Origin of the sequence: Croceicoccus ponticola (assembly GCF_004004515.1) — a bacterium.
GTDB classification, from domain to species: domain Bacteria; phylum Pseudomonadota; class Alphaproteobacteria; order Sphingomonadales; family Sphingomonadaceae; genus Croceicoccus; species Croceicoccus ponticola.
Genome location: NZ_RXOL01000004.1, coordinates 1 through 115,343, shown reverse-complemented (window position 1 = coordinate 115,343; position 115,343 = coordinate 1). Strand labels below are relative to the sequence as shown.

Sequence of the window (115,343 nt, the reverse complement as noted above, 5' to 3'; positions counted from 1 at the left end):
ACGTCCCATCGAGTTGGTGGTGTTGAATTCCTGGGTAACACTGACGAAAGAGGCGCCCGCATCGTCGAGCACCTCAACAATCCTGGCGAAGTCGGTGAGGCTGCGAGTCAGGCGGTCGACCTTGTAGACGACCACGATATCGACCAGCCCTGCCTTCACGTCATCGAGGAGCTGCTGGAGCCCGGGCCGCTCCATGTTGCCGCCGGTACAACCGCCGTCGTCGTATGGATCAGGATGGAGTACCCATCCTTCGTGCCGCTGTGACATTACGTAAGCAGCGCATGCCTCACGCTGGGCATCGAGACTGTTGAAGTCCTTGTCCAACCCTTCGTCAGTGCTCTTGCGGGTGTAGATTGCACAGCGCAGTCGGGGGGAAGGTGCCTTAGCCATTCGCGGTTATGCCGAGCTTGCTAAGGCGCGGGCTGGAAAGGCCGAAGAAGCGTGGACCGGACCAGGCCGCTCCGGTGATCTTTTTCGCCACCGCGCTCAGCGAGGAGTATCGTTCATCGCGATACTCGAATCCGTTCTCCAGCACTATGACGAGATGGGATTCGCCATGCCACGTGCGGGAAAGCCAGGTGCCGGGCCTGAGCGAAGGCGAGGGCGAAGCAGCGCTTTCCCTACTGCTGCCGATTGCAGCGATGCGGCGAAGGTCTGCCTTGCTGAGACTGCCAGACGCTTTCTCCTGCAGTCGGTAGGCCAGTGCCCGTGCCAGCATGTCGGAACTATAGGCCGGTGGCGCAGGGGTTTCGAAGACCCTGCGCCACTCGGCCTTGCGTTCGCGAGCTGACATCGCCGTGATCGATGCGATGCCCCTGTCCAGTTTGCTCACGCCGCCACCATTATGCGGTATGTGCGTACGCCATCAACCTTCTCACTGGTGATGTCATGACCCTTCTTGCGAAGACCGGTCAGTGCAGCGCGTGTCGTATGCGGCAGCCAGCCGGTGGCAGCGATCATGTCATCGAGTGTGGCACCTTCCCCTCGGCTGAGAAGCGCGACGAGAGTATCAGACTTGGATTGGGGTTTGGCGTTCTTCGCGGCAGTGCGGCATCGCGCTTCCGGCGCATCCGTCTCGGAGAGCTGGCGCGCATATTTGCGCGTGCGGGGTTTCTTCACTTGGGTCATGAGTGGTTCTCCGGTTCGGACCAGCACAATTGCTGCTCCCACCACCCACAGCCCTGTCGATCACGCCGATCAGGGCAGCAGCCGATCGCGTCGGCTGCGATTTACACAAACATCAATGCTTCCTTTACCGGTGAAGTCGAGCGGATTGTCTGGAACGCGCCCCAACTGCGGTCATTCACTCTCAAAAGGGGACCGCCTAAGAGCGGACGTTGCTGTCGCTTGGACGGGACGGCAGGGTTGTTGGACGATCCGGAACGGCGGCTTCACGGCTACGACATCATATAGTCGACATTCGGATGCGTCGGTGTCGGCGTCCGGAGTCGACCAACTTCCGCGATTCCTGTGCAGCGCCGGTCACGTCCGCTTAAGACGCAACTGGACATACCAAGCGCTTCGACCCGTTGATCGCTTGCGCCGCAAATAGCCGCCATTCGAGGCAGCAGATGGCATTCTCGAAACCTGTGCTACGTTCACAACCCGAAAATGTTGACTTTACCTGCCCGCCACGAAGGTCCGATACACCTGTGCTTCAGCGCCCTCAGTGCGCAGCTCGAAATCACTATGAATTGCGCCAGGACCGAATTCGTCGAAGATGTCGTCGGACTGCGCCAGTTCGAAACCGGCGGGATCGATCCAACGCACATGCCCGTCGCGCCGCGCAGGAATGACATTATACCGGTGGCGTCGGCCATTCGTGCCGGTCAGTTCGACTAGCTCGGGAAGATCCTCAAATACGTCGCGAACGTCGCGCCCCAGGCTGAGCTGCCAGCGCAGGAAATGTTGCGGGTCGATCAGGTCTTCCGATGCGACCTCGTCGAGCTCGTCCTCAAGCCACGCTTCGAATTCGCCGCGCCGCGCCGTCGCCGCCTCTCGCGTTTGTGCCAAGCCCTGAGACAAGGCGAAGGCCACGAAGGGATCGTGCGTGCCCCAGCGCAACAGCTCTCGAGCCCAGAAGCCGAACCACGGCATCCCAGTGGTCTCCTTCCACTCCGCGAGCGTCGGCACAGCGAAAGCGTCGGCCGCCCCCTCGGACCAGGCTTGGGAGACGACGGCGCCCATTGCGACGCCAAGCCGGAATTCGAGATTGTCTGCAACGAACCGTTGCCAGCTTCGCAGCGCATCGGCATCGGGATCGACGCTGTCGGGTTCGTTCATCCACCATCCGAGCACGTCTGCCCAACGATCGAGTAGAGCCTGGTCCGTGTCGGTGCTGCGCACCCGGAAGCCAAAGCCACGGTCGGCAGCGACCAGATCACCGATCGCCTCGAACACATCGATACGCGCCGTCGCCTCGTCTTCGCCAAAGCGATCGGCGCGTTCGATGAGGGCGCGAATCTGCAGCGCGACCGCTTCAAAGCGCCTTCCCACCAGAGGGGTGAAGCCGTATTGATAGAGGCGGCGTCGTTCGGCGGCGTCGGGATAGACGGTTTCGACAATCCCGCGTCCGCGCTGAACGAAAGCCTCCTCGAGCCACGCTTCCTGTTCTGCCGCAACCGCGCTGAATGTGGTGCTCCAGAGTTGCGCGAGATGCTCTTCGGCGCGGGCCGGCGACATTTCCTGTTCCTCGGCCTTAGCGACCTCTTCGATCGCAGTCAGCAAGATGCCGTCCAGTTCGTCGACCGCGTCCGCCAGGCGGGAGCGGCGATCGACGGCATCTTCACCGGCTTCCTCGCTGATATCAGTCGGCACCGCGCTTTCGAGCCAGTCAAGAAAATCATCGGGATCGATACCAAGGACGCGGATGGCCCGCTCGCGGATCGTCCACAGCAGCAGAGCCAGCGGGCTTTCCACGTCGCCGGCATCGGCTTCTTCGATCAGAAGCGCTTCGCTCATGCGATCGTAGTCGCGCTGCAGCTCGACGCGATGGCGGCGCTGAACCGGAATCGTGTTCGGCGCAGTCGCCGCCTCGCGCGTCGGGATGGCGACGAGGGTCATGCCTTCAATGCCCTTGGCGGCGCCGGGACGACCCGCGCGGCCGGCAAGGTTGCGGATTTCTGACGTGGGCAGAAGGGTCACGACCTGCTGCTGGGCGACCTGATCCCAAGACCGCCGCTTAAGCGATGTCAGGAAGATGAGATCGAAGGGCAAGTTGACGCCTTCGGTCAGCGTCGCCGTCGCGACCGTGATCGGACAGATCCGCCGTTCGATCATCTCGGTCATCAGTCGCCGCAGGCGCTGGGGCATCTGGCCGTGGCTCGAGGCAATGCCGCGTTCGAGCAGGAACATCTCGAACGAATCCTCGCCACAATAGTCGCGGCACGCGGCCCGAGCTTCGTCGAAGCGGTCGCGTAGAGAGCCTTCGGGCAGTTGAAACTGCGGCGCGTTCGCCCACGCCGGAAGCAGCAGAGCTTCCTTGAACCAGCGCATGGTCTGCTCGGGCTCCTGCGCCACGGAGATCAGGATCCGCTGATCCTCCTCGACGAGATGGAGCGCGGTCCATAGGACGCTCAGGCAGTTGAAGCGATTGAGGCTGTTGCGCATGCGCGCAGGAAGGTTCGGCATCGCCGGCATCCTTAGCGGCAGATAGACGGGTTGTTCCTGACCGCGGATGAAGAGTGTCCGTCCGTTCATGATATCGAGCAGGATTCGGCCTTGCGCGCCCGGCGCCGTCTCCAACACTCCGATGACCTGCCGCGTGCTGCGGTAACGCACGCCCACGGCAGTCGCGTCCGCTCGGCCTTCGATCCATTTGGCGACCGGGCCAGCGGCGCCGCCGGCAACGGCGGTAAGCGCGATCCGCACGACATCGGGACGCTGGACGATCACGCGGGAGACCAGCTGCTCGAGCCGGATGGCGCGATTGCTATGTTCAGAGAAGCTGATGCGGGTGTTCTCGTTGGCTTCGGGGACGACCTGATGGGCTTCATCGACGATAATCAACCTCAGCCGCGCCGTCAGGATTGGTCCGAGATAGCGCATCAGGGCATCGGCCTTCTCGACGGTCGCGATGAGCACGGTTGGCTGGTCGCCGGTCAGCCACGCATCCGTGATACCCCAATCGGCGCCGCCGTAGAGCGCTGTCACCGTCATGTCGCTGCCGAGCTCTGAACGCAGCTTGGCTTCAACCTCGCCGGCCAGCGCGCGCGAGGGGACGAGATACATGGCGAGCGGTGCGAGCCCATCAACTTCGCGCAGCAATAGCTCTCGCACCAATGCGAGATTTGCGATCAGGGTCTTGCCCGAGCCGGTAGGTGTGCAGAGCGCGAAGGAAGATTCCTGCCGGAGGCGCTCGATCCCCTGGAGCTGCGATGTCCAGAGGATGCCGCGACCGCGGCTGAACTGATCGCGCGGTTTTGTCAGGGTAACTTTGCCCGGTCGAGCGAAAGCCCGAACCCGAAATCTCACGCCGCCGCAGCGGACATAGCACTCCACTCCGCAAACGCGCGGTCTCTGAACAGTCGCATTGTGTTTCGGGAGACGAGGTGACGCTGGATGGCAAAAGTATTGTAGATTGCTGAGTGGGTGGATGCGAACCGCTGGGCCTGACCCTGAGACTTGAAGCGTTGCATTTTTCGCTCCCGTCTTCGGACGGGTAGGTGTGAATTTTCCGCTCGATTGTTTTCCTGCAATCGACCAGGCTGGTGTCGGGCGAGGGCGCCCAACTCGCGCAAGGCCGCAGGGTAGGATCGCAGACCGTCGGTGACAATTGCTTCCGGGGCGAAGCCCTGGTTCTTGAGTAGTTTCTTGAGCAATTTCAGTGCCGCTGTTTTGTTCCGGCGTTTCTGGACGAGGACATCGAGAACCTCGCCCTCCTTGTCGACAGCCCGCCACATGTACATCCGCTGGCCGTTGATACGGACGATCATCTCGTCCAGGTGCCACACGCAATCTGCCCGGCCACGTTTGCGGCGGATGTTGGCGGCAATGGCGGGACCGAACTTGTTCGCCCAGCAGCGGACCGTTTCATAGCTCACGGAATGCCCACGTTCGGCAAGCATGTCTTCGACGTCGCGCAGACTCGTTGTGAAGCGGAAATATAGCCAGACCGCCAGTCGTATCACATCAGGCGGGAAGCGGTGACGCTTGTAGGAAATGGGCTTCATGCCCGCAGATCTAGCCGTGATCGGCCGCCATGTAGAGACGAGTTGCGGTTTGCCTGACAGCACCTTTGACCGTTGACAGAGACAAGTTAGCGTTAGACTGACAGCACCGACTGACACCACCCTTGCGTCAAGTGGAGAGAAGTTAGCGTCGGACTGACAGCACCCGCTTGAAGGAAATGGGATTCATGCAGGTCTAACTAGGCGGCCCGTGCCGCAGGTGGAGTCCGTTTAGCGTTAGACTGACAGCGCCGCCGGGCGGCCCGCGCTGTCGTGAACCTGCACGTAGAGGTCGCGTAACACCTTTTTCGCAGCCTCCACCCGTTCGGCCGTATCGTTGGCAAAGCTGACGAAGGTTGCTCCATGCAGGACCAGGACGAACAGGTCATCCAGGGCCGAGTAGACGCGAAGCCGTTCGGCGTCCGCACCGGTATGAAAAATGTCGGTCAGCCGCAGATGTATCGTTTCCCGCAACTGGTTGCCGCGATCAACGATCGGCTTCAGGGTATCGTCGGTGCGCGCGGCGATGAGAAGCTCGTTCCAAGCGATGAAATAACGGGAATCGATGTGATCGTGAATGATGTCGATCGCATCCCCGTGGCTTTCCGGGCCAGACGGCAGAGCAAGAGACTGGCGCAGTTCCTCGCCCCAGATCTTGTCGACGAGATATTCCTGCAGCAGCAGAAGAAGGCTGTGCGTGGTGTCGGCGTAATACTGGATTGCGCTGCGCGTCATATTGGCGCGGTGGGCGACATTCTGGAGGGTCAGCTTGTGGAAGCCTTGTTCGTAAAGGCATGACACCGCTGCCTCCATGATCAGAGCCTCGGTTTCGGCGCTCTTCGGGTAGTTCTTTCCTCGAGCGCGTCGGCGTGACGAAGTCGGGTTCGACCTTGTTCGGTCCATGGCTGCTGCTCATCGTTTGGTATCACGGGATCGTTTGTCTGCCCATAACAGGAACGCAGGCGCGATGAAATCGAAGCTGCGTGGTGGACGGGAAAACTTTCATCACCTGTAATTATTTTGTTGCTGTCCGGAAAGCGATGGCCGTAATGGAAGTCCGGAAAAAGCATTGCTGGGAAAGAGCGGAGGCAGACATGTGGCAGGAAAACAGCTTCGTTGCGTTTGGCGGCGACGTATCGCCGCAACCGACTGAACGGGCGACGCTCGATCGCGAGCACTACTGCGGCAAAGCCACCATGCAGAAGGAATTCGACACCGTCTGGACGAAGGCGTGGCTGATCGCCGGAATCGAACGCGATCTCGAGGAACCGGGCGATTTCATCACGTTCGACATCGCGCATGAATCGATCTTGATCACCCGGACCGAAGATGGCGGTCTGAGCGCGGTCTACAACGTGTGCCAGCACCGTGGGAACAGGCTGCACATCCAGCCGTACGGATCCGTCGCGCGGGCGCACACATGTCCCTATCACGGCTGGAGCTACGGACTGGACGGAACGCTCCTGAACGTTCCGGATCGCGATCGGTTTTCCCCAGGCGTCGATTGCGCGGCGAAATCGCTGAAATCCGTCAATGTCGGCACCAGCAATGGGCTGATCTGGGTCAATCTTGCCGTCGATCCCCTGCCGCTGGAGGATTTTCTCGGCTCGCTGGTTGGCGAACTGATGCCTTACCGGCTCGAAGCGATGCATGTCGTGCGCGAGCAGACCTGCGAGTTGGATGCGAACTGGAAAACCGTGATCGACAACTTCGCCGAAGTCTATCACGTCGATTTCATCCACGCCCAGCACGCCAGCTTCGTCAATTGCCGCGATGCGCGCGTCGACTTGTTTCCCTATGGCCATACCGTTTTTCGGGTTGATGGCTACGTCGTCAATCCGCGCTACCCCGTGCCGGACGAACCGCCGCCGATCCTGTCCGGTGCTTTGCAGGCGCTGGGGCTCGACCCTGGGGATTTCCATGGTCGCGTCGACGAGATCCGTCGTGCCGCGCAAGTTCAGAAGCGCAAGCTGGGGGCACGTGCCGGTTTCGATTATTCCGCACTGACCGACGACCAGGTGTCGGACATCTGGCAATACAATCTTTTCCCGAACACGATCATGACGGTAAAGCCGGAAGAGGTCTGGATCATGCGGCAACGGCCGCATCCCACGGACCCGCAGAAGTGTTTCTTCGACAAGATCACGCTGGCGATGCCGGTCCGGCAAAGCGATGACGAGACTTCGCTGGTCCTGATCGGCGATGTGGAGGCGGCGAAGGCCATGAAGTCAGGTCAGCGCCCCGAACGCGAAGTCTTCACCCAGGCCGATGTGACCAATGGTTCGATGAGTATGACGGAAACGGTCGATCAGGACATCTTCTACCTGCCCTACATGCAGGCCGGGATGAATTCGGCCGGTTTCGACGAAGCCGTCCTTAGCGACGACGAGAACCGGATCCGGCATTTTCACGACTGGCTGGCGACATGGATGGCGGGCCAGATTCCGCGGCCCTCCTGATCGACATCGTCCGCCCGCCCGGTCCGGGCGTTTCGTGGTTTCCCGAAACGAGGAAGGGCGCTGGATTGCTCCAGCGCCCTTCCTCCGTTGGAAAGAACGTCAGAATTTGTAGCTGATGCTGGCCGTGACGATGCGTGGATGGCCAAGCGTGCCGATGATGAAGGTTTCCGGGCCGGTCCCGGTCAGACCGTCTATCCCCAGGTTGGGGAATGGCTCAAGGTCCGTATAATACTCTTGGTCGAACACGTTCTGCACGTTGAGCATGAGTTCCCAAGGACCGCGGGCGATTCCGGTCTGGATGTCGACGACGGTGTAGCTTGGATTTTCGACGTTGTTCCAGGGTTTGCCACCCTTCATCTTGCCTTTGTAGCTCACCTGCAAGTCTGCGATGAAGTCCATCTCGTCGGACAGTGGCAGAGCGAGGTTCGCATTGAAATTCGCGCTGGTGCCAATGACGTTCGGCGGCGTCTTTCCGCTGAGGTCGAGGCCGTCGATCAGCACCGTGCCGTCATCCCATTCCGCTTCGACGAGACCGAATGCGCCAGACAGCGTCAAGTAGTCGACGGGCCTGATCGATGCGCTTAATTCGAGGCCCCACTGGGTGGAATCGCCGACGTTGGTGATCCCTTCGATCAGTCCATCGCCGCCCGGATTCGGCACGATGAATTCGAACTGCCGGTTCTTGTACGTGGTATAGAATGCGGCCGCCGTGACCGAGCCCATTCCGCCAAGTATCTCGCTCTTGACGCCGACTTCGTACTGGGCCGACCTTTCCGGTTCGTATCCAACCAAGGTTGGCATGCCGTCCGGTCCGAAGATCAAGGGGGCCCCGTCTGCTATACCATTCCATCCGCCAGGTTCGAACCCTTTGGAGTAGGTGGTGTAGATGATGGCGTCTCCATTCAGATCATAAGTCAGGGACAGGCGCGGCAGGACCTCGGTTTCCGACTTGGAAGCACAGTGCCCAACATCCAGCGCGCATTCCTGCGAGCGCCAGCGATCGACACGCAGTCCTGCGCCCAACTCGATGTTGCCAAGTTCGTAGGTGACATTGCCGAACGCCGCGGCGTTGTTCTTGTTTTCCTCACTCGTGACGAACGGCACGGTGACGTAGGCGAAGGGGTCATCGGATTCGATGAAGATCCAGCCGAATTCGAGTGTCGAATTCATGGTCTCCTGGAGATCCCTTGCGTACAGGCCGACAATCCATTGGAACGGTCCGTCGTCGGTCGAAGTGAAGCGCAATTCCTGCGTCAACACCTCGAAGGTCTGTGGCTGGATGGTATTGAAAGCCCACAGTTGGGTCAGATCGACATCGGTGACGCGGTCGCTTTTGGAGTCGGTATAGGAACTGATCGAAGTGACCAGGACTCCGCCCAGGTCTAGTTCCAGCTCCAGGTTCGCGCCGAATGTCTTGCGCTCGTTCCTGGGATTGCGGTTAACATCGAGGGCCTTGGGGTAGGTGAAATTGCCCGGGCTGCCGAGCTCGCGTGACCAGTTGTTGGCCGGGCCATCGTATTCGTTGTAACGCGCCGATGCCTGTAGCGAGAAGTTGTCGGTCAGATCGCCGGCAATTGCCACACGGCCGCCGAATTCCTCGTAAGCGCCTACGTCGCGGGGCTGGTCGTAGGTCACCCCGAATACGGGGGCGGGCGAATTGGGATTGTAGAGAAAGCCATCGTCGGTGCGGCCGAAGCCGAACACCCTCATTGCCCAGCTCGAACCGAGCGGAAGATTGATCGCGGCTTCACCGTCAAGCACGTTCTGCTCACCGGCCATGAGCTTGACGCGCCCCGAAACGCGTTCCGGATCGGGCCGCTCGCTGACATATTTCACGGCGCCGCCGATATTGCTGCCTCCGTACAGGACGCCTTGGGGGCCCTTCAGCACTTCAATCCGGGCCAGATCACCGAAGCGCGAGGAGGCGTCGCCGAAGAGCTGGACATCGTCGAGATAGAAGCCAACCCCCTGCGTCAGGCCGAATGCGCCGACGCCACGGATCGAGACGTTGGGATAGCCGTCGGTGCGCATCGAAAGGTTGAGGTTGGGCACGTTCTGACCGATCTGGTTCAGGCCCTTGATGTTTTGCCGCTGGATATCTTCGGCACCGATCGCGACTACCGATTCCGGAACGTCGAGCAGGCTTTCCTCGCGTTTGCGGGCGGTGACGATGATAGTGTTGCCTCTGGCCGCGGTCTCGGCCGATGGCTCGGTTTCCTGTGCCCGTGCCTCGAGCGGAAACAGCGCAAAGCCGAGTGCCGCCAGCGATGCCGTTCCGGCAACCGCCATGGGGCTCTCTGAACTGCTGAAGTACCTTTCCAGTCGCATTTTGCCTCTCCCTAGCTTCGACGAACTGTCGCGGCAGCCTGTTTGGCTCTGCCCGCGCAGGACGCTCCGTGGTATCGACCCTTGGCTCTCGTCCGTTCGATATTTTCCTTCAGCGATCATTGGTTGAGCCGGAAACGAGAGCTAATCTAGATTGAACAAGCGCTCAAGAAAAATTTGTTACGACTAATGAAATGCGCAATTTGCGCGAATATGGGCAGTGTCAAAAGGGTGTTGTCAGGATCGCTAATGGCGGGCGAGCGGAGGCCTGAAGCTGAAATCTAATGCTGCAGCAGCCCCGAAGCTCCAGCCGCGAAAAGCTGCGGTGCAGAGACGAGTTATGGTTTGCCTGACAGCACCCTGACCTTTCACGCCGCAGCGGCGGACGCGGCATTCCATTCCGCCATGGCGGCGGATCGGGAATTGCGCATGGTGTTTCGGGAGATCAGGTGACGCTGGGTATTGAAGATGTTGTAGATTGCTGAGTGGGTGGAAACGAACCGTTGAGCTTGGCCCTGCGATTTGAACCGCTGCATCTTTCGCTCTCTTCGTCGGACTGGAAGGTGCGAATTCTCGACGCGGTTGTTGTCGCGTAATCGGCCCGGTCGATGTCGGTCGACGCAGCCCAGGACCTTCAGTGCTGCGGGATATGATTTAAGTCCATCGGTGACGATGGCTTCCGGCACGGCACCTTGCTTCTTGAGAAGTTTCCTGAGCAATTTCAGTGCTGCTTCTTTGTTCCTGCGCTTCTGGACGAGTACATCCAGCACTTCGCCTTCCTTATCGACGGCCCGCCACATGTACATCCGCTGGCCGTTGATGCGGACGACCATTTCATCAAGATGCCAGACGCAATCGGCGCGTCCGCGCTTGCGGCGAATGTTGGCCGCGATGGCGGGACCGAACTTGTTCGCCCAGCACCGGACCGTCTCGTAACAGAGATCGATCCCCCGTTCGGCAAGCAGATCCTCGACGTCCCGCAGGCTGAGGGTGAAGCGATAGTAGAGCCAAACCCCGAGCCGGATTACATCGGGCGGGAAGCGGTGTCGTTTGAACGAAATGGGTTTCATGCTGGTCCATCTATCCGATCGATTGACCGTTGACAGAGACAAGTTAGCGTTAGACTGACAGCTCCCGTCGCCTTTCCGTTATTTCCATTCTTCGCCGGACATCATCCGCATGGTGGTGATGCTCTACGTGCGATATCCGCTGTCGCTCCGGAACGTCGAAGATTTGCTTTTCGAACGTGGATACGACATCTGCCACGAGACCGTTCGGCTCTGGTGGAATCGTTTTGGTCCGATGTTTGCAGCGGACATCCGGCGCCAGCGCGTCAGCCGAATGCGCGGTTTTCGGCATTGGCGTTGGAACCTCGATGAAATGTACGTGAAACTGAACGGAGAGATGGTTTACCTGTGGCGCGCGGTTGATCACGAGGGTGAAGTTCTCGAGTCCTACGTTACGAAGAAACGGGACAAATCTGCGGCGTTGGCTTTCATGAAGAAGGCTTTGAAGCGCCATGGCAAGGTGGACACCATCGTTACCGACGACCTGAGATCCTACCCCGCGGCGATGAAGGAACTCGGCAACCAGGACCGTCGCGAGATGGGGAGGTGGCTCAACAATCGAGCGGAGAATTCACATCTGCCGTTCCGACGACGAGAGCGCGCCATGCAGCGATTTCGGCGAATGAAGTCACTGCAGAAATTCGCCTCGGTCCGCGCCTCGATCTCCAACCATTTCAATCAGGAACGCCACCTCATCGATCGACAGACATTCAAAGCACGACGCTCGGCGGCGCTCGCCGAGTGGCAGAAGCTTGCGGCATAACTGATTGAAGGCCTAGCTGCTCTTGCGTCAAGTGGAGAGAAGTTAGCGTCGGACTGACAGCACCACAGGAAGGGAAGTAACCATGACGTCGAAGCCGAAGGCACCTGCGCTGCATCCTGATACTGTAGCACTGCTAGAGGCGGCCAGAGCCGCAAATGCCCCCCCATATGAAGCGATGATTGTCGAACAGGCGCGCGAGACTTCGGGCGAATTCACGGCTGTCGGCGCGTTTCCGGCGTTGGATGTCGCGTCAGTCGAAGATCGCACCATCGGTGAAGGCGCCAGCGCGTTCACGGCGCGGCTTTACCGCCCGCTCCATTCGGCCGAAGCGGCGGCCCCTGCAATCCTCTATATCCATGGCGGTGGTTGGGTTGTCGGCAGCCTCGATAGTCATGACAGTATCTGTCGCCGCCTTTGCGACGCACTGCACTGGCCGATCGTCGCGATCGACTACCGGCTGGCACCCGAACATCGTTTCCCCGCAGCAGTCGACGACACGTTCGCCGCGATCCGCTGGCTCCATGCGGAGGCGGCGGCGTTGGGCATCGATCCAGCCCGCATCGCTGTGGTTGGCGACAGCGCCGGCGGCAACCTTGCCGCAGTGGCCGCGATCGCTGCGCGCGAAGGCATGGTGCCCCCTGTCGCCTTTCAGGGCTTGGTCTATCCTGTCACCGACCTTGGCGGCGAAAGCGAAGGCTACGCTCGGGTAGTCGAAGGAATGCCGGTTACTGGCCCTACGATGCGCTGGTTCCGCGATCTCTACCTCGGATCGCCCGAAGACGGGCAGGATTGGCGCGCCTCGCCGTTGCGTGCAGCTTCGCTGGCCGATTTGCCTCCGGCGCTCGTCGTCACGATGGAGCACGACCCGCTTTGCGAGGAAGGCCGAGCATATGCCCGCGGGTTGATCGATGCCGGCGGGGAAGTAACCGAATTGCACTTTTCCAATCATATGCATGGCCTGATTAGCATGGGCGCGCTGATCCGCGACGCAGAAGCGCTGCTGCAGTCTTTGATCACTGCGTTGCGCTGCCGCCTTGCCGCGGTGCCTGCGCCTTAAACTACAGCCAGAAACCCGGGTCCACACGAAGCAATCGGTCCCAATGGAGAGAGAATGTCCGTCGAGCAGTTCAAAACGAATTATGACGTCGTTATCGTAGGAGCCGGATTCGCAGGCATGTACCAGCTCCACAAGGCACGCGAGCTGGGCTTCTCCGCTGTCGTCATCGACGGCAATGCCGAAGTCGGCGGCTGTGGTACTGTCAGGTTATCCGCTGATGGCCAAGCGGAAGCCCACACCTGAAAATTCATGTCGCAGCGGCGGACGCGGCATTCCACTCCGCCATGGCGGCGGTTCGGAAGATGCGGAGAGTCTTGCGGGAGACGAGATGGCGCTGTGTATTAAAGGTATTGTAGATTGCTGAGTGGGTGGAAACGAAGCGTTGAGCTTGGCCCTGCGATTTGAACCGCTGCATCTTTCGCTCTCGTCGTCGGACGGGAAGGTGTGAATTCTCGACCCTGTTGTTCTCGCGTAATCGCCCCGGTTGGTGGCGGTCCTGGCAACCCAGGACCTTCATTGCCGCGCGGTACGAAGCCAGCCCGTCGGTGACGATGGCGTCTGGCACCGCGCCCTGGTTCTTCAGCAGTTTCCTAAGCAATTTCAGTGCTGCTTCTTTGTTGCGGCGCTTCTGGACAAGGACATCCAGCACTTCGCCTTCCTTGTCCACGGCACGCCACATGTACATCCGCTGGCCGTTGATCCGAACGACCATTTCGTCCAGATGCCAGACGGAATCGGCTCGTCCCCGATTGCGGCGAATGTTGGCGGCGATGGCCGGGCCAAACTTGTTCGCCCAGTAGCGGACGGTTTCGTAGCTCACTGAATGTCCGCGTTCGGCAAGCATGTCTTCGACATCGCGCAAGCTGGTTGTGAAGCGGAAATATAACCAGACAGCCAGCCGGATGACATCCGGCGGGAAGCGGTGTCGTTTGAAGGAAATGGGTTTCATGCCGGTCTCACTAGGCGGCGGAACGCCGCAAGTGGAGAGAGGTTAGCGTTAGACTTACAGCACCATAACATCAACGAAGCACGACCTCTTTCGCATTGAATTGCGCTCTTACCAAAATGGAAAACGGCGGTGCATTAGCTTTGACAGCACCCCACCGTGTGCCGAAAGCCTTCGTTCGCGGAGCCAGAAATGCGCCGCTCTGCGCCCACTACGGCATAAAGACCGAAATCGGCGGCCGTATAACATCGGGAAGTCACCCAGCACCAAGAGGCAGCCATGACTTTCCGGCCAGACTACATCAGCTTCGACTGTTACGGCACGCTCATCAATTTCGAGATGGGTCCGACCGCCGAAAAGCTTTTCGCAGATCGCCTCGACGCGGCGCGGATGGGACCGTTTCTCGCCACCTTCAAGGCCTATCGCCTTGACGAGGTGCTGAGTGCATGGAAGCCGTTCTACGATGTGGTCGAAAACTCGATCCGCCGGACTTGCGCCAGGCACGGCATCGAATGCCGCTCTAGCGATGTCGAGGCGCTTTATGCCGCGATCCCCACTTGGCAACCGCACCCTAACGTGGTCGAAACACTCGAACTCGTGGCGCAGCATTATCCGCTGGTCATTCTATCGAACTCGATGGTCGACCTGATCCCGGCCAGTGTCGCGCACCTGAAAGCGCCGTTTCACGCGGTGTATACAGCCGAAGAAGCGCAATCCTACAAGCCGCGGCTGCCGACGTTCGAGTACATGTTCGACATGCTGGGCTCTTCGCCCGAGCGGATGATGCACTGCTCGTCCAGCTTCCGTTACGACCTGATGTCGGCATCGGATCTCGGCTTCATGGCCAAGGCCTTCATCGACCGTGGGCACGAGCCGACGTCGACCGATTACGGCGTCAGCCGGCTGACCGACGTTCGCCAGTTGCCGGGCCTGCTTGGCCTGTGACGGGCCCGTCCACTTCATGCCAGCGAGAGCGTTCATGAGCGTCCAGTCCGGAATCGAGGGTCCCGGCCATCCGTCTTCCGGCGACTCCGAATTGGCGGCGAGCGTTCCCGAACTGTCGTTGCAGGAGGCGGCAGCCATCGCCGAGCGTCTTTTCGGCATCGCCGGCAGCGCCCATCTGCTGACCAGCGAGCGCGACCGCAACTTCCGCCTCGCAGGGACAGACGGGGTCAATTACCTGCTGAAGGTCAGCAACCCGTCAGAACCCGACAGCGTCGTCGACCTGCAGACCGCGTGTCTCGAACATGTCGGCGCAAGGGACGCCGCGATCCCGGTGCCGCGCGTCCTGCGGACCTTGAGCGGGGAGACGCGGGGTCGGGCCGAACTGGCAGACGGTCGGAGTTCGACGATCCGCATGCTGACCTATCTGGAAGGATTGCCGGTAAAGGGCACGGCTCACACCCCCGCCCAACGCCGCGACATGGGGCTGGCGCTCGCCGAACTCGATCTCGCGCTCGACGGCTTCAGTCATCCCGCCGCGTCGCACGACCTGTTGTGGAACGTGTCGCGCGCTGACCGCTTGTCGCATCTTGCCGAGGACATCGTCGGCAACGACAGGCGCAGCCTTGTGGGCCACTTCATGGACCGGTTTGTCGGCGTCGTTCTGCCGCGGCTCGGCAACGTGCGCAGGCAGGTGATCCACAACGACTTCAACCTTTATAACGTCCTCGTCGATGCGGGCGATACCGACCGGGTCACCGGGATCATCGATTTCGGCGATCTGCTCCACGCTGCGCTCGTCGGCGAAGTTGCGACCGCCACCGCCTACCAGATGAAGGAAGCCGCAGAGCCCATGGCAGCGGCAGCCGAATTCATCGGCGCCTATCACGAAGTTCTGCCGCTGCTGCCCGAAGAGCAGGACATCGTCGCCGACCTGGTGGCGACACGGCAGCTCGTGACCGTCCTGATTTCGGAGTGGCGCTCGCGCCGCTACCCGGAAAACCGCGACTACATCATGCGCCATAATCCGGGGGCCTGGGAAGGCCTCACCCTCATGGCCGACCTTTCCCGCGAAGACGCCCGCGACCAGATGCTGGCTCGCGTGCGCAACGGAGACAACCGATGACCAGCACGATCGACCTCAACATGGTGAACGCCTACATCCCTGGGCGCGCCGACGTCGGACCGGAAACGGCGGCAACCATTGCGCGGCGCGATGCCCTGCTCGGCCCGGCCTATCGCCTGATGTACGAGCGCCCGCTGCATATCGTGAAGGGCGAGGGCGCATGGCTGATCGACAGCGACGGGCGCCGCTTCCTTGACATCTACAACAACGTCACCTCGCTCGGCCACTGCCACCCGCGGGTGGTGGAGGCGATCACCCGGCAGGTTGCGACGCTGGCGACCAACACCCGCTACCTGCACGAAACGATCCTCGAGCTGGCCGAACGCCTGCTGGCGACCGTGCCGGGCACCGATCTTGCCCACATGATGCTGACCTGCACCGGCAGCGAGGCAAACGACCTGGCCTATCGCATGGCCAAGGTCCGCACCGGCGGAACCGGCATCATCGTCACCGAAACCGCCTATCACGGCTTTACCGACGCGGTGTCGCAGTTCTCGCCCTCGCTCGGCGTGACGGTGGACCTAGGCGCGCATGTCCGGCTCGTGCCTGCCCCGCGCGCCTATCATGCCGATGGCGCGGACCTTGGCGAACGCTTTACCCGCGATGTCGAGGCGGCGATCGCCGATCTGAAGCGCCATGGCATCAAGCCGGCCATGTTGATCGTCGATTCGATCTTTACCAGCGACGGCATCCTGCCCGATCCGCGGTGCTTCCTGAAAGGCGCGGTCGAGGCGATCCGCAAGGCGGGCGGCCTGTTTGTCGGCGACGAAGTGCAGCCCGGGTTCGGCCGTACCGGCGAACACATGTGGGGCTTCCAGCGGCACGGCGTGGTGCCCGACATCGTGACGATGGGCAAGCCGATGGGCAACGGCCAGCCGATCGCCGGTCTGCTGGTCACACACGATGCGGTTGCGCAGTTCGGACGCGATTCCCGTTATTTCAACACCTTTGCCGGCAATACCGTTTCGTGCGCCGCCGCCGTGGCGGTGCTGGACACGATCGAGCAGGAAGGGCTTATCGCCCACTCCGCGCGCATCGGTACCCACCTGCGCGAGGGGATCGCCGCGCTGGCCGAGCGTCACGAAGCGATCGGCGACGTTCGCGGCGTCGGCATGTTCGTCGGCGTGGAGATCGTTTCGGACCGCGCCCGGCGAACTCCTGATCGCGAATTGACCAGCCGGGTCGTCAACCTGCTGCGCGATAAGGGCGTTCTCATCAGCGCCTGTGCGATGGGCCACAATGTTCTCAAGATCAGGCCGCCGATGGTGCTCGATGCAGGGCAGGCTGATATGGTGATCGCGGCGCTGGACGAATCGTTTGCCGAAGCCGCCGCCGGGAACTGAACGAAAGGCCTGACCGTCCATGCAGTCGCGGTTCGCACTGGATCGGATCGACTTCAAGATCCTCGACCATCTGCAGAAGATGGGGCGCTGCTCGAACGTGGAACTGGCGGAAATGGTCGGGCTCAGCCCCAGCCCCTGCCTTAGCCGGGTCAAGCGCCTGCAACAGGCCGGCGTGATCGAAGGGTTCGGCGCCCACGTCGCCCTGGCGCGGCTGGGCGACTACCTGATCGTGTTCAGCGAGGTTACCATCGACGCGCACCGCCGCCAGCACCTGCGCCGGTTCGAGAAAGCCGCCGCCGCGGTGCCCGAGATCATGGAATGCTACAACGTCAGCGGCGGCTATGACTTCCTGCTTCGCATCGTGGCGCGCAGCGTTTCGCATTTCCAGGAGGTGATGGAGGGGTTGCTTGTGGCCGATCTCGGCATCCGCAAGTTCCAGAGTTACGTCGTACTGCGCGTGCCATTCGTGAAGCACGAATTGCCGCTCGACCGCTTGTTCAGAGAGAGCACGGTCGCCGTCGCCGAGGAACCGGGCGAGGCGTAGGCGCGCTTCCGGGCGGCCCTTGATTTCTCGGAAAGCGGATAGCGAAGGTCGCCGCCGGGCTGAAGGCGTTGACGAACAGCACCGACCCGTCGGACGAAAAGCACGCGCCGGCCAGCTCGATCTGCAAACGCAGAGGGCCGATTGGCACAGTAACTGGCACTGTCAAAGCAAATGCACTTGATTGAAAAGTGAGCGGGCGAGGGTAGTACGCGTCCATGCCCAGACCCCGCAAACCAGCCAGCCCATTGCGGTATTTCAACTCATCGCCAGAAGTGATCCGCATGGCGGTGATGCTGTATGTCCAGTACCCGCTGAGCTTACGCAACATTGAGGATCTGCTGTTCAAATACGGGATCGGTATCTGCCACGAGACGGTGCGGCTCTGGTGGAACCGGTTCGAACCGATGCTTGCGGCTGATATTCGTAGCGTGTCGGTAGAATGAAGGGCGTCCATCGTCACCATCGGCCTGAAATCCTACCATGCTGCCATGAAGGAGCTCGGCAATCAGGACTGTCGCGAGATGGGCAGGTGGCTGAACAATCGCGCCGAGAATTCGCACCTGCCGTTCAGGCGACGAGAGCGAGCGATGCTGAGATTTCGACAATCGAAATCGCTACAAAAGTTCGCCTCGGTCCATGCGTCCTTTCACAACCGTTTAATTCGGCATTGTCAAAGGGATGGCGGGGCACCGCTACCGCTGCTAGCCAGCCCGGATGAGCAAGGCCGACAACCCCTTCAAGTACTTCCATTCTTCGCCCGACGTCATCCGCATGGTGGTGATGTTATATGTGCGATACCCCTTGTCGTTGCGAAACGTCGAAGATCTGCTGTTCGAGCGTGGCTGCGACCTGTGCCACGAAACGGTTCGGCTCTGGTGGAATCGTTTCGGTCCGATGTTCGCTGCCGACATCCGGCGTCAGCGTGTTAATCGTATGAAGGGCTTTCGCCAGTGGCGTTGGCACCTCGACGAGATGTACGTGAAACTCAACGGCGAGATGGTTTATCTCTGGCGCGCCGTCGATCACGAAGGCTAGATGCTGGAGAGCTTCGTCACTAAGAAACGGGACAAATCTGCCGCTCTGGCCTTCATGAAGAGGGCGCTGAAGCGCCATGGCAAGGCGGAGACGATCGTCACCGACGGCCTCAAATCCTACGCGGCAGCGATGAAGGAACCGGGCAACCAGGACCGGAATGAGACGGGACGCTGGCTGAACAACAGGGTCGAGAATTCACATCTGCCATTCCGCCGACGAGAGCGGGCGATGCAGCGATTTCGGCGAATGAAGTCACTACAGAAATTCGCGTCGGTCCATGCCTCGATCTCCAACCACTTCAACCAAGAACGTCATCTCGTCGACAGAGAAACATTTAAGGAAAGACGCTCGGCTGCCTTGGCCGAGTGGCAGAACCTTGCGGCATGACCGCGTAAACACGGAGCCCGTTCTGCGCCAAGTGGAGAGCGGTTAGCGTCGGACTGACAGCACCTTTACGTGCGCTATCCGCTGTCACTTCGGAACGTCGAAGACCTGCTCTTCGAGCGCGGATATGACTTCTGTCACGAGACGGTTCGGCTGTGGTGGAACCGTTTCGGTCCGATGTTCGCGGCCGAGATCCGGAGGCGGCGTGTGAACCACATGCGCGGTTTTAGACAATGGCGCTGGAATCTTGACGAGATGTACGTGACCCGTAGGGCCGCGCAGCGAACATGAACGGCGAGCGGCACTACATGTGGCGTGCCGTTGATCACGAGGGCGAAGTGCTCGAAAGCTATGTCACCAAGAAACGGGACAAATCCGCGGCGCTGGCGTTCTTGAAGAAAGCTCTGAAGCGTCATGGCAAGGCTGAAACGATTGTCACGGATGGCCTGAAATCCTACCCTGCCGCCATGAAGGAACTCGGCAATCAGGACCGTCGCGAGATGGGCCGATGGCTCAACAATCGAGCCGAAAATTCACACCTGCCATTCCGACGACGAGAGCGAGCCATGCTGCGATTTCGGCAGATGAAATCGTTACAAAAGTTTGCCTCCGTCCACGCTTCCATTCACAACCTTTTCAATTCCGAACGCCACCTCGTAGATCGCCAGACCTACAAAACCCGTCGCTCGGCCGCCTTCGCTGAGTGGCAGAACCTTGCATCATGAGAGCGTAATCGTCTGGGCTTCCTTGCGCCAGGTGGAGACGAGTTCGCGTTGGACTGACACCACCGTCCGCTGCCATCACGCCGCTCCGGTGATGCGGTAGCAGGTCACGTCATCGCGTTTGCTCTTCTCGATGACGTGGCCTTGCTTCCTGAGGCCGGTCAGCGCCGCGCGGGTCGAGTGCGGTTGCCAGCCGGTGGCCGCGATCAACTCGGCGAGGGTCGCGCCGTCCTCGCGGCGCAGCAACGCGATCACCGTGCCGATCTTGGTGGTGGGGGTGGCTGCCGCTTCGGCTGCGGCGGTCTCGGTTTTCTTTGCCATGGTGGCTCTCCTGATCGGGAGCAGCACCGTGCCGCTCCTACCAGGTGCAGCCCCGGATCACGCAGGCTAAGCGATTGGGCGGGGCGGAGGCGGGCGATTTACGCCGCTGCCGGTGACGACAGCAATGCTCGAACCGGCAGCGAAGTCGAGCGGTTTGTGGGAGGTCGGTCCGAATGTTGGGAGACGGTCATTTCACATAATGGCGAATCTCAATCCCGAACTTTCACTTCGATGACGGGCAGCACCGGGCGGACAGATAACCACACCCGACAGATCACATCAGCAACTCAATTTACCCCTTGCAGCGCAAGGGCCATCCACAGATGACAGCACCTCGTGATGGAGGTTGCAAATCTGCACTGTCGGTTCGATTACGGACTGCAGACTAGAGATTGGCATTAGTCTGGAAGCATGCGGCCTGCGGGGAAGTTTTACCTTTTGGTTTGCGAGACAAGTCCTGCATATGGGTGAGTGCACCGGCAATTCGATGGTGACGCATTTGAAATGGCTGGGAAAGACTGGTCCGGTCTTGATCGGGCTTTCGACGCTTGCGCTTGTCGTGCTCTTGCAGTTCGTCGATCTCGCCCCGCTTGAACGGCTGAGACTGCAGGTATTCGATGGCCTGCAACTTGCCGGGCCAAGCAAGGATGTAACGCAACGACGGGTTATGGTCGCCGACATCGACGAAGAGTCGATCAAGCAGCTAGGACAGTGGCCATGGCCGCGCGATGAGCTGGCGACGCTCACCCGCCGGTTGGGCGAGGCCGGCGCGTCGGTCGTGGTTTACGACATTGTCTTTTCGGAGCCCGATCGGACTTCACCGGCTGCGATTGCGGCACGATACCAGAACACCGGAATGGGCGAGGCGCTGGACGAACGTTTCGCGAGCCTGCCCAGTCACGATTCCCTGTTTGCAGACAGCTTCCGCCAGGTGCCGGTCGTCACCGGGTACTTCCTTGACCGGGTGGACCGTGGCCGCGATGTCGAACCCAAGGTGGGCTTCACCTTGCACGGCCATCTTCCGACCAGACATGTCCGCAGTTACGCCGGCGCTTTGCAGCCGCTACCCGAGCTTGAGAATGCCGCCGCCGGTAACGGATTCGTCAGTCTGGAAAGCGATGCGGACGGCATCGTGCGCCGTGTTCCGCTCGTCGCGATCCAGAACGGAACGCTCGTCCCGGGCTTGTCGCTCGAAGCGGTGCGACTGGCGCTGGGAGCGGAGGCACCCAATTTTCTTGCCAGCGACGGAAGCGGCGAGACGGCCTCTGCGCCGGGGGCGGCCGTTGCAGTAAGGATCGGAGGCAGGGAAATTCCGGTTACCGATGCGGGCGAGATGTGGGTTCGATTTCCCGAGAGGGACACGCACGAAGTATTGCCTGTCTGGCAGATCGTGACGGGCGCGATCCCCGACGATGCCCTAGCCCGCGCCATAAAGGGGCGGATCGTCTTTGTCGGTGGCAGCGCGGCGGGTTTGCAAGATCTCGTCTCGACCCCGCGCAGCAGGCTTACGGCGGGCGTCAACGTCCATGCTGCCGCGGTGTCGCAGATGCTGGACGGCGACTTTCTGGAAAGGCCCGACTGGGCATTCGGGCTGGAACTTCTGCTCGTACTGGTCGCGGGGGGCGGTCTGGCCCTGCTGCTGCCGCGGCTGGGCGCTACGCGCGGAGCGATGGCGGCGCTCGCCGGTGCGGGCATGATCGCGGGCGGGAGCTGGCTCGCCTTTGCGCGGGGCAACTACCTGCTCGATCCGACTTATCCGATGATTGCCATCGCTGCCGTCTACGTGGTGCAGACGGTTGTCGTGTTCTACCGCGAGGAGCGCCAGCGCCGTTATATCCATGCCGCCTTCGACCGCTATCTTTCGCCCGAAATGGTCAGGAAGATCGCCGCCGACCCGAGCAAGCTGGAGCTTGGCGGCGAAGAGCGGGAGATGACGGTGCTGATGTGCGATATCCGCGGCTTTTCACATATCTCGGAGCGCTATGCCCCGCATGAAGTGATCGATTTCCTGATCGACCTGCTCACGCCGCTGAGTGATATCCTGCTCGCCCGGCGCGCGACGATCGACAAGTATATCGGCGATGCGATCCTTGCCTTCTGGAATGCGCCTCTCGACGATCCCGACCAGCATCGCAATGCGGCTTCCGCAGCGCTGGAGATGATCGCCAAGACCAAGGAGTTGAACCGCACCATGTCGGCGCATGAGGGGCCGGTGCGAAACGGGACGGCGCGAAACGGAAAGGTCTGGCCCGGCGATGTCCGGATCGGCCTCGGCCTCAATTCGGGCCTGTGCTGCGTCGGCAACATGGGGTCGCGTCAGCGGCTCTCCTACACGCTGATCGGCGATACCGTGAACGTCGCCTCGCGTTTCGAGGGGCTCACCAAGCTATATGGTGTGTCGATCATCGTTGGCAGCGCCTTGGCGGCAGAGCTTCAGCGTGACTTCGCCTTGCTCGAACTGGACCGGGTGCGCGTCGTGGGCCGCGATGCGCCGGAAACCATCTTTGCGCTGCTCGGCGACGGAAACGTGTTTGGGAGCGAGAGCTTTGCCCGTCTGCGCCAAGCGCATGCCGCCATGCTGGAGGCGTATCACGCGCAACAATGGGGCACTGCCCGCGAGGCATTGGTGCAAGGCCGCACCGTGTACGAGGAATACGATATCGTCGGCCTCAATGACCTTTTCCAGCAGCGTGTCGCCACGCTCGAGGCCAATCCGCCAGCCGCGGGCTGGGACGGAGTCTTTCAGGTCACGCAGAAATAGCGGAACTATTGCGGCCTGCCTTGGATCTGTTGGTTCGGATTGGGCACCGGGGTCTGCGGATTTCGGACGACATCCTTGCTCCCGTCGCCATCGAGCAGGATGCCCAGGGCAGCCGCACCCAGAACCGCAGGAATAAGCGCCTCGAGCAAGCCGCCGCCCTCTGCCGCACGGGCCATTTCGGGGGCCAGTTCTTCCTGCACCTTGGACAGACCCTTGTTGGAGATTAGAAAGGGGCCGATCGGCTGCGCACCCTTGCGCGGGATGTAGGCGGCCAGGCCGGGGCGGTCCAGCACGACCGTCTTGCCCGCCCCTTCGACTTCGGCGCGGCCGGGGGTCAGGCCGCCAAGGGTGGCCGCGCCGGGGCCGCGCAAGACGACCAGCGTCGCCTCGTCCTTGTCACTATCCACCTTGCCGACGGCTTCTTCCTGACTGGCAATATCGACTGCGTTCTCGCCGACCAGCAGGTCGAGCGCGGTGCCGCGAATGCCGATGCGTCCGGCCGGGGTCGCTATATCGGCGCTGTTGGTCCCATCCTGACGGCCAGAGAAGAAGCGCAGCGCGCCCTTCATGAATGTCGCAAGGAGCGAACGGCCCTGATTGGGATCATAGACGTAGCGGTCGATCCGCACGCGAGACTTGGCGCCGATGCCGAAGCTGGTGCGATCGAGCAACAGGATCTGGAGCTGCGATTTCTTGCCCGTGTCGATCAGGTCGCCCCATGCGATCCGTTCCTTGCGTACTACGGCGCGCGGTTTCGGAGCCTCGGCGTCGCTGATCTCGACCTTGCCGACAACGGCTGAGGCATTGCCGATCTCGACTTGCTGGGCAAGGCCGGGTGTGGCGGCCAGCGCCGTGGCGAGGGCACTGCAGGCTGCAAGCGAGCGGTTTAAGCGGGTCGATTTGGCCATGGCTCAGTCCTCCCCGCCTTGCGCGCACATCTGGCGAGCTTCGGCCAACAGCTTCTTGCTGTAGTTTTTCTCCTTGAGCTTGCCGATTTCGACCAGTCCGCCCTGGGTATCGTCGATCCTGCACAGATAGATCGCGTGGATCAGCCGTGCCTCGTGCGATTTCGGGTGAACGGCAAGAACGCGTTCCAGTGTCGCCAGTGCGTCGAGGTATTCGCTGCGGCCCGCCTGCTCGCGTGCCATGGCGATGCCGGCTGCGGCATCGACGGATGCGTCGGAAAGCGTGTCGAGCTGATCGATGGTTTGCGCCGTCAGCGGAACGCTGGTCACGCAGCCTGCAGCAAGGAACGTGGCAGTCACGCATTTCATGACGGGTGATAGCGACATGACAACTTCCCCCAATTCAGCTTCCATAAGTCTCCTGCGCCCTGTTACCAGACAGCGCAATTCTCGCAAAGCGATCCGGTAGCCATGGGATCGCCGCCCGGCCACCTGCGCACCCGGCCCCGTTCGCGATTTACGACCTTGCCTTGCCACGCCGCCCTGCCTTACCCTGCGGGTCGGGCCTGCCGGATGCGGCAGGGGGGATCGAGGGGGATGTGATCGTTTTTGCGGCTCATTCGAATGTGTTTCGGCCGTTTGGCAGGCGCTTGCGGCAAATCGGTTCGGCCGTCCTGGTGATCCCGGCGTTCGCCGTCCTGATCCTGCTGCTTCCCGAATTCCAGCAACCGGCTTTCGCCAACGATCCGGTGCGTTATGAAGGCGTCGCCAGCTGTGCGGGATCGACGTGCCATGGCCGGTCCGAAGGCAACGGCAAGGTCGTGCGGCAGGACGAGCTCTTGCACTGGCAGGAACCATCGTCGGCTTCGGGCGCGCATAGTCGCACCTACGATGCGCTGGCCGGACGGCGAGGCAACAGGATCGCGGCCGAACTGGGGCTTGGCAGCGCCGCCGATGCACCGGCTTGCCTGGGCTGTCACGCCACTTTCGTCCCGCCCATGCAGCGCGGCGATCGGTTCCTCGTTTCCGACGGGGTCGGTTGCGAATCCTGCCATGGCGCATCCTCGGGCTGGATCAGCTCGCACTATGCGGTCCCGGCGACGCATCAATCCAACATCGCCGCCGGACTCAGGCCGCTCGAACGCCCCGACGTGCGTGCTTCGACCTGCCTCGACTGTCATTTCGGCAGCGACCGACCCGGACAGTTCGTCTCGCATCGCATGATGGCCGCGGGCCACCCGCGCATTTCCTTCGAGCTGGACCTGTTTTCGACGTTACAGCAACATCATGACGAAGATGCCGACTACGTCCGCCGCAAGCAGCGCACCGATTCGGTTCAGTTGTGGGCCGTGGGTCAGGCGTTGGCGATCCGCCGTTCGCTCGATCTCTTCGCCCGCCAGGATTTCGGAATGGAAGGGATATTCCCCGAGTTCTATTTCTACGACTGCCACAGCTGCCATCGGCGCATTGCCGATGGCCCCGGCCTGCCCCGTCGCTTCGAGGTCAATCCGGGACGGCCCATACCGTTCGGGATGCCGCCCTATAATGACGAGAACATCATCATGCTTTCGGCCGTCGCGCAGGTGCTGGCGCCGCGCCAGGCGACGGCATTCGACAATGCCGCCCGCGGTTTCCATGCCGCCATGGGCAACGGAAGAGTCGAGACCGTGGCGGCGGCGCGGCGGCTCGACCAGGCAACTGGGGCGCTTGCCACAGAACTGGCGCAAGGCCAGTATGGCCCGGATACCGCGTTCGTGGTGATAGCGCGGATTGCCGGACAGGCGATATCTGCGCGCTTCACTGATTACGAAGGGTCGGCCCAAGCGGTGATGGCCGTGGACACCCTGCTCAATGCGCTGGTCAAACAGGGTCGGATCACGCTTGGGGCCGCCGCCGGGATCCGGCGCGACGTCAATCGCGCATATGCGGCGGTCAGCGATCCGAACGACTACAACCCGCCGGCCTTTCGCGCCGCGCTGGGCAATGCCGCGCGCAGCGTCGCCGCGCTGCAATGATGCGGGGGCGGCGGCTCAGCCTGATGCTGCTTGCCGGGATCGCGCTGGCGGGCTGTGGCGGCAGTGATTCGTCGGGCAATCCGCCGGTCGTCATCCCGCCGGGCGGTTCGGGCGGCGGTCCGACTCCCAGCGCCACGCCGTCAGGTTCCGCCAACTATGCCATTCCCGCATCCGTCGCGCTGAGCGTCGCCGACGTCGGCAAAATCGTCGCGCAGGCAGCGGCACAGGCCCGGGCCGATGGCGCGCCTGCCACGATCGCGGTGGTGGACCGGGTCGGGAACGTGCTGGCGCTGTTCATGATGACGGGTGCGCCTGCGATCGCGAACATCAGTGCTGCGCCGAACGGCAACAACCGGGATGCGCAAGGTCTGAACGTGCCGTCAGGTGCTGCCGCACTCGCAAAGGCGATCACCGGAGCCTATCTTTCAAGCGGCGGAAATGCGTTCTCCAGCCGCACGGCAAGCATGATCGTGCAGCAGCATTTTCCGCCCGCCCCGTCGACTGCCGGGCTGGAGAGCGGTCCGCTGTTCGGCGTTCAATTCAGCCAGTTGCCGTGCTCCGATCTTGCGACGCGTTACGTCGGCGCAGGTGCCGGCGAGTTTATCGGGCCCAAGCGATCCCCGCTGGGGCTTGCCGCCGATCCCGGCGGGTTTCCGATCTATAAGAATGGCGTGCTGGTAGGCGGCATTGGGGTCATCGCCGACGGCTCCTATGCGTTCGACCCCAATGTGCAGGACGTCGACCGCGACGTCGACGAGCGCATTGCGCTTGCCGGGACCATCGGCTTCGAGGCACCAGCGGCTATCCGGGCCGATCGTATTTACGTCGATGGCACGCAGCTTCGCTATTCCGACACGGGCTACAGCGCGCTGACCAACCTTGCTTCGGCAAGCTATGCCGCGACCAATCCCGCTCTGGGTCACCTGGTCGCGCTGAAGGGCTATTACGGCGATCCTGCGCCTACGCTCCGTGCCGGGACGGCTTATGGCACCGAGGATTCCGGGATACGGCAGGCCGCGGCAACCGAATTCGCCGACCCCGATGCCTTCGTCTTGTCCGACGGTTCGGGAAACTGGCGTTTTCCCGTGCGTGCGGGGACCGATGGTGGCGACGTTCCGCAGCCGCTGACCTCTGCGGAAGCGCGCGCGATCCTGTCCGAAGCTTTCGCGGTGATGACGCGTGCCCGCGCACAGATACGTCAGCCGCTGGACAGCAAGGCCCAGGTCTCGATCTCGCTTGTCGATACCCGCGGGCAGGCATTGGGGATTGTCAGATCGCCCGATGCGCCGATTTTCGGCATCGATGTCAGCCTGCAAAAGGCGCGAACGGCTGCTTTCTTTTCAGGGCAACAGGCCGCCAGCGAACTATTGCAGGATCCCAGTGCGGACGTGGCCGGGTTCGTCGCTGCCGCGCGCGATTTCCTGAACGATTCCTTCGCACTGACGGGCAGATTCGCCTTTACCGACCGCGCAGCCGGCAATCTTTCGCGACCCTATTTTCCGGACGGCGAGGTTGGCAGGCCGAACGGTCCCTTCTCACGCCCGATCGAACAGTTCAATCCGTTCTCCACTGGGCTGCAATCGGCGCTGATCCTTGCGCGGCTGGGCGAACATCTCGCCTTTGTCTCAGGCGCAAGCGCGGTGGACGTCGAGCGGGCGTGCACGCGGCTGCCCGAAGTCGCGCCGGGGCGCAATCGCCTGCAGAACGGCATCCAGATCTTTCCCGGCTCGGTCCCGATCTATCGCGGCAACCAACTGGTCGGCGCCATTGGCGTTTCGGGTGATGGGATCGATCAGGACGACATGATCAGCTTCCTTGGCGTACACCATGCCGGGCGGGCGCTGGGCACTTTGGGCAATGCGCCGACGGCGATGCGGGGGGATAATATCGTGGTCAGCATTACCGGCGCCAGCGTGCGGCTGCGCTATGTCAGCTGTCCGTTTGCGCCGTTCCTCGATAGCAGCCAACAGAACGTGTGCGAAGGGTTGTAGCGGTGGCGGGCCATTGTCTGTTGGCCCTGCTGATGGCCCAAGCCGCGCTGGCCCAACCTGCGGGGTCTGAGCCTGATTCCGGATTGCCTCCACCCGCCGTAGCCCCGCCCGTTGCCGCGCCTGAGGCTGGCGACGAACCCGTGGTGGACCCTGATGCGATCCCGGTTCCCGACGTCGAGGACGAAATGCTGGAGGGGCGGCAGAGGCCCGGTTACGTCAAGCCCCTGCCCGAACAGGTGACGCAACACAATGTCGATGCGGTTCGCGCACCGCCGCCAGAGGCCTTTCCCACCGATCAATTCCCGATCCCCGATCGCTGGCGGCTCATCGAAACGTTGGGCATGGTCAAGGCACGGTGGTTCGATCCCTATCATCAGAACACGTTGAAGGGCGACCGCCCGATCGACCGGTCGAAGGTGCCGTGGTTGCCGATCACCGGGGACGACTGGTTCTTCGCCGCCAATCTGGTCAGCGACACGGTCATCGAGCCGCGCACGTTCCCGATCCCCGTTGGAGTGCAGACGACCGAGCGGCCCGGTAGCCTCGACGTATTCGGCAAGGATGCGAGCTTCCTCGTCTCGCAGACCTTCATTGCGGGTGCTGCGCTCATCAAAGGCAGCACCGCGTTCAAGCCGCCTGAAATCGAATACCGCCTGGCGCTGGCGCTCAATATCAATCACGCCAACGTCGCGGAACGCCGCATCCTGTTCGTCGAACCGTCGAAGCCCAGCGTGCGCACCGACCATTTTCTGGGGGTGCAGGAAGCCTTCGTCGACTATCATATCCGCAACACCTCCGACCGGTACGACTTCGATTCCATCCGCGTCGGCATCCAGCCTTTCCAGAACGATTTTCGCGGCTTTCTCTTCAATGACCAGCAATTGGGCGTGCGCCTGTTCGGCACGCGGGACAACAACCGGGTGCAGTACAATCTCGGTGCCTTCTGGCGGCTGGAGAAAGACACCAACAGCGGCCTGAACAACCTCACCGACCGGCCGCGCAACGATTGGATCTTTGTCGCCAATATCTACCGGCAGGATTTCCTGATCCCCGCGCTCACCAGCCAGGTCACGGTGGTATACAACCGGAATCGGGAAGCAGGCCGGCTCAAGATCGACGACAACGGTTTCCCCGTTCGGCCGGCGCTTCTGGGAACGCTGCGCCCGCGCGATTACGATGTGGTTTACATCGGCTACAACGCGGATGGCCGGATCGGGAGGATCAACCTGACGGCCTCTGCCTATGGCGCGCTGGGCGAAGACAGGAACAGCTTCTTCACCGATCAGCCGGCTGACATCCGGGCCGTCTTCGGCGCGGCAGAACTGAGCTACGACCGCGACTGGATGCGATTTCGCCTTTCTGCGCTATATGCCAGCGGTGATGCCGACCCGTACGATGACCGGGAAAACGGTTTTGACGCGATTTTCGAAAACCCGATCTTCGCAGGCGCGGATACCAGTTACTGGATCAGGCAAAGCCTGCCTTTCGCAGGTGGCGGCAGGGCGGTGGCCATCAACGGTCGCAACGGCATCCTGAATGCGCTGCGCTCCTCGAAAGAGCAGGGGCAGTCCAATTTCAACAATCCCGGAACGGTGTTGCTGGGCGGCGGTGCGGACTTCGACCTTACGCCGGAACTGCGCGTTTCGGGCAATGCCAACCACCTTTGGTTCGAAAACACGGCCACCTTGCAAGCCTTGCGCAACGAAGGCAGCATTCCTGCAAATATTGGCTGGGACCTGTCTGTCGCCACGATCTGGCGGCCCATGGCGACGCAGAATATCGTGTTCCGCCTGTCGGGGGCGGCCTTGCTGCCCGGCAGCGGATTTCGCGACTTGTTCGACAATGCCGGGGGGAACCGCAATTACTATTCGCTGCTTGCCAACGCGATCGTGAGCTACTGATGCGCCTTGCTCCCCTCAGGCTTAATGCGCTCGTGCTGGCCATGATCGCGCTGGCGCTGGCCATCGTGTCGGCAGAGCCGGGCCGCGCGAGCGACGAAGAGAAGCCGGTCGAGCGTAACTATGCGCTCTATCCGCCGGCACCCGCGCGGCAAACGGCGGCCGAAGCCGAATTGAAATCGGCAGGCTGCGTTTCGTGCCATGTCAAATCCGACTCACCGACGATGCACGCGACCCCGGCGGTTCGTCTGGGCTGCACCGATTGCCACGGCGGCGACCCCGCGATAATGGGCAATGCGGCGCTCGCGCACGACGATCCGGCCTATGTCGCCGCGCGCGAAAGGGCGCACGTGCTGCCGCGCTATCCCCAAAGCTGGCACTACCCGTCGTCCGCCAATCCCAAGCGCAGTTACGCCCTGCTCAACAAGGAAGCGCCGGAATATGTTCGCTTCGTCAATCCGGGCGACTATCGGGTGGCACGAGAGGCTTGTGGCGCGTGCCATCTGCCGGTGATCGAAGTGGCGGAGCGATCGCTCATGGCGTCGGGCGCGATGTTGTGGGGCGGCGCGGCCTATAACAACGGCATCGTCCCCTTCAAGAACTACATTTTCGGCGAGGCCTATACCCGCAACGGCCAGCCGGCGAAGATCGTCTCGCCCGGCAAGGAACCTGGCCAGGTGACCGAGCGGCAGAAGGCACGCGGTGCCTTGGCGGAGCTCTATCCGCTACCGCGATGGCAGGTGATCCCGCCGGGCGATGTGTTCCGGGTGTTCGAACGGGGCGGGCGCAATATCGCCACCCAGTTCCCCGAAGTCGGCCTGCCCAATCCTGCGGGCAGCATCCAGCGGCTGGAAGAACCGGGCCGACCCGATCTCAGGCAATCCAATCGCGGGCCGGGCACGGGCCTGCGCATCGCGATCCCCGTGCTGAACATCCACAAGACCCGCCTCAACGATCCTCTCATGTGGTTCATGGGCACCAACGACCAGCCGGGCGATTATCGCCATTCCGGCTGCACCGGCTGTCACGTCATCTACGCCAACGACCGCGAGCCGCGCCACAGCCTGATCTACGCGCAATACGGGCGCGACGGGCAGAGCGTTACGGTGGACCCGACCATCGCTGGCAAGACCGAGGCGGCGCATGGCGCGCTGAAGGGCGAGCACGACACCGGGGGCGAAGAACATCGCGTGGTCAAGAAGGAAACGGGCCATCCGCTGCGCCATGTCTTCACCCGCGCCATTCCCACCGCGCAATGCATGAACTGCCACATGCACCAGCCCAACATCTTCCTCAATTCCTACCTTGGCTATACCATGTGGGACTACGAAGCCGACGCGCCCGCGATGTGGCCGGAAACGCAGAAATACCCCACCGCTGCTGAAGTTCACGCAGTGCTGGAGCGCAATCCCGAAGGTGCGGCGCCGCGCGGGAAATGGGCGGATCTGGATTTTCTGCGCAACGTTCATGACCTTAATCCCGCACTCAAAGACACGCAGTTTGCCGACTATCACGGGCACGGCTGGAACTTCCGCGCGGTCCTGAAGCGCGACAGCGAGGGCAACCTGCTCGACGCGGACGGAAAGGTCGTTGCGCCCGACGATCCGCAGAAATGGCGCAAGGGTGACGAAGGCAGGTTCGTCCCGCCGGGTACCAACCCGGGCAAGAGCGTGCACCTCATGGACATTCACGCCGAAAAGGGCCTGCAATGTGCTGATTGTCACTTTGCGCAGGACAGTCATGGCAACGGCCTGATCTACGGCGAAGTGGCCAATGCGGTGGAGATCGGGTGCAAGGATTGTCACGGGACAGCCGATGCCTATCCGAACCTGCGGACCTCCGGCCCCGCCGCTTCGCCCGGCGGCACCAATCTGGCCCTGCTGCGCAACCCGGATGGCAAGCGCCGCTTCGAATGGACGGTGGACGACACGAACCGCACGGTGCTGATCCAGCGATCGATCGTCGATCCCGACCTCGAATGGCGGGTGAGCCTGGTGAAGGACACGGTCGACCGCAGTTCCCCGCGGTTCAACGCCAAGGCCGCGCGGGCCAAGCTGATGAGCACGTCAGTCGCGACCAACGGCTTTGCCTTCGGCCCCGGTGTGCCGCTGGCCGACAGGGCGCATGGCGAAGACAAGATGGCCTGCTTCACCTGCCACCTCAGCTGGACGACCAGTTGCGGCGGGTGTCACTTGCCGGTCGAGGCGAACTGGAAGACGCGGACGCACCATTATGAAGGTGACGAGACGCGCAACTTTGCGACCTATAACCCGCAGGTGGCCCGCGACGAGATGTTCCAGCTTGGGCGCCACATGACGACCAAGGGCAACCAGATCGCGCCGGTCCGGTCCAGTTCGGGGCTAGTGCTGTCGTCCACCAACATCAATCGTGAGCGCATTTATATCCAGCAGCCGCCGATCAGCGGCATCGGCTTTTCCTCGCAGGCCTTTGCCCCCCACTTTCCGCACACCGTGCGCACGACCGAGACCAAGACTTGCGTCGATTGCCACCTTTCCGCCGATGACGACAACAATGCGATCATGGCGCAGCTGCTGCTGCTTGGCACGAACTACGTCAATTTCGTCGGACTTCATGCCTGGGCGGGGTTGGCAGGCGGCTTCGAAGCGGTTCGGGTGACCGAATGGGATGAACCGCAGGCCGTGATCGGCTCCTACCTGCAGAAATACGCCTATCCCGACTATTATGCCTTGCATGTCGAAGCGAACGGGCGCGAGCTGAAGAACTGGGTACGCGGCAAGACTTTCGACGCCAGTGCCTCGGGCGAAACGCACGCGCTGGAAGAATTCGTCAACGTCGTTCAGGGCACGCGCGACGCAGTCGGCTGCCTTCAGCTTCGCGGGGAATACATGTTCCTTGCCGAGGGGAGGGGCGGTTTCAACGTCTATGACGCCGCCTCGGTCGGCAACAAGGGCTTTTCCGATCGCATCGTCGCCGCACCCTTTTCGCCGCTGGGCCAAAAGACGCGGGTGAAATCGAAGAACGCCACCTGCATGGCGTTGGCAACCAACCAGCCGGTCAATCCGCTGCGCAACACGCCCGGACTGCGGCAGATGAACCAGGAACAGCCGTTCCTGCCGATCTACAGCTATGCCGCGGTCACCGACAGCGTCGAGGGGCTGATCATGGTCAATATCGAGTCGCTGGCCGATGGCGAGTTTCGCAACAACCGGCTGAAGCGGGCGGTCACCTGGAATCCACAGGGCGTCCTGAATGGCGCGCGCCATATCGTGCTGGCGGGGGAAGTGGCCTATATTGCCGCCGAAGCCGGGCTGGTGGTGGTAAACCTGTCGGACCCGCTGCACCCGGCGCTGGCCGCGATCAGGCCGCTGAAGGATGCGCGGGCAAGCGCGGTCCAGTTCCGCCATCTGTGGGTCACCGATGCCGATGGTCTCAAGCTGTTCGACGTGACCGACCTGCACGATCCCGTCGCCATGCCAGCCGCGACGGTGCCGCTGGCCGATGCGCGGCGGGTCTATGTCGCGCGCACTTACGCCTATGTCGCGGCCGGCGCCGAAGGGCTGGTGATCGTTGACGTAACCCGCCCGATCGCGCCGAGGATCTACCTGCGGGAAGACTTCGGTGGCCGGATGGACGATGCGCAGGACGTGATCGTCGCTTCCACCAATGCCTCTGCCTTTGCCTATGTGGCCGACGGACGGAACGGGTTGAAGGTCATTCAGCTTACCTCGCCCGAAAGTCAGCCCAATTTCTACGGCTTTTCGCCGGCGCCCAAGCCCGAATTGATTGCCTGGGCGCGAACGCCTTCGCCCGCGCTGTCGCTGTCGAAGGGGCTCGACCGGGACCGGGCGGTCGACGAAACGGGCGGGCAAATGGCGGTGTTCGGTCGTCTCGGCTCGCGGCCCTTCACCCGCAGCGAGATGGAAGCGCTGTTCCTCGACGCCAATGGTCGGCCATACAAGGTCAGCAACGACATCGACATGCACCTCTGGCGCCCGGCCTTGCAGACGGCCAGTCGCGGCAAGGGATCAGGGCCGCTCCGCCATCATGTCGGCGATTAGCGGCTGCATCTTGCTATCGAAGCGCGCGAGCACCGGATCTTCATCAAGCGACGCGAAATGCGTGACGAGACTGCTGCCCGTCCAAAGGTGCAGCGCGTAGGCGGGCAGGGCATCGACGATCAGGGCACGGTTGTCGGGTCTGGCCGGATCGATGGCATTCAGATCGAGAGCCAGTGCGGGTGCGGACGACGGGCAGACGGCGAGCGGAATGCCTTGCCACACGGTGACGATGGCGCGGTGCAAGTGGCCGCAGATGATACCCAGCACCTGGTTTTGTCCATGCAATACATCTGCCAGCCGTGCGAGCCACGGTTCGTGCGGATCGACGTCCATCCACGCTATGCCGGTTTGCGCGGGGGGATGGTGCATCGCGATCAGCGTCGGCGTTTCGCGATGGGCTGCGAGTTCGCGGGCCAGCCAGTCCGCCCGCACTTCGCAGAACGCCCCGCCGTGGCGCCCCGGCTCGCAGGTGTCGAGCATCACGATCCGCAGTCCGGCAAGATCGAGGGCGTATTGGATGAAGCCGCTTTCGCCCGCCAAATTGGGGAAGGTTTCGAGCAGGGCGCCGCGCTTGTCGTGGTTGCCGGGCATCGGCCAGACCGGGAAGGGCAGGTCGCGCACGGCATCGGCCAGCGCACGAAAGCTCTCGATATCGCCATGCTCGGTGAGGTCGCCGGTCAGGAGCAGCAGGTCGGGGCGATCGGGGCCTTCGACTAGGTTGGCAAGCAACCTGTCGAACCGCAGCCGATTGGGTTCGTCAAGCCGGTTATGCTCGAAACCGAGATGGATGTCGGTGATCTGGGCTATCAGCACATGCGTCCCCGTCTCATTCGATTTTCTGCAGTGATGCAGACTTCTGCAGGGGGGCAGGCCTGCGCGAAAACGGCGCCATGTCGCCAGGGTGATAAGAATGGCACATGGCGCAGGTGGATGGAACATCGGCCTTGTGATTGTCTTCGCCCATGTGACAGGTCCGGCATTGGGCGATTTTCGGCATCAGCAGGTCGGACGCCTTGCTCGATTGTCCCGCCTTGTGGCAACTTGTGCACGTCTCGCGAAGGTGGGGGGCGTGATCGAACCAGCCGGTCGTCATGTAGCGTTCGGTCAGCGCGACCGGCTTGACGGTCCAGTTGCCATTCCTGAAGTCCGGAGTGTGACATTCGCCGCAAACGCCGCCGGGTGAAAGCGCGCGGCGCAGCAGCACCTCGCCGCTGACCGGGACGGCGAAGTTGGCGTGATAGCGCCCGGTCCCCGAATAGCGGCCGGGTCGCGGGCGTGTCAGGCCCAGCCCCGTAATCCGCGACGGGCTACGGTCGGTCGCCCTCAGGCCCGCGATCATCTGGGCGACGTTACCGTGCGTGAGCGAACGGAAGGTCGGGCCAACGCGGTCATAGACAAGGCTGTGGCAGCCCTCGCAGTCGCGCTCCATCTCGATCGGCCGAAAGCGCGCTTTGTCTTCGGTCGGGCGGTGGCAATCCTTGCATCTGAGCACGCCTTCGTACCCGCGCTCCGCCCCGATATTGCCCGCCATGCGCGCGGCCCCGCCCAGCGGATCGAGGTGCAACCGGTGCGAGAAGGAAAGACCGCTCCGTTCCTTGGGGTTGTCGTCCAGCGACACGCGGACGGTCTTGACAGAACCGGCCCCGGTCGAGATGCGGGCCGTGAACTGTGGGTGGGCCGTGCCGAAGTCCGCGGCATTGCCAAGGCTCGTTGCGGGAAGCCGACGGTCCATCGTGGCGTGGCAACTGGCGCAGAACTTCTGGCCCGCCGGTTTGATCGGTACATGCAGGCCTTCGTGCTCGGTATGGCAGTCGCTGCATGCGCCGGGTCCGGGTTTGCCAAAGCGGTGCGCCACCGCCCAGAGCGCCCGATCGCCAAGGCCACCGCTAGCGCGCGCCACGTCAAGCTGCGGCGCGTCGGCGTGATCGTGGATAGCCTTGTGACAGCCAAGGCAGGTGTCATCGCTTACGGGTTCGAACGCTTTGACGTGGCAGCTCTCGCAACTGTCCTCCAGTCCGTGGTGGGCGAGGTTGAGTTGCCCCGTACTCCAGCTGCGGTCGCCGATGACCGAATGTTGGGCTTCGGCCGGACGGGTAAGGTGGCTGAACACGGGCACCGCCAGAAAGGCGACAAGGATCAGGGCGGCAAGGGTCCACCCGGTCCTGCGCTTGCCGGGAAGGACGGCGGCGAGAGAGAACTTGTGCTTGTCCGCCTCGTCCCATGGACCGCCGGCGGACGTGCGAACGCGAACGGTGAGCGCGACGGCTCCGTCAGGCTCTGCTGAAATCGCGATCCGGTAGGTGCCAAAGCCAAGCTCTGCCCCGGTCCGGCTGTCGACCGTGGCCGAGGTGGTCTTGGCGCCGTTCAGCGTGAAGCCCAGGGTACCGATCGCCTGCACCACGATGCGGCCATCGTCGCGCAGGGCGATGCGGGCCTGATGCGGTTCGACCGCGAGATCGGGCAGGTGAATCTCGTTTTCCGCAGCGCGGCCAATGGTGAGCGAGGACCGGTCAAGCAGCGTCTCGCGCACGATCTCGCGCCCGCTGGCTGCCGTGTCGATCTGTCGAAGACGGAAGGTCATGGCTTGCTACCGGCTACCAGTAATAGAAAACGCTGACGATATGGGCGGTCAGCGCAGCCAGCAGCGCGACCGTCGCGGGGACATGGACGTAGAGCCATACCTCCAGCATGGCTTTCAGCCGAATATGGCGCCGCATTTGCGCCAGGAGCGCCTTGCGCCTGACCAGCAGGCCTTGGATGCGTTCGACAACGGGATCGTCCGGTGCCGCCGTTTCCAGTCCGTCCAGCGCGGCTTGCGTGGCGCAGGCGGGATAGCGACCGCTAAGACGCCGGACGATCGAGCGGGAAAACGGGTCCTGCTGCAGCGCAGCGAGGACGATCGATGCGAGATCCTGCGGGAGAGGTTGTGCGGCCTCGCGGATCTGCCGGTCTGCCGCGCGAAGGCCGGCGAGCATTTCGCGTTCGGTCAGTTCCTTGCGATTGGAGCTGAGCGCGCGGGGCAGGGTAACATAGACGACCGTGCCATAAATGCCCGAGACGATCACCAGCATCATCAGCCCATAAGCGAGCGTATGGACGTTCCAGCCGAGCTGGAAGCCGGTGTGCAGGGTGGCTACGACGACCAGCGCGAGGCCAAGATAGACGTGCGCCGACGTCCATGCCTTCAGCGACCATGCGCCCGGCGTGAAACTGCGTTTCCTGATGCCGAGCAGGGCCAGCCAGACGATCAGCACGGTCGCGGTCGTGCCCAACAGATAGCCGTACCAGCTTCCGCCGTTGGGGCGCGGATCGACATCGGCCATGAAGTACCCGGCGAATGACGCAACGGCCAGCATGATGGCGCGCTTCAGCCAGCGATGGCGGGCATGGCTCAGGAAACCTTCGTGTCCGGCAATACCCCTGTCGCGGAGCTGTGTCGGGCTGGCCTGCCTGCTCGCCATCAGGCATCGTCCTCCAGCTTCGAGACCGACAGGAAATCCTCGGGCGCGACGCGAATGGCTGCCCCGGTCGGGCAGGCGCGGACGCAGGCCGGGCCGCCGTCGATGCCCGCACACATGTCGCACTTGATCGCGATCTTGGGTGCTTCCGCTCCGGCAGGGGCGTGATTTTTCCGCCAGCGCTTGTCCGGTTCACCCGGACCGGGGCCGCGGCCCAGGAACATCCAGCTCAGCAGGCCCGGCTTTTCCGGGGGCACGCTGTCCATGCGGATCACGTCATAGGGGCAGTTGCGCTCGCAATTGCCGCAGCCGATGCAGCTGTCGTCGATCGAAACCTCGCCGTCCGGTCCGCGCCTGATCGCATCGGGGGGGCAATCGGCCATACAGTGCGGATGTTCGCAGTGGCGGCAGCTGGTGGGAACGTGGAGGCTGGCATAAGTCCGCCCCGCCTCGCGGTCGAGGCGCGACAGGCCGTCGTGGCTGTCGGCGCAAGCCTTCTCGCAATTGTCGCAGCCGACGCAGAGGTTCTCGTCGATCAGCAAGACATCGGTCGCCTCGCCGATGCCATTATCAATCAGGAACCGGGCCGTGCTGGAATACATGTCGACGACGTCGGAGAAGGTGTCCTTGCGGCTCTCGATGAAGGCGTTGGTCTCGCGCCTTGCCGCCATGTCGGCCCGCGCTTTCTGCAGCAGTTCCGGCTTGCTGGCGAGCAGCCTGACGAAGGCCTCGCCGTCGAGACGGATAACCTCGGACTTGATCGCTGCCTTTACCGTTGCGCTACGCGGGCTGCCGTCAATCAGAGCCATTTCGCCGACATATGCCCCGGCGGGGAGGTAGCTGAGGAAGACCGGCTTGCCGCCAATCGTCTTTTCCACGATCATCGATCCGCGCCGGATGACGTAGATGTCGCGGCCCGCATCGCCTTCGGTAAGCACGACTTCGCCGGCCCGTTTTTCCTGCACTTCCGCGCCGGTGACCAGTTCGGCAATGTCCTGTGCGGTAAGACCCGAGCCGAAGATCTGCAGCAGCTGGCGCTCGATCGAAATGCGGGTGACGACGCGCGAAGCGCCGGGAGAGGTAGCCAGCAACTTGAGCGCCGCCGTGCGCGACAGCTCCACGATGATGGCCGGTTCCGCAGCACGGACGGTCGCGCCGCGCCGCCGTCCCGAAATCAGTCCGATCTCGCCGAAGATCCAACCCTGTTCGATGGCGACCGTGCGTTCGGGCTTTTGCGGGTCGACTTCCACCGCAACCGAACCGAGCGCGATGGCCATCAGCGACGAGCCGTAGGCGTTGCGTTCGAAAATCGTCTCTCCGGCGCGATAGGCACGTACTTCGCTGTCGATCAGGTATTCGCGCAGCTGCAGGACGGAGAGATCGCGGAAGATCTCCACGTTCGCAGCCAGCAGCGCCAGCCATTCGTCCACGCTTCGTCCACCCGGCAAGGAGGCGAAGAGTTCGGCCAGGATCGGCTCGTCGGCCGGCCTGAGCGTGGTATTGCCGTTCAGGAATTCGACCGCGTCATAGCCCTGGTTCATGCAGTGCTTGATCAGTGGATAGCCCGCCAAGGCACCGATCACGTGGATGCCGGGGCGGGTCGTTTCGAACACGGGCGATAGGACGGGGAAGGCCCCGGGGTCCTGGCTGGTGAAGGCGATGCCGCACGATTCAATGAACTTGCGCGGCGCGGTCGACCCCATGCGGGCGATGATCCTGTCACACCGGATCACCTCCTGCCCATCGCGGGTGTCGAGCACCAGTTCGCCGGGGCGGACTTCGGCCGGGGAGGTGTCGGTGCGGATGGTGATCCGGCCGGACCCTGCTGATTCTTGCAACAGCTTGACGTTCGCGGCCTTGGCGCGGGCAAAATCGGCGCCGCGGTTGAGGATGGTGACGACATTGCGCTGGGCCGGATCGGCGGCAAGGCCGAGCGCGTTTTCGATCCCCGCATCGCCCGATCCGATGACGGTGATGTGCTCGTCGATATATTCGCCGGGATCGTCCAGTTGATATTGCACGTGGGGCAGATCGCCGCCCGGGCAACGCAAGACGTTGGGATTGCCCTGTGTGCCGATGGCGAGGATGACCGACTCGGCTCTGATCGTCTCGCCGTCGGCCAGGGCGATGGTGAAATCGCCCGCTTCGCCGGTGATCGCGGTGACATTGGCGTTGCAACGCACGGCGATGCCAGCATCGAGCGCCTGCCGGTCCCAGATTTCAAGGATCGGCTCGCGCTTGCCTGCATCGAATTCGAGGTCGGAACGCAGCACCAGCGCAGTCGGCGTCGCCATGACGTGCTTGCCCTTCTGGTACCGGAAGATCGTGTCGCAGAGGTGATCTTCCTTTTCGAGCAGCACGTGGGAGATCCCCAGCGCCGCCGCACGGCCAGCCGCGCTCAGCCCTGCCGGCCCCGATCCGACAATAGCGATGCGGACACGGTCAGTCACTCAATCCACCCCTTCGCCGTGCCAGCCGCCTTTCCACACAGCCATACCGGCTCTAGGATCGCGCGACAGGCCCGTCTTGTCCGTGCCAGATGCAGTGCTCCCCCGGCGAGAGGTGAACGTGACACAGAACGGATATGAAATCCAATCGAGGACGAGGCTTCTTGCGCGGCTTTTTCTGCTCTTTGCCGCGGGGCTTCTGATTGCCGTCATCGTGCTGCGCCAATTGCGGCCATCGAACGAGTCGCCCACGGAGCTTTCCGCCAGCGCGGCCCCCGGTTCAATCGAGGCGCTTCAGCAGCAGGCGTCGCAAGATCCTGACGATGCAGCGACATGGTCCGCACTGGGAACGGCCCTTTTCGAGCGTGGTCGATACGAGGAGGCGCGCGATGCCTTTGCCAAGGCGGCCGAGGTCGATCCGAAAAATGCCGCGACATGGTCGTCGCTGGGCGAAGCGCGGATCATGGCGAGCGAACGGGATCCGATGCCCGCAGCGGCGGTTGCCGACTTCAAACGCGCTTTGGCGATCGATCCCAAGGACCCGCGTTCGCGCTATTTCATGGCGGTCGATCGCGACCTTTCCGGCAATCATCAAGGGGCGATCGACGAATGGCTGGCCCTGCTGGCCGACACGCCGCCCGATGCGCCGTGGGAGCCAGACCTTCGGCGCACGATCGAGCAGGTCGGCAAGATCAACGATATCGAAGTGGCGGACAATCTGGCTACCGTCCGACAGCCTGCCCCGATGGCGACCGCACCCCGCGGCCCGACGCAGGCGGACCTGCGGGCCGCTTCTGTCATTCCGCCAACCGAACAGGAGAAAATGGCGCGCGATATGGTGGCGCGGCTCCAAGTGCGGCTGGAAGGAGATCCGGGCAATCTCGATGGCTGGTTGATGCTAATGCGCAGTTGGCGGCAACTGGGCGAGGCGGAAAAGGCATCGGTGGCCTTGCGCGATGGGCTTTCCGCCATGCCCGATGCGGCCCCGCAGCTTCGTGCAGAGGCCGCAAGGCTCGGCATTCGCTGAGGCAAATGGCGAGTCAGGAATAGACCATGCCATAAAGGAAGATTGCGAAAGTGAGGGTCAAGCCGACCAGAAAAGTGACATAGGCATAGCCCACGAAGCGGTACTTCTTTTTCTGCAAAACCTGACCGTTCTGGTAGATGTCGCGAAGCATCGCCGAGTAGATCAGTTCGTCATCGACCAGCTCATGTTTGACCGTGGCGATGAATTCATCCTCGCTCATGTGCGAGAAAACACCGAAGAACAGCAGGTTGCTTGCACCGCCGTTATGACGGGAGGCCCTGACGCTCGGCGCCACGGCGACGATGGCGAAAACGGCGGAGAGAAGCGCGAAGAAAGCCAACACGACAAGCGCTGCCGAAAATTGCCCCCGGCTGGCCTGTCCGACGGCGATGGTGAACACCAGAAACGTCGCGCCCATCAGCATGCTGGCTTTCTGGTCGGCCATCTGGCTGAGCGTGAGATTGGACTGAGTTGCCGTGCGGACGAGATGCACCGCCTGCGCTGAATATTTTGGCGAGTGCTCGTTGGTAGTTTTCTCAGGCGTAACATCCGATGCAGCAGGCTCTGCCATAAGCTTCTTTCTGGCGAACGGGACCCTGTGGTTCAATCTGCACGGCCACACTGGGAGTGTCAAAAGGGCATTGTCATAAGGATGGCCTGATGGCGGGTGAATTGCCAGCCGGACCGGTATTGTCAGCTTAACTGACTGCCGGGCGAGCGAGCGCCCGAGCCCGAAAATTCATGCTGCAGCAGCGGACGCAGCATTCCATTCCGCCATGGCGGCGGATCGGAATTTCCATTGTGTTTCGCGAGACGAGATGACGCTGGGTGTTGAACGAATTGTAGATTGCGCTGTGCGTTGAAACGAAGCGTTGAACCTGACCTTGTTGGAGTGGACGGCCCCCGTACGGCATCGAAATGTGCCGGTTTTGTCAGGGTAACTTTGCCCGGTCGAGCGAAAGCCCGAACCCGAAATCTCACGCCGCCGCAGCGGACACAGCACTCCACTCCGCAAACGCGCGGTCTCTGAAAAGTCGCATTGTGTTTCGGGAGACGAGGTGACGCTGGATGGCAAAGGTATTGTAGATTGCTGAGTGGGTGGATGCGAACCGCTGGGCCTGACCCTGAGACTTGAAGCGTTGCATTTTTCGCTCCCGTCTTCGGACGGGTAGGTGTGAATTTTCCGCTCGATTGTTTTCCTGCAATCGACCAGGCTGGTGTCGGGCGAGGGCGCCCAACTCGCGCAAGGCCGCAGGGTAGGATCGCAGACCGTCGGTGACAATTGCTTCCGGGGCGAAGCCCTGGTTCTTGAGTAGTTTCTTGAGCAATTTCAGTGCCGCTGTTTTGTTCCGGCGTTTCTGGACGAGGACATCGAGAACCTCGCCCTCCTTGTCGACAGCCCGCCACATGTACATCCGCTGGCCGTTGATACGGACGATCATCTCGTCCAGGTGCCACACGCAATCTGCCCGGCCACGTTTGCGGCGGATGTTGGCGGCAATGGCGGGACCGAACTTGTTCGCCCAGCAGCGGACCGTTTCATAGCTCACGGAATGCCCACGTTCGGCAAGCATGTCTTCGACGTCGCGCAGACTCGTTGTGAAGCGGAAATATAGCCAGACCGCCAGTCGTATCACATCAGGCGGGAAGCGGTGACGCTTGTAGGAAATGAGCTTCATGCCCGCAGATCTAGCCGTGATCGGCCGCCATGTAGAGATGGTGTGGACGGCGCTCACCTCAGAATCAGCGTACCATGGTGACTGTCGTTGAACATGTCATCCGACTGGCTGCACCTACACGTTGCTATGCATTGGTTTGGCAATCGCACAGAGCAACAAAAGTCCCGCACTCAGATGATCAATCATCTAGGCGAAGTGACAAAACTATTCCTGCTCCAGAAGATCGGCATTATCGGGCAGAGTGAGCCACGGGTGTGCCCTCTTCACCCAGTAATGCGTCGTGGGGCGGAGCGTCGAGATGTCGTCAAATGTTCCCGCCTTCACGAAGATCACTCCCTGCTCACGCGCTCTTTCCGTGTCGGTGAGGACCGGCGAACCACAGGTCCCACAGAATCGACGGAACACTCTCTGCCCGCTGGTGCCCTTGTCCTCATACACGGTCAGGACGCCGTCGAGTGCCAGTTCGTCCCTCGGAAAGACGGCGACAACGGAAAGCGCGCTTCCTGCCTGCTTCTGGCAATTGCGGCAATGGCAGACCACCGTCGCGAGCGGTTCGAAGGGGACAGAATACCGCACGCTGCCACATAAGCAGCCGCCTTCCCTTCGCACGTTCGAGTTATTCATGGCATCTCCCCTTATCGGCGGCGACAGTACAACTTTGGTTTTGTGCGCGCGAGTAACCCTGCGCTATCACTCGGGCATGGTCAGTTAACGTGACAATGCTATGTCGATCATCGTCGTAAACTGTTCGTCGGACATTTCATGAACGGGACGGTTCCCGCTCAAAATCCCGGCATTGTTCACCACGATGTCGAGTCCGCCGAACTCGGCCACCGTGGCTTCGACGAAAGCATCGACGGCTTGCTGATCGCGCACGTCGCAGGCGCGGGCGAGCACTTTATTGCCGTACTCACGCAACGTAGCAGCCGTCTCGTCGAGAAGGCTGCCTCCCGACATTTCATAGTCCACGGTCGCCAGACGATCCTTCCCGAGGTCGCATACGGCCACGCTCGCCCCGCGAGCCGCGAATTGCAACGCCATTTCGCGCCCCTGTCCTCGCGCAGCGCCAGTAACGATGACCGACTTCCCGGCAAATTCGTTGTCCATCTCAGTTCCCTTTTTGTCCATAGGACCTGTCGCTTTGGTCACGCGCTCCGAACGTGAAATCCCACCCTGGCACGTCACCGAATGGCGCTCCCGGTTCGTCTACGCGCGTCATATCGATGACGACAACGCGATCTGCAATTTTCCATTCGTCGTGACGGCGTTCAAACCGATCGATGTAACGGTTGTAAACGGTCGCATTGCGGCCCTCCTTATCCTCGCTGAACGAGATGCAATAGGTTTCGGTATGCGCGACATCACCGGCGAGTTCGCAGCGAAAATTGCCGATGAGATGCTGGCCCATCCGCAGATTCTGACGTTCCCAGGCGACAATCCAGACTGCAAAGTCGTGACCCAGCCCCTTGAACATGCCGTGATCGTCCGTCGCATCCTCGTGATAGACGGAGCGAAGCAGCTCCACATCACAACGATCAACGCCCCGGCAGTAGCGCGTCAGCACTTCGTAGATTGCTTGCCTGTCGAACATGGCCTGCAGATCGGCACGTAGATCTTCCATCTCGGTCCCCTCATCCCTGCGCGAAGTTTGCTGCTCCGCTGCGTCTCAAATCTAAAGGGCACCTTAGTTTTGTTTGGGCCCATTTCACCTGCGACAAAGGTGGTGTCAAAGGGGCAGTGTCAAAAGGATGGTCGAGCAGGGGCAGGGCTTGTAATCCGGCCGTATGAGCAAGGCCGATAATCCATTCCGATACTTCCATTCGTCAACAGATATCATCCGCATGGTCGTGATGCTGTACGTGCGATATCCGCTGTCGCTGCGCAACGTCGAGGACCTCCTTTTCGAGCGCGGTTACGACCTTTGCCACGAGACGGTTTGGCTGTGGTGGAATCGGTTCGGGCCAATGTTCGCCGCAGAAATTCGGCGACGGCGCGTCAGCCGAATGCGCGGTTTCCGGCATTGGCGTTGGAACCTCGATGAGATGATGGGGTGGACGCCCCCCGACGGCATCTATGTGCCAAGGTAGGTGTTCATCGATCACCTAAGAGAAGGAGGCGTCCATGACAGAGGTTGGCACTGTCAAAGCAAACGTACCTGATGGAAAAGTGATCGGGCGAGGGTAATACGGGTCCATGCCTAGACCCCGCAAACCAGCCAGCCCATTCCGGTATTTCAACTCATCGCCTGAAGTGATCCGCATGGCGGTGATGCTGTATGTCCGGTACCCGTTGAGCTTACGCAACGTCGAGGATCTGCTGTTTAAATACGGGATCGACATCTGCCATGAAACGGTGCGGCTCTGGTGGAATCGGTTCGGTCCGATGTTTGCGGCTGATATTCGCCGGCAGCGTGTCAGTAGAATGAAGGGCTTCCGCCAATGGTGGTGGCATCTGGATGAGGTCTTTGTGAAGATCAATGGCGAGCGGCACTACATGTGGCGTGCCGTTGATCACGAGGGCGAAGTGCTCGAAAGCTATGTCACCAAGAAACGGGACAAATCCGCGGCGCTGGCGTTCTTGAAGAAAGCTCTGAAGCGTCATGGCAAGGCTGAAACAATTGTCACGGATGGCCTGAAATCCTACCCTGCCGCCATGAAGGAACTCGGCAACCAGGACTGTCGCGAGATGGGAAGATGGTTGAACAATCGCGCCGAGAATTCGCACCTCCCGTTCCGGCGACGAGAGCGAGCGATGCTGAGATTCAGGCAAATGAAGTCGCTACAGAAATTCGCGTCGGTTCACGCTTCCATTCACAATCACTTTAACCAGGAACGCCACCTCGTCGATCGCCAGACTTACAAGACCCGTCGCTCGGCCGCCTTGGCCGAGTGGCAGAATCTTGCGGCATGAGGGCGTAATCGTCTGGGCTTCCTTGCGCCCGGTGGAGACGAGTTCGCATTGGACTGACACCACCACAAGACTCGCCGCTCGGCTGCTCTCGCCAAGTGGCAAAATCTTGCAGCATGAGCGCGTCGACACATGGTCCTATCTGCGCCAAGTGGAGAAGGTTTAGCGTCGGACGGACACCACCGACTAAGGGGAGCGGGCGCGGAACAGGTTCGTGTCCCGCGCCGATGGGTGAGCCTTCAGGCTTGTCTCTGACGTTCGCTCAGTGCCCGACCTGCGCACCGGTTCCGGTGACTGTTTCGGGTTGGCTCAGCGACTTCAGATAGGCGTCGAGTTGTAGCACTACCTCAAAGTCGTTGATAGGCGGGACCGCCATCTTCGTTCCCGGGTAATAGGACTGCGGATTGGCGATGAAGGCCTGCAGGCTGAAGCCGTCCCACGTCACCTGAGTCTTCGGATCGGCCATCGCTGCCGAGTAGTTGTAGCCGGGCAGAGTGCCAGACTTGCGGAAATAGACGGTATTGAGATCGGGTCCCATCTCTCCGCTCTTGAACGTACCCGCGTTGTGGCAGGCCGCGCAGTTTTGGCCGAACAGCTTTTTCGCACGCGTTTCGTCGTACTTGAAGTTGTTCATGATCTGCGAGAACTTTTCCTGATACACGCCGCGGTTGGCGAAGTCGCCGAACATGCCGGCATCGGTCGGAGCGGAGGATGGCTTGGCGACCTTTGCCTTTTCCGATGCGGTCGGCTCGCCGGGGCGCAGGCGCAGAAGCCGCCCGCTCGACGAATCCGTCAGTGCATAGATGTAACCGTCCGGCCCTTGTGCAACCGTGCGGATGCGTTCGTTAAAGTCGCCGATCAGCGCTTCTTCCAGCACGACCTTGCCGCCTTTCACCCGGATCCGGCGGATGACGTGGCCCATCAGTTCGCCGGTGAACAGGTCGCCCTTCCATTCGGGAAAACGGTCGCCGGTATACTGGATGAGGCCGGACGGCGCGCGCGAGGGGGCCCAGTTCGCGACCGGATCGACGTAATCGCCGCCGTCCTGCTGTTCCGACATAGCGCGCCCGGAATAATCGAAACCCCAAGTCACCTGCGGCCAGCCATAATTGCCGCCCGGCTTCACAAGGTTCAGCTCGTCGCCGCCCTTGGGCCCGACGTCGATGGCCCAGATTTCACCGTCGGTGGTGCGCGCTATGCCGGTTGGGTTGCGAAAACCCATCGCCCATATTTCGGGCAGTGCACTTTCGGTCTTGGCCATCGGCCCGTCGGCCACGGCGCTGCCGTCGCGGTTCAGGTGGATGATCTTGCCGGCATGGTTGTCGAGCCGCTGGACCATGCCGCGGCTGCCCTGTCCGCCTGAACCCATGCCGACTAACATCGTCTTGTCGGGCAGGAAGAGGATGCGCATGATGTTCGGCCCACCCGCCGGGGCCGGAACCGCAGTGGTAAAGATCACCTTCTGATCGGTCAGCGCGCCGTTGGCATAATGCGCCTTCATGATGTGGCCGACGCGCGCGTTGTCGTCGCCGGTCATGAAGGTGAGGTAGAGCATGCCGTTGCTGGCAAAATCGGGATCGGCCTTTACGTCGAGCAGACCGTCGAACATGCTGGTCGAAAGCACTTCGGGCGTGCCGGTCACGGCATCGGGCAAGAGCTTGCCGTTCCGAACGATGCGAAGGCGGCCGGGCCTTTCGGTAAGCAGCATGTCGCCATTGGGTAGCCACGTCATTTCCCACGGGCGGTCGAGATCGACAGCGACCTCCTCGACCCAAAAACGAGTTTCGCCCGCCGGAGCCTGCACCTTCGCTTCGCCCTGCGATGCGGTCAGCAAGCCGCTGACGCCGATCGCCGCGGTCGCGCCCGCCAGCGCCAGTGTCAGATAACGTACGCGCGGTGTACTGCCTTGCTTCATCCCATCATCCCAAATTGTTATGGCTGCCTTATTGAACGGTACTCACGCCACCCTGTATGCAGGATGATCGCGGCATGACCCTCCACCGTCTCTCTCCGGCCGGGTGGCGCCTGCTTGATAAATGAGCGGCATTTCGGTTCTCTGGCAACCGCTTATTGCATTCCTTGCACGACGACATGGGGAATTGTGGGAGGCAGGCAGATAAAGAGGGGCCCGAACTTGTTCGCCCAGCACGGGACCGTCTCGTAACAGAGATCGATCCCCCGTTCGGCGAGCAGATCCTCGACGTCCCGCAGGCTGAGTGCGAAGCGATAGCAGAGTCAAACACCAAGCCGGATCACATCCAGCGGACAGCGCTGTCGTTTAAACGAAATGGGATTCATGCCGGATCCACTAGGCGGCGAAGCGCCGCAGGTGGAGACCGTTTAGCGTTAGACGTCAGCACCCCGACATTAACCTACTGCCGAACGGAGAGATTGACATAATCTCCATGTAGAAATAAATTATCTCATATGTAAGACAATTTGGGGGCAGTCGCGTGCAGTTCGATAGGCTTTACATCGGCGGTGAATGGGTAAAGCCTATCGATGGAGGCCTGCGGCCATCGACGGATCCGTCGACTGGTCGGCCATGGGGGGATGTCGCCTATGGCGGTCGGGCAGACGTCGATCGAGCGGTGGCTGCGGCGCGCGAGGCTTTTGCCGGGCCATGGAGGAAGATGGCTCCGTGGGAACGTGCGGCCTTGCTTCGCAAGTTTGCTGACCTCTATGCGACGCGGGTCGAAGCGCTTGCTCAAATCGAATCGCGTGACAACGGTCGTGCCATTCGAGAATCGCGCGGCGACATCGGTTTGCATCCTCAATATTGGCAATGGTTCGCATCACTGGCCGACAAGCTATCGGGTCGAACTATCCCGATGGACGACAGCGTCCATGCCTTCACCTCGCGCGTGCCGGTTGGCGTAGTCGGCACGATAACACCTTGGAATGTACCGCTAATGGCGGCGACGTGGAAGCTCGGCCCAGCGTTGGCCGCCGGCTGTACCGTCGTGCTCAAGCCCGCTGAACAAACGCCGGCTTCTTCATTGGCGCTAGGCGAAATCTTTCAGGAAGCGGGATTTCCCGCGGGCGTTGTCAACATCGTGCCCGGCGACGGGGCGACGGCTGGCGCGCATCTCGTGGCGCACGCCGATGTCGACAAGATCGCCTTCACGGGCGAGGGCGCGACTGCCAAGACAATCCTCAAGACCGGGGCGGATACGCTCAAGCGGTTCAGCTTCGAATTGGGCGGCAAGGCACCGCATATCATCTTTGCCGATGCCGACGTCGAGCAGGCGGTAAACGCTGCCACTGGATCGGCCTGGGCCCTGTGCGGCCAAAGCTGTGCGCTGGGTTCGCGCGTGCTCGTCGAATCTCCGATCTACGACCGTGTCGTCGAAGCTTTCCGCGAGCGGGCCGGTCGCGTCAGGGTCGGCAATCCGCTCGACCCGGCCACGCACATGGGGCCGCAGGCACACGCCGAGCAATTGGCCAAGACCTTGGACTACATCGAACTGGGCAAGGCAGCGGGCGCTAACCTCATCGCGGGCGGATCGCGTCTCGCGCCTTCGGGCATGGAAAACGGCTATTTCGTCGAACCGACGGTCTTTGCCGACGTGGCACCCGGCATGCGGATCGAGCAGGAGGAGATCTTTGGCCCGGTTGCGGCGATCATACCGTTCGACGGGGAAGAGGAGGCGATCGCGATCGCCAACGGCACCCGTTATGGACTGACCGCTGGCCTGTGGACCGGGGATGTCGGACGCGCACATCGCGTCGCCAACCGGATTGATGCCGGCATGGTCTGGGTCAACACCTTTCGCTACATTCGCTGGTCGACCCCCTATGGCGGCGTCAAGCAGAGCGGTTGGGGCCGCGAAAACGGGATCGAGGCGCTCGATTCCTATCTTGAAACCCGCACCACCGTCATTTCCACCACCGGCACGTTTGCCGACCCCTTCGCCAATTGAGGAGACAGGCTATGCGTCTGGAAGGCAAACTGGCAATTGTCACCGCGGCGGCTTCGGGCATGGGGCGTGCAGGGGTCGAGCGCTTCGTACGTGAAGGCGCCCGCGTCGCGGCGATCGACATCGACATGGCGGCGCTTTCCGCACTCGTCGATACGTTCGGTGTCGACACGGTATTCCCGATCCGCGCCGACCTGTCGCGCGAAGACGACGCGCGCGACAGCATCGAATCGGCGGTCGCCGCCTTGGGTGGAGCGGACATCTTGTGGGCCCATGCCGGAATGCCCGGACCCGCATCGGTAGAAGACCTGGACATCGCGGCCTATCGCAAGGCGATCGACCTCAACGTCACGTCCGCCACGATCGGTGCGGGGCAGGTGATAAGGCACATGCGGGCGCGAGGCGGCGGCTCGATCGTATTCACATCGTCCGTGTCAGGCCTTGTCGGCTCGATGATGAGCCCGATCTACTCGGCCGCCAAATGGGCGGTGGTTGGCCTCACCAAGTCGCTGGCGCTGGCGCTGGCGCCGGACAATATCCGCGTCAATGTGGTTTGCCCCGGACTTGCGGATACTCCGATGAAGGTTGGATTTACCGGACGTAGCGGCGACCCTGCCGAGGCCGCCGCGAACGAGGCGAAGTTGATGGCCGCCGTGCCGATGGGCCGGCTCGTCCAGGCCGGCGAAGTCGCCGATGCGGTGATCTGGCTTTCATCGAATGAGGCAAGTTTTGTGACGGGGGTTGCGTTGCCTGTCGATGGCGGGTTTACCGCTCGCTAAGATGCGCGGGCGTCCGAACCGCGCGGATGGTAGGAAAGACGATGACGGTTCGTCGCGCCGAAAACACGCTCGAAATCCTCGAATACTTTGCCCGGCGGCTGTCGCCCGCTACCGCGGCCGAAATTGCCGAAGAACTCGGTTGGCCGCGTTCGAGCACTTTCAAGCTGGTCGGCACTATGGCGGCGAAAGGCTATCTCTACGAACCGCGCCCTCGTGGTGGATACTATCCCAGCCCGCGGTGGCTCGATCTGGCCGAGCGGGTTACCCGTTCCGACCCGGTGCCAAACGAATTGCATGCGTTCGTGCGCACGCTCGTCCGCGAAACCGGAGAAACCTCGCTTATCGCGGCAATGGCGGGCGACCAGGCAATCTTTCTCGATGTGCAGGAATCTTCTCAACCGGTTCGCTACACGACATCGATCGGATCACAGGTCCCGATCTACGCCAGTTCCGCCGGGCGGGCTTTGATGGCCCAGATGTCACGCGACGAGCGGCAGCGCCTTTACCGGCGCCTGACGTTCGAGACTTTTTCGCCGACGACACCGGACAGCGCCGAGGCGGTGGAAGCCGAACTCGCGGCCGGGAAGGAACGCGGGTTCCACCAAAGCAATGCCGAATATACGCCCGACCTTGCCGGCGTGTCGCTGCCGCTGCCTTATCGCGGGCAACGGCTGTCGGCGGTGGTGGTCGGCCCGGTCTCGCGTTGCCTCGATCGCCGCTCCGCGATCGCGGCGATCATCGCGAAGCAGATCGCAATGCTGGATCATCTGCAAGAATAGAAGGGTGGGCCACAGGCACCACCCGTACGGAGGGTATACTGTGAGCCTCGCCGATCCGAGTAAAACGCTGGACCAGACGCCCATGCATTGGCGTCAGATCCTTGTTGTCGTCATCTGTATCGCGCTCAATGCGCTCGATGGCTTCGATGTCCTTGCCATCAGCTTTGCCGCGCCCGGCATCGCCCGCGAATGGAGCATCGACCCGGCCGTTCTCGGGGTGGTCCTATCCATGGAATTGATCGGCATGGCTGCTGGCTCGGTCTTGCTCGGGAACGTTGCCGACCGCATCGGCCGACGTCCGACAATCCTCCTCTGTCTCGCGGTCATGGCTGTCGGGATGTTGGCATCGGCTCTGGCAACGTCGGTGACGATGCTTTCGGCCACGCGGTTGTTTACCGGACTCGGCATTGGCGGAATGCTCTCCGCGACCAGTGCGATGGTCGCCGAATACTCGAACGCGCGGCGCCGCGGCCTCAACGTATCGCTGAATATCGCCGGCTATTCGACAGGCGCGATTTTCGGCGGACTGGTCGCATCCTATTTGCTGGAAAGCAGCGGCGAATGGCGCAGCGTCTTCGTCTTCGGCGGGATCGCGACCTTGGTGATGTTGCCGTTGGCGGCAGTCTTCGTTCCCGAATCCGTCCAGTCGCTTGCTGCGCGACGTCCGGCGGGGGCACTTGCAAGGATAAATCGCACGCTCGGCAAGTTGGGCCACGAACACCTGTCGCATCTTCCCGAGCTTGGTGCAGGCGATGTGGGCCAGTCCATCCTTACTCTTTTTTCAAAGCGCTTCGCCGCCGTCACGGTGTTGCTGACCATCGCCTATTTCGCCCAGATCATGCTGTTCTATTTCGTGATGAAGTGGGTGCCCAAGATCGTGGCTGACATGGGATTTGCCGATGCCGACGCGGGGCGCGTGCTGGTGGCCGCCAACGTCGGTAATCTGGCGGCGGCAGTGCTGATCGGCCTGGCGTCACAACGTTTCACCGTTCGGCCGCTCGTCATTGCCGCCATGGTTGCAGGGTCAGCAGCGATCGCAGTTTTCGGCACTGGCCTCGAGACGATCGCGACGATCTCGATCTCTGTGGCAGTCGCCGCCTTTTTCATCAACGCGGGTGTCGTCGGCCTTTATCCGATCCTGGCTCAGACCTTTCCGGCGAACTTGCGCGGCAGCGGTATCGGCTTTGTGATCGGCGTAGGACGGGGCGGATCGGCAGTCGGCCCGGTCATCGCCGGGGGACTGTTTGCCAGCGGGGCGGGGCTGCTGACGGTTGCGCTTGTCATGGGGGCGGGCGGGCTTGTCGCGGCGACGATGCTGGTGCTTCTGCCGCGCGCTTTGCGCGCCGCACCTCCAACCGCACCGGGCTGAGGCGTCAGTCGAGCAGGTCCGCTTCGCGCATCCTGTCGGTAGTTGCAGGCAGGCCCGCTACCCCGTTCAGAAAGCCGCGCTCGGCGGACATGCGAACCGCGTCGCGGCGCTTGCTCACCCCCAGCTTCTTGAACACGGCCTTGAGGCGGTATTTCACGGTGTCGGGTGACATCCCGATCAACCGGGCGATTTCCTTGTTCGAATGGCCTTGGCTCAGATAATTCAGCACCTCGGCCTCGGCCTCGCTGAATATGCCCTGCATCGTGACCGTGTTGCGACTGTTTGCGACCGAGCGGATGATCATCTTCACGAATTGCGCGCGGGTGCGATCCATCTGGGGCTCCCGCTTGATCAGGTCATCGAGGCAGGGTTGCACAAAGGTGCGCAAGTCGACGAACGGACGGCGCAGGTCCTGAAACATAGCGATGCCCACGGCTTCACTGAACGCATCGCGGCTCTCCTCGAAGCAACCGGTTCGGTGGAGGCAATAGGCTGAGAGCAGATCGACATCGACCAGCAGCCTCCCGGCACCGCGCTCGCGTGCCCAGCGGCGCATCGTTTCGATGTCCACTGCCGCGGCATCGAATTGCGAGGTCAGCAGGCGCAACCTGATCCGGGCAAGCATGGCGGCGATCGCAACCGGCCGATATCGTGGAGACTGTTCGCACATCCAATCGGCCAGCCGATCGAGACCGATGCATTCGGCGGTCACCACGATCTCGTCCAACGAGCCGCCATGCACGAGGTTGAGGTCAAATTCGCAGATATCGATCAGCATCGACAACTGGTCGAGCCCGCGTCTCGCAGCGACACGCCGGGCGCGCTCCATCACGTCGCGAGCCTCGTCATATCGCCCATGGCCAGACAGGATGTGCGCCATTGTCACATAGGCAGCCGCATAGACGTCGACCCAGGCATCCGACCGTTCCATATGATCGAGTGACCAGCCGAGGAGATCCTGCGCTTCGGTGACGCGATCTTCCTCGTACAACAACTCTGCGCGAAAGGCGGCGCAATTTGCGGCAAGGTCGGATCGGTTGCCGAAGTTCCCCGCGATATCGGCGGCGGCGTTTTCCAGAATGATCGCCGCCTCGCGTTGCCTTCCCTGCGCACGCTTGATGCGCGCCTCCAGGAACCGCGTAAACACCTCGCTGTAAAGAGCGCCAATCGCATGATAGTGCTCTCCGGCGGACAGGATCGGCTGCAAGGCGCGTTCCAGCCAGCCACCCTCGAAGAACTTCGCACCCAGTGTTTCGCTGATATTGGCGATGACGAGGTGGTCGTCCGCCGGAAGCTTGCGCAGCAGCGCCTCTCGTTCGAGCAAGTCGTCAAACGTCACCGGCTCGTTCGCATAGTCCGAGAGCGTATCGCCGACGACACGGATTTCGGTCATGACCTCGGCATTGGCAAGCGCAGGTGCTGCCGCGGCGACGACCTTGTCAAACGCCTTGCGCGCTGTTCCCAAATCGCCCTTTTTCATGAGCAGGTAGACTTCTGCCAGCGCGATCGTCGGGCGTGCTTCGATGACGGCCCGCGGCATCGCGAGGATTGCCCGTTCCAGCAGGCCTTGGGCGCCCAGCGGAATCATCCGCCAGCCTCCAGCCCTATCGACGATGTCGCCAAGAAGCTCGTATTGTCCGGATTTGATCGCATGGTCGACCGCTTCGACCGTATCATCCTTGTCCGCGAACCATCTCGCCAATTGGCCATGAAGGTCGGCGCATGTGTCAGGGGCCATGCGCTCAAAACGATCGCGGAGGTATTCCGCGAAAAGCTGATGGTAGCGATATGCGCGCCGGTCGGCGTCGATCGCCGTCAAAAAGATGCCCTGCTGCTCAAGCTGTTCGAGCACGATCCACCCGTCACGACGCTGGCACAAGAGGTCGACGACATCGCCGGTCAGCCGTTCGACCAACGCGGTGCGCAACACGATGTCCCGCCATTCGTCGGGCAGGGCCATGAGCACTTGTTCGGAAAGATATCGCGCAAGATCGGCGCGCGAGCCGCGAAATTGCTCGACCGCTCGGCGGTCGCTGCCCATCATCAGCGACGCGAGCTGCAAGGCCATCGCCCAGCCCTCGGTGCGGCTGAGGATTGCCTCGAGATCATGCCCTTCGGGAGTATGACCGTTCCGGCCCAGCAGAACCTTGGCTTCGTCTAGCGAGAAACGCAGGTCCTGCGCGCCAAGCTCGAGCAGCTGGTTTTCCGCTGCGAGCATGGTCTGCCCTAGCCACGGGTAATCGCGCGACGCGACTACGAAATGAGCATGGGGCGGTGCAAGGCGGATCAGCGACTGCAGATATTCGCAGACATCGCGATTTGTGGCGCGGTGCAGATCGTCGAGAATGACAATTGAGGGTTTGCCGTCTTGTGCCAGCCAGTTGACGATCGCCGACAGGGCGGCGCGGGGTGGCATGTCGCTGGCCGTTCCCTGCTTGCGCGCGCCGGTCTGTCCGCCGACAGGTGCGATTGCGGCCAGCAGGTAACGGACCATCTGTTTAAGATCGCAATCGTCGCGCTCAAGCGTCAGCCATGTGACTTTTTGCCCGCCCTGTTCCATCCGTGCCCGCCACTGCGCAAGGAGGCTGGTCTTGCCATAGCCAGCCGGGGCGTGGATCAGCGTGAGGCGGTGGTTCATGGCCCCGTCAAGCCGCTGCAACAGGCCATCGCGCCGTATTTGGTCGCCCATCCATCGTGGCGGTTCCAGTTTGGCGGCAATGATTGAATTCATTACGTGGCAGCCCGTCCGTTGCGAAGCGATTGCTGAAATACGGAGATTACGGCGAGGCCCGGTGCCACGCAACCTCGCTGCGCGGTGGTGTGGGCTGCAAGATCACGGATTACCCGTTCGCTACCCCGTGCACCCGTTTTCGGGCGTTGCCCGCCGTCGCGCACCATCGTCTAATCAGCGGGCCAGTCGCCGAGGGGGCGATGACATCGGGTAATTTTGCGTGCGCATTGGTGTTGACGTCGGTGGGACAAATACCGACGCCGTCTTGATCGACGGCGACAGGGTTATCGCAACAACCAAGGGTGCGACCACCGCCGACGTTAGTTCGGGGGTTTCCGCCGCGATCGAACGGGTGCTGGCCGACGCCGCCGTCCTCCCGGAAGAAATCCTGTGGGTCATGATCGGGACCACTCAATTCACCAATGCACTTGTCGAGCGTGACCGGCTCGATCGTGTCGGGGTATTGCGGCTGGCAAGCCCATCTGGAGATGCGCTGCCGCCGATGACGGCATGGCCGCGCGACCTGATCGAACGGATCGGGGGGCGATATTACATGCTGCCCGGCGGCTTTGAAGTCGATGGCCGCGAGATCGCACCGATCGACGAACATCGCATCCGCGTGGCCGCGCGCGAACTGAGGGACGACGGGATCCGTTCAATTGCGATCAGCAGCGCATTCTCGCCTATCGATCCGGCGATGGAGCTTCGCGCGGCAGCGATCGTGGCCGAGGAGCATCACGAGGCGCGCATCAGCTTGTCTCACGAGATCGGCCGACTTGGCTTGGTCGAACGCGAGAACGGGGTAATTCTGAATGCCGCGCTCATGTCGCTGGCCGCGACAGTGGTGGCTTCGTTCGAACGCGCGATAGATCAACTCGGCCTGACCGCGCCGCTGTTTATCTCGCAAAACGATGGCACCTTGATTCCGGCTGATCGTGCCCGCCGCTATCCGGTGGTGACGATGGCTTCGGGGCCGACCAACTCGATGCGCGGGGCTGCATATCTCACCGGCGCGAAGGATGCGATCGTCGTCGATGTGGGTGGCACCACCTGCGACATCGGCGTGCTCGTCGGCGGCTTTCCTCGTGAATCCTCCATCTCGGTCGATGTCGGTGGGGTGCGGACGAACTTCCGCATGCCCGACATCCTGGCTGTCGGCCTGGGCGGAGGGTCGCGCGTACATTTCGATCCGGCGGCCGAAAGCGGGGTGCGGATCGGGCCGGATTCCGTCGGCTATCGCATTGTCGAGGAAGGGCAGCTTTTCGGCGGCAAGACACTTACCGCAAGCGACATCGCCGCGCTTTGCGGGCGGGTCGGCTTTGGCGATCCCTCGCGCATCCTGCCATTGCCCGAAGCGATGCGCGATGCGGCATGGGCCCGGATAGAAGCGATGGTGGCCGAAGGGGTTGACCGGATGAAGACGACGGCGACCGATTGCGACGTGATCGCAGTCGGCGGCGGCGAATTTCTGGTAGGGGAGAATATCCCCGGAGTGGCGCGCGTGCTCCGGCCGGCGAATGCCGCGGTCGCCAACGCGGTCGGTGCCGCCATCGCGCAGATCGGCGGGCATGTCGAACAGGTCGTCGACTACGATGTCGAATCCCGCGATGAGGCGCTCGCTCGGCTGAGTGGCATCGCCATCGGACAAGTGGTGTCGAACGGCGGCGACGTGGCCAGCGCGCGGATCGTCGATATCGACGAGGTGTTTCTGAGCTACCTGCCTGGCCGGTCGGCACAAGTGCGCATCCGCGCCGTCGGCGACCTTGCCCTCGTACAAAGCAAAGACAAAGAGAAGGTTGCCCTCGGCAATGCTGATTGATGTGCATCAGATCGATGATCTGGCCTGCGGCGCGGCGTTCCTTGGTTCCGGCGGCGGGGGCGATCCCTATTACGGAACGCTGCTGGCCAAGGCCGCGATCGAGCGCCTTGGCCCCATTCCCCTGCTGCCGCTGGCCGACCTCGACGACGATGCGCTGGTCGTCCCGTGTGGTTGGATCGGTGCGCCAACCGTATCGGTAGAGAAGCTGCCTAACGGACGCGAGGCGGTCGACGGCCTGCGCAAGCTGGAGGAAATTATGGGCCGTAAGATCGGCGCAGTCATGCCGATCGAGATCGGTGGCGGCAACGGACTTGCCCATCTCATCGCAGCGGCCGAATTGGGCCTGCCTGTCGCCGACGCCGATGGCATGGGCCGAGCCTTTCCCGAATCTCAGATGGCGATTTTCAACATTTGCGGTCTCAGCGCCTGCCCGTCGGTCATCACCGGGGCCGACGGTTCGCTCAGGGTCATCGACACGCCCGATAACCTTGAGCACGAACGGATCGCCCGCGCGATTTCGATCGAAATGGGGGGGATTGCCCACATGGTCGAATATCCACTGACGGGGCGGCAAGCCAAAGACCACGCCATTGCCGGCAGCTTTTCGGCCGCGATCGCCGCCGGTGCTGCCATCCGCCAGGCTCGCGCGCAGAAAGCCGATCCCATTGCGGCGCTGGCGGGGGCGCTGGCGAAAAGCGGGCTTTATCCTTTTTGCGACGTGCTGATCGACGGCAAGATCGTGGACCTGCAACGAGAAACGCGAGATGGTTTTTCCGTTGGGCGGGTCATCGTCTCGGCCTTGACCGGCGATCGGACGCTGGAGATCGAATTCCAGAACGAAAATCTTTGCGCACGCGAAAGGGATGGAACCGTGCGCGCGATGGTGCCTGACCTGATCTCGATCCTCGATCGTGAGACTGCCGATACGATTACCACGGAGCGTCTGGCGTTTGGCCAACGGGTCAAGGTTGTGGCCGCGGCCGCTCCGGCACGTTTGCGCGAGAGTCATGCCCTGACCCTTGTCGGTCCCGCCGCTTTCGGCTTTAGCGAGACCTATGTGCCGGTTGAAATCCTGAATAATTGGGAGAATGCCGCCGTCGTTTGACGGGTGGGCCTACGGAGGGTTGTGATGCGAAGACTTGCTTGGACGCTGGCCGGTGCGGCATTGGCAGTCGCGAATGGTCCTGCGCTGGCACAGCAAGAAACTGCCGCGTCTTCCGGATACGTCATGCCCGAGACAGAGACGCTGACCCTGCGATCGAAGGCCGGCATACAGTACAGCATCTTCGTTTCACGCCCCACCGGTGAAGCACCTCCGGGCGGGTATCCGGTGCTTTACGTGCTCGATGCCAACGCGATGTTCGCCGGTTTCGCCGAGGCAAGGCGGATTCACACGGGCTATTTCGGCGATCATCACAAGATGATCGTTGTCGGGATCGGCTATCCGGTCGACACTCCCTATGCGCCTCGCCGGATGGAGGACTTTACCGCGCCGTTCCGCTCGGCAGAGCTCGCCGCGAAGTTCAGGGATTACAGGAGTGGCGGGCGCGAGGCCTTTCTTGGTTTTATCACGGATACGCTGATGCCTGAAATGGCGCGACGCTTCAGCATCGATGCCTCGCGCCAGTCGCTCTACGGCCACTCGCTTGGAGGACTGTTCGCGCTTTACGCTCTCTATACGCAGCCCGGGCTGTTCCACGCTACCATTGCCGCCAGCCCGGCGCTGTGGTGGGACGATCAGCAGATCCTGAACGACGAGCGAGTGTTCCGCGATCGGCTGCTCGCAAGCAAGCGGGTCGAGCGCATTTCCCGTCTGTTGGTCCTGATCGGGGCCGAGGAAGAATACCCGGTCATGGTCGACGACAGCGTCGCCTTGGTCGAGCGGCTGCGACCGCTGTCCGGGTATGGTATGCGCGCTCGCATCGAGGTGTTGGAGGATGAGCGGCACCTGACCGTGCCCAGTCGTTCGATCACGCCCACCATGCGGATCGCGATGGAATCGCCATAGAGTCCGTCGGTCGGTGGGGACTGCCGACGTGTCTAGGCTCGGACACTAGATCTACGTAAAGTTTCGGTTTGCACGGGGCCCGTGAGGTTGGCGGCAGGCTGGACCGATCCTGCCTGCCGCCGATCCTCCAAGATCAGAAGTTGTAGCTGATGGAGGCCAACAAGGTGCGGTCCTTGGCCGCGGTGCAAAGGCCGTGCTCGACGCCGAGGAGCGAGCAGGAGGCATAATACTTCTTGTCCAGCACGTTCGCGGCATTGACCGACAGTAGCCATGGACCCATGCCGACCGACGCCATGGCGTCGACCAGCGTGACCGAAGGGACGATATAGCCGCCGGTCCCCTTTACATTGCCGACATATCGTACACCGCCACCGGCCCGGAACATCCAATCGCCTTCCATCAGGAATGTCTTAGACGCCCAGACCGAAGCCAGCTTCTTCGGCTGACCCAGCAGGCGATCACCCTCGGCAAGCGTGCTGGTATTGGTGAGGGCCTTGGCGTCGATGTAGGTGTACGAGGCGGTCAGTTCGTAATCGTCCTGTTTGCGGATCGTGGCTTCGAACTCGAACCCGGTCGAGCCGACTTCGCCGCCCTGCAGGAAGTTTTGGATGTTGTCGGGGTCGGGCGAGACGTAATTCGATTCCTTGATGTCGAAATAGGCCGCGCTGATCAGCGCGCCTCGCATCGGCTCCCACTTGACGCCGCCTTCGTACTGGCGCCCTTCGCGGGGCGCGAAGGGATTGCCGAAGAAGTCCCCGCCCGGTGTCGGCAAAAACGATTCCGCATAATTGAAGAACGGCGAGATGCCCGCCGCTACTTCGCCGATCACACCGCCGCGGAAAGTCCAGGCGACTTCGTCGTATTGCTTCACGCCGTTGAAATAGGACTTCGCCTCGTCGCGCCGGACGCCGAGGACGACGTTGATGCGGTCGAAAAACTTCAACTGGTCCTGTGCATAGAAGCCGAGCTGCGAACTGCGGAAGTTTGTGAAGACGAACGGCCCGAAATCGAAATCGGCGCCATATTGCGGGTCATAGATATTGATCGGCGGCGGCGAGCCGAAGGGCAGGCCAGGAGGGAAGATGATGTTGTCGTAGGAATAGCCCTCGTCTTTTTGCTGGCGGAATTTGTGATAGTTCACGCCGAACAAGAAGGTGTGGCTGATAGCCCCTGTGGCAATGTCGAACTGCATGTTGTTGTCGGTATTAAAAACGCGGCTCTTCTCGTAATTGACGTAGAATTCGCGCTTCAGCATCGTCTCGGCCGCGTCGGCCCAGGGGTTTGCGGTGTAGTTCGAATAGACTTCCTTGTAGTCGGTATCCATGTCGCTCCAACGCGTCGCGCTGCGGAACGTCAGCGCTTCGCTGAAGTCGTGCGACAGGAGGATCGTGCCGGACATGTACTCGGTGTCCATGCCGTTGAAACCGGGCTCGCCTTGATAAAAGTTGAAGGCGACGTCGGGGCTCGGATCGTTCTCGAGGAATGTCTTGAACAGCGGCGCATAGCCGAGCGAGCCCTGCTTGTCCTTTTGGTAAAGGCCGAGCAGCGTCAGTTCCGTGTTCTGGGTCGGCCGGAAAGTGATCGACGGGCTCAACAGCACGCGGTCGTCGGGCGTTCCCCACTGCGTTTCGCCATCGCGCCAAAGCGCGACCATGCGCACAGCCACTACATCGCTTAGCGGCCCACCGACATCGAACTGCGCTTGCAGGCGGCTATCGGTCCCGACCGCAAAACCGGCCTGACCGCCAAAGTCGAACTTCGCCATCTTGCTGGCACCGTTCAGCACGCCGCCTGAACCGCCAGCACCGTAAAGCACGGACGATGGACCGCGCAGAACTTCGGCGCGTTCGAGCGAGAAAGGTTCAAGGCGCGCGCCGTAAATGAAGTCAGGCATCCGTTTCAGCCCGTCGAGATACTGGGCCGCATCGAAGCCGCGCGTGAGAATGAAGTCGCCGCGCGAGTCGATGCTGCCGGTGGTCTGAACGCCGGCGCTATAGCGGTAGATGTCCTGAAAATCGACGACGGTACGGTCGCGCATTTCTTCTTCGGTGACGACGCTGATCGACTGCGGAATCTCGACGAGTGGCGTGTCGGTTTTCGTCGCGGTAATGGCGCGGCCCGTCACGATGATCTCGTTGGCGTCCTGCACCTGTGCCTGTGCCACGCAGGGGACCACTGCTGCCGTCGTCGCGAGCAAGGCCGCTGTCCAATGGGCGCGCATGGCCCGAGCGGGAAGGTGATAGCTCATGTTCGTCAAACCCCCATTATCGTCCGTTGCTTTGGTCCGGAGCCGTCCTGTTTCAGGCATGCGAATTCCGGCTCCCGCATTCAACACCACTTAGCGCCAGCACGTATTCGGTTTGGAGGGTAAAGCGCTCGAAAGACGGGTAAGCGAACGTCTCGGCAACGCTAGCCCGGCAATTCCGCGCTTTTACTTACCCGCCGCGCCACTGCAGGGTTACCCGATTGGCCGGACGGTTACCCTTACGGCGGATTGTCCCGTGCGGGAGGCCGGGTGACCATTCGTCAGATGGACGGGGTAGCGACATGATTGGAAAAGTGAACCGCCGGGCGGCCATCGGTTTGGTCGGGGCGGGAGCCACCGCGCTTTCCGCGGGTTGCGCACCGGTGGGAAAGACTATGGGGCCCGGCCCGGTCAGAGGAGTGACCCTGCGCGAGGGGACGAACTTCGCCGTGGCGCTTTCGCCTGATGGTCGGACCATCGCTTTCGACCTGCTTGGCATCCTGTGGACGGTGCCCGCCCGCGGAGGGGCGGCACGGATGGTGACCGACGCATTTGCCGATCTGGCTTGGCCCTGTTGGTCGCCGGACGGTAGCTGGATTGCCTGCCAGTCGTATCGATCGGGTAATTTCCACATCTGGACGTTTGCACCAGACGGCGGCGAAGCGCGGCAACTGACCCGAGGTTTCCACGATTTTCGCGAGCCTTTCTACGCTGCCGATGGCCGCCACATCTATTGTTCGTCCGACCTTACCGGGCGCTATGCCATACACCGCATCGACGTTGCGACAGGCGAAATTACGGCTGTGGCTTGTGGGGAAGGGCAATGCAGCGAGCCCTGCCTTTCGGCCGACGGTTCGCGCATCGCCTGGGTCAGGGATGGTCAATCGATTATCGAGAAGCTGACCGACGGTACCATCCGGTCTGTCGCGTCGGTATCGGTTCCGCATTCTGGGTCGCAAACAGTCATCCTTGCTGCGCCGAGCTATCTGCCCGACGGGACGCTGACTTACGTCCGCATCGTCGACCAGTTGGCAGAGCGCGTCGTCGTCGGCGCACTGGTGATCGCGGGCCAGGACATGTTTCCGTTTCGCGCCGACGTCATGCCCGATGGCGCGCTGCTTTATTCCGGCGACGGGCGCATTCGCAAAATTCATGGCATCGGCGAGGCGAAAGACATCCCGTTCGAGGTCCAAGTCCCGATTTCGCGCGCGCAATATGTGCGCAAGCCGCGTGACTTCACTTCGCCATCTTCTCGACCCGCCGTCGGTATTGCCGCGCCAGCGCTTTCGCCCGATGGCAAGCAGGTGGTCTTTTGCGCATTGAACGACGTCTACCTGCTTGATGTCGGCGACCCAGTGCCGCGAAAGATCGCCAGCGGACCATCGCACAAGAGTTACCCCGCATGGTCCCCCGACGGTCGTTCGATCGCCTATGCGTCGGACCGGGACGGTGCGCACGACCTGTGGCTGCACGATCTGGCCAGTGGCGAGGACCGCCGGCTCACTCGATTGTCCGAAATCGGCGCGACCATGTGCTGCTGGAGCGGCGACGGCAAGCAGATCGCCTTCCTCGATCACGCCGGTGCGCTGCATCTGCTGACCCTCGCGGATGGCAGCGTGCGCAAGATCTATGATGCGCTATGGCTTCCCGGTCGGCCCAGCTTCGGACCCGGCGGCCGTCACATAGCATATGCCGCGTTCAAGCCGATCTCCGCGCGCTTTCGCGAGGGGCTGTCCGAGGTGCTAGTCGTCGTTCTCGACAAATCGACCGGCACTTATCAGCCGATCATGTCCGAACGCTCGCTGGCGACGCGCGGCGTCGACGGGCCGGTCTGGTCGCCCGACGGCAAGTGGTTCGCCTATGTTTTTGCCAGTTGCTTGTGGGTACAACCGGTCGGACCAGATGGTCGCTTTGCGGGTGAGCCGCGGCAACTGGCGGATGACGTCGCCGACGCACCGAGTTGGAACGGGTTGTCGGATCGACTGCTTTACCTGAGCGAGGGAAAGCTGCGGATCGTGGAACTTGTCGGTGCGAAACCGGTGCCGGTCCCTTTGCGCCTGACCTGGGCATTGCCGGCGCCTGCCCGCCGCAAGGTTATCCGGGCGGAGCGGCTGTGGGACGGGCAAGCGCCAGAATACCGCCGGGCCGATGTCGTCATCGAGGGGAACAGGATTTCCGCGGTCGCTCCGTTCGGTGCGGTGGACGATGCGCAGGCGCAGGTGGTTGCAGCAGATGGGCTGACGCTGATGCCCGGCCTGATCGACATGCACACGCATCGGTGCGTGCACGGCTATGCCTATGGCCGGCGCTTTGGGCTGGCCCTGCTCGCCATGGGGATTACGAGTACGCGATCGCCCGGCGGAGCGGCTTACGAGATCATCGAGGATCGCGAGGCAACGGATGCCGGCCTTCGCCTCGCGCCGCGGCATTTCGTTACTGGCGAAGCGCTCGACGGTGGGCGGATCTATTACAACTTCATGCGACCCGTCACCGAACCGGGCCAGCTCGATCGCGAAATGGCCCGCGCCGAAGCGCTCGGTTACGACATGATCAAGACTTATGTGCGGATGGACCACGCCACACAGGCGGAGGTGATCGCGCGGTCGCATTTGATGGGGATGCCGACCAGTTCGCACTATCATTATCCGTCGCTCCGGCAGGGGGGCGATTGCACGGAACATATGGGTGCCACCAATCGCTTCGGCTTTTCGCGGACTGTCACGGCCCTTGGCCGAGCCTACGAAGATGTCAGCAAGCTTTTTGCCGCCGCTCAGGCAGGGCGAACGCCGACCTTGTTCAGCGCCAGGGCGCTGCTCCCGGACTATCCTGATCTGGTGGCGGACCAACGGGTGCGAACACTGCTTCCGCCATGGGACCTCGCCCGCCTCGACGCGCTGGTGGAGTGGGCAAGCGAAAACCGGGCGAGCCTGCTGGCGATGCTGGAGGCCAACGTGGCGCAAATCCGGGCGATGATGGACAATGGATGGCACGTTCATACAGGCACCGATGCCCCGATCGACACGATCGGCATCAGCTATCATCTCAATCTACGCGCAATGACCCGGTTCGGACTTTCGCCTTACGAAGCGCTGCTGACCGCGACCGCGCATGCCGCCGATTTCCTCGGGGAGCCGCTTGGCGTCATTGCGCCCGGCAAGCTGGCCGATCTCATTCTGGTAAAGGGCGATCCGTTGGCCGATGTCGTCGACGCAGCCAACGTTCGACATGTCCTGCGCGACGGAGAAATGCACTCGGTCGATGCTCTGCTCGAACCGTATGGGCAAGGTCCGTCCGCCGGTGCCGCTCCGCCCGTGGCGCTCTCGTCGGCCCGGACCGATGACTATTTCTGGCATCAGGAAGCGTATGTCGAAGCGTGCCGCGCCTCGTGCTGTTCAGGCCATGCCGTCAGCCATGCGTGATGCGCGTCGCCCAACTGGCGATGCAGGAATAATGCGCGACCGGAATATTCGGGTCAGGACGTGATCAAGATTTAGGCGGGCGGGGCTGGTCAAGTGCGTGTCGGATTTCAAGCGTCAGCGCCCGGCAGGCGATTGCGGTTCATCCGCCTCATCCAAAAGGCGAGATCATCGTTCGCGAGCGAGTTCATGATATGCTGCAGATCCGCGACAGTTTCGTCCTGCCCCAGCTTGAAGCGTCCGCGAATGCTCTCCACCCGCGCGCGAAATCCCACGATCCTCTCGCGCATCCTCGGCAATCGTTCGCCCAGTTCTTCCTTGCGCCATGGCGAGGTTCGGTCGGCCTCCATGTGATCGACCAACGTATCGAGCGCGGTGTCGGTAAAGGCATCCGATACCTCCACCGCCAACACGGCCTCGACGAAACAGAAATTCCAGGTGGGCGCCCAATCGCGCCGACCGGCGTTGCTTGGAGAGACGTAGCCTTGCGGACCGCAGAACCGCGCGACGGCTGCGCCGTTGTGCGTCAATGCGTCGTGGAGGTCGTGGCTTCTGGGAAAATGACCGATAAGTTCGACGAGGATGTCGTTGGTGTCGAACACCCCGATCAGCGGCAGCATTGCCCCCCTGCCTCGATCCATCCCTTCCAACCATGCGAGCGGATACGTCTCGATCAGCAGACGCACGTCACCTGGCGTAAATCTCTCGAACGTCGAGCCCGCATCCACGTTGCTGTTTTCGACAGTAGCCATGACTTCCCCAAACAGATCGCGTGGATTACAAGCAACCGCCAAAATGGGGATTTCGGGGGGACCAATGCGCCAGCCTTGGCAAGTGATTCTGAGCGAGCGCATCGACCCGTCGCGTCCGATGCCACTCTATATGCAGGTCAGCCAGGCGATCATCCGCGACGTGGAAAGTGGGCGGCTTGCCCCCGGCACATATCTGCCGAGCAGTCGCGAACTGGCTGGCATTCTGGGCGTCAATCGCAAGACGGTGGTCTTCGCCTACGAGGATCTCATCGCACAAGGCTGGCTGACCACTTCGGCCACGCGTGGGACGATCGTGGCGCACAACCTGCCCGATGGAAGCGGCCCGGGCGTGGCCAGGCTGGAACCGCAAGCGGGGCTCGGCATGGCTGGCTATGTGATACCCGCCGAACCGGCTCGTCGATTGGCGACGATCGGCACCGCGAGCAACCGAATCGACGAAGGGTCGCCAGATGGCCGCCTGTTCCCGGCAGACGTGCTGATCCGCGCATTTCGCGTGGCAACGCGTGAGGCGGCGCGCAGGGACGGATTCGGGTATCGCGACTCGCGCGGTTCGGAACGCCTGCGCCGATCCATCGCCGAGATGCTGCGCACTCAGCGCGGTCTGCCCGTGCGCGAAGACAATGTGCTCATCACCCGGGGTAGCCAGAACGGCTTGTTTCTGACCGCGCTCGCCCTGATCAGGCCGGGCGACCTGGTCGTGGTGGAGGGGCTGACCTACGAGCCGGCGGTGGCCGCGTTCAAGGCCCTGGGCGCGCGGGTCGTGGCGGTTGGCATCGACGAGGACGGAATCGATGTCGATGAGGTCGCAACGGTATGCCTGCGCGAGCAGGTTCGTGCGATATTTCTCACTCCGCATCATCAATTCCCGACCACTGTATCGCTGCGACCCGACCGGCGCATGCGGTTGGTCGAATTGTCGCGCCGACATCGCTTTGCGATCATAGAGGACGATTACGACCACGAGTTCCACTTCCGGTCGCAGCCCCTGTTGCCCATCGCAGCGATCGCGCCCGAACAGGTCATCTATCTGGGCTCGTTGTCGAAATTGATGCTGCCGACGCTGCGGATTGGGTACGTCGTCGCGCCGGAATCGATGGTGGACGTTCTGGCCCACTACGTTTCGCTGACCGATGGAATGGGCAACACCCTCAACGAGAACGCCGCGGCCATCCTGATCGAAAACGGCGAACTGCGCCGCCATGCACGCAAAGCCCGCAAGGTCTATGCCGAGCGGCGAGAGGCTTTCGCCGCCGAATTGGCGCGGCAACTGGGCGACAGGATATCATTTCGCATGCCGGATGGCGGACTTGCCCTCTGGGTGCGATTTCGCGGCGATCTCGACAAGATCGAGGATCGGGCCAGCGCAGCAGGCCTGAAGTTTGCCGGGTCGCGTAGCTACACGACGCGCAGCGACGCGGCTCGCGGCTTGCGGCTCGGCTTTGCCAGCCTGAACTCCGAAGAGGCACTAGCGGCGATCGCCCTACTGACCGAGGCGGTCCGAGGAGATTGATTGGACCCCTGAAATTATGAAAAATTGGTTGTTTATCGATCCACTGAGCCTGTGGATGCTGAGCGTCTTGGAGGGCAAAGCCATGCAATTTCCGGCACCGCACAACTTCGTATCCGCGCACGCATCTGCAGCTGTGGCACACTGATGGCTGTCGCGGAGCGCCGTGGCGGCTTGCGCCTGATCGCCCGCCTTCACCGTTGGTTAGGCCTGGCGGCTGCGATCATCTGGATGCTTCAGGCGGCGACAGGGGTCTTGCTCGCCTTCCATTTCGAAGCCGACGACGCGCTGCTGAGTACTGAGCGGGTGCCTACCGATTTCGACGCTATACAGCAGCACATGTCCGGCCTGGACAATGCGGGGGGCGAGGCGGGCACGATCTGGGTATGGACGACCGCCGGACTGCCCGACCGATATGTCGTGCTCTATCGGGCGCCGGATGGCGACGAACGAACCGCCAAGATCGACGGGGCCGGTCGCGTGCTCCGCGATGCGGCGGCGGACGATTATACGTTTCTCGGTCTTATGCGCGAAATCCACCTGACCTTGTTGTCGGGAAATGTCGGCCACTGGATTTTGGGGATCGCGGGCCTGCTGCTTTTCACGAACATCCTTTTCGGTCTCTACATGGCGTGGCCGCGTTCGGGGCATTGGCGGCGTGCGCTCGTGCCGGTGAACAGCGCGGGGCCATCGGCGCGCAGTTATTCGTGGCACCGTGCCGTGGGCCTGTGGGGCGCCATTCCGGCAGCTGTCAGCATTCTTGTCGGGTCGCTGATGGTTTTCGAACACCAGATTGGCGATGCGATCGGCGTTGAGGAAATCACTTTGCCCGCCAATCCTGCGCGCGGTGCACCCGTCGGCTTGGATCTGGCCGCACGGGCAGCGGTCGACGCCATACCGGGCAGCCGCTTTGTCGGGACAACCATGCCCTCGGTCGACGACGCCAGCTATTACGCTTGGGTGCGCGGGCCAGGAGAGCTTTACCGGGGCGGCTATGGCGGTAGCCTCGTGATCGTCGATGCGAACGACGGTAGCGTGCGCGGTGCTTGGCCTGGGACCGAAGCGGCGCCAGCGCGGGCCCTGATGGGCTCGCTCTATCCGCTGCACACAGGCGAGGCGGCCGGAACCCTAGGCCGCATTCTGGTCATGCTGACCGGAGTATGGCTGATCGTCATGGCCATCGTCGGCGTCCAGCTCTGGCAGCGACGGCGGGCGGCACGCCGCGCCCGATGACAGTGTTTACGTCGTTTCTGGTGTCCGCGGCTGCAATTGCTTCGAACCATGCGACACCAGACGTGGAGGATCGTCACGATCGTTCGCAACCGTCGAACGCATCCGGCGCGGTCGACCCGATAGACTTCGAGATTGTCTATACCGTCGATGTCATGGCCAACCTGTCGGGTGGGGCGGGTCGCGGCACCCGCTACCTCGACAATCTCAATTTAGTGCTCGTTGCCGATCTGGAGCATCTGGCCGGATGGCGCGGCGCGAGTGCATCGGTCCATGCGATCTACAACAATGGTGCCTCGATCAGCGAGCTTGTCGGAGATGCGATGGCCGTCAGCAACATCGAAACTGGCACACGGGCATTCCGCGTGCTCGAAGCATGGCTTTCTCAGTCGCTGGGTCAGAATGCTTCAGTGAAGGTCGGGCTTTACGATCTGAATTCGGAATTCGACATGCTTGAAACCGCGAGCGTGTTCGTCGGTAGCGCCCATGGCATCGGGATGGACATCGCGCAGACGGGGCAGAACGGTCCGTCGATATTTCCGGTCACCTCATTGGCGCTGCGTTTCGAAGCCGAATTGACGCCCGGGCTGCGCCTGCGTGTCGCTGCACTCGATGCGGTGCCCGGCGATCTCGACCGTCCGGCCCGAACTTCCATTCGGCTGAACGGCGAGGAAGGCGCGCTGTTGATCGGAGAGGCCGAGTACTTGATCGGCAGCGCGAAATTGCTCGCCGGCCATTGGCGATATACCGAAGATTTTCAGGATTTTCGCGGTGAGGCCGGAAAAGGCAATGTCGGCTATTACCTGCGCGGTGAAGCTCAATTGCTGATGCGTGACGATCTTCGCCTCGACGGCTTCTTTAGGCTTGGAACGGCGGATGGCCGTTTCAACGCCTTCGACCGTTTCACCAGCGCGGGCATTGTCGTGTCGGGATTGCGTCGGGACGACGCCCTTGGCTTGGCCTTTGCCGGGGCATGGACTTCGGACGACTACCGGCTGACCGGAGAGGCGCAGCGAGGCGAATTCGTGGTTGAAACCACCTATCGCGCTGTCCTGTCCGATTACCTGACGATGCAGCCGACGGTGCAGTACGTGATCAATCCGTCGGCCGATCCCACTCTTGGCAATGCCCTTGTTGCTGGGCTGCGGTTCGAGTTCTCCGCCGGTTTCTAAACCGCCCTGCGCAGCACCTGCGGGTTCTCGCCGCTAGTCAGTAGGCCGAACAGGTCGCGCGGATCGGACGGGCTGGCGATCAAGTCCAATCGCGCAATGTCGGACCGTTCGCAAAGCAGGTCGTAGATGAGCGACAGGGCCGAAAAATCCTCGATCGCAAAGCCGACCGAATCGAAAACCGTAATGTCGTCCCGCCCTGTTCGCCCGGGCGCTTCCCCTCGGATAACCTGCCATAGTTCGGTGACGGGAAAATCAGCTGGCATCTGCTGGAGCTCGCCTTCGATACGCGTTTGCGGCGTATGCTCGACGAAGACCCGGCCGCGCTCGAGAATTTCGGGACCGAGTTCGGTCTTGCCGGGGCAGTCTCCGCCGACCGCGTTGATGTGAGTGCCGGCCGCGATCATGTTTCCGGAAAGGATGCGGGCGCGTTTCTTGTCGGCAGTGACGGTCGTGACGATGTCGGCTCCGGCCGCCGCATCCTCGGCGCCTGATGCAACATGGATGGCAATGCCGCGCCCCTGCATGTTGACCAGGAATTTTTTCGTGGCGATCGGGTCGGTGTCCCAGATCCGCAGATTTTCGATGCCGAGCAGTTCGCTGAATGCGATCGACTGGAATTCCGACTGCGCGCCAAGACCGATCACAGCCATGGTGCGGCTGTCCTTGCGGGCGAGATGCCGCGCAGCCATGGCCGACGTCGCCGCCGTGCGTAGCGCTGTGAGGATCGTCATCTCGCTGATCAGGACCGGATAACCTGTATCGACATCGGCCAGCATGCCGAAAGCGGCTACGGTCTGTAAACCAAGCTGCCCGTTGCCCGGGTGCCCGTTGACGTATTTGAAGGCAAAACGTTCGGCATCGGCGGCCGGCATCAGTTCGACCACGCCGCGTGCCGAATGGCTGGCGTATCGCGGCGACTTGTCGAATTCGGGCCATCGGTGAAAATCGGCCTCGATACGGTCGGCCAGGGCGGCGATGAGCGTCTCGGTTCCGATTTCGTTGACGATCTGGCGCAGTTGCAAAACACCCAGGTAGGCGACCATTACACGTTTTCCCCTGTCGTTACTCTAGTCGACCGGTCCAATTTAGCTGCGCATCGTGATAGTCAAAATGACCAAGCTGTACGGTTTCGCAGGCGGGACTTTGCACATTGCTCCACCCTCCAGTAAAATGTGAGATCAGCCATGGACAGCCTCGACCGTCATTTGATCGCGTTGTTGCGTCAGGACGGACGCGCACCGGTGGCGAAGCTGGCGGACATTCTCGGCGTGAGCAGGGCTACGGTCCAGAAGCGACTGGATCGGCTGATGCAGAGCGGCGCGATCCTCGGCTTCACTATCCGCGCGCGAGAACCGGCGGGGTCCGATCGGGTCCGCGCGGTCATGCTCGTCGAAGTATCGGGCAAGTCTACTGACGACGTCATTCGTCAGATGCGCGGGCTTCCGGAAATCCGGGCGCTTCACACGACGAATGGTGCGTGGGATCTCGTCGCGGAGATGGAGGCGGACGATCTCGCCCGGTTCGATCGAGTGTTGCGCGAAGTTCGCTCCATCGACGGAGTGCTGAATTCGGAAACCAGCATTCTGCTCAGATCGATGGTTTGAAAAGCGGAAGGCTCACCCGTGACGCTTGGTGCCGCCCACCCAAGTCTGCAGCGCATTGGCGGACAGCAATTCCTTGCCCGATACACCAGTGAGGTCGCGATCCCAGACCACGAAATCAGCATGTTTGCCGGGAGCGAGAGTGCCGGTGTCGTCGCGCATCGTGGCGCGCGCGCCATTGCGGGTATAGGCCAGCAAAGCCTGTCCCGCAGTAACACGCTGGCGCGGATACCATCCTTGTGGATGTTCACCGTCCAGCGTGGCGCGGGTGATCGCCGCATCAAGCCCGGTCAGCGGGTCGAGCGGCGCGACGGGCCAGTCGCTTCCGAAGCAAAGCGTGGCTCCGTTTTCCATCAGCGAGTGAAATGCGTATGTGGTTTCCAGTCGCTGGGGGCCGATCCGACGCACGGCCCAGCGCCCGTCGTCGATGGCGTGATAGGGTTGCACCGAAGCGATGACATCGCTCGACGCGAAGCGCGGCATCGCCTCTGCCTTCAGGTGCTGGGCGTGTTCGATGCGGAAACGACGGTCGCGCGGGCCGTTCTTGGCGGCCACTTCATCCATCACGTCGAGCACCGTGTCATTGGCCTTGTCGCCGATCGCATGGATACAGAGCTGCAGTCCTGCGGCGTCGGCGTCGGTCATCCATGCGCGTAGATCGTCCGGGTCGGTGACGATGATCCCGCTTGTCGTCGGATCATCGAGGTACGGTTCATAAAACAGTGCGGTGCGCGAACCCAGCGAACCGTCGAAAATCGCCTTGCATCCGCTCCACCGGACCTTGTCGCCACCCTTGCCCTCGTCGGCGACGATCCGGGCCAGCTTTGACCAGTCCGCCAGCGGAACCATTGCATTGAACCGCATTGGCATTTCGCCTGACGCGTCGATCCGCCGCATCGAATGAAAGCTGAGCCAGTCCATGCCGGGTTCGCACAGCTGGGTAATGCCCTTCGACAAGGCGATCTGCATCGCCGTTCGATTGGCGGCATCCACCATTGTGTCGCTTTCGGCGGGGATCAGGCTGAGGACGAAGTCCTTTGCCGCATCCTTGAAGATTCCGGTCAAGCTACCGCTAGCATCGCGCCCGATCACGCCGCCTGCGATCTCGGCGATGCTCTCGTCCACACCTATGGCCGCGAGCGCCCGCGAGTTCAGGAGCACCATGTGCAGATCGTAACGAGTCACCGCGACCGGCGTGTCGGCGGTCACCGCGTCGATCCAGTTCCGGTGAGGCAGTTCGCCGCCCCAACCGTCGTTGTCCCAGTTACCGCCGGTAATCCACTGGCCGGGGGGAAGGGCACTGGCCGCCCGCGCGACAACCTCGGCGAATTGCCCGCGGTTTTTCGCATCGCGCAACACCGGCTGGCTCAATTGCAGAGCGCCCGTCGTGAAATGCACATGCGGGTCGATGATTCCCGGCGTCACAAATGCACCGGCAAGGTCGATGACCTGCGTCCTGGGTCCGGACAACGCGGTAACTGCATCGCGCCCGAGTGCCACGATTCGACCGCCCGTGATGCCCAGTGCGTCACTGAAGACGGCCGCTCCGTCGCCGGTCCAGACGTGGCCATTGGTAAAGGCAGTCTCTATCATCGGCCCGCTACGCGGCAGGGCGGCTTTACGCCAGAGCACCATCTGTGCGGCAAGGGCGGTTCCACCCGCCAGGAAACGGCGGCGATCGACGATATTCATGACGCCCTCACCGGCTTCTTCACCGGTTTTGTCATGTGAAGAACGACAATGTAGGCCAGCGCCGCGCCGATCGTGGCGTCGAGCGCCGGGACGCTGGTGACGCTGACGCCAGAATAATGGGCCGTCAGGGCAATCGCAACGGCGGCCAGCCAGGTGCCGACCGCGCGCCAATGGAACGCCGGGATGTTCGTGATGGTCTCCGCAGGGTCGCGGTTCCGAAAGCGGGTGTAGCTATCGATCACATAGATCGCCGCAATGGGTGGAATGAGCAGACCAAGCAGGACCAGGAATGGTATGAACGCTTCGATGATGCCCAATAGTGCAAAGCCGCACCCGATCACACCGCCAATGACTACGTAAACGCTGCGCCCGATTTTCGGAAAGGTCGCGGCGAGCGACAGACTGGCCGAGTAGAGGTTCAGCGTGTTGATCGTCCAGGCAGAGATGACCAGAAGAAGCAACGCCGGCAGGCCAAGCCCAAGCTCGACGATCAGCGCCATAATGTTGGATTCGTTCATGGCTAGCGCCGCCAGGGCCGCCGTGGTCATCACGATCGGGGCGAAGACCGGGAATGAGACCACCATCGACCAGATCGCGCCTACTTTCGTGCGGGTGTAGCGCGACAGGTCGGGCATCGCGGTAATCGTAAGCATGTCTGCGCCGATCAGCGAAGATAGGGCGATGCCGAACGTCATCGCCTCCATCGGGATTTCGGGCGGATCGAAGACAACGCCGTTGCGCGCGGTTGCGGCGACGGCGATGGCGATCAGGATCGCGGCGAGAAACGGCACCGTGACAAGGGCGACCTTGTTGATCAGGCGAAAGCCGAAGACGGTCGTCACCGTCATCATGATGCTGCCCAGGATCACGAATAGCGCGAAGCTGCCCTCAATGCCGTAACCCTCGTCCGCCGCGGACACCATTGCCTGGCCGAAGAACGAGACGTTGACGCCGAACCATGCAAAATGGATGACCGCGATGACCACGTTGACAAGGCTCGCCCCGGCAATCCCGAACGAGCGCTGCACCAGAAGGTAAGTGTTCAGCCGCGTCATCACGCTGACCGCCGACGTGATGGATCCGCCGATCGCCAAAATCGTCCCGGCGGCGATCGCTGCCAGAACGGCTCCGACAAGGCCGATGGACAGGGCGATTTCCGCTCCGTTCAGGAATGTCGGCAGCGAAATAGTGAAACAACCAACGACCAACGCCACGCGCCAACCGGATACGGTTTTCATCGCGGGGAGGGGTGCGGTCGCATATTCCTCGCCGAAATCATGGCCGTCGTCGGGCTTCATTGGCGGTAGTCCACTGTATCGTTGCGAATTCGGCGATCGTATGGCGGATGCACTGCGCGGCCCAGACTTCAAAGAGGGAACTTTGCTGCCAAATGGGTAAAGCTGAAGGATGAGGCTGCAACTGCAACACAGGTGGCATTACCCGTTTGCAATATGCGTTACCTTGATAGTGAATGGCTTTCGAGCGGCGGCGGTGTTGAATTCAGAGGACCGAGATTCATCTAAAGGGCACTATTTCCATGGGACACAAGTTCGGATCGATTGGCTTGATATTCGTGGCGGCGGGCGTGTCCGGCTGCCAGACCGTCGCCACGCCGCCGATGGAAAGCGCCGACCTCGTCCTGCGCGGCGGAGCGGTCTACACTGTGGACGATAAAAATCCATGGGCCGAGGCTGTCGCGGTGAAGGACGGCCGCATCCTCGCGGTGGGCACTGACGAAGAAATCGCCGCGCTGACAGGTGTGCGGACCGAAGTTGTCGAACTGGACGGCGGCATGCTACTGCCGGCATTTAATGATGCGCATAACCACCCGGTTTTCGGTGGCATGGCGTATTCGACCTGTTCGCTTCACGCGGGCAAGTCGATCGCCGATTATCAGCAGATCATCCGCCGCTGCCTCGCCGAAAAACCGGGTGACGGGATGATTTATGGCGTAGGTTGGGAAGACGGCCTGTTCCCACCCAAGGGCATTCCCACACGGGAACTGCTCGACGCAGTTTCCACCACCCGTCCGCTGATCTTCAAGTCGGTCGGCGGGCATAGCTACTGGATGAATTCGGCGGCTTTCGCACTCACTGGCATAACCAAGGAAACGCAGGATCCGCCCGGCGGCCTGATCGACCGCGACGCGAAAACCGGCGAGCCGGTCGGCACGCTGCAGGAATCCGCACGTGCGCTGGCCGATCCGTTTATCCCGCCGCCAACGATCGAACAGCAGCGCGATGCCATCCTTTACACTACGCGCCTGTTCAACAGTCTGGGCATCACCAGTTGGCACGATGCCGGCATCGGATACGGTCCCGACGGATCCAGCGAGATCCTCGATGCCTATGCAGCCGCCAAATCGGGCGGCCAATTGTCCGCGCACGTCAGCCTTGCGATCATGTGGGACAACGAGCGGAAGACGGATCAGATTGCGGATATCGTGAAAGTGACCGAGCGCGCCCGCACGCTTGGCTTCGACGCCACAGCCATCAAGTTCTATCTCGACGGCGTGATCCCGCAGCATACCGCGGCGATGATCGAACCCTATTCGAACGATCCGCACGATCATGGTGAGACCCAGATTCCAAAGGAAGTCCTGCTGGCAGCGGTGTCGCAGGTCGATCCAATGGGATACCAGTCGCACGTGCACGCCATCGGCGATGCGGCGACCCGAGAGGCGCTGGACGTGTTCGAAGCTGTCGGTAAACAGGCCGACTACAACAAGACCCGTCCGATGATCTCGCATCTCAACATCATCGATCCGGCGGATCAGCCGCGGTTCGGCAAGATTGGGGTCACGGCGCTCTTTCAGCCCCTTTGGTCGGTATGGGAGCCGTACATGCGCCTCACCGCAGAAGCGGTCGGCGACCTGCGCATGCAAACCATCTATCCCACGGCAAGCGTGCTGAAGGGCGGCGGGCGTATTGCCTATGGTGCCGACTGGCCCGTGGCGTCGGCAAATCCGTTGCAGGGCATCGAAGTGGCGGTCACGCGCATGCCGCCCGACGGCACAGACGAACCGCCCCTGTTGGCAAGCGAAGCGGTCACGCTGGCACAGGCGATCCGTTCCTATACGCTCGATTCCGCCTGGACGAACAAGATCGACGATCGCACAGGCTCGATCATGCCCGGTAAGTTTGCCGACATGATCGTGCTCAACCACAATCTTTTCAAGATTCCGCAGACAGAAATCGGCGAGGCAGAAGTGCTGGCGACATACTTCGGAGGCAGGTTGGTTTATCGTAAGGGGGCGGTCAAAGCAAAGGCACCTAATTGAAACGTGACCGGATCGAGGTAGTTGATGCGAGGGCGCTGTCAAAAGGACGGCCGGGCAAGGGCGACACTGCTAACCGGTCCGGATGAGCAAGGCCGATTATCCGTTCAGACGTTTTCACTCATCGCCGGACATCGTCGGCATGGTTATGATGTTGTACGCGCGATATTCGTTTTCACTGCGGAACGTGGAAGATCTGCTCTTCGAACGCGGGTATGACCGTTGCCACGAACGGGTTCGGCTGTGTTGTAATAGTTTCGGTCCGATGTTCGCGGCAGAGATACGGAGAGGGCGCATGGCCCACATGCGCGGCGTTCGACATTGGCACTGGCACCTTTACGAAATGTACGTGACCCAAAAAGCCGCGCAGCGATCTACCTGAGCCCGTTCGCCGGTTTTACGCGCTGAAGCAAAGCATGGCAGGTGCGGCAAAGGATGGGGGAAGGCGGCCTGACCCGCACCTGCTTGTCACTTGTTCTGGTCTGGGCTCGGCGGTGCTTGGCATCCGATTTTTGCAGCGAAGTCCAGCCTCTCTCGCAGCGGATCAGGGATGTCGTGCGCGCCTTCAGTACCGATCAGCCGCAAGCGGTCAGAATCCGGCGAAAAGGGCCGCCACGCTTTACGCCCGTGTTTGTGCGTGGGCCGCCCGTGGCGGGTGAAGTCGATCCAGTATCGGTGCATCGTCTTGGCCACCGCAGCATCGTTGCCGTCGCCACCCTTTTCGATACGCTGTTCGGGAAGGGCGAATACATAGGGGATCTCGCTGGCATGCGGAGCTCCGCCCATCGCCTTGCCGGTCGCGCCACCGATATGGTCGAACCGATAGACAAAAACCTTCCTGCCTTTTGCGGCGAGCCTGCGGGCGACATCCCGTCCGGGGCCAATGAAAATCTGGTCGGCACTGATCTTTGTGGCCATTTCGAGTCCAGACTTTGTTCCATCAGGATCGTATAGCTGACGCGCTCTCGGTCCCGCGGTCGCCAGCATGCGCAACACTTCCTGTTTATCGGATGTGGGCGGAAAGCCGTCCGCCGAATTCGTGCCCAACATGATGGGCACATCAGCGTATAGGCCGGCGGCGATGGCCTCTACCGGTTGGGCGTGCAGATTGATGCGATCGAACATCGGGCCAGAATAGTCGTCGCGCTCGATGTTTGAGAGGGACAGGTCACCGACGACGCTGGACACAGGCAAGGCTCGAAGAGCGTCAGCAGTCAATCCTGGTGCGAACCGGCTTCCCGCTCCGATGGCCTGTTGCCGGGACGCATAGGGCAGCGAACATGCAGTGCCCCCGCCTGACTGGATGATGGCCTTGTGGAACAGTCCGCGAGCCTTGTCCGATTGCATGAGCATGTGGACCGACATTCCGCCCGCACTTTCACCGAATATGGTCACGTTCTCGGGATCGCCGCCAAAGGCGCCTATGTTCCGCTTTACCCATTCGAGTGCCGCGATCTGATCGAGGAAACCGAAATTGCCGGTTTCGCTTTCGCCTTCGATTGCGGGGTGCAGGAAAAAGCCGAACCGCCCAAGTCGGTAGTTCAAGCTTACCAGGACTACTCCATCGGCCGCAAAATTGGATCCGTCATAGATTGCCGGAGAGCCGCCTCCGTTGACGAAGCCTCCGCCGTGAATCCAGACCATAACCGGCAAGGCCTTGCCGTTCGCGCGGGAAGATGGCGCCCACACGTTCAAGAACAGGCAATCTTCGGAAGGTGCTGTCCGGATGGGTGCAGCGTCTTGCGGAAACGGCGCCTGCGCGCAATCGCTTCCGTAAACTCTGGCCTGGCGGGTGATCGTCCACGCCGTAACAGGCGAAGGGGGACGCCAGCGTAGCGGCCCGACCGGTGCTGCCGCATATGGGATGCCAAGGAAACTCGTCACCGCGCCGGACCTGTTGCCGGCGATTTCACCGCTGTCGATTTTCACGACAGGCGGGTTTGAGCCGCCAGTCAGGGTCAGCAGCAACAAACCGACCAGCATCCGCATCACCATTCACTCTCCCGATCGAACCATCAGGCAATGTCAAAGCAAATGCACTTGAATGAAAGGTGAAGGGGCGAGGTTATGCTGAAGCGGTGCATTTTCCAGCGGCATGCTCAGTCGACAGATACTCGATCGCGAGCGAGTGGACTGTGCGGGTGACTTGCTCACGCGAACTGCCCGAATATTTCATCTGAACAATGACGTGAGCCAGGCCGACAATAATGCGGGTGGCATCATCGATAACAATATCGGGTCGAACGCTGCCTTCGCGAATGCCTCGCTCCAGAATTTGCCTGTGACCCTCGCGCGCGCGCTCGTAAAACACCAAATAGCTTTTCCAGAGATCGCCCCGGATCGAAACGCTCCACTCCAGCCAGACGCGAACGTAATGATCGTACGTGTCGATCGCGTCGCAGAACGCCATCAGGATGGCTTCGATTGCCAATGGGGCTGCGCGCTCGGGACCGGCATGGCCGCGCAGAAGGTCTTCGAGGAGAAAGCGCATGACTTCGTCGAGCGCCGCTTTGACGATGTCCGATCTGGTCGGGAAATAATGAAACATCGTCGGCAACGCTATGCGCGCATCTCGGGCAAGCGCACTGTGGCTCGTCTCGCCTATCCCGCGATCGGCGAAGGTGCGAATAGCCGACTGGATCAGATATTCCCGCCGATCTTGCGGAGACATGCGCGAAGCACGTGGGCGATTGTCCTCGCCCTGCATCAATAGCGTCCGATCACAGGCGGGCTAGTAACTCCACCGGTGTTGAAGTCGAAAGAAAATGACTCAGACGGGTTGGGCATAAACTGCCTCTGGCATCAGTTGAAGATATCTTCAATATCTTGACAGGGCCGATATTGAAGATATCTTCAATAAATAAAGGCCGGGTATCGGTTTGGTGAAATGCCGGGCACGATCCCGGAGCGCCTGCGGAGATGACAAAGGCAATGGGTTCAGGTGCGGACCAGCAGCAAAAGCGCTCATCCGAGCTCGATATGAATGACCGCCTGCGACATATCGATTCAAACAGATGATGGACTTTACGGTCCCCTCCCGCCTTGTTGCCCGCAATGTTATCGCGAGCGGCGATGCAGTGGGTCGCACCTTTGCCGACCTGCGCCGGCGCCGATCGTCCAAAACAAGCATTGCGAGCCGAACCCATGTCACGACTGCTATTTGATCCCACCCACCGCGACGTCCAGATCGATCCATACCCGTGGTATGCGCGCCTGCGAGAGGAGGAGCCGGTTCATTTCATCGAACCGCTTAACGCGTGGGGCCTGTTCAGGTACGAGGACTGCAAGAACGCGTTCATGCATCCGGAACTCTATTCGGCTAGAGATTTCATTCGCCAAGCGTTCGGCGATCTTGATCCGGTGCCCGAGACGCCATCGCTGATCGCCATGGATCCGCCGGATCATACCCCACTGCGCAAGCTGACCAGCCATGCCTTCTCGCCCGGTGTCACCCGCAAGATGATTCCGAAGATCGAGGCCATTGTAGATGGGCTGCTCGACGAAATACAGGGACGCGGCAGGACCTTCGATTTCGTGAACGACTTTGCGGCCTATATCCCCGTCAGCGTTACGGCGGAACTGCTCGGCGTCGATCCGAAACAACGGGAAAACTTTAAGATCTGGACGGCCGATCTACTCAATGCCGCCAACCGCGCGGCCCTCGCCGATGAAGAAGTGAGCCGCATTCGCGACAGTGTTTCCGAACTGCGCCGTTATCTCGAACAGGTCATTCGCGAGCGGCGAGAGGAGCCACGCGACGATTTCATTTCCATGCTGATCAAGGCTGAAGAAGGTGGCGATACCCTGACAGGCATTCAGGTGTTGAGCACCGCCATCCTGACTCATTTCGGGGGATCGGAGACGCCATCTCACCTGATCAGCAGTTCGCTCATCGCGATGTTCGAACAGCCCGAAGTGAATGATGCAGTGATGGCCGACCGCAACCTTGTGCCAAGTCTGGTGGATGAAACACTGCGTTACTGGTCGCCGGTCAATCTCGTGTTCCAAACGGCGACCTGCGACATCGATTTGCACGATCGCTGTATTCCGGCGGGTTCACACGTATTGTCTTATATCGGTTCGGCCAATCGCGACGAACGAAAGTTCAAAGATGCCGACCGTTTCGTTCTCGGCCGCGATCCGCACGGCCACCTCTCTTTCGCCCATGGTCCGCACTATTGTCCCGGCGCATCGCTTGGAACACGCATGGCCAGCATTGCAATCGCCAAGGTGCTGGAACGGATGCCTGCCATCCGCAAGATCGATGAGGTCACGGATTGGCTGCCTTCGCTTTGGATCCGCGGCGCACGGACCTTGGCAGTGTCCGCGTAAAACGAGTGCCATCATGCTCTCAGTGTCGACATAATTTTGGAGAAAGCATCGCCGTTTAACGGTGCGCTTTTGCAGTTGAGGTAGAAGAAAGCCCACGGGCGGGATTGCAGCGTCTCTGGCTCGCTGCGGTCCGTTGGTACCTCGTCGCGAGGCCATCACACCGCAATAAGCTGCTCCAAACCTCAGGCCTCGGGCAGACCCGGCGATGCCTTGGCACGCCTTAGCATCAACTCCCATGTAAGGTCCAGATAGTTGGCCTTGCTCAACAGAGCTTGCAGGCGGTCGCAGGCGTCAGCCGGGATTTCGGGAGCCTCGGTTGCGGCAAGCTTTACGTCGAGCCGGGCTGCATATTCATACGTCACATGGAGCGCGGCTGCTTCGGGCAGCGTTTTACCGATGGTTATGGCACCATGCCATGGGATCATTATGGCCACGTTATCGCCCAGGACAGGTGCGATTGCTTCGATCGTATCGTCTGGACTGACGCCGACCTTGTTATAAAAGTAGGTTGAGAGATTATGGTACATTCGAACGGGCCGGCACAACGCGGCCTGTGTCGTGCCCCAAGGGCCGTGAGTATGCACGACCCCGTTGATCTCCAATCTCTGCTGATAGATGCCTTGATGGAAATCGATGCCGGGGCTGATCGGCCGGTTCCCCTCGACAACCTTGCCGTCAAAATTCACTAACAACAGGTCATCGTCTTCCATCTCGTCAAGAGCCCGATCAAGAGCGTTGGTCCAATATAGATCGCGGCCGGGCACCCGCATGCTGACATGCCCGCCAATCGTGTTGCCGCATCCTGATGCAGCCAGGCCGTGACAGGCGTCGAGGACGAGCTGGCGGATCTGTTTGTCGTTCATGGTCATCCTGGCTTATCCGTCCATGTCTGCCGACTGGATATTGCGGGCGAAAAACGTGGCAAGCGCCTCGGCGCTTGCCTCAGGCTGATGGTCGAGGAAAAAGTGCCCGCCGGCAATTGTGCCAGTGGTCACGTTATCGGCAACCGAACGCCATTCGGCGCCAATGTCGAACAAGGTCTGCATAATTCCCTGACCCGCCCATAAAGCCAGCACCGGGCATTGCAGGATCTTGCCTTGATCGTCTTCGTCATGCTGCAAGTCGATGCCAATCCCCGCCCGATAGTCATTGCACGAAGCGTGGATCATGGCGGGATTATTCCAGCATCGACGATATTCGGCCAGCACCGCCGGATCAAAAGCATCAAGCGTGGTGCCGCCGTTCGATCCAAGGCAGTGTTCGAAATAGTAATCGGGATCTGCGCCTATCATCCGTTCAGGATGCGGAGCGGGCTGGGGCAGAAAATACCATTGCCAGTAAGTACGCGCCAGGTCGCGAGTGATGGAATGGTACATGCGCCATGTCGGCACCAAATCTAGAGCTGCAAACGCCGCAATACGGTCTGGCCAATCGCGAACCATCCGGTGACCCACCCTGCCGCCTCGATCATGACCTGCGACCATGAACCGGGAGTGGCCTAATCGTTCCATCAAGAGCACCTGGTCTCGGGCCATGGCGCGGAACGAATAGGCCTCGCAATCCGGCCCGGCAGGTGGTTTCGCGCTGTCGCCGTAACCGCGAAGATCCGCACACACCACGGTGAAATCGCGCGCGAGCAACGGAGCAACCCGGCTCCACATAAACCGGTTTTGCGGGTATCCGTGGAGAAGAAGGATGGCAGGCCCGCTCCCTCCGGTGACGAAGGCGATTTCCATCCCGTCGACGATCTCGGTCGACTGCCTGAACCCTTCAAACACGTGCGACCCTCCCCAGCATCTCGGTTGTTCGAATATAAAAACCACCCTATTCGCATATTTTGGGTGAAAACATCCAGACTCATGTCGGTACTCAAACGGTATCGGAACTTGTGGCGAAATCGGATCGGTCAGCACCAAAGTCCGAATTCCCAGAAAACCATCGCCTGAAGGATGGGCTTGATCGGCCAAACGCCTCCCGCGCAAAACCTCATCAGGCGAAGTGGGCGAATTTCGTCTATGGTAAAGCGCCTCTTCTGGCACCCATAATTTCCTTGTGCACGCATCAGCGAGTATATACACAAGGGATATAAATATATGGAGAGGTCCTTTGAAGGGTCAAGCTTTCGTCGAAAACGGAATTGGTCGTTCCCGAATCGAAGATAATGAGTGGCAGTTTTTCGCTGATCCCGAAACCGACCCCGGCTTCTTCAGTCACATGAGTGAGCCGATCCCCGTCCAGTTCTTGGGCGAGAACTGGGAAAAGGGGCCATGGATCGTCCCGAACAAGTTTCCGCCCAATTGCAAGGCTGATGCGCACGCCCACAACTACGACACAATCTACTATATCATCAAAGGTACCATGACGTTCAACGACGGCAGCGGATGGTACAAGGAAGGCGACTTGCGCTGGGCGCGTGCCAACGTGGTCTACGGCCCGGAGGAGGCTGGGCCCGACGGATGTACGTTTCTTTTGATCAGTTCGGGTCCTATGGACGTGCAGTGGAAGGATTCTGAAACGCACGTTGTCAAGTCCGACTGAATAAAATGATCCGCTTCTTGCGGATATCATTCCTTTGCTTTGCTTACCTCACAACATTTACATGATTCGATGGTGCGCAACTTGACTTGCGGTCAGCGGATTGAGCCGTACGTGCGCTTTTTATTCAAATGTTAGCGGATTAGTGATTTGCCAAAATGGCCATTATTTTTATTTGACGAATCAAAAATACGCGGGCCTACTCAGGAATATACGGTGAGTATGAAATAAGGGCCGAGCGGTGGGGCCACTTGAGTGGAGAGGGGATTCATGGGGCTGCCTTTGTGCGTGCATGGCTTGATGTTGGCTGGGGACTGATTGTGCCTGCCTGCGGTTCGTGATCATCACTTTGCGCGATGGGTTCACTCAGCGGCCTCACGTCGACAGTAAGGGCCAGATCGCGCCAAACTCGCGCCAGAACACAGCTTTACTGGTGTAGCGTGGGTGCGTCATCGACCTTCGAAGCACTCTCGCACGATTTCGGTCTCTCAAGCGGCGGAAACCAATTGACGTGAATATGGCCCGCGGAAGCTACTGTTCTAACGCAAAATCAGGAAGCTTGTTCATGCGTATACTTGCCTCTTTGATCGCCGCATCCGGCTTGTACTTGATTGCTTCGCCGTCGGTCGTTCTGGCTGGCGAGGGCACTGTGGCGGCCGACGTCGCAAAATGCGCGGGCATTTCCACCAGCACGGCATCACTCGGGGAAAAGGGCCAGAAAGTTAAGGTCTATGCTTTCATCATCAAGAAGCCTGGCCTGACTGACGAGCAATTTCATGCGCACTGGCGTGACCCTCACGGCACGCTGACCGCCACGCTTCCCTACTTCAAGCGATACGTTCAAAACCACGGTATCGGCAGCTTGCCGACACTGCCTGGTCTGACGCCCATGCCTTACCTCGGTATTCCGACGGTCTGGGTCGATCAACTTTCCGATCTGGAGGCTGCGGTCGCCGATCCGCTTTATGCACCGCTGGATCGCGACGTCGACGAACTCTACATCCGGGACAAGGCAGCTTGGCTGTTTACGACGGAATACAGCCGTTGCGTGTCTCCCACGAACAAGGCGTTCGCTCCGATCAAGGCGCAGGTTTTCATCAAGCAAAAGCCCGGCACTTCCGATTTCGAAGGTCATATGGCCGAGTTCTCGAAAGCACTGGGAAGCTTGCCGGGGGTCATAGGGCTGACAGCGGCCCTGCCTTTGCAGGGATCTGACGCACCGCTTTTCGATGGCGTCGTGGAAGTGTCCTTCGAAGATCAGGACCATTTCGAAGCGGCCTGGACCGATGATGGCCCAGATGGTGCGCTGGCCATGCTCGATACATTTGCAGACCGGGACGGGTCACGCGGTTTCCTCTCCCGCGAAGAACGTGTGATCTGGCCGTAAAGTCAGCGACTCATCTTTCCCCGCCGAACTGAAGACCTTCAACAAACCGGACCGAGCCAATGAAGCGCAGATACCTGACCATTCTTTCGATCGCTGTCACGGCCCTGCTTGGCGGTTGCGGAGCTTATAACGGTACCGATGCCGTCAACACTTCGTCAGGAAATCCTGCGTTCGCCGCTTCGCTTCAGGCACAAGATTGGCCGACATATGGCGGAACCGCTGACGAGCAGCGTTATTCGCCGCTAGACCAGATAAACGCGGGGAACGTCAGCGGGCTGCAACTGGCATGGTATCAGGATTTTGATACCGCCCGCGGACAGGAAGCAACCCCGCTTGTCGTCGACGGCGTGCTTTATACATCGACAGCGTGGAGCAAGGTCTACGCCTATGACGCGGCGACCGGTAAACAGCTGTGGATGTATGACCCGCAAGTTCCGGGGAAGACGGCAGTAAACGCCTGTTGCGACGTGGTAAATCGCGGCGTCGCCTATCATGATGGTCGTGTGTTTGTCGGCACGCTGGATGGCCGGTTGGTTGCTCTCAATGCCAAGACTGGCGCGCCTGACTGGATCACGCAAACGACGGACGTCACCAAGCCTTATACGATCAGCGGTGCGCCGCGGGTGGCCCGAGGCAAAGTGTATATCGGGAACGGCGGAGCAGATTTCGGCGTCCGCGGCTATGTTTCCGCCTATGATGAGCAAACCGGAAAGTTGGCATGGCGTTTCTACACGGTGCCTGGAGAACGCGGCAAGAAAGATGGAGCCGCATCTGACGACATCCTCTCCAAATTGGCGTCGCCGACGTGGTTTGGTGACAAGTATCTCGAGCTTGGCGGTGGCGGAACAGTCTGGGATGCGATCGTATACGATCAGGAACTGAACCAGCTTTACATCGGCGTCGGAAATGGATCGCCGCTCACGTTGAAAGACCGATCTGAGGGCAAGGGCGACAACCTGTTCCTGTCATCGATTGTTGCGCTGGATCCCGACACCGGCAAATATCTTTGGCATTATCAGGAAGTGCCTGGCGAAACTTGGGATTTTACCGCGACTGCACAGATCATGCTGGCGACGCTCGATATCGGTGGTGCCAATCGTCAGGTGCTGATGCACGCGCCCAAGAACGGCTTTTTCTATGTAATCGATCGCAGGAGCGGAAAGCTTATCTCAGCCGAAAAGTTCGCCCCCGTAAACTGGGCCGAACGTATCGACTTAAAGACCGGGCGTCCGGTCGAAACGCCGGGCGCGCGATATGAAAACAGCGCCTTTCTCGCCACCTCGGCAGGAGCGGGAGCGCATAGCTGGCAGCCGATGTCTTACAGCCCGAAAACCGGGCTCGTCTATCTGCCGACACAGATGCTGGCTGCGCTTTATAATCACGAAGAGGGTTTCAAGATCGAGCCGGGGCAATGGAATCTCGGCTACGACATGATGACCAGCAAGATGCCGAGCGATCCAGTGGTTCAGGCGCAGATCAAGGCCAGCCTTACCGGCTGGTTGAGCGCATGGGATCCGGTGGCCCAAAAAGAGGTCTGGCGCGCGGAACATGATGGTCCGTGGAACGGTGGAACACTGGCTACTGCGGGTGATCTCGTGTTCCAGGGCACCGCTGCCGGAACGTTTGACGCTTATCGTGCAAGTGACGGAAAGAAACTTTGGTCGTTTGCCGCCCAGTCCGGCGTGATGGCAGGGCCTGTCAGTTTCCAGTCGGGCGGCAAACAATACATCGCAGTCTTGGCGGGCTACGGCGGGGCGGTTCCGCTTTCGCTCCCTTCCTTCGATGGGCCAACCACTCCCATCAACGGCAGGGTGCTGGTCTTCAGTCTTGATGGCACCGCGAAACTTCCCGCGAAGACCGCAGCAGTGGCACCGCCAATCATAGCCCCCACTTTCGCCATGTCTGCCGATCGCGTCGAAACCGGACGACTGCTTTTTGGCAAGGTCTGTGCAGCCTGTCACGGACTGGAAGCGTGGTCGGGCGGTATCGTCCCGGATTTGCGCAGATCTGTCGCGTTGCATGATGCGCAGCTGTGGCAGGACATCGTCATCGGTGGAGCGCTGCAAGACAACGGCATGGTCAGCTTCGCCAAGTCACTGACGCCGCATCAGGCGGAATCGATCCGCCAGTTCGTGGGCGATCAGGCAAAGACACTGGCCAACCGCAACGGTTTGAAGCCCTGACCCGGATCATCGACCTCGGCATCGCGGGGTAATGCAACACGGCGCGCTCGCAGATTTCAGCGCGACACGAGAGAGGAAATTGAGATGCTCGACACAAAGGCGGCCCCGTTCCAACGCCCGGATCAGCTATTTATTGGTGGCAAGTGGTCCGATCCGTCTTCCTCATCGATCATCGAGGTGATCAACTCGGGGACGGAAGAACTATATGTTGCCGTGGCCGAAGCGCAAGAAGCGGACGTCAACGCCGCAGTTGCGGCTGCCCGCCATGCCTTCGACAAGGGGCCGTGGCCGCGCATGACGCACAAGGAGCGCGCTGGCTACCTTGATGCGATTGCCGATGAATTCGATCGCCGCGCAGACGATATCGCCCAGATCTGGACGGTTGAATCGGGCACGGTGTTCAACGTCGCTCAGCCGGTGTCGCAGACCTTGAGCGGTATTTACCGATACTATGCAGATCTCGCCGATGACTTTCCATTTGTCGAAGAGCACGAGCCCAAAGGCGGCGGCAATGTCGGTTTGCTTGTTCGCGAACCGGTGGGCGTGGTGGGTGCCATCATTCCGTGGAATGGCCCGGCATTGCTGATCGCGCATAAGTGCGCGCCTGCGCTTCTGGCCGGTTGCACCATCGTCGTAAAGGCCTCGCCCGAAGCGCCGGGATCGGCATATGTTCTAGCCGAGATCTGCGAAAAGGTCGGCTTGCCCGCAGGTGTCATCAATGTCCTGACCGCCGACCGCGAAGTTTCCGAAAAGCTTGTTCGTCACCCGGATGTGGACAAGATAACCTTCACAGGATCGACCATGGCCGGACGGCGCATCGCCTCGTTATGCGGCGAACGCATTGCGCGCTGCACGCTCGAACTGGGCGGTAAGTCGGCCGCTGTCGTGCTGGACGATTACGATGTAGCGGCTGCTGCGCAAACCATCACGGGATCGACGACCTTCCTGACAGGCCAGGTGTGCTCTGCGCTGACGCGCATCGTCGTTTCGCGCAATCGTCATGACCAGTTGGTCGAAGCACTGGGTGAAGCGTTTCGTGCCGTGCGCGTCGGTGATCCCTTCGATGCAGGATCGGGTATGGGGCCGCTGGCCATGCGTCGCCAACGGGACCGTGTCGAAGATTTGATCGCCAAGGGCGTGTCCGAGGGGGCAACGCTGGCTGCTGGTGGCAGCCGACCGGCACATCTCAACCGCGGCTTTTTCATTGAGCCGACAGTGTTCGGCAACGTGGATAACAATCAGACGATCGCGCGCGAAGAGATATTCGGGCCGGTTCTGTCTGTGATCCCGGCCGATAATGAGGCGCAGGCGATCGAGATCGCCAACGACTCCATCTACGGTCTCAATGCCTCTGTCTTCACCAATGATATCGAACGGGCCTATTCCGCTGCACGTCAACTTCGCTCGGGTACAGTGGGGCACAACGCGTTTCGATCCGACTTCAGCATCGCTTTCGGCGGGTTCAAGCAGTCTGGCATCGGGCGTGAAGGCGGCAAGGAAGGGCTGATGCCGTTCCTTGAGACCAAAACCGTCATCCTCGATGCCAAGCCCGCTTCGTTCGACGTCTTCTGACGGAAGCTGGGCGTCGAGACGGAAATGGCAGTGGGGCAGGCCGGCAGCAGCGGTGAAGCGAAGGCGCGTTATATGACGCCGGTCAACGTATTCCGCACCCGGCAGGCGGAAGTGCCCATTCATGCCTTTGCAAATGAACGGGAGGAAGCATTTACTGCAGGGCGGCAGACCGGCTTCATACCGCTCGACCTTGGTCCGCATTATGGATGCAATTATCTGGCAACCACCCCGTTAATGCTGGGCCGATATGCCATCATCCGCGCAGGCGAAGAGCTGGCATGCGACCTCTTCGCCACTGGATTGGCCGGTTACGTCCTGCGCGGGGTGGGCGTTGCGATCTGTCCTGACCGTTCGTTCGAATGGGCATCTGGAGATGCCTTGCTGCTACCGGCTGTCGGAACCATCATTAGGGCGCGAGAGGATGCGATCATTTTTTGCATCACCGACGAGCCGCTGCTTTCGTTTCTCGGTGCCCGCCCTTCGGCAAGTGTGCCGGCGATCCGCTATCCCGCAGAAGATATCGAGCGGCAGCTTGCCGCCGTTTACGAGCGTGGTGATGACGAAGACCTGACCGGTCGCGCCGTATTCCTGACCCATGATGGCGGTGGCGCCTACGGTACGACGATGCCGGCCCTGATCTCCACAATTACCACGCTGGAGGCTGGCGGCGTCCAGCGCCCGCACCATCATAACGCCGCTGCGATCACGCTGTGCCTTTCCGAGGACGAACTGGAATCGGTAGTCGATGGGGTGTCCTGTCGCTGGCGGCATGGACTGGTGCAGATCACCCCGCCGTGCGCTGTCCACGCAATTTACAACCGCGGAAAATCGCGGATGACTTCGTTCGTTTCGCAGGATTCCGGGTTGTTCTATCACATGAGAACCACTGGGTTCGCCTTTGATTAGACGCCGCTGTGACAGGAAAATGATAAAGGGAAAGGAGCGCTGAAATGTTCAAGGCCTTTGTATTTTTAAAGCGCAAGGATGGGATGAGTGTCGAGGAATTCCGATCCTATTACGAGACTACCCACGCCTTGCTGGGCAAGCGCATGCTCCCAAATCTGAAGAAATATGTACGGCACTATCTGAATCCCGTTGGCGACGATGGCGTGGACGACATGCCCTACGACGTGATCACCGAACTTTGGTTCGATGACCGGGCCGATTTCGACGTGGGCATGGCCCATATCTCGGACCCGGATAATGCGCGGATCATCGGTGAAGACGAAGAGAACCTGTTCGATCGTAGCGCAATCCGTTTTGTCACGGTCGAGGATGCCGAGACCGAGCTAGACAAAGGCTACACGTCACAGATTTGACGACGAAAAAAGGGGTGGAACAAACACCACTTATCCACTTGGTTGCGGCAAGCAAGTACGATATGAAGATGGACATACCGGGCCGGCACGAACACCGCGAGCTGAGAATTTCGGACCTAAAACTAAAGTTTGGGCATAAAAATAGAGGAGGGTGAACCATGAAGAGATTGAGAGAGTGCGCCGCATCGGTGGGGGTCATAGCCTGTTGCATTGCGTTTCCCGCGCACGCACAGTTGGCGCAAGACGAACAGCAGGTTGCTGGCGCGGACAGGGGTGAACCGGCAACCGGCGAAATTATCGTAACGGGTAACAAGCGCGACCAAAGTTTGGTCGATGTGCCTATTTCCGTGCAGGTTTTCACCGACGAAGTGATCACGGATCGCGGCATTACCGGTCCCGCGGACTTTCTCAATACGACGCCGAACGTCGTATTCATCGCCGACAATGCGGGTGAGGTCTTCGTCAACATCCGCGGCCAAACCGGCGCGCGGAACGGTGACCCGAACGTTGCCATCGTCATGGACGGCGTGACGCTGTCCAGCCTTAAGCCGTTCAACCAGGACCTGTTTGCCATCGAGCAGATCGAAGTGCTGAAAGGCCCGCAAAGCGCGCTCTATGGCCGCAACGCGGCTGCCGGCGCGATCATCATCAACACCAAGAAGCCGACAGACGTCTTCGAAGGCGCATTCACTGCGTCTTACGCCAACCACGACACCAAGCGTGTCAACGGCAACGTGCAGGGCCCCCTATCGGATACCCTGGGTTTTGCGCTAGCCGCATCTTATCGCGACACCGACGGGCCGTTCAAAAGCATCACGACCGGCGAGAACGTTTTGCGAAACCGTGTGATGTCGGGCCGCGGGAGAATGGTGTTCGACAATGGTGAAGGCCTGACCGTCGACGCAAAGATCGGCATCAATGATACCAAAGGCGGGGGTATCGCTTATAACGCCCACATCGCAGGCGCGGGCATCGGTGGCCTGCCGGTCGACCGGGGTATCGATGCCAACTATGTCATCGACTTTGTCAGCGACGTTCGCGGCATTTTCGAGGAAACGTTCTGGGACGCGACGCTCAAAGTCGAAAACGACATGGACTTCGCTACTCTCACGATGATCGGCGCCTACAACAATCTGGATCAGTATTACGGTAGTGATGGCGTACCCTATGTGCCGGATACGGGCACTCCGGGTGCGACGGTCCAGCAATATACGATCCGCGATGAAAGCTACTCAGGCGAAATGCGGCTGACATCGCCGGGTAGCCAGAAGTTCCGCTGGCAGGTTGGTTTCTATTACTTGCGCTACGACCGCGACCAGACTTCGCACTTGATGGCCGACACATTGGGCGTGGTTCCGGAAACCGTGGGCTCGATCCTTCCGCCCACTTCGGATTTCCCGACCGTCGCGTTCGGCAATCCGTTCTACAAGACGACCAGCTATGCGCCGTTCGGCAACGTCGAATTCGACGTGACGGACAAACTGACCCTGGCACTGGCCGGGCGCTACGATACGGAGAAGCGTTCGGTCCGCGAGCTGACGACGGCGGATATCAACCCGCTGACCGGGGCGAGCTACAACTTGTGCGTCGCGCTGACTGGCCGCAGTCTTGAAGATTGCTACAGCAGCAGGACTTTTAAGGCGTTCCAGCCCAAAGCGAGCATCACCTACAAGTTCACGCCTGAAGTCAGCGCCTACGCCAGCTATGGCAAGGGCTTCAAGTCGGGCGGGTTCAACCCGATCGGATCTCGCGAGGCTCTCCGTCAGTCGGCGATCGACGCCGGCGCCGATCCCGACAGCGTCTTCGTCGAGGATCAGTACGGCAAGGAAGTGTCCAAATCTTGGGAAGCCGGCCTGAAAACCCAGCTTTTCGATCGGATGCTGTCGTTCAATGTGGCTGCCTTCAAAACAGACGTGACCGGCGCGCAGCAGTTCGACTTCTCGCCCAGTGTCGGCCTGCAGACCATCGTCGAGATCGACAAGGTGAAGCTGAAGGGCCTAGATGCCGACTTCAACCTGAACACTCCGGGCGGACTGAATGTCTACGGAAGCGCCGGCTATGTTCATGGCCGGATCGCGCAGTTCGACGGGAACCCGGCCTTCGTCGGGAATGTGTCGCCCAAGACGTATGAATATACGCTCTCGCTTGGCGTGGCGCAGGACATCGCCCTGTCGGACACGTTGATGCTGGTGCCTCGCGTCGAGTTTACCCGGTTTGGCCCGTTCTGGCAGAACGCGAACAACACGCCGGGCACGCGCCGCGATCCGCTCAGTCTGTTGAAGGGGCGTCTCAGCTTGCGTAGCGAAGGCGGCTGGGAAGTCTCGGCGTTCGGCGACAACCTGACGAACGAGAAGTACTACCAGGAAATCGTGCCGCTGCTGGGCTTTTTCAGCGTTAACTATCGTGGTCCTACACGTAGTTACGGGGTTGAAGTTCGTAAGACCTTCTAGTCTGTCTAGATTATGACAGCATGGGGCGATGGCCTGGTGGTTCTGCAAGAATCCGAGGCCGTCGCCCCTTTTTTATGTCGAGGGCGCGCGGTCGCATACCTTGGCAAGATGTCGCGTCAGGGCGGGAGCCATTGAGGCGCTCAGTTGAACAGGTAAACAGAGCCGGACTTGGCGTTAGGGTAGGCAGGATCGGAAAGCATAACCTTTGATTATGCTTTAGCCGAATATTCCGCCCGCTTGCACCTCGCAGTCCCGGCTCGTTTGAACGCCTCGCCGACGACACCATCATTTGATGATGCGACATCCGACCATAAATATATATACAGAGTTTATCGACCTGCCTACGATGACGTTAGTTTATATAAGGAGAGGTCGAAATGTCCGGAGACAGCGCATATCCACGTGATTTGCTCACAGACTTTGACATCGATGACCCCTCGCTCAGTTCGAATTTCGAAGCAGTGATGCATGAACTCGTCGCCAAATGTCCTGTCGCGAAAAGTCGCAAAGGAACAGGCTATGCGGTGATCAATCGGTACAAGGACGTGCGTGCCTGCGCGCTTGATTGGCGCACCTTCAGCAGTGAGGGCGGCTGGATGCTGAATGCACCAGATGGCAACGTCACAATCCTGCCGGAAGATTGCGATCCGCCCTATCACGACAAATGGCGCCAAGTGCTCAATCCGCCGTTCAGCAAACCGTCGATTGCCAAGTTGACCGACTACGTTCGCGAAAAAGCAGCAACACTTCTGGATTCCATTGCGACGAAAGGCGAATGTGAATTCGTCGCGGAATTTGCGGCAAAGTTGCCGGGCATCATCTTGTTCGAGCGTATCTTTCCGGTCCCGCTCGAAGACCTTCCGCAGTTGTTCGACGATATCGACGTTTATTCCTTCGGACCTCTTGAAGAGCGGGTTGCGGCGTTTGAGCGTGTGCAAAGCTATCTTGAGGATTTTCTCCGCAGCCGGCACGCATCGCCGCCCCAAGGTGACATTGTCGACGGTATCGTCGCGGGCGTAGAAAAGGATGGCGAAACTTGCCCTTGGGAGGACAGGGTCTATGCCGCGCTCGACGTGGTGTTTGGCGGTCTGGCGACTACGACGCACGCTGTCGCCGCCTCGATTTTTCATCTGGCGACACACCCTGACATCAGGAAAGATCTGCTGGATAATCCGCATCTTGTCGACAACGCAGTTGCAGAAACCGTGCGGCTATACGCGCCGGTTGTCGCTCCGGCCCGGACCGTCACCAAATCGGTCGAGATTGCCGGTGTTCCATTCGAACCGGGGGACCGCATCGCGCTCAACCTCGCGGCCGCGTCGCGTGACCCCGACGCCTGTACCAATCCGTCCAAGTTCGATCTGCGCCGCGACGATGTCGTACACACGGCATTCGGGGTAGGTCCTCATCGCTGCCTTGGCGAACATCTCGCCCGGCTCGAAATCAAGGTGACGATCGAGGAATTCCTGAAACGCATTCCCGACTTTTCGTTGAAGCCCGGCACGTGGCCAGGCCATACGAGCGAGCAGATGCGATCGATGCGCGACCTTCATCTCGTGTGGCCGTCTCGATAGTCATCGAACGCATGGGGCTCGTGCAGTTCATTGACTACGGGCGAGTTGGCCCCTGACGATCGACATCACCCCCTCTACGAGCGCTCCGGAAAGATCGGGATTGGCGATCTCCCCGATCGACCAGGCATGCATCTGCGCGAAGATGTGGCTCGAAATCGTGTGGGCGACAAACTCGATGTCGGTTGCCGGCCGCAGCATGTCTTTGCCGTCCAGCCAGCCGAGGAAATGGATATAGGGCGCCTCTGCTTCGTGCTTGAGTATATCCCTGATCGGGTTTGGCACGGCGCGAGAGAAATAGGCGGCAACGACGGCATCGACGTACCGGTCCAGGGCGATGATCTCGCGCGCGGTCCATCGGACATAGGCTTCGAGCGCCTCGAAGCTTTCAGGTTTGTCAGTCGCTCCGTCCTCGCGCGACACACTGAAGGCGTCGAGCACCGCCTGGCTCACCAGCGCCTCGCGAGACTGGAAGTTGTTGAACAAGGTAGCCGTCGCAACGCCGGCACGGTCGGCGATCTGACGCATGGTGAAGCCATCCAGCCCGAATTCGGCCATGACCGCGCGCGTCGCTGCAAGGACCTTGCGGCGACGATCCAGCATTCGCTTGCTGGCATAAGCCCGCGTCGGGGCGTTCACTTCTATTTCGTTCACCGGCAAGGCGCGAACTTCTGCAGCATCATGGGAAAGCCCTGACAGGTTGTGCGGAAGTGCGAAACCCCAGCATAGAGATCAGTTGCAAAAAATGGACTTTGATCTAATATTTGCATCTTCGGCAATAGCGATACAGCGATTCCGATGGAGAGCGAACGATGACCCGAGAGCCCCTCGAACTTCTCAAGTCCATGGCGCGCCATGCAATTGGCCTCGGTCATCGTCAGGCGATGGAATATGCCGATGACGTCATGCTGTTACCCGGCAACACTTATTCGGACGAAACGCAGTTCGCGCTCGAGATGGATCGGATTTTCGGACGCCTGCCGCTTATCCTCGGCCCCTCAAGCGAGTTGGCGGCGCCCGGCGACTTCAAGACGATGAAGATCGGCAAGGCGTCCATCATCGTTGCCCGCGACAAGAGTGGCCAGATCCGGGGATACATGAATGCTTGCCGCCATCGCGGCGTGAAGGTGACCGAAGAGTCGTGCGGGAACGCGAGCCGGTTCGTCTGCCCGTTTCACGGGTGGACGTTCGGAATCGACGGCAAGCTGATCGGCATTTCAGCGCGCGAGGATTTTGGGGACGTCGAGAAGAGTGCACTCGGGCTGAGAGAGTTTCCGGTTCTGGAAAAAGCCGGAATGATCTGGGCTATCGTAAATCCGGATACAAACCTGACTATCGAGCCTTTTCTGAAGGGCTATGACGAGATTCTCGCCCTATTCGGATTCTCTGAGTGGAAGTTTTTCTCGAAACGATCGTTCAAGTGTCCGAACTGGAAGTTGTCTTTCGACGGCTACCTTGAATTCTATCACGTCCCGGTATTACACGGCGAAACCTTCGGCCGTGATACGACGAACCGCGGCTTGTATTATACTTGGGGTCCGCATCAGCACATCAAGACCCCTGATCTTACTCCCGACCATGTTGCCACCGAAACGCTTGGTTATATGGCACGGATCGCCGATCTGGCGGAGGCGGAGTGGGATCTTGAAACCATGTCCTATGGCGTCTGGACCGTCTTTCCGTGCATTTCGATTGCGTCGTTCGGCGGTGGTGGGCGCGGGGTCATGATTTCGCAGGTTCTGCCAGGTGAAAATGTCGGCGAAAGCACGACTTACCAATATTACATCATGGAAAACCTGCCCGAAACGCAGGAGCTGGCCGATCGAGCCGAGGCGCAGTTTGCGTTCCTGCAAGAAGTGGTCGAACGCGAGGACATTGCCATGGCTTATTCGATTCAGGATACGCTGCCGGGAAGCCACATCGAAAACCTTTACCTTGGCCGCAATGAACTGGGGAACCAGAACTTCCATTCGTGGGTCGCCAAGGTCGTGGCGGCCGAGGATGACGAAGCCCTGGTGCGTCTGTTCGAGCAGTCGCCCGTGGCGCACGGGGTGCCCCCGAAGGAGCGAGCGGAAGCTTAGTCTATCCGGTACACCCGCCTTGCGGTGCCAGAAAAAAGGGCTTCGCGTTCGGTCGCGGAGTGACTGGAGGCCAATAGCTTGAAGGCGTTCCACACGGTGCGATAGCTGCCTGCCGCAGCATCGACCGGCCAATTGCTTTCGAACATGCAGCGGTTGGGACCGAAACTGTCGATGCAGTGCTCGATCACAGGCGCCCATGCTGAAGCCAGCTCGGTGTGGTCCGGGGCCGATTCTCGTTTGTGAAAGGCGAAGCCTGCCAAGGGCATGCCCAGTCCGCCAAGTTTGACGACAAGGTTGTCGTGACGCGTAAGCTGCCGGATCATCGGTCGCCAGCGGCCCAGCGCCTCCTCGCGACGATCCTGCCAAGGCCCGATCCCGATCAAACCGCCGCAGTGATTGAGCACGAACGTGGTGTCAGGGCAGGCATCAAGCGCTTCGGCCAGATCCTCAAGCTGGGTGAAATAGCCCCATACATCGAAGGTCAGCCCGCGAGCCCCGAGCCTTCTGATGCCAGCGCGGACAGCGGGATCGGCAAGCATGTGTGGCGTTGTGGGATAGTGCGAGCGGATCGCGCTTCCTTCGTGCCAGGCGATGGCATGCCTGATCCCCCGCAACCGGCCCGCTCCGATCGCTTCGTGCGCATCTAGAACCACGTCAACTCCGTCGCCGAGGGTGAGATCGGCAAAGGCGACAATTCCTGCTGCAGCATTGACCGGACCTCGCGCCGTCGGCAATGGCCGGTCGCAATTTTCGAGAACGAACCTCGTTTCACCCGTCGGGCGAAGCTCCTCCGGCCCTGAGGCAAAATAGGCGCTTCTGCATTCTACATAGACGGTCGCCTCGATCCTGTGGCCGCAATCGAGATCGGCCTGTAGTTCGCCCGCCAAATAACGGTGCCCGCCGCGATCCCAGATATGATGGTGCGGATCGACGATGGCCAGGTAGGGGTCGAGAACCAGTTCGTTTTGCGGACGATCGGGATCCTCGCTGATGCTCACAGCATCCTGCCGCCATCGACCACGATGGTCTGCCCATAAACATAATGAGCGAGCGGCGACGCCAGATAAAGCGCTGCTCCGGCCATATCGTCAACGGTCCCCAGTCGCCCGGCGGGAATTCCCTTGATGCGTTCCGCCAATCGTTCGGGATTGTCCGTCGTCACTTTGGTAAGGCGCGTTTCGACAAGACCTGGTGCGACTGCATTGACCCGAATACCGTCCCGAGCCCAAGCCTGTGCCAGCACCCGCGTCAGGCCGAGAAGGCCCGCCTTGGATGCGGCATAGGCAGGATTGCCGCGCGTAGGGCGGAAGGCGCCGACCGAATTGACGAACACAATCGAACCGCCGGTTTGCGCCAGTTGTTGGCGAAAACGGGTCGCGCAGATCATGTTTGCTTCGAGATTTACATCGATGACCTTGCGAAAATTCGCAATCTCGAATTCCTTGCGCTCATAAAGGGCGAGGCCCTGCGAACAGACCAGAACGTCCAATCGGTCGAACGGCGCGATCCAGCCGGATACCGCCGTCTCGTCGGTGGCATCCATCTGGGTGTAGGTCATGCCCGACATGTCGCCGTCCTCATCCGCGTACTCGTCAATGCCGGTCCTGGTGCCCCAGACGAAGACATCCGCGCCTCGGTCGCGGAATGCCCTGGCGATCCCGTTGCCGATGCCTGTCGTGCCGCCGACGACAAGCACCGTCTTTCCGGAGAAATCGAGCGGATTGTCAATCACAGCGGCGAGGAAGGGTTGAAGGCGGGGGGGCGCTTTTCAAGATGCGCATCCAGTCCCTCGCGAACCTCTGGCCCGGCAAAACCAAGCATTTCGAGCGCTAGGCTCGTTTCGAACACAGGCCACGCCATCCGCATCCAGTTGTTGAGGGCGTGTTTGGTCCAGCGGATGGCGGAAGGTGCCGCCTGCGCCAGATCGAGAGCCACTTCCAAAGCTGTTTCCTGAAGCTTGTCGTCATCCACGCACATGGTGATCAGGCCGATCCGCTCAGCCTCTTCCGCAGTCAGCGCCTTGCCGCTCATCAGATAGTACTTGGTGCGCGCCATCCCGCAAAGCAGGGGCCAGATGATGGCGGCATGATCGCCGGCCGCAACACCAAGCCGGACATGTCCATCGGCCAGCTTCGCCGAACGGGCCATGATCGTCACATCCGAGAGCATGGCCGCGGCAAGACCGCCACCAGCTGCTGCGCCGTTGATGGCAGAAACCAGCGGTTTGGAGAAATTGAGCATGTTGAGGACCAGGTTGCGCCCATCCTTCCACATGCGTGCTTTCCAATCGAATTCGGCGATAACCTTTTCCTCGAGGTCGAAATCGCCGCCTGCCGAAAACGCGCGGCCCGCACCTGTCAGGATTGCGACGCTTGTGTCGGGATCTTCTTCTACATGGCGCCAGACCTCTGCAATCGAGTGATGGAATTCGAAATCCATCGCGTTCATCTTGCCCCGTTCCATCGTGATCCTGAGGATGCGGTCTGCTGGCCGGTCGAACTTCAGGGATTCGTACTCGGGATATTGGTAAGCCATCGTAAAACCTTTTGAGAGGGGGCGTCAGGCATCGGCCCAGTAAGGATCGCGCAGTGCGCGTTTCAGTATCTTGTCGTGCGTTGCGCGGGGAAATTCTGTGCGGAACTCGACTGCGGAAACGCGCTGGTACTTTCCGAGTTGGGCATTGCCCCAGTCGCGCAATTCGTCGGCATTGATGTCATGGCCATCGCGCAGGATCGCGAGAAGCAGGGGCGTTTCGAGCCAGCGCACATGCGGAACGCCGATCGCGGCCACTTCCGCCACCGCCGGATGACGCATGAAGACCTCTTCGATATCGGAGGCGTAGACGTTAATGCCGCCGGACTTGATCATGTCCTTCACGCGACCGGCAATATACAGATAGCCGTCCTCGTCCATGAAACCGAGATCGCCGGAACGAAGAAATGTCCGTCCGCGCGCGTCGCGCCAGATCGATTTTTCGGATGCGTCCCGGCTCTGATAATAGCCGGTCATCAGCGCCGGGCCATAGCCGGTGATGTCGCCGACTTCGCCGGGGGGCAGGATGTTGCCGTCGTCGTCGAGGATGACCAGTTCGCCGCCGAAAAGCGCCATGCCGACGGTCTTGTCCTTGCCGGGAAGCGCCTTGTCTTCAGGCGAGGCGAGAGTGCTGAAGCCTTCGGTAATCCCGTAACATTCGTAAAGGCGGACATGCGGCAATTCGCGGGCAATTCCGGCCTTGGTATCGGACGCGATCGCTTGGCCACCGCTCATGAATACTTTCAGGGTGCTGGTATCATAGGATCCGATCCGACCGGATTCGAGCAGGACGATGAACTGCGTTGGCACCGCAAAGGCGTGCGTACAGCCATGGCGCTGCACTGCTTCGAGAAAGGAATCTGCGCTGAACTTGGTGAGCAGGACCGTCGTGGAACCTAGATAGACTGCGGGCAGCATCGTAATCCAGGTGCCGTTGGTATAAAGGGGCGTGGAGCAGATCGGCACCGAAAAGCGCGTCATTTCAAGCCCCGGGCCAAAACCGAAGGTGTAGATGTGCCGCGCCATCTGGCTGTGCTCGATCCCCTTGGGCGAACCGGTAGAGCCGGATGAATAGATGATGTTCATCGGATCGGCCATGGTCAGGGCGACTTCTGGCTCATCCTCTTCAGCATGGTCGATGAATGCCGCCGCGTCGCGCCACCGCGATGTGGCAGGACCGCGAACGAACCATCCAACGCTCTCGACCTTCGAGAGTCTTTCGCGCAATGGGTCGAGCGCCTCGGTCGCGTCGTGATCGGCAAAAACATAGCGTGCGTCGCAATTATCGATGGTGGCTTCCAGTCCGTCGCCGGACATCATGCGATTGAGCGGGACGATCACTCCACCCGCCTTGACCGTGCCCCAGATCAGTTCGAACATCAGGATCGAACTGTTCATCACCAGCGCAACTTTGTCGCCTTTGCGCAGACCTTCGCCGATTAACGCGTTTGCGACCATGTTCGTGCGTCGGTGGAAGTCGGTCCACGACAGCTGATCGTCCCCACAGATCACCGCCGCCTTATCGCGAAACCGGCGAGCATTGATGCGGATCATGTCATTGAAAAGCAGACCCGGCTGATCGAGCAGGGCACCTGCGTGTGCGCACGACTGCGCTGCTTCGGCCAAACTCATCGCATACTCTCCGCCACCATTTCAGTGTTGCTGGCCAAGATATCTCTGTATATATACTTGCGGTGTCAAATATATTTTCGGAGAGCGCGTGAAAGATCTGCAGCACGAGATGGCGCGCACGGCCCGTGGTGCCATAATGGCCATGGATAGTGCTGCCGATCTTGATGAGCGCAATCGTGGTGCCGATGTTGCCGTGACGGCATCATACATTGGCGTTCTGCCGGCGCGACTCGCCATGGAATATGCACCCCGCGCCGTGATCGGCTTCGATGGCGGGGTGGGTCCCGAAGGGGTCGGCATTGCCGGGCTTTGGTATTACGAAGCGCTAAACGTGCCCGCAGCGGCAGTCGACGTCATGACCATCATTCTTGGCGATGGCATCGACGCTTACCACAATGGCCGTATCAGTTTCGCCAATCGACCCGCACGCGACTGCGGGGTGGATATTGGCATGCCCGCTCACGAAGCCGCCATGTTGATGCTTGAAAACGATCCCGCCACTCCGGGCGCCTACGGCGTCACAAACCGAACCATTGTTGAGGACGGACCTGACGGTCGCAAAGTCATAGTCACTGACTCGATCGTATTCGGAACGGACGAGGACCGCCGCAACGTGTTGGTCACCGCCGGACACACTGGGCGCAGCGGCGCACGTCACATCGAAACGGTCGGCCCGTTCGGTTTCATCTGCTCCGACGGTGGCATGGGCCGGAACAATTCGGGGATCGCAGGGCTGCCCATTACGAACGAACTCGGCATTGCCGGCGCAACTGTGGACGCGCGCACCGCACGATTGGGTGACGGTATGAGCACGTATCGCGATGGTACGATCAGCGCGGCGAACGACCTCGCGTTGGCCTGCGGCGTCACAGTGGGGATGCCCGCGCGCGAAGCCGCGCACTACCTAGTCAATCGAAAAGCCGTTTGAGGCGGCGCGATAACCGGAGAGAGTAAAGATGATTCAGAAGCCAGAGCTTCCCGCAATTCCGGGGCTTGACGAAGTCTTCGTCGCCAACCGCTTTGTCGCCTCGACCGGTGGAGAGATGCTCGACGTTATCTGTCCGGCGGACGAGGAAGTAATTGCCAGCGTTCGCATGCCCTCGGTCGAGGATGCCGACCGTGCCGTCGCCGCCGCGCGAAAGGCGTTCGATGAGGGGCCATGGCCGCGGATGACCATCGATGAGCGTGCCGATGCGTGTAGCCGTCTCGCCGATGCGTTGGAAAGTCGGCTGCCAACCATGAATCTTGCCTGGATGCTGGAGGCGGGCGCGCCTATCGCGCATGGCGAAATGATCAACTCGGGTGCCGGCAAGCTCGTCTGGCGCAACGCCATCGAAAAGGCGCGGACCTTGCCTTTCGAAGAAGTTCGCGACGGGCCGATGGGCCGAACGGTCATTCGCCGGGAACCGCTCGGCGTCGTGCTTTCCATCCTGACCTATAATGGCCCTGTGGTGTTGATGGGCATGAAAGTCATTCCGGCCTTGCTTGCCGGTTGTAGCGTGATCATCAAGCCGGCCCCTGAATCGCCGCTCACTTCTCGGCTCGTGGCCGAAGCGATCGAGGAAGCAGGACTGCCCGAAGGCGTAGTTTCTATGCTTGCTGCAGGGACGACTGTCACGCAGCACCTGGTAAGCCATCCAGGTGTCGACATGGTCGCGCTGACCGGAGGAACCGCCATTGCGGTAGACGTCGTCAAACGGACGGCGCCGCGCCTTGCCCGCACGATCCTGGAACTGGGCGGAAAATCACCGGCGATCATTGCCGATGATGCACCGCTCGATACCGTCCTGCCCACGCTGGTGGCCGGGGCAAGTGGATTTCTGGGGCAGGTCTGCGTCAGCCTTTCGCGGATCCTAGTGTCCGAAAAACGGCATGACGAAGTGGTCGAAGCCATTGGCGAAGCTTATCGCGGACTGAAAGTCGGTCTGCCTTGGGACCCGAGCGTCGACCGCGGGCCAATCGCCGTCAAGCGTGGCCGTGATCGTGCCGAATCCATGGTGAACCGCGCAGTAGAGCAGGGCGCACGGGTCGTGGCCGGTGGCCGCCGTCCGGCGCACCTCAACCGGGGCTGGTTTTACGAACCCACCCTGCTTGACGATGTAACCAACGACATGGAAATCGCTCAGGAAGAAGTGTTCGGGCCAGTCACGGCGGTCATCACCTATCGCGACATGGACGAGGCAATTGCCATTGCAAACGACAGCAAGTTCGGGCTCGCATCGTCCATCTACACGCAGGACGCAGACCTTGCGATGGATGTGGCTCGCAAGATCCAATCAGGTGGTGTGGCCATTAATGCGGCAGGGGTTTCGCTGACCGAACCGTTTGGCGGATTCAAGCAATCCGGCTGGGGCCGCGAATGCGGTGCCGAGGGGATTTTCGAATTCACCGATCAGAAGCAGATCCTGATGAGCGGGAGCTATCTGGATGCCTGATCCCAACGCGGTGGAAGGCACATTCGATTACATTGTGTGCGGCGGCGGCGCAGCAGGATGCGTCGTCGCGGCGCGGTTGAGCGAGGACCCCGCCGTCAGTGTCCTTTTGATCGAGGCAGGGCCGGACAAGGAGGATGCCTTGATCGCAATACCGCGCGGCTTTGCCAAAATGCTGCTGAGTGAAGCGCGCGCGCGCTACTTCCAGACTGGTCCGGATAATGGTGCGAAACCGGGCGGAGAGGTCTGGTCGCGTGGGCGCATGATCGGCGGATCGAGTTCGATTAACGGGATGCTCTATTTCCACGGATTGCCCGAGGATTATGACCGCTGGGAGGCGATTGGCAATCGCGGCTGGGGCTGGCCGGAAATCCGTAAGATTTTCCGCGAGATGGAAGACCACTGCCTCGGCGCAGGCGAAGCTCGCGGCGTCGGCGGCCCTGTGAAGGTGACGATAAACCCGGAACGAAGCCGGCTCATGCACGCCGTCATCCGGGCGGGGCGCGAATGCGGTTGGGATGAGGTGGCGGATCTCAATGAACCGGGCGGTGACCGCATCGGCTATACCCCCTTCAATATCGGCAATGGCAAGCGTTCCGCAGCGGCGCAGGCTTTCCTGAGACCGGCACAGGGCCGGCGGAATCTCACAATTCTTGCCGAAACGCTGGTTGAGCGGGTCAAGTTTGAAAATCGCAAAGCGACCGGCGTCGTGGTGCGAACCGGGGATCGCGTGCGCACTTTCGCCGCTGGCAAGGAAGTGATCCTGGCCTGTGGCGCGCTGCAGACGCCGCAGGTTCTCGAACTCTCCGGCATCGGTTCGGCATCGCGGCTGGCCAACATCGGCATCGATGTCATCCAGGATAGTCCAGGTGTCGGCGAAAACATGCGCGAGCACTGTCTGATCATCATGCAGCGCCGGTTGCTCAAGCCTTGGAGCCTCAACGGCCAGTTCGAGGGATGGAGACTGGCCAAGAACGTTGCGCGCTGGCTGGCGTTTAAGTCGGGCCCGATGGCCTTTCCCGGGTTCGATGCGGCGGCGCTGGTCGCCTGCGACCCGGAGGCAACCCACCCCGATGCCCACCTGATCTTTTCGCGCACTTCGATGGACCTGGGTTCGTGGGATGGTTGGACGAAGGGGCCGCAATTGGAACGGCTGCCCGGCATGCAGCTGATGGGCTACCCCAGTCAGCCGCAAAGCCAAGGCAGCGTGCACGCCCGATCAGCCGATCCGGCCGAGGCACCTGAGATTCGCGTGAATTACCTGACCGACGAATATGATCGCCGGGTGTCGATCCACATGTTCCGAAAAATGCGGGCTTTGATCGAGCATCCCACGCTTGCCGGTATCGTCGCGGAGGAAACGATCCCTGGCAAGGATGTGCAAACCGATGCCGAGATTCTGGAGGCCTTTGCGACTTACTCAGGCCCCGGCTACCATGCGTGCGGTACGGCGCGGATGGGCAACGATGCAATGGCAGTAGTGGACGACCGGCTGAAAGTGCGCGGTGTGGATGGCCTGCGCGTCGTCGACATTTCGGTGTTTCCCACGCAAACATCGCAGAACACCGGCGCGCCTGCGATGGCTGTCGCCTGGCGGGCCAGTGACATCATCCGCGAAGACGCGGTGGCGGCGCGATGATCGGGAGCCTCCAGACCGAAATGGCGAAAACGGATCGCGGACGTATCGTCGCGTGCGATTCCGCTTACCATGTCGTGCCCGAAAATCGTGATCGCGACATCGTGGTCAACGCCTCATATTGCGGTGTGCTTCCCGCTAGATTTCTGGGGGCCGAGGCACCTCGCGGGATTATCGGGGTCGATTGCGGAGTTGGTCCGGGCGGGGCGTCGATTGCCGGTCTGTGGTATCTCGAAGCGCTCAATATGCCAGCGGCTGTTGCCGATGTCATGACGGTAGAACTGGGCAACGGTGTCGATCTGTATAACCGCGGCGTCGTGAGTTTCGTCAATCGGCCCGCCGCGGACTGCGGCGTCAGACCCGGCATGCCCGTCAGCGTTGCCGCAGAAATGATGCTCGCCAACGATCCCGGCGAGCCTGCCGCTGCGCAGGTGACCAATCGCGCACTCGTCGATGTCGGGACCAATGGCCGCAAGATCATCTGCACCGACTCCATCGCCTTCGGTTTGCCCGAGGACGCCGACAACGTTCTCGTCACCGCCGGGCATACCGGGCGAAGTGCCGTGCCCTATCTTTTAAGTATTGCACCCCATGGTTTCATCTGCTCCGACGGCGGTGGCGGTCGCGACGGTTCGGGACGAGCCGGGCTCGAGATCGTAGAAGCCGAAGGATTGGCTGGCGCGACAGTCGATGCGCGTCTAGCGGCGATGGGAGATGGGCTTTCGAGCTACCGTGACGGGATCATCACGGGCGCGAACAAACTGGCGCGCGCGGCGGGCGTTGAATTGGGTATGTCGGCGCGGGAGGCGGCAAGACTGTTGGCCGACCGATCAAAAGATTGATATGTTGGCGCAAGGCGACAAGTGAGACACGATGGCAAGCAATAATAGGTTAGTCGATGATCAGGCCAATGCGGTGGTAAAGCCAAAGGCGCGTATCACGCAAGCCAGTGCCATCCGCCAGGCGATAGAGAATGATATCCTGTCCGGCGTTCTGAAACCGGGCAGTCCGATCGACGAAGAAGAGCTTGCCGCGCGGTTCAACGTCTCTCGTACGCCGATCCGAGAAGCGATGTTGCAGCTGCAGCAGGGTGGCTTGATCAACAAGCAACCACGGCGACATCCCACCGTCGTAAAGCTGGACCTGCCCCGTTTGGTCCATATGTACGAAGCGGTTTCTGAAATGGAAGCATTGTGCGCGCGCTATGCCGCCGACCGCATAAATTCTCGCGAACGTGACGAACTGCAGAAAGTGCACCAGTTGGCGGGCGAGGCGCTGGCGGATGGCAACGCAAATGACTACGCGCGCTATGGTCGGCATTTCCATTCGATCATCATGCAGGCAACCCACAACAGCGTGTTGGTCGAAACCGTCAACAAGCTGGCTTTGCACACCCTGGCCTACCGCCGTTTCCAGCTGACCCGCCCCGGACTTTCAGAGCAGAATCAGTCATTCCACGAGGAAATCCTGGCTGCGATCCTGGCGGGTGACGGCGACCGTGCATCCGACGCGATGCGCCGCCATGTCACGCTTTCGGGCGATGTGCTGGCCGACTACATCTCGATGGGCGAAAGCGCCCTGTCCGACACCCGGAACTGATGCCTCACTGACTCGCTTCGGCATCGTACCATTGCGACCAGCTTGCCGCACCCTCGGGAAATTCAGCTTGCGCCCATCCATCGGGCGTGAGGACGCGGTCGCGCTTGGGGAAGCGTTCGATATAGTCCTGGATCGGCAGGTAATATACGAAATCGAGCACGCGGCTGGCAAAAAACCACTTCCCTTCGTGCCGTTCGTAATGATCGGAATATCGGATGCCGGCAATGCTGACCCGTCCTGCCGGACAAGTTTCGGCATGGGCCAGAATAAGGCCGGTGGCACGGTTGGGGTCGACGGCATCGATGGTGATCGTTCTGTCATGTGACCAGTGAAAGCCAGGCCCGCGAACGCGGAACAGACGATCGTACATCGCCATGACCACATCCCGACCTTGTGCATTCATCGAACCGTTCGACGCGACGATCGAAATGTCCCGCGTAAAGCAATCGGACAGCATCGCCACGTTGCGATCGTCGCAAGCGATGCAGTATCGCATGCAAAGTTCCTCGATAGCGAAACGCGATTCAATTCTGTCCAAGCGGCTTTCGATGCCTGTCATGACCAGCAACCTCTCATCGGTTTGGCGTCAGGGGCGGGCGCTACCTTTGAGCATTCCGCGACCGACGATAAGTTTCTGAACTTCTGAAGCTCCTTCGTAGATCCGCATCGCGCGAACCTCGCGATATAGTTTTTCGACCAGGTTGCCGCGTGTAACGCCGGCACCTCCCGACAACTGGACGGCCTTGTCGACGACCCGGCCCGCTGCCTCACTGGCTACAAGCTTTGCCATGCTGGCAACATAGGGCGTCAGATCGCCGCGGATGTCGTGAATCCATGCTGCGCGATATACCGCAAGAGCGGCGGTATCCAGATCGCTGGCCATATCGGCAATCATCATCTGCACGCCTTGTTGCTCGGCCATCGACTGGCCGAACAGGGTCCTGTTGCGCACACGACCTAACGCTTCGGCCATCGCTCGACGGGCAAGACCGACGCCTGCAGCGCCGACGGATGGGCGGAACACGTCGAACGCGCCCATGGCCACCGAAAACCCCCTGCCCCGCTCGCCCAGCAAGGCGTTTGCCGGTATGCGGCATTCGTCGAAATTAACCGGCGCTGCGGGGTGTTCGGCAATGAATTCGATCGGATCGCCAAAACTGATCCCCGGTGCATCCGCATCGACAATGAAGACGGACAGGCCTCTTGCGCCTGGCGCTTCGCCAGTGCGCGCAACCACCAAGTATTGATCCGCGAAGCCGGCATTTGAGATCAGGGTTTTTCGCCCATCGAGCACCCAGCCATCATCGGTTTCGCGCGCGATCGTCGCAGTAGCGGCAACATCCGATCCACCGTCAGGTTCGGTCAAAGCAAAGGCGGCGACGCGTGATCCGTCGCGGCAGCCCGTCAGGTAGCGTTCCTTCTGCTGTGCCGTACCATGGTTACGAATTGCGAGCGTGCCGATACCCTGCATCGCGAAGAGGGCATCATACAAGGCGTCTTCGTACGTGAGCACTTCGCGCAGAACACACAATGAGCGTGCATCGAAAGGCTGATCCGGTTGGGGCACCGCCGCTTCGAGCAGGCCCGCATCCCCCAAGGAAGCCACGATCGATCGGCAATGGGCGGAAAAATCTGCGTCATGCGGTTGGTTGGCGCGCGCACTGACCCAATCGCGGGCTTCTTGCGCAAGTTCATGGTGTGACTTTTCAAAGAATGGCCAGTCGAAAAGATACCAGTCCTGATCGAGAAACACGTCACTCATCGTGTTGCCTCCGGATTGCCCTTGAAGGACTTGTCGTATCGATCGCCAGCTGCGCCGCCCGGCGGGAGTATGGCATCGATCTGATCGAGGTCATCCTTTGTCAGCGTAACGCCAATGGCGCCGACATTCTCTTCAAGATACCGGATACGCTTGGTGCCCGGAATAGGCAGAATATCGTCGCCTTGATGCAGCAACCAGGCAATCGCGATCTGCCCGGCGGTGCAGTTTCTGGCCGCGGCCAGTTCGCGCACATGGTCGACGAGGGCGAAATTACGGTCGAAATTTTCGCCTTGAAAACGCGGCGAAGTCAGTCGGAAGTCATCATCGGCAAGGTCGTCAGCCTTGGTGATCTGTCCGGTCAGGAAACCACGACCAAGCGGGCTGTACGCCACAAAGGTAATGCCCAATTCGCGGCAGGTGGGCAGCACTTCGGCTTCGACATCACGGGTCCATAACGAGTATTCCGATTGCAGGGCATCGATCTGCGTTTCGTTCGCCGCGCGGCGCAACGTCGCTGCATCGACTTCGGATAAGCCAATGGCCCTGATCTTGCCTTCATCCCTCAGGCGAGCCAACGCACCGACGGTTTCCTCAATCGCGATCGTGGGATCAGCCCGGTGTACGTAATAGAGATCGATGGTGTCGGTCCCCAAACGTGCAAGCGATTCCTCGCAGCATTGCCGCATGTATTTCGGGGAATTATCGAGTTCGCGGTCATAGACACTGCCAAGCGGCCCGTCGGGATCACGGACCACGCCGAACTTGCTGGCGACCGTGACCTTGTCACGTTGTCCCCTTAGAAATTTTCCGACGAGCCGTTCATTCGCACCCCGTCCATAAACGTTGGACGTGTCATAATGCGTGACGCCAAGTTCGAGGGCCCTTGCCAGGGTGCGAAGGGATTCTTCATCGTCGGTTTCGCCATAAAATTCGCTCATCCCCATGCAGCCAAGCCCGAGGGTCGAGCAGATTACGCCAGATCGCCCTATTTCGAGGGTTCTCATCTTATTTCCCATGTCAGTCCAGACGTTCGATCAATGTTGCGGTACCCATGCCGCCTGCGCAGCAGATGGCCTGCAAAGCATACTGTGCGCCGCGGCGTTCCAGTTCGTTGAGCATGGTGGTCATGAGGCGCGCACCTGTCGCGCCCAGGGGATGACCCAAGGCGATCGCGCCACCATTCACGTTCAGCTTGTCGGCTGGAACGCCAAGCTCCTTCATCCAGGCGATTGGAACCGAGGCAAAAGCCTCGTTCACTTCAAACAGCGCGATGTCTTCGAGGGCGAGACCGACCTTGTCCAGAATTTCACGTGTCGCTCGCATCGGACCGGTGAGCATCAGTTCGGGATCGGAGCCCACGACTGCCGTGGCGACAATTCTGGCGCGCAGGCGCAAGCCCAATCGCTGCGCTTCTTCGCGGCTGGAGAGCAGGACCATGGCAGCGCCGTCGCAGATCTGCGATGCGTTTCCGGCTGAAACCCTTCCGTCGTCAGTGCGAAAAACACGTTTGAGGGTGTCTAGCTTGGCCCGGTTGGTGTCGCGCCGGATCGTTTCGTCATCGCGCAGAGTGCTGCGCGAATTATCGGAGCCTTTTTCCGCCAATTCAGAAATGGCGACCGGGACGATCTCGTTTGCGAAGTGCCCGGCATCGGCTGCGGCGGCAGCGCGTCGATGGCTTTCCATCGCATAATCGTCGTGATCTGCGCGCGAGATGTCCCATTTGTCGGAAATTAGCTCGGCCGCTTCGCCTTGGGATGAAAGAGCGAAACGATCGTTGAGCAGCCACCCGAATGTTTCGCCGTGCACGTCGCGGTTTCCGCCCATAGGCACACGGGTCATGCTCTCGGCACCGCCGGCAACGACGAGGTTCGCCATGCCTGACGCGATGAAGGCGGCGCCGGTGTGTACTGCCGCCTCGGAAGAACCGCATTTGCGATCGACGGTCATTCCCGGGATCGTTTCCGGCCATCCGGCGGAAAGCAACGCGGTGCGCGCAATGTTGCCGCATTGCTCCCCGACTTGCGTTACGCATCCGAAAATGACGTCGTCGATGTCGTTGGGGTCAAGGTCGTTGCGGGCAGCTAGCGACTTGAGCAGGCCTGCCGCCAGGTGGTCGGCCCTGACATTGGCCAAGGCTCCGCGAAACCGACCGATGGGGGTTCGCACGGCATCGACTATGTACACGTCATGTAGAGCGGATTTGGCAGTACCGCTCATAGCGAAACCTTCAGTCCCGAACCGGGGATGCGGATGCCGGTCGCGTCATATTCATAAACGCCCTTGCCAGTCTTGCGGCCATGCCGCCCCGCCTTCACCATCTTGCGGATGAGCGGGCAGGGGCGAAAGCGTTCGCCCATCACATCGTAGAGGTATTCGAGCACCTTGAGCCGAGTATCCCAGCCTGTAAGATCGCCGGTTTCCAATGGTCCCATCGGATGATTGAAGGCCATGCGCAGTGATTTGTCGATGTCTTCTGCGCTCGCGACCCCCTCGGCCAACATGTACATCGCCTCATTACCCATCAATGCCGACATGCGGCTGGTGGTGAAGCCGGGCGCTTCGTTCACCACGATATGATCCTTGCCAATCCGGCCGGTCCATTCGATTGTTCGGGTCAGCGTTTCAGACGAAGTCTCCAGACCGAGAATGATCTCGACGAGCTTCATTTTAGGCACCGGATTGAAGAAATGCATGCCAATGACGCGGTCGGGCGCGGTACAGGCGTTGGCGATTTCGCTGATCGAAAGCGCCGATGTGTTCGTCGCAATAACCGCATGAGGCGGTAGGCGAGATGCGGCTTCGGCGATTATCTCGCATTTAACCGCAAGGTTTTCAGTCGCCGTTTCAATCAGCAACGATGCCGCATTTGCGCGCTCGTCGACCCCTTCGGCGGTGGTGATAGCGTTCAGACCCGCTTCGGCTGCTTCGGGCGTAATCTTGCCTCGCTCCACCCCTGCGCCGAACGAACCGCTGATCGTGTCGAGCGCTTTTTCGAGTGAGGCGCTTGAATTGTCGGCGAGTATGACGTTGCAGCCCGACGACGCGAAAGCGTACGCGATACCGGCACCCATCAGGCCAGCGCCCACGACTACCACCGTTTCCCGTTCAGGCATTATCGTTTCGCCCCGTATTCATTGCGCATGCCCAATCCCGTCTTCATCGGCCTTTGAAAACCGGCTGCCGCTTGTCTTTGAACGCTTCTGCAGCTTCGATCCTGTCCTGCGTACCCATCAGCAGCGCAAAGAGTGCTTTTTCAAGCCTGAGCCCGCTTCGTAAATCCGTCGAATACCCTTCAACCATCGCTTCCTTGGCGTAAGCCAGAGCGGCCGGCGGCCTTTCCGCCATCGATGCAGCCAACGCCATGGCTTCATTCACAAGCGCCTCACGGTCCGCGCTGAGGCGCGTAACGAGGCCCAGTTCATAGGCGCGCTGGGCATCGATCCTGTCCGCCGTGAGCACCAGATCGAGGGCCGGACCCAAACCGATCAACCGCGAAAGGCGCTGCGTACCGCCGCCACCGGGGATCAGACCCAGGCGCGTTTCGGTGAGCCCGAATTTTGCATCACTTGCGGCCATTCGAATGTCGCAGGCCAGCGCCAGTTCCAGACCGCCGCCGTAACAGATGCCGTGCACCGCCGCGATTGTTGGCTTGGTGCATTCGTCGAGCACCTCGATCCAGCTTGTGGGAACCAACCTGCGCCGTTCGGCCACCGGGCTGCCGATCTGGCGGCCTTCCTTCACGTCCGCGCCAGCGCAAAAGCCGCGCGCGCCCGCCCCGCATAAAACGATGACGCGGGTGTTCTCGTCTTCCTCAAGCTGACGAACCGTTGTCTTGAAAGCTTGGCGAAGTGGCTCGTTGAAAGCATTGATCGCATCTGGCCTATTGAGCGTGATCCTGGAGACGAGCCCCACCCGTGCCACCACCAATGGTTGCTCCGCTTCGGACATTGGACCGATCTAACCCTTCCCCCCGGACGCTGACCCGCGCAATGCTGCGGTTATCACGTCGAAATCGAACTCTTGCGAAAATATATATACTTCAGACACACCGAAAATATACACGGCGCCACTCGGTGCAAGCAGTTTCTGGTTTTCAGGCCAACTTGCGGGGTGTGTCAACGAAATGGGAGTGGAGGGAGTCGGTAAAAGGTGCGCTCGTGCAAGCCTGCCAAGCCGAGCTCGCTGCACCGCAGCGACCCCTGTTTCAAGAGACGCAGCAATGCCGGCAGAGATTTTAGTATTCAAAAAGCCACATTTCCGTATATTCTAAATTAATGGCGGCATTGCTTGCGGGCTTAGACCGTCGATTTGTCTGCGGGATGGGGTGATCCGAAGTGGATGGGGTTGTTTTGAAACAGATCTTGCTGGGAACGGGCATGCTCGGCGCGGCGATGGTCGCTGACTGGGTCGGTGCGTTTGTGCTTTTTCCCGCCCGTCAGCCATCCACTCGCTCGGATGCCTGACATGCAGTCCATCGCCGAGAGGATCATATCGCGACTGTCCATGCCATTTGCCTGGTCCAGCCTGCTGTGTGCGATGGGCGCCACCTGCTTGGCATCCTGTCAACCGACGGCCGTGGCCACGGCGCCTACGGCGAATTCCGCCATCGCGCAGCTTGCCGACGATTCCAGCGGTGACGACTGGCCGGGATTTGGCAGAACTTATGGTGAGCAACATTACAGTCCTTTGACGCAGATCGACCTCGACACGGTCGGGGGCCTCGGCTTGGCGTGGAGCCACGATTTGGTCTCCAACGAGAACAGTGCGACGGGACCGATTGAGATCGACGACGTTGTCTATTTTGCGAGCGGCTACAGCCACGTCCAGGCGCTCGATGCACAAACCGGAAAAATGATCTGGGAGTACGACCCTGGCGCTGCGGAAGCCGCAGGTAGAAGGTTGCGGCAGGGCTGGGGCAGTCGGGGCGTCGCCTGGTGGGATGGCATGATCTATACCGGCACGCAGGACGGCCGCTTAATCGCGATCGACGCCAGGACCGGGAAACCGGTATGGAGCGTGATGACGCTGGAAGAAGGCGATTACCGCTTCATTTCTGGCCCCCCGCGCGTGTTCGACGGCAAAGTGATCATAGGACACGGCGGTGCCGACGCGGCCGCGACACGCGGTTACGTCACTGCTTATGACGCGCAGACCGGCAAGCAGCTGTGGCGGTTCTACACCGTTCCGGGCAACCCTGCAGACGGGTTCGAGGACGACGCGCAGGCCATGGCGGCCGGGACCTGGTCGGGCGAATGGTGGAAACATGGGGGTGGCGGTACAGTCTGGAACGCCATCACCTACGACGCCGATCTAAACCGGATCTACATCGGCACCGGAAATGGGGCACCCTGGGATTACCGCATCCGTTCCGAAGGCAAGGGGGACAACCTGTTCCTGTCCTCGATCGTCGCGCTCGACGCGAATACGGGCAAGTATATCTGGCATTATCAGACGAACCCGGCCGAAAGCTGGGATTACAACGCATCGATGGATATCGAGCTTGCCGACCTGCCGATCCGTGGGACATTGCGCAAAGTCTTGATGACTGCGCCCAAGAACGGGTTCTTCTACGTAATCGATCGGACCGACGGCAAGCTGATCTCGGCCGAGAAATACGTCCCGGTCACCTGGGCCACCGGCATCGACATGAAGACCGGCCGCCCGATCGAGGCCGATGGACTCCGGTCAACCGACAGGCCGTTTACGATGGCTCCCGGAACTTTCGGCGCGCACAGCTGGATGCCGATGGCGTTCAGTCCGAAGACCTCGCTGGCCTATATTCCCGCGATCCAGTCGTCGACGGTCTTCGATCCGACGGTCATCGATCCGGGAACGTGGCAACGCCCGCCCGATAACGTGCTCGACGGCGGTATCGCGGCAAGCTTCCCGCTCGACAACCAGCCGTCCAGCGCGTTGGTGGCGATCGATCCGCTCACCCAGAAGCAGCGCTGGCGCGTCGAGACGCCCGGTTTCGTGAGCGGCGGGGTCCTGGCGACCGGCGGCGGGCTTGTCTTCCAGGGGCATGTCGACGGCACTTTCAATGCCTTCGATGCGGAAACCGGCAGGAAAGTCTGGTCGTTCGACGCAGGTACCGCGATCATCGGTCCGCCGATCAGCTACCGCGCAGGAGGCAGGCAGTACGTCACCGTGCTCAGCGGTCTTGGCACGTCGAGCGCCTATCTCGGACCGATGCTGGCGAAATATAATCTGACGCCTGCCAAGCAACGGCGGCGCGTGTTGACATTCGCTCTTGGCGGAAAGGTGCGCCTGCCCGTCGAGCGCAAGAGCCCGGTCGAGATATCCGCTGAAGGATTGGGTGCGCCCGACCCGGCAGCGGAAGATGCCGGTTTTCCGATTTACGCACAAAGATGCGCTGTGTGCCACGGCATGCGTGCGGTCGCCGTTGGCCCGGCACCCGACCTGCGCGCCTCGATGGTCGTGAGGTCTCCCGACGCGCTTGCCTCGGTCCTGGAGGATGGAATACTGGCGTCGCGCGGCATGCCGAAGTTCGACGAGCTTTCCGCTGGACAGCGCGAGCAGGTGCGCAAATACATCCTTGCCATGGCCCGGGCGGATCGCGCCGATACGCAGTCAAAACGCAACTGATGGCGCAGGACCCTGGTGCACAGTTCAGGTCACGAAACCGGACCCAGCCAGGGCTTTGAGGCGATCAATGACGATGAGCGAGAAATGCTGACATTTCCCCACTTCGAGCCGACCTTTCCGCGCGAACAGTGGACCTTGCCACAGGTGCTCGAACACCAGGCCCGGGTGCGCGGCAGTGCCCGTTATCTGACGTGGAACGACGGTCCGAGTTTCAGCTTCGCCGAAACCAACGCCATGGCCAACCGCCTGGCGCATGGCTTCGCCACCCACGGTGTCGGCAAGGGCGACATGGTCGGTCTGCTTTTGCCCAATTGCGCCGAATTTATTTTCGCGTGGTTCGGACTAGCCAAGATCGGCGCCGTCGAAGTTGCGATCAGCGATGCATACAAAGGCCGCTTTCTCGCCCATCCGATCAACCTGTCCAAGGCGCGCATTCTGGTGACTACCGCACAGCTCGCCGAACGGGTGCGGGAAATCGAAGCCGACCTGCCGGGTTTGCAGACGATATTCCTGGTCGATGACGGTTCGGGCCACATCTGCCCCGATTTCAACCGAATAGCGGTGCGCGACTTCACCGATCTTGTGAGCGATCGCGTGGAAGATCCGGGCGTAAAGGTGCAACCGACCGATCCGGTCGCGGTGCTGATGACGTCTGGCACCACCGGCGTTTCGAAGGGCGTTCTGATGTCGCATTCGCAGTTCTACTTCTTTGCGGAAGAGGACCTGCAACTTACCCGGTTGACCGCCGATGACGTCTACATGACGGGCTTTCCACTTTTCCACGGCAATGCGCAATTTCTCTCGGTCTATCCCGCGCTCATCGCGGGGGCGGGCCTCGCGCTTTATCCGCGTTTCAGCGCAGGCGACTGGGCCAGTCGCGCTGTCCGCAGCGGTGCGACCGTCACCAACCTGCTTGGCGCCACGATGTCGTTTATCCTGGCGAAACCGGAAACGCCCGACGATCAAGCGCACGCGGTGCGAACCATTTACGCAGCTCCGCTCGACCCTGAGCTGGGTCGGCGCTTTACCGAACGGTTCGGAGTGTCGGACTATGTCGACGGTTTCGGGCAGACCGAGATTTCGAACGTCTTCATGACCCCGCCGGGCGAGCCTCGACCGGCCGGAGCTTCGGGAGTGCTGGTCGACCAGTGGTTCGAAGTGCGTCTTGTCGATTCGGAAACCGGGTGCGATGTCGCCGATGGCGATGTTGGTGAATTGCTCGTGCGCCCGCGCGCCGATTGCATCATCTGCATGGAATATCTCGGCATGCCGGAGAAGACGGTCGAAGCATGGCGAAACCTCTGGTTTCATACCGGCGATGGCATGCGCCGCGATGCGCGGGGTTGGTATTATTTCGCGGATCGAGTGAAGGACTCATTGCGCCGACGCGGTGAAAATATCTCGTCGTTCGAGGTGGAAGCCGGAGTACGAGCACACCCTTCGGTTCAGGACTGCGCCGTTGTCGGCGTCCGCGCCGACGAGGCGGGGGGCGAGGACGAGGTCATGGTATTTGTCGTTCTGCAAGAAGGCGCCGAACCCGACGCCGCGGCGATTATCGCCTGCTGTGAACGGGAGCTTCCGGCTTTTATGGTGCCCCGCTATGTCCAGTTTCTGTCCGGCCTACCTCTTACTGCGACAGAGAAGGTCCGCAAAAAGGAACTTCGTGAAATGGGAATCACGGATTTAACGTGGGACAGGCTGGCACAGGTAGCCACCGCACAAGGCGGTGCGTAGCCTCATTTCCGCATTCGAAATTGTATCGGGCCAAATCGTATCAGGCCAAATCGTCTCAAGACTGTCGCGGAACCAGAACCCATGAATTTCAACCTGACCGACGACCAGCGCCAGCTTCAGGAAGCGGCGCGCGAATTCGCCCGTGGCGAGCTGCCCGCCATCGCGGCCGAACTGGAACGCGACAACAAGCCGCCCAGCCGCGAACTGGTGAAGCGTTTTGCCGAGCTCGGCTTTCTCGGCATCAACGTGTCGAGCGACCTTGGCGGGCTTGGCATGGGCAATATCGAAGCGCTGATCGTGCTGGAGGAATTCGGCAAGATTTCGTCGGCCAT

89 protein-coding genes and 6 pseudogenes (1 of these 95 running past the window's edge) are annotated in these 115,343 nt (G+C 61.0%); 50 read left to right on the top strand and 45 right to left on the bottom strand.

The window, feature by feature from the left end; all coding sequences use genetic code 11:
- The 6 genes from EKN06_RS10285 to EKN06_RS10260 form a co-directional block, all read right to left on the bottom strand.
- Positions 1-390, bottom strand: the 5' end (the start) of a protein-coding gene (locus EKN06_RS10285; RefSeq protein WP_127612826.1) for a recombinase family protein. Its footprint begins 1,281 nt before the window's first position; the window shows 390 of its 1,671 coding nt (coding positions 1-390); the start codon lies at positions 388-390; the stop codon falls past the left edge of the window.
- On the bottom strand, positions 383-832 hold the full coding sequence (locus EKN06_RS10280) for a DUF2924 domain-containing protein (RefSeq protein ID WP_205693874.1): 450 nt from the start codon (positions 830-832) through the stop codon (positions 383-385). Before EKN06_RS10280 ends, EKN06_RS10285 begins: the two co-directional genes overlap by 8 nt.
- Positions 829-1,128: a DUF3489 domain-containing protein gene (locus EKN06_RS10275; protein ID WP_164844041.1), complete on the bottom strand. Its 300-nt coding sequence runs from the start codon at positions 1,126-1,128 to the stop codon at positions 829-831. Before EKN06_RS10275 ends, EKN06_RS10280 begins: the two co-directional genes overlap by 4 nt.
- 492 nt (positions 1,129-1,620) lie before the next feature.
- On the bottom strand, positions 1,621-4,473 hold the full coding sequence (locus tag EKN06_RS10270) for a DEAD/DEAH box helicase (protein ID WP_240654800.1): 2,853 nt from the start codon (positions 4,471-4,473) through the stop codon (positions 1,621-1,623).
- Entirely contained in the window at positions 4,470-5,171 is a 702-nt protein-coding gene (locus tag EKN06_RS10265) for an IS6 family transposase (RefSeq protein WP_127612825.1), read from the bottom strand. The genes EKN06_RS10270 and EKN06_RS10265 overlap by 4 nt, the downstream gene beginning before the upstream one ends.
- 234 nt (positions 5,172-5,405) lie before the next feature.
- Complete coding sequence (locus EKN06_RS10260; RefSeq protein WP_127612824.1) at positions 5,406-6,071, bottom strand: TetR family transcriptional regulator; 666 nt, start codon at positions 6,069-6,071, stop codon at positions 5,406-5,408.
- 146 nt (positions 6,072-6,217) lie between these two features.
- Between EKN06_RS10260 and EKN06_RS10255 the strand changes: the two genes are divergently transcribed.
- On the top strand, positions 6,218-7,627 hold the full coding sequence (locus EKN06_RS10255; RefSeq protein ID WP_164844039.1) for an aromatic ring-hydroxylating oxygenase subunit alpha: 1,410 nt from the start codon (positions 6,218-6,220) through the stop codon (positions 7,625-7,627).
- Between the two features lie 99 nt (positions 7,628-7,726).
- Here EKN06_RS10255 and EKN06_RS10250 read toward each other — a convergent pair whose 3' ends face one another.
- Together EKN06_RS10250 and EKN06_RS10245 are read right to left on the bottom strand one after the other, a co-directional pair.
- On the bottom strand, positions 7,727-9,916 hold the full coding sequence (locus tag EKN06_RS10250) for a TonB-dependent receptor (protein WP_164844038.1): 2,190 nt from the start codon (positions 9,914-9,916) through the stop codon (positions 7,727-7,729).
- 404 nt (positions 9,917-10,320) lie between these two features.
- Positions 10,321-11,022, bottom strand: coding sequence for an IS6 family transposase (locus tag EKN06_RS10245; protein WP_127612821.1), 702 nt, complete (start codon positions 11,020-11,022; stop codon positions 10,321-10,323).
- A 64-nt stretch (positions 11,023-11,086) separates the two neighbouring features.
- Here EKN06_RS10245 and EKN06_RS10240 point away from each other — a divergent pair.
- The 3 genes and pseudogenes from EKN06_RS10240 to EKN06_RS10230 all read left to right on the top strand — a co-directional run.
- A pseudogene (locus EKN06_RS10240) lies at positions 11,087-11,782 on the top strand (IS6 family transposase); the annotation flags it as partial.
- Between the two features lie 82 nt (positions 11,783-11,864).
- Positions 11,865-12,839, top strand: a complete 975-nt coding sequence (locus tag EKN06_RS10235) for an alpha/beta hydrolase (protein ID WP_127612819.1) — start codon at positions 11,865-11,867, stop codon at positions 12,837-12,839.
- A 54-nt stretch (positions 12,840-12,893) separates the two neighbouring features.
- On the top strand, positions 12,894-13,082 hold the full coding sequence (locus EKN06_RS10230; protein ID WP_127612818.1) for an NAD(P)-binding protein: 189 nt from the start codon (positions 12,894-12,896) through the stop codon (positions 13,080-13,082).
- A 4-nt stretch (positions 13,083-13,086) separates the two neighbouring features.
- Here EKN06_RS10230 and EKN06_RS10225 read toward each other — a convergent pair whose 3' ends face one another.
- Entirely contained in the window at positions 13,087-13,788 is a 702-nt protein-coding gene (locus tag EKN06_RS10225; RefSeq protein WP_127612817.1) for an IS6 family transposase, read from the bottom strand.
- A gap of 276 nt (positions 13,789-14,064) precedes the next feature.
- Between EKN06_RS10225 and EKN06_RS10220 the strand changes: the two genes are divergently transcribed.
- The 7 genes and pseudogenes from EKN06_RS10220 to EKN06_RS10185 form a co-directional block, all read left to right on the top strand.
- Positions 14,065-14,730 carry a haloacid dehalogenase type II gene (locus EKN06_RS10220; RefSeq protein ID WP_127612816.1) on the top strand — a complete coding sequence of 222 codons (666 nt, stop codon included), beginning with the start codon at positions 14,065-14,067 and terminating at the stop codon, positions 14,728-14,730.
- Positions 14,731-14,764: 34 nt separating this feature from the next.
- Positions 14,765-15,853, top strand: coding sequence for a phosphotransferase (locus EKN06_RS10215; protein WP_127612815.1), 1,089 nt, complete (start codon positions 14,765-14,767; stop codon positions 15,851-15,853).
- Positions 15,850-17,196, top strand: a complete 1,347-nt coding sequence (locus EKN06_RS10210; RefSeq protein WP_127612814.1) for an aspartate aminotransferase family protein — start codon at positions 15,850-15,852, stop codon at positions 17,194-17,196. Before EKN06_RS10215 ends, EKN06_RS10210 begins: the two co-directional genes overlap by 4 nt.
- Before the next feature lie 19 nt (positions 17,197-17,215).
- On the top strand, positions 17,216-17,740 hold the full coding sequence (locus EKN06_RS10205; RefSeq protein WP_127612813.1) for an Lrp/AsnC family transcriptional regulator: 525 nt from the start codon (positions 17,216-17,218) through the stop codon (positions 17,738-17,740).
- A gap of 215 nt (positions 17,741-17,955) precedes the next feature.
- Positions 17,956-18,393, top strand: a pseudogene (locus tag EKN06_RS16170) (DDE-type integrase/transposase/recombinase); the annotation flags it as partial.
- 61 nt (positions 18,394-18,454) lie between these two features.
- Positions 18,455-19,162, top strand: a pseudogene (locus EKN06_RS10190) (IS6 family transposase).
- Positions 19,163-19,225: 63 nt separating this feature from the next.
- Positions 19,226-19,884: pseudogene (locus EKN06_RS10185) on the top strand (IS6 family transposase); the annotation flags it as partial.
- 75 nt (positions 19,885-19,959) lie between these two features.
- On the opposite strand, the gene EKN06_RS10180 reads toward EKN06_RS10185, so the two are convergent.
- Positions 19,960-20,202 carry a DUF3489 domain-containing protein gene (locus tag EKN06_RS10180; protein ID WP_127612811.1) on the bottom strand — a complete coding sequence of 81 codons (243 nt, stop codon included), beginning with the start codon at positions 20,200-20,202 and terminating at the stop codon, positions 19,960-19,962.
- Between the two features lie 463 nt (positions 20,203-20,665).
- Between EKN06_RS10180 and EKN06_RS10175 the strand changes: the two genes are divergently transcribed.
- A complete protein-coding gene (locus EKN06_RS10175) occupies positions 20,666-22,963 on the top strand; it encodes a CHASE2 domain-containing protein (RefSeq protein WP_127612810.1) in 2,298 nt (765 codons plus the stop codon).
- Positions 22,964-22,968: 5 nt separating this feature from the next.
- Here the strand turns inward: EKN06_RS10175 and EKN06_RS10170 are convergent, their stop codons facing one another.
- Both EKN06_RS10170 and EKN06_RS10165 read right to left on the bottom strand, forming a co-directional pair.
- On the bottom strand, positions 22,969-23,871 hold the full coding sequence (locus tag EKN06_RS10170; RefSeq protein ID WP_127612809.1) for a FecR family protein: 903 nt from the start codon (positions 23,869-23,871) through the stop codon (positions 22,969-22,971).
- Between the two features lie 3 nt (positions 23,872-23,874).
- Positions 23,875-24,255, bottom strand: a complete 381-nt coding sequence (locus EKN06_RS10165; RefSeq protein WP_127612808.1) for a hypothetical protein — start codon at positions 24,253-24,255, stop codon at positions 23,875-23,877.
- 290 nt (positions 24,256-24,545) lie between these two features.
- On the opposite strand from EKN06_RS10165, the gene EKN06_RS10160 reads away from it, so the two are divergent.
- From EKN06_RS10160 to EKN06_RS10145, 4 genes are all read left to right on the top strand, one after another.
- Positions 24,546-25,883, top strand: a complete 1,338-nt coding sequence (locus EKN06_RS10160) for a multiheme c-type cytochrome (RefSeq protein WP_420810789.1) — start codon at positions 24,546-24,548, stop codon at positions 25,881-25,883.
- On the top strand, positions 25,883-27,874 hold the full coding sequence (locus EKN06_RS10155) for a heme-binding protein (protein WP_127612807.1): 1,992 nt from the start codon (positions 25,883-25,885) through the stop codon (positions 27,872-27,874). The genes EKN06_RS10160 and EKN06_RS10155 overlap by 1 nt, the downstream gene beginning before the upstream one ends.
- Before the next feature lie 83 nt (positions 27,875-27,957).
- The gene (locus EKN06_RS10150) at positions 27,958-29,775 is read left to right on the top strand and encodes a hypothetical protein (RefSeq protein ID WP_420810790.1); all 1,818 of its coding nucleotides are present in this window, start codon (positions 27,958-27,960) and stop codon (positions 29,773-29,775) included.
- Between the two features lie 41 nt (positions 29,776-29,816).
- On the top strand, positions 29,817-33,812 hold the full coding sequence (locus EKN06_RS10145; protein ID WP_127613021.1) for an LVIVD repeat-containing protein: 3,996 nt from the start codon (positions 29,817-29,819) through the stop codon (positions 33,810-33,812).
- Here EKN06_RS10145 and EKN06_RS10140 read toward each other — a convergent pair.
- Genes EKN06_RS10140 through EKN06_RS10125 form a run of 4 tightly spaced genes read right to left on the bottom strand, consistent with a single transcriptional unit; the run spans position 33,780 to position 39,720 of the window.
- Entirely contained in the window at positions 33,780-34,625 is an 846-nt protein-coding gene (locus tag EKN06_RS10140) for a metallophosphoesterase (protein WP_127612806.1), read from the bottom strand. The genes EKN06_RS10145 and EKN06_RS10140 overlap by 33 nt on opposite strands.
- 13 nt (positions 34,626-34,638) lie before the next feature.
- Entirely contained in the window at positions 34,639-36,393 is a 1,755-nt protein-coding gene (locus EKN06_RS10135; RefSeq protein ID WP_127612805.1) for a cytochrome c3 family protein, read from the bottom strand.
- 13 nt (positions 36,394-36,406) lie between these two features.
- Positions 36,407-37,273 (bottom strand): hypothetical protein, encoded by an 867-nt coding sequence (locus tag EKN06_RS10130; protein ID WP_127612804.1) that lies wholly within the window; start codon positions 37,271-37,273, stop codon positions 36,407-36,409.
- Positions 37,273-39,720: a cyclic nucleotide-binding domain-containing protein gene (locus EKN06_RS10125; RefSeq protein WP_127612803.1), complete on the bottom strand. Its 2,448-nt coding sequence runs from the start codon at positions 39,718-39,720 to the stop codon at positions 37,273-37,275. Before EKN06_RS10125 ends, EKN06_RS10130 begins: the two co-directional genes overlap by 1 nt.
- A gap of 112 nt (positions 39,721-39,832) precedes the next feature.
- On the opposite strand from EKN06_RS10125, the gene EKN06_RS10120 reads away from it, so the two are divergent.
- A complete protein-coding gene (locus tag EKN06_RS10120; protein ID WP_205693873.1) occupies positions 39,833-40,744 on the top strand; it encodes a tetratricopeptide repeat protein in 912 nt (303 codons plus the stop codon).
- 13 nt (positions 40,745-40,757) lie between these two features.
- Here the strand turns inward: EKN06_RS10120 and EKN06_RS10115 are convergent, their stop codons facing one another.
- The 5 genes from EKN06_RS10115 to EKN06_RS10095 form a co-directional block, all read right to left on the bottom strand.
- A complete protein-coding gene (locus EKN06_RS10115; protein ID WP_127612801.1) occupies positions 40,758-41,315 on the bottom strand; it encodes a Pycsar system effector family protein in 558 nt (185 codons plus the stop codon).
- A gap of 406 nt (positions 41,316-41,721) precedes the next feature.
- Positions 41,722-42,423, bottom strand: coding sequence for an IS6 family transposase (locus EKN06_RS10110; RefSeq protein WP_127612800.1), 702 nt, complete (start codon positions 42,421-42,423; stop codon positions 41,722-41,724).
- Between the two features lie 204 nt (positions 42,424-42,627).
- Positions 42,628-43,047 (bottom strand): GFA family protein, encoded by a 420-nt coding sequence (locus tag EKN06_RS10105; RefSeq protein WP_127612799.1) that lies wholly within the window; start codon positions 43,045-43,047, stop codon positions 42,628-42,630.
- An 84-nt stretch (positions 43,048-43,131) separates the two neighbouring features.
- On the bottom strand, positions 43,132-43,530 hold the full coding sequence (locus tag EKN06_RS10100) for an SDR family NAD(P)-dependent oxidoreductase (RefSeq protein ID WP_164844035.1): 399 nt from the start codon (positions 43,528-43,530) through the stop codon (positions 43,132-43,134).
- A 1-nt stretch (position 43,531) separates the two neighbouring features.
- Positions 43,532-44,044, bottom strand: a complete 513-nt coding sequence (locus tag EKN06_RS10095) for a nuclear transport factor 2 family protein (RefSeq protein ID WP_127612797.1) — start codon at positions 44,042-44,044, stop codon at positions 43,532-43,534.
- A gap of 163 nt (positions 44,045-44,207) precedes the next feature.
- Between EKN06_RS10095 and EKN06_RS10090 the strand changes: the two are divergent.
- A pseudogene (locus EKN06_RS10090) lies at positions 44,208-44,468 on the top strand (IS6 family transposase); the annotation flags it as partial.
- 148 nt (positions 44,469-44,616) lie between these two features.
- Complete coding sequence (locus tag EKN06_RS10085) at positions 44,617-45,333, top strand: IS6 family transposase (protein WP_127612796.1); 717 nt, start codon at positions 44,617-44,619, stop codon at positions 45,331-45,333.
- A gap of 259 nt (positions 45,334-45,592) precedes the next feature.
- On the opposite strand, the gene EKN06_RS10080 is transcribed toward EKN06_RS10085, so the two are convergent.
- Both EKN06_RS10080 and EKN06_RS15955 read right to left on the bottom strand, forming a co-directional pair.
- Positions 45,593-47,245: a PQQ-dependent sugar dehydrogenase gene (locus EKN06_RS10080; protein ID WP_127612795.1), complete on the bottom strand. Its 1,653-nt coding sequence runs from the start codon at positions 47,243-47,245 to the stop codon at positions 45,593-45,595.
- Positions 47,246-47,451: 206 nt separating this feature from the next.
- A pseudogene (locus tag EKN06_RS15955) lies at positions 47,452-47,556 on the bottom strand (IS6 family transposase); the annotation flags it as partial.
- Positions 47,557-47,783: 227 nt separating this feature from the next.
- Between EKN06_RS15955 and EKN06_RS10070 the strand changes: the two are divergent.
- From EKN06_RS10070 to EKN06_RS10055, 4 genes are read left to right on the top strand one after another with little or no spacing between them, the layout of a single operon-like run.
- Positions 47,784-49,253, top strand: a complete 1,470-nt coding sequence (locus EKN06_RS10070; RefSeq protein WP_127612794.1) for an aldehyde dehydrogenase — start codon at positions 47,784-47,786, stop codon at positions 49,251-49,253.
- Positions 49,254-49,264: 11 nt separating this feature from the next.
- Positions 49,265-50,029, top strand: a complete 765-nt coding sequence (locus tag EKN06_RS10065) for an SDR family NAD(P)-dependent oxidoreductase (RefSeq protein ID WP_127612793.1) — start codon at positions 49,265-49,267, stop codon at positions 50,027-50,029.
- Between the two features lie 41 nt (positions 50,030-50,070).
- Positions 50,071-50,808, top strand: a complete 738-nt coding sequence (locus tag EKN06_RS10060; RefSeq protein ID WP_127612792.1) for an IclR family transcriptional regulator — start codon at positions 50,071-50,073, stop codon at positions 50,806-50,808.
- A 40-nt stretch (positions 50,809-50,848) separates the two neighbouring features.
- Positions 50,849-52,177 (top strand): MFS transporter, encoded by a 1,329-nt coding sequence (locus EKN06_RS10055; protein ID WP_338068090.1) that lies wholly within the window; start codon positions 50,849-50,851, stop codon positions 52,175-52,177.
- A 4-nt stretch (positions 52,178-52,181) separates the two neighbouring features.
- Here the strand turns inward: EKN06_RS10055 and EKN06_RS10050 are convergent, their stop codons facing one another.
- Positions 52,182-54,866 carry a helix-turn-helix transcriptional regulator gene (locus EKN06_RS10050; protein WP_164844034.1) on the bottom strand — a complete coding sequence of 895 codons (2,685 nt, stop codon included), beginning with the start codon at positions 54,864-54,866 and terminating at the stop codon, positions 52,182-52,184.
- Between the two features lie 262 nt (positions 54,867-55,128).
- On the opposite strand from EKN06_RS10050, the gene EKN06_RS10045 reads away from it, so the two are divergent.
- Genes EKN06_RS10045 through EKN06_RS10035 form a run of 3 tightly spaced genes read left to right on the top strand, consistent with a single transcriptional unit; the run spans position 55,129 to position 58,735 of the window.
- A complete protein-coding gene (locus tag EKN06_RS10045; protein WP_127612790.1) occupies positions 55,129-56,727 on the top strand; it encodes a hydantoinase/oxoprolinase N-terminal domain-containing protein in 1,599 nt (532 codons plus the stop codon).
- Positions 56,717-57,832: a DUF917 domain-containing protein gene (locus EKN06_RS10040; RefSeq protein WP_127612789.1), complete on the top strand. Its 1,116-nt coding sequence runs from the start codon at positions 56,717-56,719 to the stop codon at positions 57,830-57,832. The genes EKN06_RS10045 and EKN06_RS10040 overlap by 11 nt, the downstream gene beginning before the upstream one ends.
- A 24-nt stretch (positions 57,833-57,856) precedes the next feature.
- Positions 57,857-58,735: an alpha/beta hydrolase gene (locus EKN06_RS10035; RefSeq protein WP_127612788.1), complete on the top strand. Its 879-nt coding sequence runs from the start codon at positions 57,857-57,859 to the stop codon at positions 58,733-58,735.
- 133 nt (positions 58,736-58,868) lie between these two features.
- On the opposite strand, the gene EKN06_RS10030 is transcribed toward EKN06_RS10035, so the two are convergent.
- Positions 58,869-60,983: a TonB-dependent siderophore receptor gene (locus EKN06_RS10030; RefSeq protein ID WP_164844033.1), complete on the bottom strand. Its 2,115-nt coding sequence runs from the start codon at positions 60,981-60,983 to the stop codon at positions 58,869-58,871.
- Positions 60,984-61,363: 380 nt separating this feature from the next.
- Between EKN06_RS10030 and EKN06_RS10025 the strand changes: the two genes are divergently transcribed.
- Entirely contained in the window at positions 61,364-64,399 is a 3,036-nt protein-coding gene (locus EKN06_RS10025) for an amidohydrolase family protein (RefSeq protein ID WP_240654787.1), read from the top strand.
- Between the two features lie 107 nt (positions 64,400-64,506).
- Here the strand turns inward: EKN06_RS10025 and EKN06_RS10020 are convergent, their stop codons facing one another.
- Positions 64,507-65,148, bottom strand: coding sequence for an FMN-binding negative transcriptional regulator (locus EKN06_RS10020; protein ID WP_164844032.1), 642 nt, complete (start codon positions 65,146-65,148; stop codon positions 64,507-64,509).
- Positions 65,149-65,266: 118 nt separating this feature from the next.
- Between EKN06_RS10020 and pdxR the strand changes: the two genes are divergently transcribed.
- From pdxR to EKN06_RS10005, 3 genes are all read left to right on the top strand, one after another.
- Positions 65,267-66,679: a MocR-like pyridoxine biosynthesis transcription factor PdxR gene (pdxR, locus tag EKN06_RS10015; RefSeq protein ID WP_240654784.1), complete on the top strand. Its 1,413-nt coding sequence runs from the start codon at positions 65,267-65,269 to the stop codon at positions 66,677-66,679.
- A gap of 144 nt (positions 66,680-66,823) precedes the next feature.
- Entirely contained in the window at positions 66,824-67,909 is a 1,086-nt protein-coding gene (locus EKN06_RS10010; RefSeq protein ID WP_127612783.1) for a PepSY-associated TM helix domain-containing protein, read from the top strand.
- Positions 67,906-69,078 carry a carbohydrate porin gene (locus EKN06_RS10005; protein WP_127612782.1) on the top strand — a complete coding sequence of 391 codons (1,173 nt, stop codon included), beginning with the start codon at positions 67,906-67,908 and terminating at the stop codon, positions 69,076-69,078. Before EKN06_RS10010 ends, EKN06_RS10005 begins: the two co-directional genes overlap by 4 nt.
- On the opposite strand, the gene EKN06_RS10000 is transcribed toward EKN06_RS10005, so the two are convergent.
- Positions 69,075-70,121, bottom strand: a complete 1,047-nt coding sequence (locus EKN06_RS10000; RefSeq protein ID WP_127612781.1) for an ornithine cyclodeaminase — start codon at positions 70,119-70,121, stop codon at positions 69,075-69,077. The genes EKN06_RS10005 and EKN06_RS10000 overlap by 4 nt on opposite strands.
- Before the next feature lie 141 nt (positions 70,122-70,262).
- Between EKN06_RS10000 and EKN06_RS09995 the strand changes: the two genes are divergently transcribed.
- Positions 70,263-70,682: an Lrp/AsnC family transcriptional regulator gene (locus tag EKN06_RS09995; protein ID WP_127612780.1), complete on the top strand. Its 420-nt coding sequence runs from the start codon at positions 70,263-70,265 to the stop codon at positions 70,680-70,682.
- Positions 70,683-70,694: 12 nt separating this feature from the next.
- Here EKN06_RS09995 and EKN06_RS09990 read toward each other — a convergent pair whose 3' ends face one another.
- Together EKN06_RS09990 and EKN06_RS09985 are read right to left on the bottom strand one after the other, a co-directional pair.
- Positions 70,695-72,371 carry an amidohydrolase gene (locus EKN06_RS09990; RefSeq protein ID WP_127612779.1) on the bottom strand — a complete coding sequence of 559 codons (1,677 nt, stop codon included), beginning with the start codon at positions 72,369-72,371 and terminating at the stop codon, positions 70,695-70,697.
- Positions 72,368-73,669 (bottom strand): purine-cytosine permease family protein, encoded by a 1,302-nt coding sequence (locus EKN06_RS09985; protein WP_127612778.1) that lies wholly within the window; start codon positions 73,667-73,669, stop codon positions 72,368-72,370. The genes EKN06_RS09990 and EKN06_RS09985 overlap by 4 nt, the downstream gene beginning before the upstream one ends.
- 239 nt (positions 73,670-73,908) lie before the next feature.
- Here EKN06_RS09985 and EKN06_RS09980 point away from each other — a divergent pair, with 239 nt between their 5' ends.
- The gene (locus tag EKN06_RS09980; protein WP_127612777.1) at positions 73,909-75,651 is read left to right on the top strand and encodes an amidohydrolase; all 1,743 of its coding nucleotides are present in this window, start codon (positions 73,909-73,911) and stop codon (positions 75,649-75,651) included.
- Between the two features lie 465 nt (positions 75,652-76,116).
- Here EKN06_RS09980 and EKN06_RS09970 read toward each other — a convergent pair whose 3' ends face one another.
- Together EKN06_RS09970 and EKN06_RS09965 are read right to left on the bottom strand one after the other, a co-directional pair.
- Positions 76,117-77,643 carry a carboxylesterase/lipase family protein gene (locus EKN06_RS09970; protein ID WP_127612776.1) on the bottom strand — a complete coding sequence of 509 codons (1,527 nt, stop codon included), beginning with the start codon at positions 77,641-77,643 and terminating at the stop codon, positions 76,117-76,119.
- A gap of 70 nt (positions 77,644-77,713) precedes the next feature.
- Positions 77,714-78,355 (bottom strand): TetR/AcrR family transcriptional regulator, encoded by a 642-nt coding sequence (locus EKN06_RS09965; protein WP_127612775.1) that lies wholly within the window; start codon positions 78,353-78,355, stop codon positions 77,714-77,716.
- A 365-nt stretch (positions 78,356-78,720) separates the two neighbouring features.
- Here EKN06_RS09965 and EKN06_RS09960 point away from each other — a divergent pair, with 365 nt between their 5' ends.
- Positions 78,721-79,980 (top strand): cytochrome P450, encoded by a 1,260-nt coding sequence (locus EKN06_RS09960; RefSeq protein ID WP_164844031.1) that lies wholly within the window; start codon positions 78,721-78,723, stop codon positions 79,978-79,980.
- 182 nt (positions 79,981-80,162) lie between these two features.
- Here the strand turns inward: EKN06_RS09960 and EKN06_RS09955 are convergent, their stop codons facing one another.
- Together EKN06_RS09955 and EKN06_RS09950 are read right to left on the bottom strand one after the other, a co-directional pair.
- Positions 80,163-80,849, bottom strand: a complete 687-nt coding sequence (locus tag EKN06_RS09955) for a class II aldolase/adducin family protein (protein ID WP_127612773.1) — start codon at positions 80,847-80,849, stop codon at positions 80,163-80,165.
- 6 nt (positions 80,850-80,855) lie between these two features.
- A complete protein-coding gene (locus EKN06_RS09950) occupies positions 80,856-81,947 on the bottom strand; it encodes an alpha/beta fold hydrolase (protein WP_240654781.1) in 1,092 nt (363 codons plus the stop codon).
- 247 nt (positions 81,948-82,194) lie between these two features.
- Between EKN06_RS09950 and EKN06_RS09945 the strand changes: the two genes are divergently transcribed.
- The 8 genes from EKN06_RS09945 to EKN06_RS09910 all read left to right on the top strand — a co-directional run bounded on the left by EKN06_RS09945 (position 82,195) and on the right by EKN06_RS09910 (position 93,000).
- Positions 82,195-82,518: a cupin domain-containing protein gene (locus EKN06_RS09945; protein WP_127612772.1), complete on the top strand. Its 324-nt coding sequence runs from the start codon at positions 82,195-82,197 to the stop codon at positions 82,516-82,518.
- 580 nt (positions 82,519-83,098) lie between these two features.
- Positions 83,099-83,902, top strand: coding sequence for an EthD domain-containing protein (locus EKN06_RS09940; protein WP_164844030.1), 804 nt, complete (start codon positions 83,099-83,101; stop codon positions 83,900-83,902).
- A gap of 59 nt (positions 83,903-83,961) precedes the next feature.
- Positions 83,962-86,085, top strand: coding sequence for a PQQ-dependent dehydrogenase, methanol/ethanol family (locus tag EKN06_RS09935; RefSeq protein ID WP_127612770.1), 2,124 nt, complete (start codon positions 83,962-83,964; stop codon positions 86,083-86,085).
- Positions 86,086-86,169: 84 nt separating this feature from the next.
- Positions 86,170-87,657 carry an aldehyde dehydrogenase gene (locus tag EKN06_RS09930; protein WP_127612769.1) on the top strand — a complete coding sequence of 496 codons (1,488 nt, stop codon included), beginning with the start codon at positions 86,170-86,172 and terminating at the stop codon, positions 87,655-87,657.
- 24 nt (positions 87,658-87,681) lie between these two features.
- Positions 87,682-88,563 carry a cupin domain-containing protein gene (locus EKN06_RS09925; RefSeq protein ID WP_127612768.1) on the top strand — a complete coding sequence of 294 codons (882 nt, stop codon included), beginning with the start codon at positions 87,682-87,684 and terminating at the stop codon, positions 88,561-88,563.
- Between the two features lie 44 nt (positions 88,564-88,607).
- Entirely contained in the window at positions 88,608-88,976 is a 369-nt protein-coding gene (locus EKN06_RS09920; RefSeq protein ID WP_127612767.1) for an EthD domain-containing protein, read from the top strand.
- Between the two features lie 158 nt (positions 88,977-89,134).
- The gene (locus EKN06_RS09915; RefSeq protein ID WP_127612766.1) at positions 89,135-91,426 is read left to right on the top strand and encodes a TonB-dependent receptor; all 2,292 of its coding nucleotides are present in this window, start codon (positions 89,135-89,137) and stop codon (positions 91,424-91,426) included.
- A gap of 524 nt (positions 91,427-91,950) precedes the next feature.
- On the top strand, positions 91,951-93,000 hold the full coding sequence (locus EKN06_RS09910; RefSeq protein ID WP_205693872.1) for a cytochrome P450: 1,050 nt from the start codon (positions 91,951-91,953) through the stop codon (positions 92,998-93,000).
- A gap of 27 nt (positions 93,001-93,027) precedes the next feature.
- Here the strand turns inward: EKN06_RS09910 and EKN06_RS09905 are convergent, their stop codons facing one another.
- On the bottom strand, positions 93,028-93,600 hold the full coding sequence (locus EKN06_RS09905) for a TetR/AcrR family transcriptional regulator (RefSeq protein WP_276317284.1): 573 nt from the start codon (positions 93,598-93,600) through the stop codon (positions 93,028-93,030).
- Positions 93,601-93,809: 209 nt separating this feature from the next.
- Here EKN06_RS09905 and EKN06_RS09900 point away from each other — a divergent pair, with 209 nt between their 5' ends.
- A complete protein-coding gene (locus EKN06_RS09900) occupies positions 93,810-95,078 on the top strand; it encodes an aromatic ring-hydroxylating oxygenase subunit alpha (RefSeq protein WP_127612763.1) in 1,269 nt (422 codons plus the stop codon).
- Here EKN06_RS09900 and EKN06_RS09895 read toward each other — a convergent pair.
- The 4 genes from EKN06_RS09895 to EKN06_RS09880 are packed head-to-tail and all read right to left on the bottom strand — an operon-like array spanning position 95,075 to position 99,242.
- Positions 95,075-96,076, bottom strand: a complete 1,002-nt coding sequence (locus EKN06_RS09895) for an amidohydrolase family protein (protein ID WP_127612762.1) — start codon at positions 96,074-96,076, stop codon at positions 95,075-95,077. The two genes, EKN06_RS09900 and EKN06_RS09895, sit on opposite strands and share 4 nt — an antisense overlap.
- On the bottom strand, positions 96,073-96,807 hold the full coding sequence (locus EKN06_RS09890; RefSeq protein ID WP_127613018.1) for an SDR family NAD(P)-dependent oxidoreductase: 735 nt from the start codon (positions 96,805-96,807) through the stop codon (positions 96,073-96,075). Before EKN06_RS09890 ends, EKN06_RS09895 begins: the two co-directional genes overlap by 4 nt.
- The gene (locus EKN06_RS09885) at positions 96,807-97,613 is read right to left on the bottom strand and encodes an enoyl-CoA hydratase/isomerase family protein (protein ID WP_127612761.1); all 807 of its coding nucleotides are present in this window, start codon (positions 97,611-97,613) and stop codon (positions 96,807-96,809) included. The genes EKN06_RS09890 and EKN06_RS09885 overlap by 1 nt, the downstream gene beginning before the upstream one ends.
- Positions 97,614-97,637: 24 nt before the next feature.
- Entirely contained in the window at positions 97,638-99,242 is a 1,605-nt protein-coding gene (locus EKN06_RS09880; protein ID WP_127612760.1) for a class I adenylate-forming enzyme family protein, read from the bottom strand.
- Positions 99,243-99,330: 88 nt separating this feature from the next.
- On the opposite strand from EKN06_RS09880, the gene EKN06_RS09875 reads away from it, so the two are divergent.
- From EKN06_RS09875 to EKN06_RS09855, 5 genes are read left to right on the top strand one after another with little or no spacing between them, the layout of a single operon-like run.
- Positions 99,331-100,170 carry a hypothetical protein gene (locus tag EKN06_RS09875; RefSeq protein WP_205693871.1) on the top strand — a complete coding sequence of 280 codons (840 nt, stop codon included), beginning with the start codon at positions 99,331-99,333 and terminating at the stop codon, positions 100,168-100,170.
- A gap of 28 nt (positions 100,171-100,198) precedes the next feature.
- A complete protein-coding gene (locus tag EKN06_RS09870) occupies positions 100,199-101,677 on the top strand; it encodes an aldehyde dehydrogenase family protein (protein ID WP_127612759.1) in 1,479 nt (492 codons plus the stop codon).
- Positions 101,670-103,313 carry a GMC family oxidoreductase gene (locus tag EKN06_RS09865; protein ID WP_127612758.1) on the top strand — a complete coding sequence of 548 codons (1,644 nt, stop codon included), beginning with the start codon at positions 101,670-101,672 and terminating at the stop codon, positions 103,311-103,313. Before EKN06_RS09870 ends, EKN06_RS09865 begins: the two co-directional genes overlap by 8 nt.
- Positions 103,310-104,152 (top strand): hypothetical protein, encoded by an 843-nt coding sequence (locus EKN06_RS09860; protein ID WP_127612757.1) that lies wholly within the window; start codon positions 103,310-103,312, stop codon positions 104,150-104,152. The genes EKN06_RS09865 and EKN06_RS09860 overlap by 4 nt, the downstream gene beginning before the upstream one ends.
- A 31-nt stretch (positions 104,153-104,183) precedes the next feature.
- Complete coding sequence (locus EKN06_RS09855; protein ID WP_127612756.1) at positions 104,184-104,909, top strand: GntR family transcriptional regulator; 726 nt, start codon at positions 104,184-104,186, stop codon at positions 104,907-104,909.
- Positions 104,910-104,913: 4 nt separating this feature from the next.
- Here the strand turns inward: EKN06_RS09855 and EKN06_RS09850 are convergent, their stop codons facing one another.
- From EKN06_RS09850 to EKN06_RS09820, 7 genes are all read right to left on the bottom strand, one after another.
- Positions 104,914-105,468 carry a nuclear transport factor 2 family protein gene (locus EKN06_RS09850; protein WP_127612755.1) on the bottom strand — a complete coding sequence of 185 codons (555 nt, stop codon included), beginning with the start codon at positions 105,466-105,468 and terminating at the stop codon, positions 104,914-104,916.
- Positions 105,469-105,495: 27 nt separating this feature from the next.
- Entirely contained in the window at positions 105,496-106,671 is a 1,176-nt protein-coding gene (locus tag EKN06_RS09845) for an acyl-CoA dehydrogenase family protein (protein ID WP_127612754.1), read from the bottom strand.
- Positions 106,668-107,675, bottom strand: coding sequence for an aldo/keto reductase (locus tag EKN06_RS09840; protein ID WP_127612753.1), 1,008 nt, complete (start codon positions 107,673-107,675; stop codon positions 106,668-106,670). The genes EKN06_RS09845 and EKN06_RS09840 overlap by 4 nt, the downstream gene beginning before the upstream one ends.
- A 13-nt stretch (positions 107,676-107,688) precedes the next feature.
- Positions 107,689-108,888 carry a thiolase family protein gene (locus EKN06_RS09835; protein ID WP_127612752.1) on the bottom strand — a complete coding sequence of 400 codons (1,200 nt, stop codon included), beginning with the start codon at positions 108,886-108,888 and terminating at the stop codon, positions 107,689-107,691.
- Positions 108,885-109,784: a 3-hydroxyacyl-CoA dehydrogenase NAD-binding domain-containing protein gene (locus tag EKN06_RS09830; RefSeq protein WP_127612751.1), complete on the bottom strand. Its 900-nt coding sequence runs from the start codon at positions 109,782-109,784 to the stop codon at positions 108,885-108,887. The genes EKN06_RS09835 and EKN06_RS09830 overlap by 4 nt, the downstream gene beginning before the upstream one ends.
- Positions 109,785-109,827: 43 nt before the next feature.
- Complete coding sequence (locus EKN06_RS09825; RefSeq protein WP_127612750.1) at positions 109,828-110,619, bottom strand: enoyl-CoA hydratase/isomerase family protein; 792 nt, start codon at positions 110,617-110,619, stop codon at positions 109,828-109,830.
- Positions 110,620-110,966: 347 nt separating this feature from the next.
- Positions 110,967-111,176 carry a hypothetical protein gene (locus tag EKN06_RS09820; protein ID WP_127612749.1) on the bottom strand — a complete coding sequence of 70 codons (210 nt, stop codon included), beginning with the start codon at positions 111,174-111,176 and terminating at the stop codon, positions 110,967-110,969.
- Between the two features lie 70 nt (positions 111,177-111,246).
- Between EKN06_RS09820 and EKN06_RS09815 the strand changes: the two genes are divergently transcribed.
- The 3 genes from EKN06_RS09815 to EKN06_RS09805 form a co-directional block, all read left to right on the top strand.
- Entirely contained in the window at positions 111,247-113,277 is a 2,031-nt protein-coding gene (locus EKN06_RS09815) for a PQQ-dependent dehydrogenase, methanol/ethanol family (protein ID WP_240654775.1), read from the top strand.
- An 84-nt stretch (positions 113,278-113,361) separates the two neighbouring features.
- On the top strand, positions 113,362-115,011 hold the full coding sequence (locus tag EKN06_RS09810) for an AMP-binding protein (protein WP_127613016.1): 1,650 nt from the start codon (positions 113,362-113,364) through the stop codon (positions 115,009-115,011).
- Between the two features lie 81 nt (positions 115,012-115,092).
- The coding region (locus tag EKN06_RS09805; protein WP_164844026.1) for an acyl-CoA dehydrogenase family protein at positions 115,093-115,343 on the top strand (251 nt) is incomplete at its 3' end.

Bases quoted from the DNA above. Each gene is read 5' to 3' on its own strand.
- EKN06_RS10265 (WP_127612825.1), bottom strand. From the start codon at position 5,171: ATGAAGCCCATTTCCTACAAGCGTCACCGCTTCCCGCCTGATGTGATA.
- EKN06_RS10135 (WP_127612805.1), bottom strand. From the start codon at position 36,393: ATGACCTTCCGTCTTCGACAGATCGACACGGCAGCCAGCGGGCGCGAG.
- EKN06_RS09955 (WP_127612773.1), bottom strand. From the start codon at position 80,849: ATGACCATGAACGACAAACAGATCCGCCAGCTCGTCCTCGACGCCTGT.
- EKN06_RS10220 (WP_127612816.1), top strand. From the start codon at position 14,065: ATGACTTTCCGGCCAGACTACATCAGCTTCGACTGTTACGGCACGCTC.
- EKN06_RS10245 (WP_127612821.1), bottom strand. From the start codon at position 11,022: ATGAAACCCATTTCGTTCAAACGACACCGCTTCCCGCCCGATGTAATC.
- EKN06_RS10165 (WP_127612808.1), bottom strand. From the start codon at position 24,255: ATGTCGCTATCACCCGTCATGAAATGCGTGACTGCCACGTTCCTTGCT.
- EKN06_RS09865 (WP_127612758.1), top strand. From the start codon at position 101,670: ATGCCTGATCCCAACGCGGTGGAAGGCACATTCGATTACATTGTGTGC.
- EKN06_RS09925 (WP_127612768.1), top strand. From the start codon at position 87,682: ATGGCAGTGGGGCAGGCCGGCAGCAGCGGTGAAGCGAAGGCGCGTTAT.
- EKN06_RS10020 (WP_164844032.1), bottom strand. From the start codon at position 65,148: ATGGCTACTGTCGAAAACAGCAACGTGGATGCGGGCTCGACGTTCGAG.
- EKN06_RS10000 (WP_127612781.1), bottom strand. From the start codon at position 70,121: ATGGTCGCCTACCTGGGTGTTTTGCAACTGCGCCAGATCGTCAACGAA.
- EKN06_RS10130 (WP_127612804.1), bottom strand. From the start codon at position 37,273: ATGGCGAGCAGGCAGGCCAGCCCGACACAGCTCCGCGACAGGGGTATT.
- EKN06_RS09820 (WP_127612749.1), bottom strand. From the start codon at position 111,176: ATGGACAGTCGCGATATGATCCTCTCGGCGATGGACTGCATGTCAGGC.
- EKN06_RS09830 (WP_127612751.1), bottom strand. From the start codon at position 109,784: ATGCCTGAACGGGAAACGGTGGTAGTCGTGGGCGCTGGCCTGATGGGT.
- EKN06_RS10225 (WP_127612817.1), bottom strand. From the start codon at position 13,788: ATGAAACCCATTTCCTTCAAACGACACCGCTTCCCGCCGGATGTCATC.
- EKN06_RS09870 (WP_127612759.1), top strand. From the start codon at position 100,199: ATGATTCAGAAGCCAGAGCTTCCCGCAATTCCGGGGCTTGACGAAGTC.
- EKN06_RS10205 (WP_127612813.1), top strand. From the start codon at position 17,216: ATGCAGTCGCGGTTCGCACTGGATCGGATCGACTTCAAGATCCTCGAC.
- EKN06_RS10105 (WP_127612799.1), bottom strand. From the start codon at position 43,047: ATGAATAACTCGAACGTGCGAAGGGAAGGCGGCTGCTTATGTGGCAGC.
- EKN06_RS10145 (WP_127613021.1), top strand. From the start codon at position 29,817: ATGATCGCGCTGGCGCTGGCCATCGTGTCGGCAGAGCCGGGCCGCGCG.
- EKN06_RS10095 (WP_127612797.1), bottom strand. From the start codon at position 44,044: ATGGAAGATCTACGTGCCGATCTGCAGGCCATGTTCGACAGGCAAGCA.
- EKN06_RS09855 (WP_127612756.1), top strand. From the start codon at position 104,184: ATGGCAAGCAATAATAGGTTAGTCGATGATCAGGCCAATGCGGTGGTA.
- EKN06_RS09860 (WP_127612757.1), top strand. From the start codon at position 103,310: ATGATCGGGAGCCTCCAGACCGAAATGGCGAAAACGGATCGCGGACGT.
- EKN06_RS10250 (WP_164844038.1), bottom strand. From the start codon at position 9,916: ATGGCGGTTGCCGGAACGGCATCGCTGGCGGCACTCGGCTTTGCGCTG.
- EKN06_RS10115 (WP_127612801.1), bottom strand. From the start codon at position 41,315: ATGGCAGAGCCTGCTGCATCGGATGTTACGCCTGAGAAAACTACCAAC.
- pdxR (WP_240654784.1), top strand. From the start codon at position 65,267: ATGCCACTCTATATGCAGGTCAGCCAGGCGATCATCCGCGACGTGGAA.
- EKN06_RS10110 (WP_127612800.1), bottom strand. From the start codon at position 42,423: ATGAAGCTCATTTCCTACAAGCGTCACCGCTTCCCGCCTGATGTGATA.
- EKN06_RS10215 (WP_127612815.1), top strand. From the start codon at position 14,765: ATGAGCGTCCAGTCCGGAATCGAGGGTCCCGGCCATCCGTCTTCCGGC.
- EKN06_RS10035 (WP_127612788.1), top strand. From the start codon at position 57,857: ATGCGAAGACTTGCTTGGACGCTGGCCGGTGCGGCATTGGCAGTCGCG.
- EKN06_RS09945 (WP_127612772.1), top strand. From the start codon at position 82,195: ATGAGTGAGCCGATCCCCGTCCAGTTCTTGGGCGAGAACTGGGAAAAG.
- EKN06_RS09885 (WP_127612761.1), bottom strand. From the start codon at position 97,613: ATGGCTTACCAATATCCCGAGTACGAATCCCTGAAGTTCGACCGGCCA.
- EKN06_RS10065 (WP_127612793.1), top strand. From the start codon at position 49,265: ATGCGTCTGGAAGGCAAACTGGCAATTGTCACCGCGGCGGCTTCGGGC.
- EKN06_RS10080 (WP_127612795.1), bottom strand. From the start codon at position 47,245: ATGAAGCAAGGCAGTACACCGCGCGTACGTTATCTGACACTGGCGCTG.
- EKN06_RS10235 (WP_127612819.1), top strand. From the start codon at position 11,865: ATGACGTCGAAGCCGAAGGCACCTGCGCTGCATCCTGATACTGTAGCA.
- EKN06_RS09990 (WP_127612779.1), bottom strand. From the start codon at position 72,371: ATGAATATCGTCGATCGCCGCCGTTTCCTGGCGGGTGGAACCGCCCTT.
- EKN06_RS10060 (WP_127612792.1), top strand. From the start codon at position 50,071: ATGACGGTTCGTCGCGCCGAAAACACGCTCGAAATCCTCGAATACTTT.
- EKN06_RS10010 (WP_127612783.1), top strand. From the start codon at position 66,824: ATGGCTGTCGCGGAGCGCCGTGGCGGCTTGCGCCTGATCGCCCGCCTT.
- EKN06_RS09840 (WP_127612753.1), bottom strand. From the start codon at position 107,675: ATGAGAACCCTCGAAATAGGGCGATCTGGCGTAATCTGCTCGACCCTC.
- EKN06_RS10050 (WP_164844034.1), bottom strand. From the start codon at position 54,866: ATGGGCGACCAAATACGGCGCGATGGCCTGTTGCAGCGGCTTGACGGG.
- EKN06_RS09985 (WP_127612778.1), bottom strand. From the start codon at position 73,669: ATGAAGCCCGACGACGGCCATGATTTCGGCGAGGAATATGCGACCGCA.
- EKN06_RS09965 (WP_127612775.1), bottom strand. From the start codon at position 78,355: ATGCAGGGCGAGGACAATCGCCCACGTGCTTCGCGCATGTCTCCGCAA.
- EKN06_RS10030 (WP_164844033.1), bottom strand. From the start codon at position 60,983: ATGAGCTATCACCTTCCCGCTCGGGCCATGCGCGCCCATTGGACAGCG.
- EKN06_RS10170 (WP_127612809.1), bottom strand. From the start codon at position 23,871: ATGGCCAAATCGACCCGCTTAAACCGCTCGCTTGCAGCCTGCAGTGCC.
- EKN06_RS09845 (WP_127612754.1), bottom strand. From the start codon at position 106,671: ATGAGTGACGTGTTTCTCGATCAGGACTGGTATCTTTTCGACTGGCCA.
- EKN06_RS09880 (WP_127612760.1), bottom strand. From the start codon at position 99,242: ATGAGTTTGGCCGAAGCAGCGCAGTCGTGCGCACACGCAGGTGCCCTG.
- EKN06_RS09810 (WP_127613016.1), top strand. From the start codon at position 113,362: ATGCTGACATTTCCCCACTTCGAGCCGACCTTTCCGCGCGAACAGTGG.
- EKN06_RS09930 (WP_127612769.1), top strand. From the start codon at position 86,170: ATGCTCGACACAAAGGCGGCCCCGTTCCAACGCCCGGATCAGCTATTT.
- EKN06_RS10175 (WP_127612810.1), top strand. From the start codon at position 20,666: ATGGGTGAGTGCACCGGCAATTCGATGGTGACGCATTTGAAATGGCTG.
- EKN06_RS09915 (WP_127612766.1), top strand. From the start codon at position 89,135: ATGAAGAGATTGAGAGAGTGCGCCGCATCGGTGGGGGTCATAGCCTGT.
- EKN06_RS10100 (WP_164844035.1), bottom strand. From the start codon at position 43,530: ATGGACAACGAATTTGCCGGGAAGTCGGTCATCGTTACTGGCGCTGCG.
- EKN06_RS09970 (WP_127612776.1), bottom strand. From the start codon at position 77,643: ATGGTGATGCGGATGCTGGTCGGTTTGTTGCTGCTGACCCTGACTGGC.
- EKN06_RS10085 (WP_127612796.1), top strand. From the start codon at position 44,617: ATGCCTAGACCCCGCAAACCAGCCAGCCCATTCCGGTATTTCAACTCA.
- EKN06_RS09900 (WP_127612763.1), top strand. From the start codon at position 93,810: ATGACCCGAGAGCCCCTCGAACTTCTCAAGTCCATGGCGCGCCATGCA.
- EKN06_RS09905 (WP_276317284.1), bottom strand. From the start codon at position 93,600: ATGCTGGATCGTCGCCGCAAGGTCCTTGCAGCGACGCGCGCGGTCATG.
- EKN06_RS10260 (WP_127612824.1), bottom strand. From the start codon at position 6,071: ATGGACCGAACAAGGTCGAACCCGACTTCGTCACGCCGACGCGCTCGA.
- EKN06_RS10005 (WP_127612782.1), top strand. From the start codon at position 67,906: ATGACAGTGTTTACGTCGTTTCTGGTGTCCGCGGCTGCAATTGCTTCG.
- EKN06_RS10040 (WP_127612789.1), top strand. From the start codon at position 56,717: ATGCTGATTGATGTGCATCAGATCGATGATCTGGCCTGCGGCGCGGCG.
- EKN06_RS10275 (WP_164844041.1), bottom strand. From the start codon at position 1,128: ATGACCCAAGTGAAGAAACCCCGCACGCGCAAATATGCGCGCCAGCTC.
- EKN06_RS10230 (WP_127612818.1), top strand. From the start codon at position 12,894: ATGTCCGTCGAGCAGTTCAAAACGAATTATGACGTCGTTATCGTAGGA.
- EKN06_RS09960 (WP_164844031.1), top strand. From the start codon at position 78,721: ATGCAGTGGGTCGCACCTTTGCCGACCTGCGCCGGCGCCGATCGTCCA.
- EKN06_RS10180 (WP_127612811.1), bottom strand. From the start codon at position 20,202: ATGGCAAAGAAAACCGAGACCGCCGCAGCCGAAGCGGCAGCCACCCCC.
- EKN06_RS09980 (WP_127612777.1), top strand. From the start codon at position 73,909: ATGGGACACAAGTTCGGATCGATTGGCTTGATATTCGTGGCGGCGGGC.
- EKN06_RS09850 (WP_127612755.1), bottom strand. From the start codon at position 105,468: ATGACAGGCATCGAAAGCCGCTTGGACAGAATTGAATCGCGTTTCGCT.
- EKN06_RS10210 (WP_127612814.1), top strand. From the start codon at position 15,850: ATGACCAGCACGATCGACCTCAACATGGTGAACGCCTACATCCCTGGG.
- EKN06_RS09920 (WP_127612767.1), top strand. From the start codon at position 88,608: ATGTTCAAGGCCTTTGTATTTTTAAAGCGCAAGGATGGGATGAGTGTC.
- EKN06_RS10255 (WP_164844039.1), top strand. From the start codon at position 6,218: ATGGAAGTCCGGAAAAAGCATTGCTGGGAAAGAGCGGAGGCAGACATG.
- EKN06_RS09825 (WP_127612750.1), bottom strand. From the start codon at position 110,619: ATGTCCGAAGCGGAGCAACCATTGGTGGTGGCACGGGTGGGGCTCGTC.
- EKN06_RS09835 (WP_127612752.1), bottom strand. From the start codon at position 108,888: ATGAGCGGTACTGCCAAATCCGCTCTACATGACGTGTACATAGTCGAT.
- EKN06_RS09935 (WP_127612770.1), top strand. From the start codon at position 83,962: ATGAAGCGCAGATACCTGACCATTCTTTCGATCGCTGTCACGGCCCTG.
- EKN06_RS09995 (WP_127612780.1), top strand. From the start codon at position 70,263: ATGGACAGCCTCGACCGTCATTTGATCGCGTTGTTGCGTCAGGACGGA.
- EKN06_RS10155 (WP_127612807.1), top strand. From the start codon at position 25,883: ATGCGGGGGCGGCGGCTCAGCCTGATGCTGCTTGCCGGGATCGCGCTG.